The sequence below is a fragment of the Frigoribacterium sp. Leaf44 genome (assembly GCF_001421865.1).
In the GTDB taxonomy this organism is placed as follows: Bacteria; Actinomycetota; Actinomycetes; order Actinomycetales; family Microbacteriaceae; genus Frigoribacterium.
On record NZ_LMLG01000001.1, the window covers coordinates 326,650 to 441,992 of the forward strand.

The following is a 115,343-nucleotide window of genomic DNA, read 5'->3' on the forward strand; positions in this document are numbered from 1 at the left end:
CCTCCGCCGTCCAGTAGCCGCCCGCCGCCCCCCCGCACGCCCCCCGCCCGCCCGCCCCCCTCTGCCCGTGTGCAAATCGCGACAGTTGCGGGTCGACACGCCGGCAGGTCGTCGTCCGGCGTGGTGCGAGGCCGAGACATGTCGGGTTTGGCTCGGCGCGCCGAGTAGGTGAGGTCGGGTTTGGCCCGCCCCGGTGGGCGGGCGGGGTCGGGTTCGGATTGACTCGGTGCGGGCGGGGTCGAGTTTGGCCTGCCTCGGTGAGGGGGCGGGGTGGGGCTCGGCCCGCACGGAGCGTGGCGCCGCAGCTGCGCCCGTCGCGTCGACGACGGGGGACGCGCCGACGGCCGAGACGAGAGAGGTCGACCGGGCTAACGCCCCAGGGTCATTCGGACGGCCTGGCGAACCGAAGGCCAATCGAACAGCACCTGCGGGTACGTGACCTCGAGGACGACGAAGCCGAGGCCGGTGATGTGGACGATCCGTTCACGGTCCCGGTTGTAGTGAGCAGGGGAGGAATGGTGTTCTTTGCTCACGCATTCGAGCACGAACCAACCGTCGATCAACAGATCGACGCGGGTGTGATCGTCGACCCACACCTGAGGCTCGGCATGGATGCCGTCACGAGCGAGAAGGAGGCGCGCCATGGACTCGGTCCCGGACTCGGCCCTGGGGTCGATCATGGTCACGAGGCCTTGAGCCGAGCGTCGCGTCGCCACGAGGCGTGAGACCTCGTCGAGGTCGGGTCGCTGCATCGGGGCCAGCCGGAGCGCGGAGTCGACCATGGCTGCCGCGTGCTCAGCTGGTTCGTGGAGCAGGACCTGGGCCGCTGCCCTGCTCGGGGATGCCAGGAGCCGTTCCGTCCGGCGATCGAACCGGGACAGGTCGCGGAGGACGAGCACGTCGTCGCGGTCACGATCGAGTCGCGAGCCGGCATCGTCCGGGTCCCTGAGGTCGCGGGCGTTGTGGTCGACGGAAACGACCAGTCGTGGTCCAGGGGGGACCCATGCGCCTCGGTGCGTGAGCGACGAGGCTCCCGCCAACGCGCCTCCTACCCGTGCAGCCCGGATGACGTCGACGGGTAGGTCGACGAGCCCGTACAGCCCGTGCCGGATGCGAAGGATCTCGCCGGCGCGCCAGGAGGACTCCACCTGGCGTCGGGTCAGTCCGGTCGCGAGCAGCTCCCGCCGATGGGCCAGGGAGCCCAGGCGCCGTACGGTGGCCGCGACGAGGGGAGTCATGTGAGCAGCTTCGTCGTGACGGCAGAGCCGGAATGCTGCGCGACGGTCGATGTGGAGGACGAGAACGTCGAGACCGCTGTGGGGGAGACGAAAAGGTGTCTGCGCCCTGGCTGGGGGTGCGGGCCGAACCCGACCTCCCGAGCCGCTCACGGGGTGCCGAACCCGACCACCCGGCTCCGGAATGGCCTGTCGCACCACCGAACAGCGGCGGGTCGGCGGCTCGTGTCGCGATTTGCACACCGGGGTGGGGCGGCGGGGTGGGGCGCTGCGGGGCAGTGGTCGTGAGGGGGCTCGGGAGGCTGTATATTTGTCTGGCGCCTCCGGTCGGTGATCACACGGGCTGGGCGTGCATGGCAAGTTACCCAAGCGGCCAAAGGGATCTGACTGTAAATCAGCCGGCGTAGCCTTCGGGGGTTCGAATCCCTCACTTGCCACGGTTGCCCCTCAAGAACGGACTCGCTCGTCGAGTCCGTTCTTGCGTTTCCGGGCGCTTCACCCCCAGGAGGACCCGTGCCCGTCACCCCGACCCCCGCCGAGTTGCTCGAGATCGCCGTCGTCGTCGCGCGTGAGGCCGCCGCGCTGGCGGCCCGTCGCCGATCCGAGGGGGTCGAGGTCGCCGAGACCAAGAGCAGTGCCGTCGACGTCGTGACGCACACCGACCGAGAGGTCGAGACGTACGTCCGGGGTCGTCTGGCCGAGTTGCGTCCCGGCGACGGTTTCTTCGGCGAAGAAGGCGAACCCGACGACTCGACCACGGGTCTCACCTGGGTCGTCGACCCCATCGACGGCACCGTCAACTTCCTCTACGGCATCCCGCAGTGGGCCGTCAGCATCGCCGTCGTCGAGGGCGGTCCCGATCCGCTCGCCTGGCGCGCCCTCGCGGCGGTCGTCGCCAACCCGACGTCGGGCGAGACCTTCACGGCGTCGGCCGGCGGCGGTGCGTGGCTGGACGGGCGTCGTCTCGGGGTCGCCGCGCCGGCTTCCCTCGAACAGGCCCTGCTGGCGACCGGGTTCTCCTACGACGCCGCTCGCCGTGTCGAACACGCGGAGGCGCTGGTCCGGGTGGTCGGACGCGTCCGCGACCTGAGGCGCCTGGGGGCTGCCTCGCTCGACCTCTGCGCCGTCGCGGCGGGACGGGTGGACGCCTACGTCGAGCGAGGACTCAAGCCTTGGGACCACGCGGCGGGTGCGCTCGTGGCCGTCGAGGCAGGCGCCGTCGTCCGAGGTGAGGTCGGTGAGGCACCCAGCGAATCGCTGACCTTCGTCGCGGCTCCCAGCATCGCCCACGACCTCGCGACCCTCGTCGTCGAGGCCGGCATCTGACGGGGACGACCCCGTCCCGTCACCGACGTGTCGAATTGTCATTCCGAGTGTCAACTCGACATGTCGGCGTCGACACCCGAACGCGGGTAGCCATTCGTTCATCGACCGGCTACCCTGGTGAGGTCGTTACTGATCCGTGATCACAGCGTGACGCACATCTCGACGGCCTCTCACGGGCCCGGGTCGAGACTGCGCCGCGATCGCCAGTGACGGCCGTGAAGACGACGGTGCACCCACCGTCCGATCCCGATCACCCCGAGGACCCATCACACGTGACGAAGTACCAGCAGATCGCCGAGCCCGACGGCGACGGAACCCCGTCGCTTCGCGCCACCGACGACCTCACGGGCACCGGTTCGCCGAGCGTCGCTCAGACCGTCCCCGTCGTGGCCGACGCCCCCGTCCACCTCACCCGTCGTGAAGCCCGCGAGGCCGAGCGTCGCGCCGCCCAGGTCTCCGCGACGACGGTCCCGGCAGTGGCGACGGCTCCCGCCGTGCCGACTCCTCCGGTCGGCGTGGTCGATCCCGCGCTCGCTACCGAGGCCCCGACGCCGACGTCCCCGACCGCCCCCACTGCGGCCACCGAGTCCGTCTCGCCTCGACGGGCCGCGCGGCTCGCCGCCGAGTCCGGCACCCGTCCCGCCGCAGCCGGACGCACCAAGGCGGCCCGCGCACAGCGTCCTGCGGCTCGACGCGAGGCGCCGGTCCGCGCACCCCGCACCGCCGGGGCGACGTTCCGTCGCAACACCAAGCGGGTCACCGTCGTCGGAGCGATGCTCTTCGCCGGGTCGATGCTCGTCGCCACCTCGGTTCCCGCCAACGCGTTCTTCGTCGACACCCCCACGCAGACGGCTGCCAAGAAGGCCGCCGACTCGCAGAGCTACACGGCGGCGGCACCCTCGGCGGACGGCGCGGCCGGCGTCTCGCGCGACGGCTACTCGGTCACCGAGATGAAGGCCGTCTCCGAGTACGCCTCGACGAGTGCCAGCACGTTCTCCAACGACGTCGACGGCACGGTGCAGTGGCCGTTCCAGACGGGCGTGCCGATCAGCAGCGGCTTCGGCGCCCGCCAGGTCGCCAACTGCGGCTTCTGCTCGACGTTCCACCAGGGTCTCGACTTCGTCCCCGGAGCCGGTTCGCCGATCCAGTCGATCGCCGACGGCGTCGTCAGCAAGGTCGACGGTCCCTCCGGTGCCCTGGGCAACAACGTCTGGATCGACCACGTCGTCAACGGCCAGAAGGTCACCAGCGTCTACGCGCACATGCAGACCGGTTCGGTCGAGGTCCGCGAGGGCGAGACCGTCACCGTCGGCACCATCATCGGCAAGGTCGGCAGCACGGGCAACAGCACCGGGGCCCACCTTCACTTCGAGATCGTGATCGGCGGCGTGCCCGTCGACCCGTATCCCTGGCTCCAGGCCAACACGAACTGAGCCACGGGCCTCCGCGACCGCGGTGCGCACGAGAAGAGCCCCACCTGATGCCAGGTGGGGCTCTTCCGCTGTCGCGTGCCTACGACGTGGTCGCGAGCCACACCGTCGCGTTGGGCGGCAGGGCCGGCCCCTCGACGACCATGGTGGCCAGCAGCACCTCGGCCACCGGCAACTCGACGGGGACGTCGCCCATGTTGGTCACGACGGTGACGCCCTGGCTGCGGAACGCGACCACGTCGGGTCCGAAGCCGTCGAGCCAGGTCAGCGTGCCCGCACCGAGCTCGTGGTCGGCCCGGAGGCGCAGTGCCCGCGTGTAGAGCTCGAGCGTCGACCCGGCGACGCCCCGCTGCTCGTCGCGGGCGTAGGTCGACCAGTCGGCGGGCTGGGGCAACCAGGAGGCGCCGGTCGCGTTGAACCCGAAGGCCGGCTCGGTCGCGGACCAGGGCAGCGGCACGCGGCAGCCGTCCCGGCCGTAGCGTTCCCCCTCGGTGCGGAACCACGTGGGGTCCTGCCGGGATTCGTCGGGCAGGTCGATCGCCTCGGGCAGGCCGAGCTCTTCGCCCTGATAGACGTAGGCGCTGCCGGGGAGGGCCAGCATGAGCGCCGACGCGGCTCGGGCCCTGGCCAGTCCGAGCTCGGGGACGGGAAGCCCCTCGCTCCTCGGGCCGATGCCGTATCCCTGGGGGTTCTCGGCCGTGAGGGCGAGTCGGCTGGCGTGCCGGACGACGTCGTGGTTGCTCAGCACCCAGGTGCTCGGGGCCCCGACGCTCGAGAAGGTCTGGATCGACGCGTCGACGACCTGACGGACGGCCGGGGCTGACCACCCGGTCTCGAGGTAGGCGAAGTTGAACGCCTGGTGCATCTCGTCGGGGCGTACCCAGTCGGCCAGTCGCGAGAGCGGTTCGACCCAGGCCTCGGCGACGAGCACCCGGTCACCCGGGTACTCGGCGAGGACGCTGTGCCACTCGCGGTAGATCTCGTGGACGCCCTCCTGGCCCCAGTAGGGCGGGGGAGCGGACTCGCCCTGGCCGCCGCCCATGCTGCCGGACTCGGCGGGGGGCGTGTAGTCGGGCAGGCCCTCGGCCTTGACCATGCCGTGTGCGACGTCGACCCGGAACCCGTCGACTCCGCGGTCGAGCCAGAAGCGCAGCACGTCGACGAACTCGTCGCGCACGCGGCGGTTCGTCCAGTCGAGGTCGGGTTGCGACGAGTCGAACAGGTGGAGGTACCACTGGCCCGGTCGGCCGTCTGCCTCGGTCACGCGGGACCATGCCGGGCCGCCGAAGACCGACTGCCAGTTGTTCGGCGGCAGGTCGCCGTCGGGGCCGCGGCCGTCACGGAACAGGTAGCGACCGCGAGCGGCCGAACCGGCTGGCGAGGCGAGGGCCTCGCGGAACCACGCGTGGTCGCTCGAGGTGTGGTTCGGCACGACGTCGACGATGACCCGCAGGCCCAGCTCGGTGGCCCGGGCGCGGAGGGCGTCGAAGTCGTCCAAGGTGCCGAACAGCGGGTCGACGTCGCGGTAGTCGGCCACGTCGTAGCCCGCGTCGCGCTGGGGCGAGGTGTAGAAGGGCGACAGCCAGACGGCGTCGACGCCGAGCTCGCCGAGGGCGTCGAGGCGCGACGTGATGCCGGGGAGGTCGCCGACGCCGTCGCCGTCGCCGTCGGCGAACGACCTCGGGTAGACCTGGTAGATGACGGCGGTGCGCCACCATTCGTGGCCCTGGTCGTCGGTCGTCGCGGTGCCCTCGAGGGGGGAGGTCGGGGTCAGCGTGTCGGTCTCGGCCGGATCTCGTGTGGACATGCGGCCACGATACGGCAGGCCTCGGACGCGGCATCGGCTACGGTCGTCGTCAGAACACCCCGGAGGGGGACCTCCGGGACGAACACCCGCGACACGATTGGCACGATCCTGAACCCTGCGACCGATCTCGTCACGGCCGACCTGCCCGCCGGCACCCGGCCGTTCCCGCTCGCGCTCGGAACCAACGTCTTCGGCTGGACGGTCGGCGCCCCCACCGCCCTCGAGGTGCTCGACCTCTTCGCCGACGACGGCGGCCGCGTCGTCGACACGGCCGACGTCTACTCGGCGTGGTTGCCGGGAAACTCCGGAGGCGAGTCCGAGGCGATCATCGGTCGTTGGCTCGCCCGGCCGGGCAACCGCGACCGGGTCGTGCTGAGCACCAAGTGCGGGCAGCACCCCGACGCCCCCGGCCTGTCGCGCGCCAGCATCCGCACGGCGGTCGAGGCGTCGCTGCGCCGCCTGCGCACCGACCACGTCGACTTCTACTTCACGCACTTCGACGACGACGAGACGCCGCTGGACGAGACCGTGGGTGCGCTGAGCGAGCTCGTCGACGAAGGCAAGATCCTCTGCGCCGGGGCGTCCAACTACACCGGCGCGCGCCTCCGTCAGGCCCTCGCGATCGCCGATCGCGACGGGCTGCACCCGTTCCGGTTGGTCCAGGTCGCGTACAACCTGGTGCGTCGCGGGGAGTACGAGAGCGACGTCGCGGCGATCGTCGACCACTACGACCTCGCCGTGCTGCCGCATTCGTCGCTGGCCAGCGGGTTCCTGACGGGCAAGTACCGTCACGAGGCCGGTCGCGGGGACTCTCCCCGGGGCGGCCGCGCCCTCAGCTACGTCACGCCGCAGAACCAGGGCACCCTCGAGGTCGTCGTCGAGATCGCCGAGCGGCTCGACGTCGAACCGGGTGCCGTCGCCGTGGCCTGGCTGGCCTCACGCGACAACGTCATCGGCGCACTCGGCAGCGCCCGCACCCCTCGGCAGCTCGAGGGCCTGCTCGACGCCGCCCGGGTCGAGCTGACCGAGGGTGATCTGGCGTCACTCGAGGCCGTCTCGCGTCCGTTCGCCTGATCTCCGAGGTCGACGTCCGGCACCGTCCCCCTCGTCCGCGGTGACGGGGCCCAGGGCGATGATCGCGCCCGTGCTCGGGTCCCAGCGTCGCAGCTGCGACAGCACGACCGGCCGGGTCGACGGGATGTCGGCGTCGGCGAGGGCGTCGACTGCCCGGGCCACCTGGTCGGGAGTCAGGCGCGACGCGAGCGTGACGTGGGGCGTCCATCGACCGGGGACGGTGTGCGGGACGTCCCCCGCGCCTCCCAGGCTCTCGTGCACCCGGGCGTGGAGATCCAGCAGCTCGCCGGTCACGGCCACCGGCCGCACCAGCACGAGCCCGCGCGGAGGCGCGCCGAAGAGCAGCAGCCCGCCGAGTTCGGCCGGCAGCGGCAGCGCCGCCGACAGGGGCAGGAGGCGCGCGTCGGCTGCCGGGTCGAGGCCGGGTCGTGCCACCAGCGTGACGTGCGGCGCGTTCGACGTCCCGGCGTGGTCGCCCTGCGACGGAAGCCCCGCCGCGGACAACACGCGCCATTCGCCACGGACGGCCTCGTCGGAGGTCGGGTCGAGCAGGAGTTCGAGGCTGTGCACCCGTCGATCCTGCCCCGGACGCGCCTCGTGGGGCCGGGTCGGCACGTGGCGTCAGCACCCCGTTCGCTCTGCTACCCTTGTCTGGTGCCAATCGGCAGCGGCCCCGGTCGCTTGCCTGGTGGTCACGCCCCGATAGCTCAGTGGTAGAGCACTTCCATGGTAAGGAAGGGGTCGTCAGTTCAATCCTGACTCGGGGCTCTGGCTGTCTCGGTCCCGTCCCGGTGTGATGCCGGCAGGGCCCGCAGCTTGCGGCGGGGTAGCTCAGTTGGTTAGAGCACACGGCTCATAATCGTGGTGTCGCGGGTTCAAGTCCCGCCCTCGCTACCGCAGGCCCGGATCTCTCACGAGTTCGGGCCTTCGTCGTCCGTACCCTCCGTGGTCGTCCGCCGATCGTCCTCGTCCATCGCGACGCGACCGGTGCGCTGCGCCCAGGTGCCGGGCCTACGATGAGGCATGGCCGTGAGCATCCGCAGCATCGGCACCGCGGTGCCCCCGACCATCATCCGACAAGACGACGTGCGCGAGATCTTCGCGACCCAGCCCGGCCTCGGCCGTCTCGGGCAGCGCATCGTCGGGGCCGCGTTCGGCGCCTCGGCCATCGAGACCCGGCACACCGTCGTCGACGAGCTCGACCGGCGACCGCGCGAGGGCGAGCCGACGTTCTACGACGCCGCGTCGAACGAGATCCTCCGACCCGGCACGGGCGCGCGCAACCAGGTGTACGTGGACCGGTCGCCCGAGCTCTTCCTCGACGCCGCTCGTGCCGCCCTCGCGGGGGCACCGGACCTGGGCCCCGACGACGTCACCCACGTGATCAGCGTGTCGTGCACCGGCTTCTTCGCCCCCGGGCCCGACTACCTGCTCGTGCGCGGCCTCGGACTGTCGCCGTCGACCCGTCGCCACCACCTGGGCTTCATGGGCTGCTACGGCGCCTTCCCGGCCCTCGCCGCGGCACGGGACTTCTGCCTCGCCGACCCGGAGGCGGTCGTGCTCGTCGTCTGCGCCGAGCTCTGCACGCTGCACCTGCGCAGTTCTGACGACCCCGACTCGATCGTGGCCTCGTCCGTGTTCGCCGACGGCGCGGCTGCCGCGGTGGTGACCGCGCGCCCGGCGCCGTCGGGTTCCGTCGTGCTCGACCTCGACGTGCTCGAGACCGTGCTCACCCCGGTCGGCGAGACCGACATGGCGTGGACCATCGGCGACCTGGGCTTCGACATGGTGCTCAGCAGCTACGTGCCGCAGATCATCGAGCTGCACATCGACTCGGCCCTGGCACCGCTCTTCGAGGCCGGCGGCGTCGGCGTCGGCGACGTCGACCTCTGGGCCGTCCACCCGGGCGGGCGCAGCATCCTCGACCGTGTGCAACAGCAGCTCGGGCTCACCGACGCCCACCTGGCGCCCTCACGCGACGTCCTGCGCGACTACGGCAACATGTCGAGCGCGACCGTCCTGTTCATTCTCGCCGAGCTCCTGGGCGGGCCCGCTGCCCCGTCGCAGCGCGTGGGCGCCATGGCGTTCGGCCCCGGGCTGACCGTCGAGACCGCGCTGATGACACGACGCGCGGTCTCGTGAGCGCGATCCGCACCTCCTCGGCTGCGTCGATCGCGGTGCGGACGCCTTGGTGGCCCGACCTGTCGCGACGCGGGGTCGACCTCGTCGAGCTGATGGACGACCCGGGATGCGACCTCGGGCTGCTCAACGCCACCTACCGAGCGTTCCCCGTCGTCAACGGTCTCGTCGCGGGATGGCGTCGGGTGTACCTCCGCCGCCTGCGCCCCGTGTTGTCCGCCGAGAAGGTGACGCGTCTGCTCGACCTCGGGTCCGGCGGTGGTGACCTGGCCCGAGCCCTCTCCGACTGGTCCCGCCGGGACGGCCTCGCGCTCGAGGTCGTGGCCGTCGACCCCGACGACCGGGCCCACGCCTTCGCGGTGTCGCGCCCCGTCCCGCCCGGTGTCGAGTTCCGGCGGGCGTCGAGCACCGAGCTCGTCGCGGCGGGTGAGACCTTCGACGTGGTCGTGTCGAACCACGTCCTGCACCACCTCGACGACGAGGCCCGGGCGGCCGTGCTCGACGACAGTTCCCGCCTGGCCACGCGTCTCGTGCTGCACGCCGACATCGAGCGGGCCCGCGGGGCGTACCTCGCCTACCGGGCCGCGACCTGGCCGTGGCGGACCCGGTCGTTCGTCCACGTCGACGGGCTCCTGTCGATCCGCCGGAGCTTCACCGCCGACGAGCTGATCGACGTGGCTCCCCGGGGGTGGCGCGTCGTCCGGCAGTGGCCCTTCCGTCTGTTGCTCGTCCGCGAGATCGGCACCGACGCCCCCGGAGGTGCCGGCCGTGCGGACGCATGACGTCCTGATCGTCGGTGGCGGACCCGTCGGGGTGATGCTCGCCGTCGCGCTGGCCGATCGCGGCCTCGACGCCGTCGTCTGGGAGGCGCGGGTCGACGACCCGGAGCACTCTCGCGCCCTCGGCGTGCACCCGCCCTCGATCGACCTGTTCGACCGGCTCGGCCTCGCGGACGACCTGCTCGCCGACGCCGTCCGCATCCGGCGGGGGATCGCCCGGAGCGGGACCCGGACGATGGGCGTCGTGCCGTTCGACCGGGCGTCGTCCCGGTGGCCGTTCGTCGCCGCCGTGCCACAGGACCGCACCGAGTCCGTGTTGCGGACGGGGCTCGCCAGGCGGCGGGAGGACGCCCTGCGCAGGGGTGTGCGGTTCGTCGGACTCGAGCAACGCGACGAGGACGTGGTCGTCCAGGGGGTCGGCGACGAGGGCCCGGTGGTCGTCGCCGCCCGGTTCGTCGTCGGGGCGGACGGCACGCGCAGCGCCGTCCGTGCCGCCCTGGGCGTCGACACCAGGGCCCGAGACCTGCCCGACCGCTACGTGATGGGTGATTTCGCCGACACGACCGGCCACGGCTCCGACGCGGTGATCCACCTGGAGCGCACCGGAGTGGTCGAGTCGTTCCCGTTGCCCCTGGGGCGGCGACGGTTCGTGGTGCACGCCGGGTCGGAGCGCAGGCCGACCGCCCCGGTGACCGCGGACGTCGTCGCGCGGCTGGTGTCGGATCGCACCGGATCGCCCGTCGACGCGACGACCTCGACCATGACGAGCGCGTTCGGCGTCCGGCGACGGCTGGCCACCCGGACGGTCGTCGGCCGGGTCGTGCTGATCGGCGACGCCGCCCACGAGATCAGCCCCATCGGCGGCCAGGGCATGAACCTCGGCTGGCTCGACGGGCACGCGCTCGAGACGGAGATCGCCGTGGCGGTCAAGCGGAGGGGTGGCCGGGTGCTCGACCCGACGACGTTCGCCCGCTTCGAGGCAGGCCGCGCCCGCGCCGCCGTCCGGGCCGCCCGACAGGCCGAGTGGAACACCGCCCTCGGTCGGCCCGTCGGTGGGGGCACGGCTCGAGCCCGCGACCTGGCGCTCAGGGCCGTGCTGCGGGCTCCGAGTCGGCACGTCCTCGCGTCGGTCTACGCGATGCGCTGGGCCTGAACCGTCCGACCCGGCCGTCTCGACCCGACCGGACCCGCCCCGACCCGACCCGACCCGACGCCACCCGGCCCGGCCCGGCCCGGCCCGCCGCGACGCGGGGGCCTCAGGCGACGATCGTGCCGCCGCTGAGGGCGAGCTGCACCACGAGCAGCACGGCTGCGACCATGATCAGCCGGAAGAGGGTCCGGTCGACGCGTCCCGCAAGGACGAGGCGCACGCCGACGGCGGCGATGCCAAGGGTCGCGACGGTGCCGACGACCGCGGCCGCGAGGCCCGGCGTCGACGAACCCTCGCCCAGCTGGCCCGAGAGCAGCAGGACGGCCGCGACGGCCAGAGCCGCGAACGCGGTGATTCCCGACACCGTGCGTCCGAGGCGGTGCGGCAGCCCCACGATGCCGGTGCGCGCGTCGTCGTCGAGGTCGGGCAGCACGTTGGTGAAGTGGATGGCCACGCCGAACACGGCCCCGACCGCCAGGGCCCAGGCGGCGGGCGGCGCGGGCGGGGCCGCGGCGAGGGTCGCGACGGCCGGCAGCAGGCCGAAGCTGACGACGAACGGCACCACCGAGATCGGCGTGCGTTTGAGCCCGAGGTCGTACGCCCACCCCGAGGCGACGAGCACGAGGTGCGCCGTGCCGGCGGCCGGCCCCAACGCGTACGACGGCACGAGCATCAGGACTCCGCAGACCACCGCGGCGGTGCGGACGGCCGACACGCTCACGCGGCCCTGGGCGACCGGCTTGTCGGTGCGCCCCACGGCGCGGTCGCGTCCGGCGTCGAGCCAGTCGTTGGCGAAGCCGATCGAGGCCTGTCCGAGCAGCACCGCGAGGGCGAGCACCACGAGCCGACCGAGGGGCAGCCCCGAGGAGGCGCCGAGCACGACTGCGAGGAGGGTCACCACGACCGTCGGTCCCGGGTGCGTGGACCCCAGCAGGGCGACGGTCCTCGTGGCCGGTCCCTCGCGGCGTCCGGAGCCGGCGAGGGGGACCGTGGGCTCGGGGGAGGTCATCCGCTCACCCTAGACGGGCGGGGGCCGTCGGCCCCGGCCGCGGCCCCGGCCGCGGCCCCGGCCCCGGCCGCGGTCGGCCACGGGCGGAAGGGCCGGGAACGTGAAGAGGTGCACCCGAGTCGGGGGAGGACTCGGATGCACCTCGTCGCACCCTCGGCGCTCGAGGTGCAGGTGGATCAGTACCGGCACGCGCCGAAAGAGGGTGCCCACGTCGAGTTACCATCCCAGACGTGACTGGAGTGTACGACCGCGCCGGGTGGATCGGAAGGGGCCCGGAGCCGTCTTTCGCGGATCGGCTCGGGCCCCGTCGGGTCGTGGGGCGTCAGGCCCCCCGGCCGGTCTTCTGCTGGAGGCGGTCGATGTGCTCGCTGGCCTCGGCCTTGGTCATGTCGGCGGGCAACTCTTCACCGGCCTCGCGGGCGAGGGTGTCGAGGTAGCTCTTCTGCGGGCCCGTGATGGGCTCGTCGCCGGTGACCCAGTCGTCGGGGTCCTTGGAGGCCGTGCTGCCGGCGTCGGGGCGGGCGCCGCCGAGGGTCTCGCCGTGTGCGGGGCTCGAGTTCTCTTCGCGGGCCGTGGCGGCCTGGTCGGTCTGCTCGGTGCTCGTCGTGTCGGTGGTCGTCGTCTCGTCGGACTCGGCCGCTGCCGGGTCGACGGGGGTGATGTCGGGGTCGATGTTCGCGTCGCTCATGACGTGACCGTACGCCGTGCCCCCGACACCGGGCCGGGCGTCGTACCCCGCTGGTTAGACTCGACGGCGTGTCCGTGAACCCTGATCTGCAAGGGCGGGTCTTCCCGCCGGCCCCGCCCTACCTCGTGGGCCGCGAAAAGGTGCGCGAGTTCGCCCGCGCCACCGGCTCGACGAGCCCCCTGTCGCTCGACGTCGAGGCGGCCCGCGCGGCCGGCCACGGCGACCTCGTCGCCCCGCCGACCTTCGCCGTCGTCGTGCAAGAGGCCACCCTCGCCCAGTTGCTCGCCGAACCCGACGCGGGCATCGACTTCTCCCGCGTCGTCCACGGCGAGCAGCGCTTCTCGCTCTCCCGTCCGATCGTCGCGGGTGACGAGCTCACGGCGACCCTGACCGTCACGAGCGTCAAGACGCTGGGCGGCAACGCGATGGTCACCGCGTCCTCCGACATGCGCGACGTCGAGGGGCGACACGTGGTCACCGCGGTGTCGACGCTCGTCGTCCGCGCCGACGACGAGGCAGCCGCATGAGCGCCCTCGAGGTCGGCCGGGTCGTGGCCGAGAAGACCTACCCGCTGACGCGCGACTCGCTGGTGCGGTACGCCGGGGCGTCGGGCGACTTCAACCCGATCCACTACCGCGACGACGTGGCGGCCGAGGTCGGTCTGCCCGGCGTCCTGGCCCACGGCATGCTCACGATGGGCACCGCCGTCCAGCCGGTCGTCGAATGGCTCGAGGGCGCGGGCGACGACGCCGGCGTGCTCGGCTGGGTCTCCGACTACCAGGTGCGCTTCACGCGTCCCGTCGTGGTCGACCCGACCGCCGGGGCCGAGATCGTCGTCGTCGCGAAGGTGGGCAAGCTCGACGACGAGGCCGGCACGGCGCGCATCGACCTGACCGTCTCCTCCGGCGGCCAGACGGTGCTGGGCAAGGCCCAGGTCGTGGTGACGCTGGCGTGACGACCTTCGCCGAGCTCACGACGATGCAGGTGGGCGGCGAGCCCGCCCGCCTGGTCGAGGCGACGACGACCGACGAACTGCTGGCGGCCGTCCGCGAGGCGTCGCTCGGCGACGACCCCTGGTTCGTCCTGGGCGGCGGCTCGAACACGGTCGCCTCCGACGAGCCGTTCGACGGCACGGTCGTCCGCGTGGCCACGCGCGGCGTCGAGAGCGTCGACTCCGACGACGACCGCGTCCACCTGCGCGTCGCCGCCGGCGAGCCCTGGGACGACCTCGTCGCGTACACGGTCGAGCAGGGCTGGTCGGGGCTCGAGGCGCTGAGCGGCATCCCCGGCTCGACGGGCGCCTCGCCGATCCAGAACATCGGTGCCTACGGTCAAGAGGTCGCCTCGACGCTGGTCGCCGTCGACTTCCTCGACGACGACTCCGGCGAGTTCGTCCGCATCCCCGCGGCCAATCTCGACCTCGGCTATCGCACGAGCGTCTTCAAACAGGGTCGCCGGGGCGTCGTCACAGCGGTCGAGTTCGCCCTGACGGACCACGGAGGCGCGAGCGAGCAGGTGGCGTACCCGCAGCTCGCGAAGGCCCTCGACGTCGAACTCGGGGCCCGGGTCTCGGTGGCCGACGTGCGGTCGAGCGTGCTGGCCCTGCGGGCCGCCAAGGGCATGGTGCTCGACCCCGACGACCGTGACACCGCGTCCAGCGGCTCGTTCTTCACGAACCCGATCGTGTCGCGGGCCGATGCGTCGACCCTGCCCGCCGACGCACCGCGGTGGCCGACCGGCCCCGAACCCGAGCGTCGGGTCGTGCCGCTCGGCGAGGAGCCGGCCGCGCCCGCACCCCGGGCGCCCGCCGAGGTCAAGCTCAGCGCGGCCTGGCTGATCGAGCACGCCGGCATCGCCAAGGGCTTCCGACTGCCCGGCTCCCGAGCCGCCGTCTCGTCCAAGCACACCCTGGCCCTGACCAACCGTGGTGGCGCCACGGGCGACGAGGTCGCCGAGCTCGCCCGCTACGTGCAGCAGCGCGTGCAGTCCGAGTTCGGCGTGCTGCTGCACCCCGAGCCCGTCCTCCTCGGCCTCTCGCTCTAGCCGCGCCGTCGCGGCACGTCAGCCGCGTGGCAGGTGGCCGAGCTCGAGGGCCAGCGTGACGGCGCGCGTCCGGTCGTTGACGCCGAGCTTCTCGAACACGTGCAGCAGGTGCGTCTTGACCGTCGCCTCGCCGACGAAGAGTCGACGTCCGATCTCGCGGTTCGAGCACCCCTCGGCGACGAGGGCGAGCACCTCGGTCTCGCGGGGGCTCAGCGGGCTCACGCGCGGAGCGGGCTCTCCGCCGGTGCGCGCGCGGCCGACGAGTCGGGCGGCCATCGCGGGGGCGAGGGCCACCTGTCCCGCGGCCACGGCCCGGAGACCCGCCAACAGCTCGTCCTCGGGTGAGGCCTTGAGCAGGTAGCCGCTCGCCCCCACCTCGATCGCCCGCAGGATGCTGTCGTCGGACTCGTAGGTGGTGAGCACGACGACGCGGGTCGACGGGCGTCGCGCCAGGACGGCCTCGGTCGCCTCGACCCCGTCGAGTCCCGGCATGCGGAGGTCCATCACGATCAGGTCGGGCTCGAGCGACTCGGCCAGGGCGACGGCCTCGTGGCCGTCGCTCGCCTGTCCGACCACGACGAAGTCGTCCGTCGTCGCGAGGAGCGCGGCGATGCCCTGCCGCACGATCGGGTGGTCGTCGGCCACGAGGGTGCGGTGGACGGGCGACCCCGCCGGCGAGGTCCTGGCGAGCTCCGGCGTCGCGTCGTCGTGCGCGTGCCCGTCGGTCACGAGGCCGTCACCGCCGCGCGGGGCACCTGCGCGGTGACGATCGTGCCGTCGCCACCGGACGAGACGTCGAGCCGACCGCCCGAGAGGTGGAGCCGCTCGCGGAGACCGTCGAGGCCGAACCCGGTCGAGGCGACCGCCGTGTCGAACCCGGTGCCGTCGTCGGCCACGACCAGCACGGCCGTCCCGTCCGTGGCCGTGAGCGTGACCCGAGCGGCCGTCGAGGCACTGTGCTTGCGGACGTTGGCCAGCGCCTCCTGGGTGCACCGCACCAGCACGACCTGCAGGTCGCGGGGCAGCTCGACCTCGGCGGCGTCGACCGTCACGTCGATGCCGCTCTCGCGCTCGAAGCGCTGGCCGAGGCGGCGCAGGGCCGCCGCGACGTCGGTGCCGGCCGGGCCGGCGGACGCGGTCGCCGCGACGAGGGTGCGGGCCTCCGTGAGGGCCTCGCGGGCGGCGGTCTCGATCACGTCGAGCCGTTCGCGGGTCGTCACCAGGTCGCCCGCCGCGAGGGCGCCCCGTGTCTGTTGGGCGAGCATGACGACCCCGGTCAGGCTCTGGGCGATCGTGTCGTGGATCTCGCGGGCGAGCCGTTCGCGTTCGGCGCTCGTGCCGGCGTCGCGGTGGCGGGCGGCGAGTTCGGCCTGGGCCTCGCGCAGCTCGTCGAGCAGGCGGCCGCGTTCGGCCCCGACACGGGCGATCGTGGTGATCCAGAGCCCGAGCGCGATGCTGAACACGAGCGAGAGGCCCTCGCTGGTGGCGGCCGTCGCGAGGGACTCGGCCGACCACCCCAGGCTGACGACGAACCCGACCGAGATGGCGACGCACAGGCAGACGTTGGCGACGATCGCGGACCGGGTGCCGGGCAGCAGCGTCCAGATCAGCGGCATGAGGAAGGCCTGGACGACCGCGAGCTCGGGGGTGGCGGCGACGGCGAGGCCACCCACGGCCACGACGGCGGCGACCGCGGCGACGGTCGGGAGCGACAGGAGGTCGTCGTCGCGACGGACCGCGGGTCGGGCCAGGGCGAACCAGACGAGCGTCAGCAGGCCGACGGCGACGAAGGAGGCCGTCACCCGTCCGCTCGACGAGGTCGTGGCGAGCACGACCATCACGATCACGGTGACCGCGAGGCCGGCGTCCCACCAGCGCATCGAGATCGCGGTGCCCGACCGGGCGGATGCCCCGGTCTCGGCCCGCTCGCCGGTGTCGTCCATGTCGCTCACGCTAGCGGCTGGCCGCGCTCGTCGGGACCGACTCCGGTCGGCGGGGATCGGTGCCGGTCCCCGGGTCACGTGTCCTTCCTGATCCACCGGAAGGTCAGCAGTGAGGCGACGGCACCGGCGACGAGCCAGACCGCCAGCCAGAGGGCGACACCGGGCAGGTCCCACGAGCCGCCGGCCTCGCCGGCCGAGAACGTGTCGGGCAGGAACACGCTGCGCATTCCCTGGGCCAACCACTTCAACGGGAAGACCGAGGCCACCGACTGCAGCCAGTCGGGCAGCTGGGTGAACGGCAGGTAGACGCCCGAGATGAACTGCAGCACCAGCGTGATCGGGACGATCACGGCCGTGGCGCTCTTGCCGCTGCGGGGCACTCGGGAGAGGGCGATGCCGACCAGTGCCGAGGTCGCGATGCCGAGCAGGTAGACCCAGGCGAGCGTCAGCCACGACCCGGCCTCGGTCGGCAGCGGCACGCCGAACACCACGCGCGCGACCAGCACGAGCAGCGCCACCTGCAGCAGGCTCGTGACGAGCACCTGGCCGAACTTGCCCACGAAGTACGACCCGACCGGCAGGGGAGTCCCCGAGAGTCGTTTCAGGGTGCCGTCGCCGCGCTCGAGGGCGATGTCCACGGCGAGGTTCTGCACGCCCGACAGCAGGATGCCGGCCGCGATCATGCCCGGCAGATAGAACGCGGCGGCCCCCACCTCGGAGCCGTCCGGCCGGGTGCCGAACGAACCCGACGCGCTGAACGCCGTCGAGAAGATCGCGAGCATCACCACCGGGAACAGGAACGTGAAGAAGACGGTGTCGCCGGCCCGGAAGTACCCCCGGACCTCGTACCGGGTGCGGCTCAGGCCGAGCGCGAGGGTCCTCACGAGATCACCTCGGACGAGGAGGCGCAGTGCCCGTTCCCGGCGACCGTCGCGTCCGGGGTCCCGTCCGCTGCCCGCTCGGCGGTCGCGACCAGTCCCAGGTACACGTCCTCCAACGACGGCCGGATCACCTCGAGCGAGCGGGGTTCACCTCCGCGGGCGTGCAGGTCGGCGACCAGGGCGCCCGGTTCGGTGGTGCGGACGTCGTGCCGTCCGTGTTCGTCGAGCCAGGTGACGTGAGGCGTGCGCGCCTCCTCGTCCCCGAGCTCGTCGGGTCGCCCCTGGGCGACGAGCCGGCCCTGGGCGATCACCGCGACGCGGTCGCTCAACTGAGCGGCCTCGTCGAGGTAGTGCGTGGTGAGGACGATGCTCGTGCCGTCGTCCGACAGCGACCGGATCAGCTGCCAGAACTGTCGCCGGGCCTCGGGGTCGAAACCCGTCGTCGGCTCGTCGAGGAAGAGCAGTTCGGGACCACCCACGACGCCCAGCGCCACGTCGACGCGGCGCCGCTGCCCGCCGGACAACGACCGGATGCGGGCGCCCGCCTTCGCCTCGAGGCCGACCGCCGCGATGACCTCGTCGACGTCGCGCGGGTTCGGGTAGAAGCCGGCGAAGTGGGCGATCTGCTCGCGCACCGTGGCCGTCCCCTGCTCGCCGGACGTCTGCAGCACGATGCCGAGGCGTGCCTTCCAGTCGAGACCGCCGTGTCGCGGGTCGGCGCCCAGCACCGACACCTCGCCGCCGGACCGGTCGCGGTAGCCCTCGAGGATCTCGATGGTGGTCGACTTGCCGGCACCGTTGGGGCCGAGCAGGCCGAGGGTCTCGCCCGCGGCGACCTCGAACGAGATGCCGTGCAGTGCCGTGGCGGTGCCGTAGGTCTTGGTGAGGTCGTGCACGCGCACGACGGGTTCGGGGGTCATGTGACCAGCGTGCGCCGTGGCGACGCCGGGCACCAGGCCCGACCGGTCGAGGCCGGGTCCACCGATCGGTGGACCCGGCCTCGGGGTGGCGCGGGTGGGGTCAGGCGAACAGGCGCTGCAGGCGACGGACGCCCTCGAGCAGTTCGTCGTCGCCGAGCGCGTACGACAGGCGGAGGTAGCCGCTGGGGCCGAAGGCCTCGCCGGGCACGGTGGCGACGTCGGCCTGTTCGAGGATGAGGTCGGCCAGCTCGAGCGACGTCGTGGGCGTCACCCCGCCCCACTCGCGACCGAGCAGGCCCTGCACGTCGGGGTAGACGTAGAAGGCGCCCTCGGGAGTCGGGGTGACGACGCCGTCGATCCGGTTGAGCTCGCGCACGATCGTGCCGCGACGGGCGTCGAAGGAGACGCGCATGGCCTCGACCTCGTCCTGGGAACCGGTGAGCGCCGCCAGGGCCGCGCGCTGCGACACGTTCGAGACGTTCGAGGTGAGGTGTGACTGGAGGTTCGCGGCCCCCTTGATCACGTCGGTGGGGCCGATCATCCAGCCGACGCGCCACCCGGTCATGGCGTAGGTCTTGGCGACGCCGTTGACGAGGATCGCCTGGTCGGCCAGTTCGGGCACGGCCTCGGTGATCGAGGTGGCCGTCACGCCGTCGTAGGTGAGGTTCTGGTAGATCTCGTCGGTGATCACCCAGACGCCGGCCTCGAGGGCCCATCGACCGATCGCCTCGACCTCGTCGCGCGAGTAGACCGCACCGGTCGGGTTCGACGGCGAGCAGAACAGCAACACCTTGGTGCGCTCGGTGCGGGCTGCCTCGAGTTGGTCGACCGTGACCTTGTAGCCCTGGTCGGCACCGGCGAAGACCTCGACGGTCACGCCGCCGGCCAGCGCGATGGCCTCGGGGTAGGTCGTCCAGTAGGGCGCGGGCAGGAGGGCCTCGTCGCCGTCGTCGAGCAGCGCCTGGAAAGCCTGGTAGACGGCCTGTTTGCCACCGTTCGTGACGATCACCTGCGAGGTCGACACCGTCGTGCCGCTGTCGCGCCGGGTCTTCTCGACGATCGCCTCGCGCAGTTCGAGCAGGCCGGCCGCCGCCGAGTAGCGGTGGTTGCGCGGGTCGCGGGCGGCGACGACGGCCGCCTCGACGATGTGGTCGGGCGTCGGGAAGTTGGGCTCGCCCGGGCCGTAGCTGATGATCGGTCGGCCCTGGGCCAGCAGGGACTTGGCCTTCGCGTCGACGGCCAACGTGGCCGATTCGGCGATCGACGAGATACGGGACGAGAGACGGCGCACGGTCGGGGTCACGCGGGCCAGCCTAGCGGGGTGCCATCGGGCCGGACAGGGCCGTCCGGACCGGGGCTCGGGGTGCGGTTCGGCCCGGCTTTGCACGCGCCCCCCGCTTCGCCTACACTTGACGAGGCGATCGAATGCGCCAAGCTTCAGCGCGCCTCTGCAGTCCGGTTCACCAACAGCCGGCTACGAGAGGCAGGGCCTCCGGGTCCGGCCGAGAGGTCATCTGAACGGCGTCGATCCCATAGGGCGGTGGCTCAATTGGTAGAGCAGCGGTCTCCAAAACCGCAGGTTGCAGGTTCGAGTCCTGTCCGCCCTGCAGCCCGGCTGTGTTCTTCATGACACGGTGATCACACACAGATACGGACACAGGCCCTCGGGCCGAGCTCGGAAGGTCGGAACAGTGGCGAGAAAAGACGTTGACGTCCCCAGTGAAGACGTCGTCGAGAAGGCGAAGAGCGACGGTGCGACGCGCCGCAGCCCCTTCGCCCGCATCGCGTTGTTCATCCGCCAGGTGATCGCCGAGCTCAAGAAGGTCGTCACCCCGACCCGCAAAGAGCTGCTCAGCTACACCGGCGTCGTGCTGGTCTTCGTGGTCATCATGATGGCCCTGGTGTCCCTGCTCGACCTGGTGTTCGGCACCGGCGTCGGCTACGTCTTCGGCAACGGCCCCACCGGCAGCTGACACGCCACCCTCCGGCCGACTCCCCGAGCACCACGTGAGCGGGTCCCGTGCCCTCGAGCACGTGCACCCGACAACCCCGATCGAAAGAAGAACCCTTGCCTGACAACGAGCGCGACGACATCGACCTCGCCACCGCTGCCGAGCAGTCCTCCGAGGTCGAAGAGGCCCAAGAGGGCGGCACCCTGGCCGCCGACGAGGACGCCGTCGAGCCCGCCGAGTCCGAGGCCCTCTCGGTCGTCGACGAGGGCGACGCCGGTTCGACCGACACGAGCGACCTCGACGGACTCCTCGACACGCTGGCCGAGGCGCGCGACCCCGAGGCCGACGCCGTCGTCGACGACGCCCTCGACATCGATGACGCCTTCGAGGCCGAGGCCGCCGTCGAGGCGACCGACGACGAGGCCGACTCCGAGGCCGAGCAGGCCGCCGACGAGGGTGACGCCCCCGCGGCGAACGCCGTCATCGCCGAGGCCGAGCAGTCCGTCCAGGACGCCGACGCCGAGATCGCGCACGACGACGTCGACGTCGACGTGTCCGCCACCGAGGTCGAGGACGACGAGCCCGCCGAGGTCGACCCCTACGAGGCCTTCCGCTACGAGCTGCGTGGCAAGCCCGGCAAGTGGTACGTCATCCACTCGTACGCCGGCTTCGAGCGTCGCGTGAAGCAGAACATCGAGAACCGCATGGTCTCGATGACCATGGAGGACTACATCTACCAGGTAGAGGTCCCGATGGAAGACGTGGTCGAGATCAAGAACGGCCAGCGCAAGCTCGTCACCCGCGTCCGCATCCCCGGCTACGTGCTCGTGCGTCTCGACCTCAACGAGGACAGCTGGTCCGTCGTCCGGCACACCCCCGGCGTCACCGGATTCGTGGGCAACGCCCACAACCCGACGCCGCTGCGTTTCGAAGAGGCCTTCAACATGCTGAAGAGCCTCGTCCAGGTCGACACGACCCCGGCCCCCGCCAAGGGCGGCGTCAAGGGCGGCAAGCAGGCCCAGCGGGTCATCCCCGCCGAGGTCGACTTCGAGATCGGCGAGACGATCACGATCAAAGAGGGGTCCTTCGCCGGACTTCCCGGTACGATCAACGAGATCAAGCCCGAGAGCGGCAAGCTCACCGTGCTGGTCTCGCTGTTCGAGCGCGAGACGCCGGTCGAGCTCAGCTTCGACCAGGTCACGAAGCTCTGACGGGCACACACCCCCCAAGTTTTCAGATCACCGGAGTCCGCGCCGCGGGCCACCGGGAGAGCAGGTCGCGACCGCGATCTGCTCGAACCCCACAAGAAGGAAAAGAACAATGGCACCGAAAAAGAAGGTCACGGGTCTGATCAAGCTTCAGATCAACGCCGGCGCCGCGAACCCCGCCCCGCCCATCGGCCCGGCCCTGGGTCAGCACGGCGTGAACATCATGGAGTTCTGCAAGGCGTACAACGCGGCGACCGAGTCGCAGCGCGGCAACGTCGTCCCCGTCGAGATCACGGTCTACGAAGACCGCTCGTTCACGTTCATCCTGAAGACCCCGCCCGCCGCCGAGCTCATCAAGAAGGCTGCCGGCGTCGCCAAGGGTTCGGGTACCCCGCACACCACCAAGGTCGGCAAGCTGACCATGGACCAGGTGCGCGAGATCGCGACGACCAAGCAGGCCGACCTCAACGCCAACGACATCGACGCCGCGGCGAAGATCATCGCCGGCACCGCCCGTTCCATGGGCATCACGGTCGACGCCTAAGCAGCACCCCTTCGTGCAGGCGACCCGCCTGCACGACCCTGACATCAGTGGGAGAGCCGGCCAGGCTCGCAACCACGTCCCCAGTACGAAGAGGTCCAACATGGCTCAGAAGTCCAAGGCGTACCGCGCCGCTGCCGAGAAGATCGAGGCAGGCAAGTTCTACAGCACCAGCGAGGCCGTCGCCGTCGCTCGTGAGACCGGTTCGAAGAAGTTCGACTCGACCGTCGAGGTCGCGTTGAAGCTCGGCGTCGACCCCCGCAAGGCCGACCAGATGGTGCGCGGCACCGTCATCCTGCCGCACGGCACGGGCAAGACCGCCCGCGTCATCGTCTTCGCGACGGGTGCGGCCGCCGAGGCCGCCATCGCGGCAGGCGCCGACGAGGTCGGTGGCGACGAGCTCATCGAGAAGGTCGCCGGCGGCTACACGTCGTTCGACTCGGCCGTCTCGACCCCCGAGCTCATGGGCAAGGTCGGTCGTCTCGGCAAGGTGCTCGGCCCCCGTGGCCTCATGCCCAACCCGAAGACCGGCACCGTGACCCCCAACGTCGCGCAGGCCGTCAACGACATCAAGGGCGGAAAGATCGAGTTCCGTGTCGACAAGCACAGCAACGTGCACTTCGTCATCGGCAAGGCCGGCTTCTCGGAAGAGCAGCTGAACACCAACCTCGACGCCGCCCTCGAAGAGGTCGTCCGTCTGAAGCCGTCCTCGTCCAAGGGCCGCTACATCACCAAGGGCACGCTGTCGACGACCTTCGGTCCCGGCATCCCCCTCGACATCAACGTCTTCTAGGTCCACCCGACCTCGAAGACCTCGCGTCGCCCGAAGGCCGTCCCACTCTCGAGTGGGGCGGCCTTCGTCGTCGTCATCCGGCCGGTGGTCGGGTGAGGAGGCGCGGGTGGGGCACCATGGGCAGATGACCGTCACCGTGCGCCCCGCCCTCCCGACCGACGCCGCCCTGCTCGCCGAGGTCGCCGCGGTGACCTTCCCGCTCGCCTGCCCGCCCGGGTCGGACCTCGCCGACATCGCCCGGGTCGTCACCACGGTTCTGTCGGAGGAGGCCTTCACGAGGTACCTCGCCGACGACACCCGCATCGTCCTGTTGGCCGTGGACCCCACGGCCCAGGGCGCCCTCGGCTACAGCATGATGGTCGCGGGCGATCCGGACGACCCCGACGTCGCGGCGACCGTCTCGTCCCGCCCGACCGTCGAGCTGAGCAAGTTCTACGTCATGCCGCAGGGTCACGGCACGGGGGCGGCCTCGACCCTGATGGCGGCGACCCTCGAGGCAGCCCGCGCGACCGGCGCCTCCTCGGTGTGGCTCGGCGTCAACCAGCAGAACGAGCGCGCGCTGCGCTTCTACGCCAAGCACGGACTCGTGCGGGTCGGGACGAAGACCTTCGCCCTCGGCGACGACCTGCAGCAGGACTTCGTCCTCGAGCGTCGGATCTAGGCCCGTCCACGCCGGGCCTCGGCGTCCCCTCCAGGAGCCGGGTCAGGCGGCCTCGGTGTCGTCGGCGACACGCAGCACGAGCTTGCCGCGGGTGTGCGAGCGTTCGAGGCGTGTGTGGGCGTCACGGGCGTCGAACAGGTCGTAGACCTCGTCGACGTAGACCCGCACGTCACCCGAGTCGAGCAGTCGTGAGATGACCGCCAGTGTGGCTCCGTCGGGGGAGACGGCGAACCCGGTCGACCGGATGCCGGCCTGGGCGGCCTTCTCGACGAAGGCGGGGCCCGAGGAGAGCGGCGCGTGGACGGCGAGTCCTCCGGGGCGGAGCAGTCTCAGCGATCGATCGGCCTCGACGTCGTCGTCGACCAGGTTGATCACGACGTCGACCTGGCGGACGCTGCGGTCGACGTCGGCCGCGCCGTAGTCGACGACCTCGGCGGCGCCGAGCTCGCGCAGCCAGGCCGAGTTGCCCTGCGAGCCGGTCGCGACGACGTGCGCGCCGAAGTACGAGGCGAACTGCACGGCGAAGTGCCCCACCCCACCCGCCCCGGCGTTGATCAGGAGGCGCTGGCCCTCGTGGGCCTTGGCCACGTCCACGACCATCCCCCAGGCCGTGAGCGCCGCGAGCGGCACGGCGGCGGCCTCGAGGTGTGACAGGGTCGCGGGCTTCCGGGACACCGACAGCGAGGGGACGCTGATGTACTCGGCGTAGCTGCCACCGGAGCGCGGGCACGGGGCCATGCCGTAGACGGCGTCACCCGGACTCAGGGGATGGGCCGCGTACGGCGTCTCGACGACGACGCCGCTGAAGTCGTGGCCCAGCACGGCCGGGAACGCCGGGATGGCGTCGCTGTCGCCGCGACCGGCCCGGGTCTCCAGGTCGAAGCGGTTGACGCCGGCGGCGACGACGCGCACGAGCACCTCGGCGTTGACCCGTCGCGGGTAGGGCACGTCGGCGGCGACGAGCTGCTCGGGCCCGCCCGTCCGCTCGATCACCATCGCCCGCATCGTCGTCTGCGTCGTCGTCTCCATCGGCGGCCCCTGTCGGCTCGTGTGCGCCGTGGCTCCGGCGCGGTGGTCACGTCAGTCAACGGGACGGATGAGTCACCCGTGTTTCGCGGGTGTCACCGAGAGGGAAACGATGATGGGTACGGTGTGGGCATGAGAGCATCGGTCGCCGTCCTGCGCGTCGCGGCCGCGGTCGCGGTCCTCGTCGCCGTCGTGGCCCAGTGGGAGAACAGCCTGCGCGACCCGGGGTACCGCATCGTCGACTTCTTCGGGTACTTCACGATCCAGAGCAACCTGATCGTGCTGTTCGCCCTGCTGGTCGGCGCGTTCACGGTCCTGCGTCGCGCGACGCCGCCCCGATGGACGGTCGCGCTGCGGGCCGGCGCCACGACCTACATCGCGCTGACCGGGCTGGTCTTCAACCTGCTGCTCGCCGGGTTGCCCTCGGACGACCCCTACACGGTGGGGTGGGCGAGCGACGTCTTCCACCGGGTGATCCCGCTCTACGTGGTGCTCGACTGGCTCGTCTTCGCGGACCGTGGCCGTCAGCCCTGGCGGCGGGTGTGGCAGTTCCTGGCCTTCCCGCTCGTCTGGGTGGTCGTCGTGCTGGCCCGTGGTGCCGACTTCGTGCCGTACCCGTTCCTCGACGTGGCGACGCTCGGCGGGGGTGTCGTGGCCCTCTGGTGCGTGGGCATCGCCGTCTCGGTCACGGCGATCGGAGCGCTCGTCGTGACGGCGTCACGGCTGCGCCTGCTCGACCCGGATCGGCCCGTGCCTCAGCGCAGCGGGTCGTAGGGCGGCGGTTCGTAGGCCTCATAGGCCTCGTAGGCATCAGGTGGCGGTGCCGAGGCCCTGCCACCCGGGGCGAAGGGGTCGACCGGCGCCTGCCGCGCGAGGGTGTCGAGCACCTGGTCGGCCAGGGCCACGAGCCGGTGGATCTCGTCCTCGTCGCGCTCGACCCAGCGGCACTGCGGGTCGCCGTGCACGGGAACGAAGTCGGTGTGCTGCTCCCACACCACGAGGGTGCGCTGGGCACCCAGCACGTACTGCTGCCACGCGACCTGACGCAGGTACGAGCGGGGGATCGACGACCACGCTTTCTTCGTCGTCTTGATCTCGCAGAGCTCGACGGTCCCGTCGGTGCGGACGGTCACGCCGTCGGGAGTGGCCAGGTGGCGGCGCTGACCGGCGGCGTGGAAGAGCTTCTGGCTGGACTCGATGCCGTGCCGCTGCAGCACCCACCGGGCGATCTCGGGCTCCCGCGCCCGCCCGTGGTCGGTGTAGGCGTTGCCGCCGAAGCCGTTGCCGTAGAGCTTGTCGAGCACGACGGCCTGCACGGCTCGCGGGCTCGAGAGCCGGGCGACGTCGGTGGCCGTGATGCCCTGGCTGCGGGCGCGGAGCCACGCGATGCGGTCCGACGAGTCGGCCAGCACGCGCGTCAGGTGCGCAGGAGGCGCGGCGGGGGTCGCCGGCTCGTCGTCGTCCCACAGGGCGAGCATGGGTTGGACGACGGTCATGGTGACCATTGTCCCTCGCGACGGGCGTGGGGACGACACCCGCGCCTCCTCGTGTCGCGGACCAGGAGGCGCGCGCCGCGTGCGGGAGGTCAGACGGCGGCGGCGAGTTCGTCGATGGCGGCGGGGGAGAGGGCGTGGTGGATGGCGAGCATGCTCGCCCCCATGAGCCCCGCCCGGTCGCCCGCCCGGGACGGCACGATGCTCAGGTGCTCGGTCGCGAGCGGCATCGAGCGCTGGTAGACGACCTCGCGCACGCCCGCCAGCAGGTGCTCGCCGGCCTGCGCCATCGAGCCGCCGATCGCGATGACCGAGGGGTTGATCATGTTGACGCAGGCGGTCAGCACCTCGCCGAGGTCGCGACCCGCCTGCCGCACGGCCTGCACCGCGTCGACGTTGCCGGCCCGGACGAGTTCGACGACCTGTCGGCCCCCCTCGCAGTCGTGGCCGAGGGCTCGCAGCGAGCGGGCGAGGGCCGGGCCCGAGGCGACGGCCTCGAGACAGCCGACGTTGCCGCAGTGGCAGACGACGCCCGCCCCCCGCGGGATCTGCACGTGGCCGATGTCGCCCGCGATGCCCTGGGCGCCGCGCTGCAGGCGACCACCGGAGATGATGCCCGAGCCGATGCCGGTGGCGACCTTGACGAACAGGAAGTGGTCGGTGCCCGGCCACGCGTGGCTGCGCTCGCCGAGGGCCATGATGTTGACGTCGTTGTCGACGAGGACGGGCACGTCGAGGTGGCGTCTGACCCACCCCGGCACGTCGAAGCCGTCCCAACCGGGCATGATCGGCGGGTTGACCGGTCGTCCCGTGCTGAACTGCACGGGGCCGGGCAGGCCGATGCCCACGCCGATCAGGTCGTCGCGGGTGCGACCGAGCCGGTCGAGGAGGGCATCGGCCCCGGTGACCATGCCGCCGAGGGTCGTCTCGGGCCCGTCGGCGATGTCGATCAGGCGACGGTCGCTGGTCAGTTCGACGCCCATCAGGTCGGTCAGGGCGAGGTTGACGTGGCCCGCTCCGAAGTCGGCGGCCAGGACGACGCGGGCCGAGGGGACGAGGGCCACGCGCGAGGGCGGGCGGCCGCCGGTCGAGACGGCGTCGGCGTAGGGGCCGACGAGACCGAGCTCGGCGAGGACGTCGAGTCGCAGACCGATGGTCGACCGGGCGAGGCCGGTCATCGCCGCGAGTTCGGCCCGGGTGCGCGGTGCGCCGTCGCGGAGCAGCTGGAAGATCTCGCTGGCTCCCGTGCTGCCGAGGGCGGACGACCGCGTCGTGTCGGACATGGCAGCAGTAAACCACAGGCCTCGACGACGGCCGAGAGAACCTCGCCGAAAAAACGTCGACTTTTGCTTGCGGGTCGACAGAAGCGGTCCTATGGTGAGTCTCGGTCGACGCCGACCGCCACTCTTCCGGGGGTGACCGGTCTACGGCTCGACCGCTGAGAGTCCCCGACGGTGCCCGTCGCCGTCGCACATCCACTCGGAAGAGGAGACACCCCTGGTGACCACCGCAAGCCCGATCTCGGTCCAGCTCTACACGGTCAGAGACGCCATCGCCGCCGACCTGCCCGGCACCCTGAAGCGCATCGCCGACCTCGGCTACACCCAGGTCGAGCCCTACGCGTTCGTCGACCGCGTCGACGAGTACGCCGAGGCCCTCCCGGCCGCCGGGCTCACCGCGCCCAGCGCCCACGTCGGCCTGATCGGCAAGGACCTCGAGCCCATCTTCGCCGCCGCCACCCGTCTCGGGGTCGGCACGATCATCGACCCGCACATCGACGAGACCCGCTGGGTCACCCGCGAGGACGTCGAGGCGATCGCGAAGGAGCTCGGCGAGATCGCCGACGCGGCCGCGGCCCACGACCTCACCATCGGCTACCACAACCACGCCTTCGAGCTGGAGAACCTGATCGACGGCACCCCCGCCCTCGAGGTGTTCGCCGCGGCCCTGCCCGCGAACGTCGTGCTCGAGATCGACACCTACTGGGTCGAGGTCGGCGGCGTCGACGCCGCCGAGCTGCTCGCCCGCCTGGGTGACAAGGTCCGGTTCCTCCACGTGAAGGACGGTCCGAAGAACAAGAACGACGTCGAGCAGGTCGCCGTCGGTCGCGGCTCCATGCCCGTCCGCGACATCCTGCAGGCGGCCCGCCAGGCCACGCCCGTCGTCGAGCTCGACGACCACGCCGGTGACGTGTTCACCGCCCTCGCCGACAGCCTCGAGTTCCTGCAGGGGGTCCGCGCATGAGCGACGTGACCACCGCCTCGCGCCCCGCCGTCGCCTCCGACGGCAAGACCGGCCCGGTCGGCGTCGGGGTCATCGGCGCCGGCGTGATCAGCGACCAGTACCTCGGCAACCTCACGCAGTTCCCCGACCTGAAGGTCCTCTTCGTCGCCGACATCGACCAGGACCGCGCCGCGGCCCAGGCCGAGAAGTGGGGCGTCCCCGCCAGCGGCACGGTCGACGAGCTGCTCGCCCTCGACGACGTCGAGATCGTCGTGAACCTGACGATCCCGGCGGCCCACGTGGACGTGGCCCTGCAGGCCGTCGCCGCCGGCAAGCACGTCTGGGGCGAGAAGCCCTACGCGCTCGACCGCGAGAGCGGCGCCCGGCTGCTCGCAGCCGCCAAGGAGGCCGGCGTCCGCGTGGCCGTCGCCCCCGACACGTTCCTCGGCGCCGGTCTGCAGACCGGCCTCCGGGTCGTGAAGCGCGGTGACATCGGCACGCCCCTGACCGGTCTCGCGCTGTTCCAGGTCCCCGGGCCCGAGTCGTGGCACCCGAGCCCCGAGTTCCTCTTCGCCTACGGTGCCGGTCCGATGTTCGACGTCGGCCCGTACTACCTGACCACGCTCGTGCAGGTGTTCGGACCCGTGGCGAAGGTCACGGCCACGGCGTCGAAGGCGCGCGACAGCCGCGTCATCGGCTCGGGGCCCAAGGCCGGCACGGTCTTCCCCGTCGAGGTGCCCACGCACGTCAGCGCCCTGCTGCAGTTCGAGAGCGGTGCCAGCGCGCAGGCCGTCTTCAGCTTCGACTCGAAGCTGGCGCGTGCCGGCTTCGTCGAGATCGCCGGCACCGAGGGCACGGCCGTGTTCCCCGACCCGAACGAGTTCGAGGGCGACACGACCGTCCACACCGGCACCGACGAGCCGGCGGTCGTCGCGGCCACGGGCTCGACGTTCACCCGCGGCACCGGCGTCGCCGAACTCGCCCAGGCGATCCGCGAGGGACGCCGTGAGCGCGTGCCCGGCGAGCTCGCCTTCCACGTCCTCGACGTCATGGTCTCGCTCGCCGAGTCCGCCGAACGCGACGAGAGCGTCCGCGTCGACTCGACCCTCGAGCCGACGCCCGAGCTGCCCGAGAACTGGGACCCCTCCGTCCCGACCCTGGGCTGACCCGGTGCGGTGCCGGCGCCTCCTCGACGCCGGCACCGCGCCTCCTGACCCGTCCACCCCCGAGCGCACCATCCGCACCACCGGAGTCACCACAGCACCACGAACCCCCTGCACCACCCCTTCCCTCACTCGATGAAGAGAAATCTCGAAGAAGAGACACCAGGAGAAGTCATGCAAACGAAGTTCCGTTGGCTCGCCGCACTCGCGGTCGGAGCCCTCTCGGTCGGATCGATGACCGCCTGCAGCGCCTCGGGCGGCAGCGGCGACTCCGACACGATCACGTACTGGGCCAGCAACCAGGCTCCGACGGTCGAGAAGGATGCCGAGATCCTGCAAGAGAGCATCGACCGCTACACGGAGGAGACCGGCGTCAAGGTCGACCTCGAGGTCATCCCGTGGTCCGACCTCTACAACCGCATCCTCACCGCCGTCTCGAGCGGTGAGGGCCCCGACGTCCTCAACATCGGCAACACCTGGGCGGTGTCGCTGCAGTCCAGCGGCGCGTTCGTGCCGTGGGAGGGCGACGCCCTCGAGGCGATCGGCGGCAAGGACCGCTTCGTCCAGTCGAGCTTCGCGACCGGCGGTGCCGAGGGTCAGGCCCCGACGTCCGTGCCGATCTACGGCCTGTCGTACTCGCTGTACTACAACACCGCCATGTTCGAGGCCGCCGGCATCACCACGCCGCCCGCCACCTGGGACGAGTTCGTCGAGGACGCCAAGAAGCTGACGGTCGACACCGACGGCGACGGCACGATCGACCAGTGGGGCGTCACCATGGCCGGGTCGAGCATCTCGAACAACGCCCACCAGGCGTTCGTCCGGGGACTGCAGAACGGCGGCTCGCTCTACGACGACGAGGGCAACCCCGACTTCGGCAACGACGGCGTCGTCACCGGCGTCAAGCAGTGGGTCGACCTGATGGCCGTCGACAAGGTGGTCTCGCCCTCGGACGCCGAGAGCGTGAACGGTTCGGACATGGCCGCGACCTTCGCCGACGGTGGAGCCGCGATGTTCTTCGACCAGGCCCCGGACGCCAACCTCGCCGCACGGGACTTCACCGGGTACGCGGTGGCACCGGTGCCCATGGAGTCGGCCGACGCCACCGGACTGTTGGGCACCCAGAGCCACGTCGCCGGGATCAACGTCAGCGTGTTCGAGAACTCGGACAACAAGGAGGCGGCGATCGACTTCGTCAAGCACCTCACGAGTGACGACGAGCAGGTGTACCTGAACAAGTCGTTCAGCTCGCTGCCCGTCGTGACCGGTGCCTACGACGACCCGGCGTTCCAGTCCGACACGATCAAGCTGAAGCAGGAGATCCTCGAGGACCACGCCCAGCCCATGCCCCTCTACCCCTCCGAGGGACAGATGGAGACCTTGGTCGGCACCGCGATCAAGAACCTCCTCGCCACCGCAGCCCAGGGCGGTTCCGTCAGCGAGTCCGACGTCAAGTCGGCCCTCGAGGACGCGAACAGCCAGATGAGCTCGGGTCAGTAGCCCGTCCCACCGCCCGTGACGGGGGCGGCCGGTCCGATCGACCGACCGCCCCCGCCGCCCAGGCCCCGAGAGGACCCTCATGACCGTCAACGTCCTGCCCCCCGCCACCGCCGAGAAGGACCTCCCGCCCGATCCGCACCAGCAGGCGCCGCTCGAGCCCGCCAAGCGCAAGAAGCACCGCTCGCCGCTCGCCTACTTCCTGGTGGCGCCGGCCGCCCTGGCCGAGCTGCTCGTCCACATCGTCCCGATGGTGCTCGGCATCTGGATTGCGTTCATCACGCTCAACCAGCTCAGCATCGCGAACTGGGTCAACGCGCCCTTCGTCGGTCTGCAGAACTTCGTCACCGCCCTCGACCCGTCCTCGCCCATCGCCGGGCAGCTCTACGGAGCCCTGGGCCGCACGCTGATGTTCACCGTCATCGTGGTGGCCATCGCCTGGAGCATGGGCATGCTGGGTGCCGTGCTGCTGACCAGCTCGTTCAAGGGCCGCGGCATCCTGCGCACGCTCTTCCTCGTGCCCTACGCCCTGCCGTCGTACGTCGGCACCATCGCCTGGGCCTTCATGTTCAACCAGCGCGACGGGGCCATCAACCGCTTCCTGGTGGACGACCTGGGCATCCTGCAGGACCGTCCGTTCTGGCTGCTCGGCGGCAACTCGTTCTGGGCGATCGTCATCGTGACGGCCTGGCAGTTCTGGCCGTTCGCCTTCCTGATGCTGCTCGCCGCACTGCAGAACATCCCGGGGGACGTCTACGAGGCCGCGAGCCTCGACGGCGCGAGCCTCTGGAAGCAGTTCACGTTGATCACCCTGCCCATGGTCAAGCCGGCCAACGCCGTGCTGCTGCTGATCATGAGCCTGTGGATCTTCAACCAGTTCAACGTGCCCTACGTGCTCTTCGGCCCGGCGTCGCCCGAGCAGGCGACGCTCATCTCGCCGTTGATCTACCAGCAGTCGTTCAACAACTGGAACTTCGGCCTCGGCGGTGCCATGAGCGTGATGCTCCTGGTCGTGCTGCTGATCGCGTCCGCGTTCTACATCCGCATGGTTCTGCCGAAGGGACAACACGATGATTGAGACCCGTGGGTTCAAGGTCTTCCGCTTCTTCGGGCTGGCCTTCCTGTCGCTCGTGGTGGTGGTGCCGCTCTACGTGGTGCTGACCACCTCGATCAAGCCGCTCGCCGACGTGCAGGGCCTGTTCACCTGGATCCCCAGCCGGGTGACCCTCGAGCCGTACGTGCAGATCTGGCAGACGGTGCCGTTGGCGTCGTACTTCAAGAACAGCCTGATCGTCACGATCTCGGCGACGGTGCTCTCGGTGGCCATGGCCGTGCTCGCGGCGTACTCGCTGGCCCGCCTGCGGTTCAAGGGGCAGCGCAGCTTCAGCCTGGTCGTGCTGTCGACGCAGATGTTCCCGGGCATCCTGTTCCTGCTGCCGCTGTTCCTGATCTTCGTGCAGATCCAGCGCACGGTCGGCGTGCAGCTGACCGGCAGCTACCTCGGCCTGATCATCACGTACATGACCTTCTCGCTGCCGTTCTCGATCTGGATGCTGACGGGGTACTTCGCCTCGATCCCGAAAGAGCTCGAGGAGGCGTCGATGATCGACGGCACGGGTCGCCTCGGCGCCCTGTTCCGCGTCATCATCCCGGTGGCCAAACCGGGCATCATCGCCGTCGCGGTCTACGCCTTCATCACGGCCTGGGGCGAGGTGCTCTTCGCCTCGGTGCTCACGAGCAAGGACACGCGCACGCTCTCGATCGGCCTCCGTGCCTACGCCTCGCAGCAGGACGTCTACTGGAACCAGCTCATGGCCGCCTCGGTCGTCGTCTCGCTGCCCGTGCTCATAGGCTTCATGCTCGTGCAGAAACACTTGATCACCGGTCTGTCGTCGGGGGCCGTGAAGTGACCGACCCGGCCGTGGCCACGGCGGTGGGGCCGGTGGGCGTCACCGCCGGCCCGGCCGGGCGGGCCGAGCCGAGCCGAGGAGGCGCGGTGCCGGTCGAACCGCTCCGCGTCGGCATCGTGGGCGGCGGCTTCATGGCCCGCGTGCACGCCGGAGCCGCGCGGTCCGCCGGCGCCCGAGTGGTCGCCCTGGCCTCGTCGAGCCCCGCCAGCGCGGCCCGGGCCGCGGCGTCGCTCGGCGTCGACACGGCGCACGAGAGCGTCGACGACCTCGTGACCGACCCGGACGTGGACGTCGTGCACGTCTGCTCGCCCAACGCCACGCACGCACCGGTCGCTCTGGCGGCGCTCGCCGCCGGCAAGCACGTCGTCTGCGAGAAGCCGCTCGCGACCTCGGGCGCCGAGGCCGAGGCCCTGGTCGAGGCCGCCCGGGCCGGGCGGCTCGTCGGCGCCGTGCCCTTCGTCTACCGCTACCACCCGATGGTTCGCGAGGCCCGGGCCCGGGTCACCGCGGGCGAGGTCGGCCGCGTGCTGAGCGTCCGGGGGTCGTACCTGCAGGACTGGTTGCTCGACAGCGACGACGTCGACTGGCGGGTCGACTCGGCGGCCGGCGGCCCCTCGAGGGCCTTCGCCGACATCGGCAGCCACCTGGTCGACCTGCTCGAGTTCGTCCTGGGCGACCGGTTGGCGCGGTTGACCTCGACGACCAACACGGCCCACGCCCACCGTGGCGGCTCGTCGGTCGACACCGAGGACGAGGCGGCCGTCGTGTTCGAGACGACCCGGGGGGCGATCGGCACCCTCTTCGTCTCGCAGGTCGCGCCGGGTCGCAAGAACCGCCTCCTGCTCGATCTGTCGGGCACCGCCGAGAGCCTCGAGTTCTCGCAGGAGGAACCCGAGACGCTGTGGGTCGGCCGCCGGTCGGGCACGCAGCTCGTGGCGCGGGACGCCGCCGTGCTCACGCCCGACGCCGCCCGCCTGTCGACCGTCCCCGCCGGGCACCCGATGGGCTACGTCGACGCGTTCGCCGGGTTCGTGCGCGACGCCCACGACGCCGTCCGAGGCGGAACCCCCGAGGGGCTGCCCACCTTCGTCGACGGCCTGCGCGCCGTGCGGGTGACCGAGGCGGTCCTCGCCTCCGCCGCGTCGCGCCGCTGGGTCGACGTGCCCTGATCCGTCGTCCGTCCGCACCGTTCCGTCCCACCGTCCCGTCGTCCGTCCGCAGCCCCGTCGCACCCGAGAAGGAACCCATGGCCGAGAGCTCCCGCCCCGTCACCCTGTTCACCGGTCAGTGGGCCGACCTGCCCTTCGAGGAGGTCGCGGCGCTCGCGGCCGGCTGGGGTTACGACGGTCTCGAGATCGCGGCGTCGGGCGACCACCTCGACCTCGAGCGGGCCGACCAGGACGACGCGTACCTGCGGTCGCGGCTCGACGTGCTCGAGCGGCACGGGCTGGGGGTCTGGGCCATCTCGAACCACCTGACCGGCCAGGCGGTCTGCGACGACCCGATCGACTTCCGGCACCAGGCGATCGTCCGGCCGTCCACCTGGGGCGACGGCGACCCCGAGGGCGTCCGTCAGCGTGCGGCCGAGGACATGAAACGCGCGGCACGGGTGGCCCGCAAGATGGGCGTCGACACCGTGGTCGGCTTCACCGGCTCCAAGATCTGGCCGTACGTCGCGATGTTCCCGCCGGTTCCCGCCGCCGTGATCGACGCCGGCTACCAGGACTTCGCCGACCGCTGGAACCCCATCCTCGACGTGTTCGACGCCGAGGGAGTCCGGTTCGCCCACGAGGTGCACCCGAGCGAGATCGCCTACGACCACTGGACGAGCGTCCGGGCGCTCGAGGCCATCGAGCACCGTTCGGCCTTCGGGTTCAACTGGGACCCCTCGCACATGCTCTGGCAGGGGGTCGACACGGTGTCGTTCATCACCGACTTCGCCGACCGGATTTTCCACGTCGACTGCAAGGACACCCGCATCAAGCCCCCCACGGGGCGGTCGGGCGTGCTCGGCTCGCACCTGCCCTGGGGCGACCCCCGCCGCGGCTGGGACTTCGTCTCGACCGGCCACGGCGACATGGACTGGGAGGACGCCTTCCGCGCCCTCGACGCCATCGGCTACGACGGCCCGATCTCGATCGAGTGGGAGGACGCCGGCATGGACCGGCTGCACGGCGCCCCCGAGGCGTTGACCTACATCCGATCGCTCCTCTGGAAGCGGCCGAGCGCCTCCTTCGACGCCGCCTTCTCGAACCAGTGACGGCAGACTGATCCCGTGCCCAGAACCCTGCTGCCCGGCCAACGGAGCCGCCTGCTCGTCGTCGACCCCGCGACCGGCGACGTCGAGGTCGTCCTCGAGAGCACCCGCGTGCTCGTCGAGGCCCCGAACTGGAGCCCCGACGGTCGCTGGCTCGTCGTCAACGGCGACGGCCTGCTCTGGCGGGTGCCCGCCGACGCCCGTGGGGTCGACGAGACGGCGCTCGAGCCGGTGCCGATGGGGGACGTGCCCGAGATCAACAACGACCACGTGATCGTGCCCGACCAGGGGGCCGTGATCGTGAGCGCCCGCGACGGCCACCTGTACGAGGTGCCGTGGGACGGGGTCACCCCGGGGGGCACCGCCCGCCGCGTGACGCGTGACCATCCCGCGGGGCGCAACCACAAGAACTACCTGCACGGCGTCTCGCCCGACGGCGCGACGCTCAGCGTCATCGTCGGCGCCTTGCCGGCCCCGGTCGACGACCCGGACGACGAGGAGGCGCGGGCCGGCTGGCGCACGGACGTCGCCCTGGTCTCGCTCGCCGACGGCGCGACCACGCCGGTGACCGACGACGAGCACCCCGACGACGGGGCCGAGTTCTCGCCGGACGGCGCCTGGCTGTGGGCGAACTCGGAACGCGCCTCCGCGGGGGTCGCCGGCCACGCGCAGCTGTTCCGGAGCAGCCTCGACGGCGCGGACGTCGTGCAGGTGACCGACGACGAGCGGGTGAACTGGTTCCCGCACGTCTCGCCCGACGCCTCGACGCTGCTCTGGGTGTCGTTCGAGCCCGGCACCCTCGGCCACCCCGAGAACCGCGACGTGGTGCTGCGCACCCTGCCCCTCGGTCCCGACGGCCTGCCCGTGCCGGGCCGGACGCCGAACGACGTGCTCGCCCTCTTCGGCGGGCAGGGCACCGTCAACGTGCCCTGCTGGGCCCCCGACTCGACCCGCTTCGCCTGCGCCGACTACCCGCTGGCCTGAGGCCTGCCCTCGGCCTGGCCGTCCCGAACCGATGGACTCGCTGTGGGCCACCTGTGGACGATGCGCAGCCTGCTCATCGATGGATCACAGTCGGTTCATAGGAACCGCTCGATACTTGGAGAGGTGACCACAACGACCCCCGCCACCGCCTCGGCCCCCCGCCTCACCCGCGCCGACGGAACGCCCCTCCGAGTCCTCGTCGTCGACGACGAGAACAGTCTCACCGACCTGCTCTCGATGGCCCTCCGCTACGAGGGGTGGGACGTCAAGGCGGCCTCCGACGGTCAGGCGGCCCTCGCCACGGCGCGCGAGTTCAAGCCCGACGCGATCGTGCTCGACTGGATGCTGCCCGACATCGACGGCATCCAGGTGCTGGGGCGACTGCGGTCGAGCGGTGACGACACCCCGATCCTGTTCCTCACCGCGAAGGACAGCGTCGAGGACCGCGTGTCGGGTCTCACCGCCGGGGGCGACGACTACGTCACCAAGCCGTTCTCCCTCGAAGAGGTCGTCGCCCGCCTGCGTGGCCTGATCCGCCGGTCGGCCTCGGCCATCAGCGAGGCGGGTGACTCGCGCATCGTCGTGGGCGACCTCGTGCTCGACGAGGAGAGCTACGAGGTGACGCGGGCCGGCCGCGAGATCGAGCTGACCGCGACCGAGTTCGAACTGCTGCGCTTCCTGATGCGCAACCCGCGCCGCGTGCTGAGCAAGGCGCAGATCCTCGACCGGGTCTGGAGCTACGACTTCGGCGGCAAGTCCAGCGTCGTCGAGATCTACATCTCGTACCTGCGCAAGAAGATCGACGTCGGCGAAGAGCCGATGATCCACACCGTGCGTGGCGTGGGTTACGTGATCAAGCCCACCTCGTGAGCGATGCCCTCCCCGCCCGGGTGGGCTCGCGCCTCCGCCGTGTCGTGGGCCGGGCGCCCGGCCTCGCGGGGCCGCTCACGCTGCGCAACCGCCTGATCCTCAGCATCGTCGCACTCGTGGTGCTGCTGACCATCGTGATCGGCTCGGTCAGCGTGTTCGTGCTGCAGGCGTCGCTGATGCGTCAGCTCGACGACGAACTCGACGGGGCGACCGGTCGCTCGGTGCCCATGGTGAACGCCCAGGGCTCGACGAGCCGGCCGTACCTGACGCCCGACGGCGACGACCTCTCGGGGCCGCGGCAGTCGCCCGGCACCTTCACGGCCGTCGTCGTGAACGGGTCGGTCGTGGCGGCGTACCGGGTCGAGCAGTCGGGTCAGGTCGTCCGGCCGCGCCTGACCGACGACCTGACCTCGGTCGTGACGACGGTCGCCGGCTCGACGACACCCGAGACCGTCTCGCTCGGGGCGGCACTGGGCTCGTACCGGGTGGAGTCCCTCGCGGTCGGCTACCAGACGACGACCACGTCGGGCTCGGTCGCCACGACGCCGGCCTACCTCGTCGTGGGTCTGCCGACGAGCAGCGTCGACCGCACCATCACGGTCATGGTGATCACCATCCTCGCCGTGACCCTCATCGGCCTCGCGATCGCCATCGCCGTGGCCTACGGCGTGGTGCGCAGCGCCCTGCGACCGCTCGAGCGCATGTCCGACACGGCGCTGCGGGTCGCCGAGCTGCCGCTGGACCGCGGCGAGGTGGCGCTGGCCGAACGCGTCGACGAGGCCGACGCCGACACCCGCACCGAGGTCGGCCGCGTCGGCGCCTCGCTGAACCGCATGCTGGGCCACGTGGCGGGGGCCCTCGAGGCCCGTCAGCAGAGCGAGAACAAGGTGCGGCAGTTCGTCGCCGACGCCTCGCACGAGCTGCGGACCCCGCTCGCGTCGGTCCGCGGCTACGCCGAGCTGACCCGCCGCATGAACACCGGACTGCCCGACGACGTGGTGTACGCCATGGGCCGCATCGAGTCGGAGTCGTTGCGCATGACCTCGCTCGTCGAGGACCTCCTGCTGCTCGCCCGCCTCGACGAGGGTCGCGACCTCGTCACGGGCGACGTCGACCTGACCAGGGTCGTGCTCGACACGGTCAACGACGCCTACGTGGCCGGACCCACGCACGACGTCGACGTGTACGTGCCCGACGAGTCGGTGACCGTGTCGGGCGACGCCATGCGCCTGCACCAGATCGTCGCGAACCTGTTGACCAACGTGCGCACCCACACGCCCGACGGCACGCACGTGCACGTCTCGCTGACGGTCGACGAGGCGTCCGGTCAGGCGGTCGTCTCGGTCGCCGACGACGGACCGGGCATCGACCCGGCCGTGCTGCCGGTGCTGTTCGAACGGTTCGCGCGGGCCGACAGCTCGCGGTCGCGGAAGGCCGGCTCGACGGGCCTCGGCCTCGCGATCGTCCAGGCCGTCGTGCACTCCCACGGGGGGACCGTCGACGTCGCCAGTTCGGACGACGGGGCGACCTTCACCGTCCGCCTGCCGCTCGCGACGTCCGTCGTCGCCCCCGAGCGGGACGCCGAGGAGGCGCGACTTGCGTGAGCGCGCCTCCTGCGTCTATCCTTGGCGAAGCCCAAGACCGCCGGTTGTAGTCGTCTGCTCGCAGACGGGTGCCGAAGGTTCTCGAGAGAGAGCGACCAGCGCAGGTGTGTGAAGTCGTTCCTCTTCTCGAAGAGATCCAGCTCCGTGCGCTTGCGCCGGAGCTTTTTTCATTGGTGCGGCACCGGTCTCGGTGCGGCCGAGTCGAGCGCCCGGGGGCTGCCGGCACACCCACGTTTTAGGAGAGCCATGGCGAACAAGGAAGCATCGGTCGCCGAGCTCACGGACAACTTCCGTGACTCGACCGCCGTCCTGCTCACCGAGTACCGCGGTCTCACTGTTGCCGAGCTGAAAGAGCTCCGCAAGTCCATCAGTGCAGACGCGACGTACGCCGTGGTGAAGAACACGCTCAGCAAGATCGCGGCCAACAACGCCGGAATCAGCTCGTTCGACGACGAACTCGTCGGACCGTCTGCGATCGCCTTCGTGCACGGTGACCCTGTCGCCGTCGCCAAGAGCCTGCGTGACTTCGCCAAGGCACACCCCGCTCTGATCGTGAAGAACGGTTACTTCGACGGTAACCCGCTCACGGCAGACGAGGTCAAGCAGCTCGCCGATCTCGAGTCCCGAGAGGTGCTGCTGGGCAAACTGGCCGGCGCCTTCAAGGCTTCGCTGTTCGGTGCTGCCTACCTGTTCCAGGCACCGCTGTCCCAGGCCGTTCGCACGGTCGAGGCGCTGCGTGCCAAGCAGGAAGCCGACAGCTAAAAAGCTGTCGTACCAACCCACACTTTAGAAAACCCATAAGGAGAACACCATGGCGAAGCTCACGCAGGACGAACTGATCGAGGCCTTCAAGGAGCTCACGCTCATCGAGCTCAGCGACTTCGTGAAGAAGTTCGAAGAGGTCTTCGAGGTCACCGCTGCTGCCCCCGTGGCCGCTGCCGGTGCCGCCGGCCCCGCCGCCGCCGCTGAAGAGGTCGAAGAGCAGACCGCCTTCGACGTCGTGCTCGAGGCTGCCGGCGACAAGAAGATCCAGGTCATCAAAGAGGTCCGCGCTCTCACGAGCCTCGGTCTCGGCGAGGCCAAGGCCGTCGTCGACGGTGCCCCCAGCACCGTCCTCGAGGGCGCCTCGAAGGAAGCCGCCGACAAGGCCAAGGCTCAGCTCGAGGCCGCCGGCGCGACGATCACCCTCAAGTAGTCGGCGGGCCCCCGCGGCCCTCTGCGCTTGAGCGGCACGTCTGCTCAGCACCACACGGAAGGCGCCACCCCTCGGGGTGGCGCCTTTCGTCGTCGCCGGTGGTGCGCGCCGACCACACGGAGGGTCGGGTCAGGAGGCGCGGGCCAGGACCGAGTGTCGCCGACCGTACCCGAGGTACACCGCGGTGCCCACGGCCATCCAGACGGCGAAGGCCGCCCAGGTGACCCAGCCGAGCGTCACCATCAGCAGCACGCAGAAGGCGCAGCCGAGGATCGGGGTCACCGGGTACAGCGGCACCTTGTAGGTCCGGTCGAGTTCGGGCCGGTTGCGGCGAAGCCAGATGACCGACACGTTGACCAGGGCGAAGGCGAAGAGCGTGCCGATGCTCGTCGCGTCGGCGAGGGCGCCCAGGGGGATCACCGCGGCGGCGACGGCCACCGCTCCGCCGACGATCAGGGTGCCGGCGACGGGGGTCTGCGTCCGCGCCGAGACACGACCGAGGACGCGGGGGACGAGCCCGTCGCGGGCCATCGAGACGAAGATGCGCGTCTGACCGTAGAGCACCGTCAGCACGACGCTCGCGATCGCCGCCACGGCGGTGACGGCGAAGAGGAAGGCGACCCACGGCTGGCCCGTGATGTCGGCGACGATGGTGACGAGGGTCGCCTCGCCGTCGGTGAAGGTCGTCCAGGGACGCGCGCCGATCGCGGCGACGGCCACGAGGATGTACAGCACCGTGATGATCAGGATCGAGGCGATGATGGCGCGCGGCAGGTCTCGCTTCGCGTCGCGGGCCTCCTCGCCCGCCGTGGACGCCGCGTCGAAGCCGATGTACGAGAAGAACAGCCGGGAGGCGGCGGCCGAGACGCCGGCCGCGCCCATCGGTGCCAACGGCTCGAAGTTGCCGGCGCTGAAGGCCGTGAAGGCGACGGCGACGAAGAACACGAGGAGCGCCACCTTGACGACGACGAGCAGCGTGTTGACCCAGGCGCTCTCGCGGGCGCCCGGCACCAGCACGAGGGTGGCGAGCAGGACGAGCACCGCCGCGGGCAGGTTCAGCACGCCACCGGCCCCCGGGGGCTCGGCGATCGCGGCCGGCAGGGCGAGCCCGAACACGTCGAGGGCCTCGTTGACGTACTGGCCCGCGCCGACGGCGACGGCCGCGACCGAGACGGCGTACTCGAGGACGAGACACCAGCCGCAGACCCAGGCGATGCCCTCGCCGAGCGTCGCGTACGCGTACGAGTAGCTCGAGCCCGACACGGGCACGCTGCCCGCCATCTCGGCGTAGGACAGGGCCGACAGCAGGGCCGCGACGCCCGCGAGGACGAACGAGATCCAGACCGCGGGACCGGCCAGCGGGACGGCCGTGCCGAGCACGACCAGGATGCCCGTGCCGAGGGTCGCACCGATGCTGATCGCCGTGAGGTGCCAGACGCCCAGGGTGCGGCGCAGGCGGGGTCCGCCGTCGGCGGTGGCCTCGCTCTCGGCGACGTACGCCTCGAGGGGTTTGCGCGCCCTCAGCTGGGCGACGAGGGAGGGGCGGGACGTGACGCGGGACTCGTGGGGCACCGCGAGAGGCTACCGTACGGCGGGCGCCGTGCCTCCTCGGGGCGCGGAGCCTCCTCGGGACGCCGTGCCTCCCGGGGACTACTCGTCGAGGTCGAGGCCGAGCTGCTTGACACGGGTCATCGCCTCGCGCCGGGACGAGGCCTGGAGCTTGCGGTAGATGCTGCGGACGTGGCTCTTCACCGTGTTCACCGAGATGAACAGCTGGCTGCCGATCTGGCCCAGGGTCTGGCCGGTGGCCAGGTGCCGGACGATGACGAGCTCACGGTCGCTCAGTGGCTCGGCGAGCTGCGGCACGACGTCCGCCGAGGTGCCCCGCAGGCGGTCCAGCACCCCGACGATGGTGGGCGGCTGACGGCGCCCGACCGCGCGCTGCACGAGGTGCTCGAGGACGTCCTCGGGCAGCGTGGCGAAGAGCCAGATCGACCCGTTGTGGCCGGCGCTCAACAGGGCCCGGTCGAAAGCGATGTCGCTGTGCGGGCCGTCGCCGAGCGCGAGGTGTGCAGCGGCCTGGATCGCGTGCACCTGGCCCATCGTGCGCTCGCTGTGCAGGTCCCCGATGGCGAGGCACTGCTCGAGCGCCTCGAGGGCGTCCTCGGGCTCGCCGGCGGCGAGGTGCACGAGGGCGAGCACGCGAGCGGGACAGCGGATGTGGTGGTGCGACGAGGTCACCGACGAGGCCAGACGACGGGCCTCGTGGGGCTGGCCGAGCAGGCGCATGGTCTCGGCCCGCATCACGGTCGCCGACTCGGTCAGGGCGCTGTGCCCGGTGAAGCCGTCGATGGTGCGGGCGATCCTGGCCAGCAGGTCGAGCACCTCGATGTGGCGGCTCTCGGCCAGCAGCACGTGCGCCTCGGCGAACAGGCCGAGTGCCTCCCAGTCGCTGCCGCGCGACGCCTGGCGGACGTCGGCGAGCAGGCCCTCGTGGCCCCCGACGGCCTCACCGCGTTCGAGGGCGAGGTGGACGCGCGTGATCTGGGTCAGTGCGCCGAACGAGCTGCCCAACAGGTCGGTGCCGTCGGCGAGCTCGCGGGCGAGGTCGACGTGGCGGTCGGCGAGGTCGAAGTCGCCGATCAACATCGCGACGAAGGCGAGGGCCGAGAGGCACTCCACGCGCTCGGCGGTGCTGAGGTGGTCCTCGCCGAGACCGTTCGCGAGGCTCAGGGCGAAGCGGGCCTGGTCGATCTCGCCGTAGTGCAGGCGGATGAGGCCGAGCTGCAGTGAGAAGGAGGCGCTGAGCGAGATGCGCACGCTGATCGACTCGGCCAGGTCGTTCTCGATGAGGGTGCGGGCGACCTCGAGGTGCTCGTGGGCCACCACGAAGTTGCCGAGGGTACGCAGGGACGCACCGAGGTGGACGTGGTAGCCCGCCCGGATGTCGAGCGGCAGGTCGGGGTCGGCGTCGAGCGCCTTGGCCACGCCGCGGAACCAGGGCAGGGCGGCACTGCGCGAGCGGGAGCCGACCGAGCGGTGGCTCGCGGCCAGGGCGAGCAGGATGCGGGGTCGTCCCCGCCATTCCTCCTCGGGCGTCGAGCGGATGGCCTCGCGCAGACGCGCTCCCTGCAGGGGGGCGATCTGGGTCCAGCCCTGTTCGATGGCATCGAGAGCAGCCCGGTGGTCGGCGGGCTGCAGTTCGGCACTCGGTGGTTCGACGGCCGTGGGGTTCGACGTGTTCACGATGGTCCTAGCTCCGCCGCTTCGGGAGGCTCGCCCGTCGGGTAGGGGGAGCGCGGCTGCCGGAGCCTGGTCAGGTGCACCGACACCGCCATACTAAACTGAGTGTTCATTCCGTCGTATGGTCTGTCGGGCATTGCGCCCACAACTGGGGGACGAACGGTCGTTCTACGGCGTGTCGCGGCGTGTCTCGACGGTCCCGTGGCGATTTCTTGCGGGCGTCGCCTCGCACCCCGGACCCCGCACCCCGGCGGCGGGCCACCCGTGACGGTGGTCAGGCCTACGCTGACCGGATGAGCTCGATGCACGCCCCTGCAGGCGGTCCCCGTGGCGGGGGCCGTCCGGGTGGTTCCGGTCGGGTGTCGAGCGGCGACGCCGACGCCCAGCGTGCGGCGAACGCCACGGCGCCGCGCATCCCCGACCTGCTCGGTCGCATCCGGGGTCTGTTCGTCCCGCACAAGCGGGCACTCGTCGTCACCGTGGTGCTGGTCCTGATCGGCGCCGCGGTCAGCGTGGCTCCGCCGTTGCTCACCAAGCAGGCGTTCGACCGGGGGCTGTTCCCGCCGGGCGGCCCCGACGTGCCCGTGCTGCTCGAGCTGGTGGGCGCCATGGTGGGTCTCTGGGTGCTGTCGGCCGGCATCGGCGTCTGGCAGACCTACCTGACGGCCACGGTCGGCAACAAGGTCATGGGGGCGTTGCGCATCCGCCTCTTCGGGCACCTGCAGCGCATGGAGCTCGCGTTCTTCACCCGCACCAAGACCGGCGTCATCCAGTCCCGGTTGCAGAACGACGTCGGTGGCGTCGCGAACGTGCTCAGCAACACCATCTCGAGCGTCCTCGGCAACACGGTCACGGTCATCGCGGCCTTCGTGTCCATGCTCGTCCTCAGCTGGCAGATGACCGTCGTCACGGTGATCCTGCTGCCGCTGCTCGTGGTGGCCCAGCGCCGGGTGGGGCAGGTGCGTGCCCGCATCGCCACCAAGACGCAGGAGTCCCTCAGCGACATGACCGCCATCACGCAAGAGGCGTTGAGCGTCAGCGGCATCCTGCTCGCCAAGAGCTTCAACCAGCAGCACTCCGAGGTCGAGCGCTACGCCGCCGAGAACCGCACCCAGATCGGGCTGCAGGTGCGTCAGCAGATGAGCGGGCAATGGTTCTTCGCCGTCGTCCAGATCTTCCTCTCGGTCATCCCCGCCCTCATCTACCTGGTCGCGGCCTGGTTGATCCTCCGGGACGTGCCGGTGACCGCGGGCACGATCGTGGCCTTCACCACGGTGCAGGCCCGGTTGACCTTCCCGCTCATGGGCTTGCTGCGGGTGGCCCTCGACCTGCAGACCTCCGGGGCGCTCTTCGCTCGCATCTTCGAGTACCTCGACCTCCACCCGGCCATCACGAACGACCCGTCGGCCGAGGCCGTCGACGAGGCGCAGCTCGGTCGGGTCGAGTTCGACGACGTCTCGTTCTCGTATCCCGACGCCGAGCCCGGGCAGAAGACCCTCGACGGCGTCTCGTTCGACATCGCCCCCGGGCAGTTCGCCGCGTTCGTCGGCCCGAGCGGTGCCGGCAAGACGACCGTGTCGTACCTGATCCCGCGGTTCTACGAGGCGTCCGGCGGTGCGGTCCGCTTCGCGGGCACCGACGTCCGGCGGCTCGACCAAGAATCGCTGGTCGGCAACATCGGCATCGTCAGCCAAGAGACCTACCTGTTCCACGCCAGCATCGGCGACAACCTCCGCTACGCCCGACCCGACGCGACCGACGAGCAACTGGTCGACGCGGCCCGGCAGGCCAACATCCACGAGACCATCGCGTCGTTCCCCGACGGCTACGACACGATCGTCGGCGAGCGGGGCTATCGCCTCTCGGGTGGCGAGAAACAACGCATCGCCATCGCCCGCGTCCTGCTCAAAGACCCGGCGGTGATGGTCCTCGACGAGGCGACGAGCGCCCTCGACACGGTGTCCGAGCGCGTGGTCCAAGAGGCTCTCGACACCGCGACCCGCGGTCGGACGACGATCGCGATCGCGCACCGCCTCTCGACGGTCCGCGACGCCGACGTCGTCTTCGTGGTCGTGGCCGGCCACGTCGTCGAGCGCGGCACGCACGACGAGCTGCTCGCGCTGGGCGGGGTCTACGCCGAGCTCTACGGGCAGCAGGTCTCGGCGTAGGCCGTAGCGGGCCGGGCGTCCCTCAGCTGCGCTCGGCGAGCATCGCCTGCATGGCGTCGATCTCGCTCTGCTGCGTCTGCACCATGCCCGAGGCGAAGGCGCGCACCTGCGTCACCTCGCTGCGTGCCAGGATCGCGTCGGCCATCTCGATGCCGCCCTCGTGGTGGGCGATCATCAGCGTCAGGAAGAGCCGCTCGGCCTCGACGCCGCGGGCGGAGTCGAGGGCTGCGAGCTGCTCGTCGGTGGCCAGCCCGGGCATGCGGCCGCCGGGTTCGTGGGTGGCGACGGGCGTGGCCGAGCCGCTCGCGCCTCCGTCGCCGGTCATGTGGTGGCTGCCGTAGTCGCCGTCGAGCGTCGGGCGGGTCATCCAGGTCATGGTCGGCTCGGACGGTGCCTGCGGCACGCGCCACAGCTCGAGCCAGGCGTACATCTGGCCGGCCTGCTGCGACTGCGTGAGGGCCATGTCGTAGGCCATCGAGCGCACCTCGGGGTCGTCGGTCCGATCGCGGACCATCATCGCCATCTGCACGGCCTGCTCGTGGTGCACCTGCATGTCCCGCGAGAACCCTGCCTCGACGCTGTTCGTCCCGGGCGTGACCGGGTTCGGCGAGCTGAGCCGGCCGAGTGCGATGCCGACCAGCAGCACGATCGCCACGGTCAGGACCCCCGCGATCACCAGCCGCAGCCGACGACCCGAGGAGGCGCGGTGCGGCCCTGCCCCGTCGGTCACGTCGGCGTCGTCACGCCCCGCTGCGGTCACGCGATCTTGCCGGTGCCGTCCACGCCGCCGGTGCAGGGCGCACCGGGCTCGGGGGCGTTCGTGGACTTCCAGTACTTGGTGACGAAGTCCGACACGGTGGCCTCGTCGTCCGTGACGTTCGCGAAGGGCAGCTGCGCGCCCCAGGCCGAGACGTACATGGGGGAGTCGAGACCCTCGTAGGGCGAGACGACCGCGTAGGTGTCGGGGGCGAAGTCGCGCAGCGCCTCGATCTCGCTCTCGCTGACCTGCTCGGGGTCGTAGGTGAACCAGACGGCGCCGTGCTCGAGGTCGTGGACGGCGTTCTCGTTCGGCACGGGCTCGGTGTAGACACCGCAGTTCAGCCAGATCTGGTTGTGGTCGCCGCCCGCGGGAGGGGTCATCGCGTAGTCGACGCTGCCGCCGACGTGGTTGGCGGTGAGGTCGGAGTAGGTCTTCACGCCGTCGATCTCGATGGCCTGAGGGTCTTGCCGCGGCTGGCCGCTCGTCACGACGAAGGTGACGACCAGCGCGATCGCCGCCGCGCCCGCGACCGAGGCGGTGACGATGCCGATGGTGCGGTTGCGCTTCGCCCGGGCCTGCTGCCGTTTGAGCTCGGCGACCTTCTCCTGACGTCGGGCGTCGCGCTGCTGCTTGACGGTGGGCTTGTCGTCGGCCACGTGGGGAGTCCTGTCGTCCGGGGGATCGATCGCGGGGATCGGTCGAGATCGGGGATGCGTCACCAGTTGTCTCACGGATTACTGGGAGGTCCGTAATATCCTGCACGATCTGCACGCGGGATGGCTCGTCCCGCCCCGTAACACACCAGGGCGCGTCGTTAGACTCGGCCGACGGCGTCGTCACCCGACACCGCCCCTCCCGTCACCCGATCCGCGCCCCACGAGGCCGCGCAGAAACCGGAGCACCCGTGAAGTACGCCGAGACCGTCCTCGACCTGATCGGTGACACGCCGCTCGTCAAGCTGAACAAGGTGACCGAGGGCATCACGGCGACGGTGCTCGTCAAGGTCGAGTACGTCAACCCGGGCGGCTCGTCGAAGGACCGCATCGCGACGCGCATCATCGACGCGGCCGAACGCGAGGGCCTCCTGAAGCCCGGCGGCACGATCGTCGAGCCGACCAGCGGCAACACCGGCGTGGGCCTGGCCCTCGTCGCGCAGCAGCGCGGGTACCGCTGCGTCTTCGTCCTGCCCGACAAGGTCGGCGAGGACAAGCGCAACGTGCTCAAGGCCTACGGCGCCGAGATCGTCGTCACGCCGACCGCCGTCGAGCCGACCAGCCCCGAGTCGTACTACAGCGTCTCCGACCGCCTGGCGCGTGAGATCCCCGGCGCCTTCAAGCCGAACCAGTACGCCAACCCCAACGGCCCGCTCAGCCATTACGAGACGACGGGCCCCGAGATCTGGCGCGACACCGACGGTCGCATCACGCACTTCGTCGCGGGCGTCGGCACCGGCGGCACGATCAGCGGAACGGGCCGCTACCTCAAAGAGGTCTCCGGAGGCGCGGTGCAGGTCGTCGGCGCCGATCCCGAGGGCAGCGTCTACAGCGGCGGCACCGGTCGCCCCTATCTGCTCGAGGGCGTCGGCGAGGACTTCTGGCCGGCCGCCTACGACCCCTCGGTCGTCGACCGCATCATCGCCGCGGACGACGCCCGCTCGTTCGAGCTGACCCGACGCCTCGCCCGCGAAGAGGGCCTGCTGGTCGGCGGTTCGTCCGGGCTCGCCGTCGCCGCCGCCCTCGACGTGGCCCGCGAGCTCGGGCCGGACGACGTCGTGGTCGCCCTGCTGCCCGACAGTGGGCGCGGCTACCTCGGCAAGATCTTTAACGACGCGTGGATGCGCTCGTACGGCTTCGGCGTCAGCCACGACGAGCGGTCGGTCCGCGACCTGATCGCGTCGAAGACGGGCCAGCTGCCCGACCTCGTCCACGCCCACCCGTCCGACACCGTCCACGACGTGATCGGCATCATGAAGACCTACGGCGTCTCGCAGATGCCGGTGCTCTCGGCCGAGCCCCCGGTCGTGATCGGCGAGGTCGTCGGCGCCATCGAAGAGAAGGCGCTGCTCGAGGCGATCTTCCGCGGCGGCGCGACCATGGGCGACGCCGTCTCGGCGTACCTCGGCGACCCGCTGCCGTTGATCGGCGTGAACGAGCCCGTCTCGGCGGCCCGGTCCGCGCTCGAGTCGGTCGACGCCCTGCTCGTCACCGACGACGGCCGCCCGGTCGGCGTCGTCACCCGCCAGGACGTCCTCTCCTTCCTCTCCTCCTGAGCGGCCGGATCGGCACCGTGATCCGGTGACCCGACCCGAGCCTCCTCGTCCCCCTCCGTCTGCGCACCACCCGTCCCCCTCGAAAGGACACCCCATGACCCACGGTTTCTCGACCCGGGCGATCCACGCCGGCCAGGAGTTCGACCCCACCACCGGTGCCGTCGTCCCCCCGATCTACCAGTCGTCCACCTTCGTGCAGGACGGCATCGGCGGGTTCCGCGGCGGCTACGAGTACGCCCGGTCGGCGAACCCGACGCGCGACTCGCTGCAGACCCTGCTCGCCGACCTCGAGGGCGGCGCCGCGGCGTTCAGCTTCGCGTCGGGGCTGTCGGCCGAGGACGCGCTGCTGCGCTCGGTCCTGGCGCCCGGCACGCGCATCGTCATGGGCAACGACGTCTACGGCGGCACGCACCGCCTCGTCAACCGGGTCTGGGTGCCCTGGGGAGTCACGCTCGACACGGTCGAGATGAGCGACCTCGACGCCGTGCGCGCCGCCGTCCAGGCCGCCCCGACGGCCGTCCTCTGGGTCGAGACGCCCAGCAACCCGCTGATGAAGATCAGCGACATCGCGGCGCTCGCCGAGATCGGTCACGCGGCCGGAGCCGTCGTCGTCGTCGACAACACCTTCGCGTCGCCGTACCTGCAGCAGCCCCTGGCGCTCGGGGCCGACGCGGTCGTGCACTCGACGACGAAGTACATCGGCGGCCACTCGGACGTCGTCGGCGGGGCCGTGGTCGTGCGCGACGACGAGCTCGCCGCGAAGGTCGGTTTCATCCAGTTCGGCGTCGGAGCCGTGTCGGCGCCGATGGAGGCCTGGCTGACGGTGCGCGGCATCAAGACGCTCGGCGTGCGCGTCGACCGCCACTCGTCGAACGCTCTGGCGATCGCCCACGCACTCGAGGACCACCCGGCCGTCGAGCGCGTCTACTACCCGGGGCTCGAGTCGCACCCGGGGCACGAGCTCGCCGCCCGGCAGATGCGGGCGTTCGGCGGCATGCTCTCGGTGCAGTTGACCGCGGGTGCCGCGGCGGCCCGGCGGTTCGCCGAGTCGACCGAGCTGTTCCAGCTGGCCGAGTCGCTCGGCGGCGTCGAGTCGCTGATCGGCTACCCGAGCGAGATGACCCACGCCTCGGTGCGCGGCACCGAGCTCGAGGTGCCCGACTCGATCGTGCGGCTGTCGGTCGGCATCGAGGACGTCGACGACCTGCTCGGCGACGTCACGCAGGCGCTCTCGCGCCTCGACGCCTAGGCGTCTCGCGACACGACCCGAGGAGGCGCGGTGCGGGGGAGTCCTGCACCGCGCCTCCTCGGGTCGTCGCGTCCCGTCCCTCGCCGTCGCGTCGTGTCGGCGGCTCGGCCTAGGCTCGTCGCATGTCCGACGCCGCCGTGAGCACCCGCCCCGAGGGCGTGCTCAGCGGTCGGTACCGGCTCGCCACGCTGGGCATGTGCGCGTTGATCGGCATCGCGGCCTTCGAGTCGCTCGCGGTCACGACGATCATGCCGATCATCAGCCGCGAGCTCGACGGCGAGGCGCTCTACTCGCTCAGCTTCGCCGCGCCCCTCGCCTCGGGCCTGGTCGGCATGGTGGTGGCGGGCAACTGGGCCGACCGCAGCGGGCCCCGCGTCGTCGTCATCGCGTCGATGCTGCTGTTCGCCGTCGGGCTGCTCGTCGTCGGCACCGCGCCCGACATGGTCGTGCTGCTGCTCGGCCGCCTGGTCCAGGGCGTCGGCTCGGGCGCGGTCATCGTCGGGCTCTACGTCATGGTCGCCCGGCTCTACCCGCCGGGTCTGCACCCCTCGATCTTCGCGGGCTTCGCCGCGGCCTGGGTCGTGCCGGGGCTGGTCGGGCCGCTCGTCGCCGGCGTCGTGGCCGAGACGGTGGGCTGGCACTGGGTCTTCCTCGGGGCGCTCGGCCTCGCCGTGCCGGCGTTCTTCGCCGTCCTGCCGAGCCTGCGTCGCGTCCCTCCGCCCGTGGTGGCCGAGGGCGGGCAGCGCGTCCCGTGGAGCATCGGCCGCATCCTCTGGTCGATCGGCGCGGCCCTCGGCGTGCTGGCCCTGAACCTCGTGTCCGAGTTCCCGACCTGGCTCACCGTCGTCGTCATCGTCCTGGCGGTCGTCGTGCTCGCCGTGGCCCTGAGGCCCCTGCTGCCGCCCGGCACGTTGCGCGCGACCCCGGGGCTGCCCACCCTGGTGCTGCTGCGCGGCCTGGTCGGGGCGGCGTTCCTCGGCAGCGAGGTGTACATCCCGTACATGCTCTCGGCCGGATACGACTTCAGCGCCTCGGCCTCGGGGGTCACCCTGACCCTCGGGGCGCTCGGCTGGGCGTTCGCCAGCTGGGTGCAGGGGCGGCTCGGCGACCGGGTGGCCCAGCGCGACGGCATCCGCATCGGCATCGTCCTGGTGCTGATCGGCGTCGTCGTCGCGGCGCTGACCCCCTTGTTCCACCTGCCACCGGCCTTCCTCATCGCGACCTGGGCCGTCGCCGGGTTCGGCATGGGGTTCATGTACCCGCGCTTCTCGGTGCTCGTCCTCGCCCTCTCGACCGAGTCCGCGCGCGGGTTCAACAGCTCGGCGCTGACCATCGCCGACTCCACCGGCTCGGCCGTCGCGCTGGCCCTGACCGGGGCCGCCTTCGGGCTGCTCGGCGGGGCGTCCAGCCCGATCGCCTTCGTCGCCTGCTTCGCGGTCGGCACGGGCGTGGCGGTGCTGGCGCTCGCCCTCAGCGGCCGGGCGGTGCCCCGCGGTCGGTGACCGCGCCTCCTCCGGCCGACGGCGCCGGCGCTCGACCGACGAGTGGAGGCCATGACGCGGTGATGACCCCCGGACGGGTCATGGGTGGCCTCCGGGGAATGCATAATGGTCTCCGGACGACGATGTGTACGGTCACATCATCCGGTCACAGAGCGACGGAGCGACGGTGAAGCCTGACATCGACAAGGTGCGTGCTCCCAACATCCGCGACGTGGCCGCCCTCGCGGGGGTCTCGTACCAGACCGTCTCGCGCGTGCTCAACGACAGCCCCAGCATCCGGCCGAGCACCCGGCAGAAGGTGCTCGACGTCATCGACGAGATCGGCTACCGCCCGAACCAGGCGGCGCGGGCCCTGGTCACCAGCCGGTCGAAGGCGATCGGCGTGCTCACCCTGCAGAACGTCCACTTCGGGCCGCAGACGATCGTCAACGCCATCGAGGTCGCGGCCCGCACCGCCGGCTACCGGCTGAGCATCGCGAGCACGACCACGGTGTCGGACGACGTCCGGGCGAGTCTGCAGCTGCTGACCAACCAGGCGGTCGAGGCGATCATCGTCATCGCTCCGCAACGCAAGTTCTTCGACGTGATCGACGAGCTCGACCTCGACGTGCCCATCGTCGCGCTCGACTCGACGCAGCGGGCGCGGGCGCACAGCCTCTCGGTCGACCAGTTCGAAGGGGCGCGCCTCGCCACCCGGCACCTGATCGACCTCGGCCATCGGCACATCGTGCACGTCGCCGGCCCTCAGGACTGGATCGAGGCCGACGAGCGGATGCAGGGCTTCCTCTTCGAGATGGGCGAGGCCGAGTTGTCGATCGAGCCGCCCATCCTCGGCGACCTGACCGCCGACTTCGGCTACACGGCCGGGCAAGAGCTGCTGCGTCGCCGCGACTTCACCGCCGTCTTCTCGGCCAACGACCTGATGGCCGTGGGCTTGTTGCACGCCTTCCGCGAGGCCGACGTCGACGTGCCCCGCGAGGTCAGCGTCGTCGGTTTCGACGACTCGCCGACCGCGCCGCACCTGTGGCCGCCGCTCACGACCGTGCGTCAGGACTTCGCCCTGATCGGCCGGCGCGCCGTCGAACTCGTCGTGGCCGAGCTCGAGGGCGGCACGGTCGTCGACCGCACGTTGATCCCTCCGGAACTGGTGGTGCGCGGCTCGACCTCGCGCCCCTGGTTCCTCTGACCGGCCCGGCGCCACACGGCGGGACGAGCCCTCAGGAGGCGCGGCGCGCGTCGGTCGGCCTGCGTTCCATAACGGATCGGCATCGGCATTTGACAGCATCCCCTCTCGGGATTAGCTTTGCTCCAGTCGCAGTGTGAACGGTCACATTCGGCGGGTCCGGCCCCTACGCCAGCCTCGACGAACGGCCCGGCACGGCGGCGACGAATCACAGGATGCCCGTCGGTGCACATCACCGGCGGACGACGACGAGGTCGAAGGTCGAGGACGACGTGCCCAGTGCCGTGACGCAGAGCGAGCAGCTCGCGAGCAGCCACATCCCCGGGGGTGCCCCGCATGGGCGTTGATTCTCCCGTCATCCTCGAGATGCGCTCCATCACGAAGGAGTTCCCGGGCGTCAAGGCGCTCGACGACGTGTCGATGCAGGTCCGCGCCGGTGAGGTGCACGCGATCTGCGGCGAGAACGGCGCCGGCAAGTCGACGCTCATGAAGGTCCTCTCGGGCGTCTACCCGTTCGGCACCTACACGGGCGACATCGTCTACCAGGGGGCCGAGATGCGCTTCCGCGACATCCGCTCGAGCGAGTCGCAGGGCATCGTGATCATCCACCAAGAGCTGGCGCTGATCCCCGAGCTCTCCATCACCGAGAACATCTTCCTCGGCAACGAGCCGACCCGCTTCGGGGCCATCGACTGGCGCGCGGCCAAGACGAAGGCGATCGACCTGCTCGCCCGCGTGGGCCTCAAGGACGACCCCGACACCGCCATCAAGAACCTCGGCGTGGGCAAGCAGCAGCTCGTCGAGATCGCCAAGGCGCTCAACAAGAACGTCAAGCTGCTGATCCTCGACGAGCCGACCGCCGCCCTGAACGAGGCCGACTCGCAGCACCTGCTCGACCTGATCCGGGGCCTCAAGGGTCGCGGCATCTCGTCGATCATGATCAGCCACAAGCTCAACGAGATCGAGGCCATCGCCGACTCCATCACGATCATCCGTGACGGCAAGACCATCGAGACGCTCGACGTGAAAGAAGACGGCGTCAACGAGGACCGCATCATCCGCGGCATGGTCGGCCGCAACCTGGCCAGCCGGTTCCCCGACCGCACGCCGAAGATCGGCGAGGTCTTCTTCGAGGTCAAGGACTGGTGGGTGCGCCACCCGCAGACCGCCGAACGCTTCGTCTGCAAGGGCTCGTCCATCACCGTCCGCAAGGGCGAGATCGTCGGCCTGGCCGGCCTCATGGGCGCCGGTCGCACCGAGCTCGCGATGAGCATCTTCGGTCGCTCGTACGGTCAGTTCGTCTCGGGCGAGATCGTCAAGGACGGCGAGAAGATCGAGATCAAGAACGTCTCGGACGCGATCGACAACGGCCTGGCCTACGTCTCCGAAGACCGGAAGGTGCTGGGGCTCAACCTGCTCGACGACATCAAGCGCTCGACGGTCGCCGCCAAGCTCACCAAGATCTCGAAGGCCTCCGTGGTCAACACCTACGAAGAGCACTCGATCGCCGAGGACTACCGCAAGAGCCTGCGCGTCAAGACCCCCACGGTCGACGAGGGGGTCGCCAAGCTGTCCGGCGGCAACCAGCAGAAGGTCGTCCTGGCGAAGTGGATGTTCACCGACCCCGACCTGCTCATCCTCGACGAGCCCACGCGAGGCATCGACGTGGGCGCCAAGTTCGAGATCTACAACATCATCAACCAGCTCGCGGCCCAGGGCAAAGGCGTGATCGTCATCTCGTCCGAACTGCCCGAGCTGCTGGGGCTCTCCGATCGCATCTACACGATCTTCGAGGGTTCCGTCACGAACGAGATCGAGGCCTCCGAGGCCGACGCCGAGACGCTCATGCGAACCATGACCTCGAAGAAGAAGGAGCACGCCGCATGAGTGGCATCAAAGACCTGAAGAAGGTGTTCGGCGGCAACACGTCGAACGCGCGCCAGTTCGGCATGATCGCGACGCTCGTCGTGGCCATCCTGATCTTCCAGGTGCTGACCGACGGGCTCACCCTGCAGCCCACGAACCTCATCGCCCTGGTCAGCCAGTACTCGTACATCCTGATCCTCGCCATCGGCATGGTGATGGTCATCGTGGCCGGTCACATCGACCTCTCGGTCGGTTCGGTCGCCGCCTTCAGCGGCATCGTCGTCGCCAAGGCGATGGACAGCTGGGGTCTTCCGTGGGGTGCCGCGATCCTGCTCGGCCTCGTGGTCGGCGTGGTCATCGGTGCCTGGCAGGGCTTCTGGGTCGCCTACGTCGGCGTCCCCGCCTTCATCGTGACGCTGGCCGGCATGCTGCTCTTCCGCGGTGCCAACCAGTTCGTCGGCAACGCCGACACCATCCCGGTCCCCGAGGGCTTCACGGTCATCGGCGCGGGTTACCTCCCCGAGTTCGGTCCGAACACCGGCTACAACAACGCGACCCTGCTGCTCGGCCTCGTCATCATCGTCGCCGTGGTCTACAACGAGTTCCGTCTGCGTCGCATCCAGCAGAAGATGGGCTCCGAGCGGGCTCCCCTCTGGGTCAGCGCCGTCAAGCTGGTCGTGCTGGTCGCGATCATCGCCTACGCCGCGACGCTGTTCGCCGGCGGCCGCGTCGGGACGTCGTTCCCGATCTCGGGCATCATCCTCGGCGTGCTCGTCCTGGTCTACGGCTTCGTCACGCAGAACACGATCTTCGGTCGGCACATCTACGCGGTGGGTGGCAACTCTCACGCCGCCGAGCTCTCGGGCGTCAAGGCGAAGCGCATCAACTTCTTCGTCATGATGAACATGTCCGTGCTCGCCGCTCTGGCCGGCATGATCTACGTCGCCCGTGCCGGTGCCTCCGGCCCGCAGGACGGCCTCAACTGGGAGCTCGACGCCATCGCCTCGGTCTTCATCGGTGGCGCCGCCGTCGCCGGCGGCATCGGCACGGTGACCGGCTCGATCGTCGGTGGTTTCGTCATCGCCGTGCTGAACAACGGCCTGCAGCTCATGGGCGTCGGCTCCGACAAGGTGCAGATGATCAAGGGCCTCGTGCTCCTGATCGCGGTCGCGGTCGACGTCTACAACAAGAGCCAGGGTCGTCCTTCCATCACCGGGTTCCTCACCCGGGGCCTGCGTCGCGACAAGAACGGCATCGCGGCCTCCGACCTGCCGCCGGGCGCCCAGAACGGCGTCGGACGCGACGCCGAGACGACCGAGCCCGCCCTCACCCCGAACGGCGACATCTCGGACGTGCAGCGCCCCAAGGCCACCACGCCCAACTAGACCCACCACCCGCGCGCCCGTCCATCGACGGCCGGGCGCGCCTCCACCGGGAGTCCGCACCGCGGGCGACCACACGGCACCACCCTCACAACGAGAAAGTAGACACAGCATGCGCAAACTCGCGCTGACGACCTTCGCGGTCGCCGCAGCAACGACGCTGATCCTGAGCGGCTGCTCGAACTCGGCCCGCACCGACGCGGGTTCGGGCGACGCGGCCTCGGGCTTCGAGTCCGGCTCGACCATCGGCGTGGCCCTGCCCGCCAAGACGAGCGAGAACTGGGTCCTCGCCGGTGACCTGTTCACCAAGGACCTCACCGACGCCGGCTTCAAGCCCGACGTGCAGTACGCGGCCGCCAGCGGCACCGTCGCGAACCAGCAGGACGAGATCCAGTCCATGGTCACCAAGGGCGCCAAGGTCATCATCATCGGTGCCGCCGACGGTGGCCAGCTCGGCACCCAGGTCAAGGCCGCCCACGACGCCGGCGCCGTGGTCATCGCCTACGACCGCCTGATCCTCAACACCGAGGACGTCGACTACTACGTCGCGTACGACAACTTCAAGGTCGGCGAGCTCCAGGGCCAGGCCCTGCTCGACGGCATGGCCGCGAAGAAGGCCGACGGCCCCTACAACGTCGAGCTGTTCTCCGGCTCGTCGGACGACGCCAACTCGAAGGTCTTCTTCGACGGCGCGATGAGCGTCCTGCAGCCGAAGATCGACGACGGCACCCTCGTCGTCGCCTCGGGCCAGACCGACATCAAGCAGACGGCGACCGACGGCTGGAAGCCCGAGAACGCTCAGCGTCGCATGGACTCGCTGCTCACCAGCACCTACGGTGACAAGGAGCTCGACGGCGTCCTGAGCCCGAACGACACCCTGGCCCGCGCCATCATCACCTCGGTGAAGCAGGCCGGCAAGGACATCCCGACCGTCACCGGTCAGGACTCCGAGGTCGAGTCGGTCAAGTCGATCATGGCCGGCGAGCAGTACTCGACCATCAACAAGGACACCCGCAACCTCGTGAAGCAGGCCGTCGCGATGGTCAGCTCGCTCAGCAAGGGCGACAAGGCCGAGACGAACGACGACAAGTCGTACGACAACGGCAGCAAGGTCGTCCCGGCCTACCTGCTGCCCCCGCAGATCGTGACCAAGGACAACGCCGCCGAGGCGTACGCCAACGACACGACGCTCGAGCCGCTCACCAAGTAGCACTCCCGCTGCCCCCGGGCAGCACCGGCACCGGCCGGGCACCCCGCACGGGGTGTCCGGCCGTCGTCGTCGGTGGGCGGTATCGTGCGTCCGTGGACACCGACCGACGAGCGCAGGAGGCGCGGGCCGCGTCGACCACGCCGGTCACGGTCGAGCTGCTGCTCGCGTCGCCCCGGTCCCGCTACGTCGGCCGCCCCGCCGACGGCCCGGCCCCGGCACCGACCACGGGGCGCGAGTCGCACGACGCCGTCACCGTGCGGGCCCACCTCGGCATCGTGGGCGACCGCTACTTCAACGCTCCGGCGCACCGCGGCGCCTCGGTCACCCTCTTCGCGGCTGAGCAGCTGGAGCACGTCGCCCGTGAGCTCGGCCTGCCCCCGGGGGCCCGGCTCGACGCCGCCCTGGCGCGGCGCAACGTGGTCGTGAGGGGTGTCGACGTCGATGCCCTCGTGGGGTACGAGTTCGACCTCGACACGGGCGACGGCCCGGTGTCGTTCCGCGCGACACGGGCGGCGAACCCGTGCGCGTGGATGGACGTGGTCTTCGGTGCAGGGGCGTTCCGCGCCCTGCGAGGACGCGGGGGAGTCCGCTGCGAACCGCTCACCGACGGGGTGCTGCGCGTGGGGCCGGGACTGCTGCGCGCCTTCTAGGCGGTCGGGCGTCCCGCCGACCCGTCGGAACGGGGAGCGCTCCGGGTCAACCCCACCAGGTGGGCAGCATGAGGTTCATGGTGTCGAGCAGGGCGCGTCGGCTCGTCCGCTTGCCGCCGAGCCAGGCCTCGACGGCGCCCACGAGCCCGTGTGCCAGGTGGCCGGCGGCGATGTGCACCGCGAGCCCCTCGGGGAGGCTGCCGGCGGGCAGTCCGGCGAGGTGCTGAACGCTCGACTCCTCGAAGTGGCGGGCCAGCGCCTGGTGGATCGAGGCGTCGAGCGGGTCGGGCAGGGCGAGACGGTAGATCTCGCGGTACCGCACGACGTGGTCGACGACCTTCTCCATCGCGCGCCGCGTCGCGTCGGGGCCGTCGGCCCGGCCGTCGAGCCGCAGCACGTGGTCCTCGTCACGGATCGCGTCGAGTTCGGGGGTGAGCACCGCGGTGAGCAGGCTGCCGGGCGAGGTCGCGTGGCTGTAGAACGTGGCGCGGTTGATCCCCGCGGCCCGGGTGACGTCGGCGACCGAGATGCTCGACACGGGCCGGGTCGAGGCGAGCTCGACGACGGCGGCGTGCAGTGCCTTCGTGGTCTGGACTATGCGCGCGTCGACCATGGACGTTCCTCCTCGGGGACCCGGACGGGACGATCGCGTCCGAGGCCAGGTCGAGCCTAGACCGGGCCGACGCGCCGACACGGCACGGCGCGAGCCGCCGAGGCGGAAGGGCTGTCGCGGGGGTCCACGGCAGGGTTAGGCTGAGAACCGACGGGTGTCGTGCAGCGACGCCGTTCCCCTCCCTTCCACCCCCTCCGATCCCGTGGTGGTCGCGCGCTATGGCTCGGTCGCATCGATTCGAGCCGCGAGCCGGCCCGGTCGTCCTGGCCGCGCCTCCTCGCGTGCCCCGACCCGTGACCGCCCCGTGCCCCTCCTCCGTGACCGCCCCTCCGCGACCCCCCAGACAGGACCTGCCTCTTGACCACCGTCGTCCACCCGGGTGACTCCCTGACCCGCCGCCAGCGGCTCGTCTACGTCGTCGTGCTCGGCGCCCTCACCGCGCTCGGGCCGTTCACGATCGACCTCTACCTGCCGGCGTTCCCCGAACTCAGCCGGGACTTCTCCGTCGACAGCGGCGTCATCCAGCTGACGCTGACGGCGACGACGATCGGCTTCGGGGTGGGGCAGCTGCTGGTCGGGCCGTGGAGCGACAAGGTCGGCCGTCGCACGCCGCTGATCGTCGCGACCGCCGTGCACATCCTCGCCAGCATCGGCGCCGCCAGCGCGCCGACCATCGAGCTGCTCGCCGTCTTCCGGGTGCTGCAGGGCATGGGTGCCGCCGCCGGGGGCGTCGTCGCCATGGCGACGGTGCGCGACCTGTTCGGTGGGCTGCCGCTCGTGCGCATGCTGTCGCGTCTCGCTCTGGTGAACGGGCTCGCCCCCATCGTCGCGCCCGTCATCGGCTCGCAGCTGCTGGCCTTCACCAGCTGGCGCGGCATCTTCGTGTTCCTCGTGGCCTACGGCGCGTTCGTGATCATCGCCGCGATCTTCCTGATCGTCGAGACCCTGCCGCCCGCGCGGCGGCACGAGGCCGGGCACACGACCCTCGGACAGCGCTACAAGGTGCTCTTCAGCGACCGGATCTTCGTCGGCGTCGCCCTGATCGGGGCGATGGTCTTCTCGGGCCTGTTCTCGTACCTCTCGGCCTCGTCGTTCCTCTTCCAAGAGGTGTACGGCCTGAACGCCCAGCAGTACGGCTACCTGTTCGCGATCAACTCGCTCGGGATCGTCGCCGGCGTCCAGATCAGCTCGCGGCTGGCCCGGCGGGTCGGGCCGCAGTGGATCCTCGCCTGCTCGACGGTCGTCCTGTTGCTCGCCGCCGCGTCGATCGTCGTGCTCGACTCGCTCGGGGCCGGGCTCGTGGGCATCCTCGTGCCGCTGTGGTTCTTCATCGCGGCCTGCGGCTTCTCGTTCCCGCAGGTCCAGGTGCTCGGGCTCGCCAACCACGGCAAGGAGGCAGGGACGGCGGCGTCGTTGCTCGGTGCGCTGAACTTCGGGCTGGCGGGACTCATCTCGCCGGTGGTCGGGTTCCTCGGCATCGGGTCCGCCGTGCCGATGGGCAGCGTCATGGTCGCCACCTCGTGCGTGGCCATCGCGAGCCTGTGGCTGCTGGTGCGCCCGCGGACGGTGCCGGCGCTGGGTCGCTGACCCGCGCCTCCCGGTCGTCCGTCTACGACCGTCGTGCGTCGACGACCGGTGCCTCCCGGTCACCGACCCGCGCCTCCCGGTACCGTCTGGGGATGCGCACCGACCCGCTCGCCCCGAAGCCCGCCTCGCCGTCCGAAGAGCGGGTGGCCCGGCGTGTGCAGCGCCGCTGGTGGGTGTTCAGCGCGCTCGGCGCCATCGGCGTCGTGCTGCTGCTCGGCGTCGTGATCACGGCCCGGTCGGGGGTGATCGGCGTCGACGAGCGGTTCATGGGCGAACTGGTCGAGCACCGCAGCCCGTTCTGGGACGTGCCCTCGTTGATCTTCAACTCGATCGGTGCCGGGGTGGTCGGCGTCTTCGTCGTCCCGCTGGGCGTCGCCGCGGTGTTCCTGCTGCGCCGTCGCCCGTGGGCCGCGCTCTACTGGATCGCCGCCTGCGCGGTCAGTGCCGGGGTCGTCCAGGTCGTCAAGCACACGTTCGGCCGTGCCCGCCCCGAGGACATCCTCGTGGTGAGCGACTACGGCTCGTTCCCCTCGGGGCACACGTCCAACGCCGCGACGCTGGCCGTCGTGCTGGGGGTGATCCTGCGACGCGTCTGGGTGTGGGTCGCCGGTGTGGTCTACACGGTGCTGATGCTGCTCAGCCGCACGTACCTCGGCGCGCACTGGCTGACCGACACGATCGGCGGGCTGCTGATCGGCGCCGGGGTCGCGGTGGTGCTCTGGGCCCCGGTCGCGCATCGCTTGCTCGACGAGCAGGAGCGCGTGCGCGGTCGCGGCTGGATCTGGCAGGGTCGTCCGGCCTGACGGTGTCGCTCGCCCGGTCGGTCCCGCTCGCGCCGTCGATCCCGGTCGAGTCCGTGCGAGGCGGGCGTTCGGCGTCGCCCGGTGTCGCCGAACTCGCCCGGACCGCAGCGCGCAGGGTGCCTAGGCTGGCCGCATGACGGACGCGCTCGAGCAGGCCAGGGCGGAGGCCGCCGCAGCGGTCGCCGCCGCCGAGAAGGCGAAGCAGGACGCGGAGGCGGCACTCGCGCGGGCAGAGCAGCTCGCCGCCGAGGCGGACGTCGCCGACGCCGCGGCCGACGCCGGGCTCACCGAACCCGAGCCGGTCGCGGGCGCCCCGGTCGAGGGCCTCCCCACCCCGCTCGGCGGGCCGCTCGACGAGGCGGCGGTCGACGTGATCCGCGCGGGCTACGGCTTCGACGGTCCCGCCCTCGAGCTCGGCGCCCTCGTGAACGGCGAGGCGCGGGTGGACGTGCCTGTGCGCATCCCGCTCGCGATGCTGAACCGGCACGGCCTCGTGGCCGGGGCGACCGGCACGGGCAAGACCAAGACCCTTCAGGTGCTCGCCGAGCAGCTCTCGGCGGCCGGGGTGCCGGTGTTCGCGGCCGACGTCAAGGGCGACCTCTCGGGCATCGCGACGCCGGGCGAGGCGAACGAGAAGCTGCTGGCCCGCACGCGGGGCATCGGCCAGGACTGGTCGCCGCAGGCCGCACCGACCGAGTACTTCGCCCTGGGCGGCAAGGGCACCGGCGTGCCGGTCCGCGCCACGGTGAGCGGTTTCGGGTCGCTGCTGCTCAGCAAGGTGCTCGGCCTGAACGACACACAGGAGAGCAGCCTCGGCCTGGTGTTCCACTACGCCGAGCAGGCCGGGCTGCCGCTGCTCGACCTCTCCGACCTGCGGGCCGTGCTGACCTGGTTGACCAGCGACGAGGGCAAGGGTGAACTCGAGGGACTCGGCGGGTTGAGCAAGCAGACCGTCGGGGTCATCCTGCGCGAGCTGATCACCTTCGCCGACCGCGGGGCCGACGCGTTCTTCGGCGAGCCCGAGATCGACACGGCCGAGTTCCTCCGCACGGCCGAGGACGGTCGGGGCGTCGTGAGCCTCCTCGAGGTGCCCGGGGTGCACGACCAGCCCGCCCTGTTCTCGACGTTCCTGATGTGGCTGCTCGCCGACCTTTACAACGACCTGCCCGAGGTGGGCGACCTCGACAGACCGAAGCTCGTCTTCTTCTTCGACGAGGCCCATCTGCTGTTCGCCGACGCCTCGAAGGAGTTCCTGGCGCAGATCACGCAGACCGTCCGGCTCATCCGGTCCAAGGGCGTGGGCATCGTCTTCGTCACCCAGACCCCCAAGGACGTCCCGGGCGAGGTGCTCGCCCAGCTCGGCTCGCGCGTCCAGCACCAGCTCCGCGCCTTCACGCCCGACGACGCGAAGGCGCTGCGGGCGACGGTGTCGACGTACCCGACGAGCGACTACGACCTCGCCGCGGTGCTCACCGGCCTCGCCACCGGGGAGGCGGTGGTGACGGTCATGAACGAGAAGGGGGCTCCCAGCCCGGTCGCGTGGACGCGCCTCCGCGCCCCGCGCGGCTCGATGGCGCCGACGCCCGCCGACGTCATGACGGCCGCCGTCGCCGCGTCACCGCTCACCGCCGCCTACGGGGCGTCGATCGACCGTGACTCGGCCCGCGAGATGCTGGCCCGCAAGCTCGAGGCCGCCGCGCTCGACGAGCGGGAGCGAACCGACGCCGCGGCGCGGCAGGCCACGATCGACGCCCAGCTGAAGGAGGCCGCGGCCCGCGAGAGGGCGGATGCGAAGGCCGTCACCGCCGCCGAACGCGAGCGGAAGGCCGCGCAGGCCGAGTACGAACGTCAGCAGAAGGAGTTCGAGCGGGCCGAGCGGGCGGCCGCGAAGGCCCGTGCCGGGCGGGGGGCGACGACCCGCGCCTCCTCGGGGTCCCGCTCGTCGCGGGCCGGGTCGACCGGGGGGTTGCTCGGCGAGGTCCTCGGGTCGAGCGCCGGCAAGGCGGTCGTGCGCGAGGTCGTGAAGGGCATCTTCGGCACGCTGCGCCGGCGCTGAATCACGAGCCGGTCGGGCCCGCGTCCGGTGGACGAGGTCAGGCGCCGCTGCCGAACACCCGGAAGAGCACCACGAGGGTGCCGGTGCCCAGGGTGAAGAGGATGCCCGCGATCGTGGCGCCGATCCACGGGCGGCTCTCGTACCAGTACGGGCTGTCCGGGTAGGCCGCGAAGAACTCGCGCCGGGTCAGCGGGCGGGGCAGGACGGTCGTGGGGATGCCGAGCGCGTCGACGACGGCGTCCACGGACGTCTCGGACCAGTAGGTGCCTCGCATGCGGAACAGGCGGCGACCCTCGTCGTCGAGGGCGAGCAACTGCGTGGAGGTCTCGGTCGAGTGGTCGCGGTAGGTGCGGACGAGCACGAGCGAGTCGATCTCGTCGCGGCGCAGTCGCACGAAGCCGGGCAGCCAGCCCCGCTTGACGAACTCGGTGCGGGTGACCGCCGCGTACGACAGGCGGTAGCGCCAGTACATGAGCAGTCCCATGACCACGACGCCGCAGGTGACGGCCAGCACGCCGCACTGGTGGCCGGTCGGCAGGGTCAGCCACAGCACCGCGATCAGCACGGGAGACAGGCTGAAGACGCCGGTGAGCGTGGCGCCCCGGGCGAGTTCGCGCCGTGGTCGCACCGTCACGGTGCCCCGCTCGGTCGGCATCGCCGCGTCGGTCGTGTTCATGTCGTCCCCCTGGGGTCGGCGTGACCCCGAGTCCCCCGACCCGAGGCTGCTGCTGTCGGGGCAGCGCCGTGACCTCAGCGTAGACGATGCGTTCGCACAGATACCGGACCGGTCCACCCCAGTGCGGGGAGCCCGCGATCGGGTGGGTCGAGCGAGTGTCAGCTCTCGGCGCGGTCCCGGAGGCGCTCGATCTCGCGGCGATCGCGCTTGGTCGGACGGCCGGCGCCGCGATCGCGGACCGGCACGGCAGCGACCTCTTCGCGCGGCGGTGGCGGGGGGGTGAGGTCGGTCAGCGCCTCGGCCGCGGCCGGTGCGCCGACGCGCTTCACGAGGCAGGTCTTGACGACGACGATGCGCTCGAAGCCCGCGATGCGTGCCCGGACCTCGTCACCGGGACGGACGGCCTGGGCGGCCTTCACACGCTCGCCGTTGACCCGTACGTGACCGGCGCGGCAGGCGGCGTTGGCGGCCGAGCGGGTCTTGAAGAGCCGGACGGCCCAGAGCCAGGCGTCGACGCGAGCGGACGTGAGGGGCGGCATGCGTCGATGCTACGGGTGGCCGCCGACGTCGACGACCGTGGGGGCCGGGCTCAGAGGTCGTCGGCGGCGACGCGCACCGGGGTGCCGCCGGTCACGCGCACGAGCTCGTCGAAGGTGGTGGCGAAGACCGTGTCGGCGGTGCCGGCGCTCGCCCAGAGCACGTCGTGGGCCCGCAGTGCGGTGTCGACGAGTGTCCGCACCGGGCTGGGATGGCCCACCGGGGCGACGCCGCCGATCACCTGGCCGGTCGCGCGCTTCACCTGGTCGGCGTTGGCCCGCATGATCGGACCGTGGCCGAGGGTCGACGCCACCAGGTCGGTGTCGACGCGGTGGGCCCCGCTCGTGAGGACGAGCAGGGCCTCGTCGCCCGTGCGGAACACCAGGCTGCTGGCGATGGCGCCGACGTCGCAGCCGAGGGCGGCGGCGGCCTGGGCGGCGGTGTGGGTGGACTCGTCGAATTCGCGGACCTCGCCCTCGGCGCCGGCGGCGCGCAGGGCGGCGACGACGGCGCGGGCGCGCGGCGGCAGGGCTGCGGCGTCGAGGTGCTCCGAGGAGGGGCGGTGCGCGTCGTTCATGCCCCGACGGTAGCCATGAGGGAGCCTCAAGGTCAGCAGCGACACGAGGACGTCCACCGGGCCCCGCGGAGTCCGGTACGCTGGTCTCGGTCGTGCGCCGGTTCGCCGTGTGCCCGCCCTGGAGGATTCGCCTAGTGGCCTATGGCGCACGCTTGGAAAGCGTGTTGGGTGCAAGCCCTCAGGGGTTCGAATCCCCTATCCTCCGCATCGAGATGGCTCTTCCCTTCGGGAGGGGCCATTTCTCGTTCCGTGTTCGGCTCCCGAGCCCGTCGCGGAGGTGGTGCTGCCCGGGCTCGGTGGGGTCTCGATCTGCCGCCGTCTGATAAGACAAGGAGAGATGCCACACGACGACCTGCCCCCTTCCCGTCCTTCCGCCGCTGCTCCCGGACTGTTCGCCGAGGACACTTCCTTGGAGTCCACCCGTCTCGGGGAGATCCTCCGCAAGGAGACAGTGGGGGGGATCGTCCTCGTCATCGCGGCGGTCGTCGCCGTCGTGTGGGCGAACTCACCGGCGTCGGGAGCGTACTTCGCCATCCGTGACTTCGAGTTCGGCCCGGAGGCCCTCGGGTTGCACCTGAGCGTGGGGGAGTGGGCCGCCGACGGGCTGCTGGCGATCTTCTTCTTCCTCGTCGGCCTGGAGCTCAAGCGCGAATTCGTCGCGGGAGAGCTGCGGAAGATCAGCAAAGCGATCGTGCCGGTGGCCGCCGCGTTCGGGGGAGTCCTCGTTCCTGCCCTGATCTTCACCGCCATCAACCTCGGTGACCCGGAGGCGGTGCGCGGGTGGGCGATCCCCACCGCGACCGACATCGCCTTCGCCGTCGCGGTCCTCGCCATCGTCGGCTCGAGACTCCCTGCTGCGCTGCGGATCTTCCTCCTCACCCTCGCGGTCGTGGACGACCTGATCGCCATCGGCATCATCGCGTTCGTCTACACCAGTGCCATCGAGGTGCTCCCCTTGGCCCTGGCGATCGTGCCGCTCGGGGCGTACGTGTTCCTGACGCAGCGGTTCCGGCGGTTCTTCGGCCTGCACCCGGCTGCGAACTGGTTCATCCTGCTGCCGGTCGCCGTCCTGGTGTGGGGACTCATCCACGCGTCGGGCGTCCACGCTACCGTCGCAGGGGTCCTCCTCGGCTTCGCCGTCCCCGTCATCCGCAGCCAGGCCAGTGGCGGGCCGGGCACCGGCCCCGGGCTCTCCGAGGTCTTCGAGCACCGCTTCCGGCCCATCTCCACCGGTTTCGCCGTCCCCGTGTTCGCGTTCTTCTCCGCCGGCGTCGCCTTCGGTGGCCTCGACGGCCTGAGGACGGCGCTCTCCAGTCCCGTCACGATCGGCATCATCGCCGCCCTCGTCCTCGGGAAACCCGTCGGCATCCTCGCGACGACCTGGATCACGACCAGGATCACCCGGGCAGAACTCGACCGGAGCATCAAATGGGTGGACCTCACCGGCGTCGCCCTCCTCGGGGGCATCGGCTTCACCGTGTCCCTGCTCGTCGCCGAACTGAGCTACGGGCTCGGCAGCGCTCACGACGACGACGCCAAGGTCGCCATCCTCGTGGCGTCGGTGCTCGCCGCCGCCCTCGCGACGGCCGTCCTGCGACCCCGCAACCGGCACTATCGTCACCAGGATCGGTGACCCGGACGACGTCGTGATTGGGACGGCGGGCCCCTCGACCCGCACCATGGAGGCATGGCCACGACAACTCCGCCCCCTTCCGGGCCCCCCGCCGACCATCCCGCTTCCCCGACGGAGACCGTCTCGACCACCCCTCAACTGCGCCGCTGGGTCTTCTGGCCAGCCGCCGCCGTCGTCCTCGGCTTCGTCGCCTACACGCTGATCGCGCCCGCCTCGGCCGAGGCGCTGTTCCTCGGCCTGCAGAGCGGCATCGTCCGCAACTTCAGCTGGTACTACGTCCTGATCGCCGCCTTCTTCGTCGGCTTCAGCCTGTTCCTCGGGTTCAGCAGGTTCGGTGGCATCAAGCTGGGCAAGGACAAGGACGAGCCCGAGTTCTCGACCGGCTCGTGGTTCGCGCTCCTCTTCGCCGCGGGCATGGGCATCGGCCTCGTCTTCTACGGCGTCTCCGAGCCCCTCAGCCACTTCGCCTCGCCACGACCGGGCGTCACCGGCACCGAGGACCAGCTCGCGCAGCAGGCCCTGACCCAGACCTTCCTCCACTGGGGGCTGCACGCCTGGGCCATCTACGTCGTCCTCGGACTCGCCCTCGCCTACGCGATCCACCGGAGGGGTCGTCCCGTCTCCATCCGCTGGGCCCTCGAGCCCCTCCTCGGCAACCGCGTCCGCGGGGGCTGGGGCAACCTGATCGACGTCATCGCCCTCGTCGGCACGCTCTTCGGCGTCGCGACCTCGCTCGGCCTCGGCGTCATCCAGATCGGCGCCGGCCTCGAGGCGGCGGGCATCGCCGACAGCAGCATCGTGAGCCAGCTCGCGATCATCGCCGTCATCACGGCGGTCACCATCGTGTCGCTCGTCACCGGTGTGACCAAGGGCATGAAGATCCTCTCGAACTTCAACCTCATCCTCGCGGCCGCCCTGCTGCTGTTCATCCTGATCGTCGGACCCACGCAGTTCCTGCTGCGCGACTTCGTGCAGTCGATCGGCGCGTACCTGCAGAACGTCGTCGGGCTGTCCTTCAACGTGACCGCCCAGCAGGGTGCCGCGGGCGAGGAGTGGCAGGGCGCCTGGACCACGTTCTACTGGGGGTGGTGGATGTCGTGGGCGCCCTTCGTCGGCGTCTTCATCGCCCGCATCTCGAAGGGCCGCACGGTCCGCCAGTTCGTTTTCGGCGTGCTGCTCGTCCCGACCGCCCTCACCTTCCTGTGGTTCGCCGTGCTGGGTGGTGCGGCCATCCACCAGCAGACCGACGGCTCGGGTGGCCTCGTCGGAGCCGACGGCTCGGTCGACGTCGAGGGGTCGCTCTTCGCCCTGCTCGGCGGCCTGCCCGCCGGGACCGTCCTGACCTTCGGCGCGATCCTGCTCATCGGCGTGTTCTTCGTCACCTCGTCCGACTCCGGATCGCTCGTCATGGCGATGATCGCGTCGGGCGGCGACATCGAGCCGAAGAACTGGCTCCGGGTGTTCTTCGCCCTGGTGGCCGCCCTGCTCGCCGTCGCGCTCCTCCTGACCGGCGGTCTGGACGCCCTGAAGACCGCGGCGATCACGACGGCGCTGCCGTTCAGCATCGTCCTGCTGTTGACCTGTTGGTCGACGATCATCGCCTTCACCCGCGAACGTCGTGCGTACGACAAGGCCGAGCGCGACGTCCTCCTGGAGCACGTCGGCGCGTACTACGGGCTCGAGGTCGACGCCCCGACCCAGGCCGGTGGCACACGACTCGCCCGCCCGTGGGAGGCGGTCAGACGCCGGGTCCGGGGTGGCCGTGACGCCTCCCCGGCGAGCCGGGCGACGTCCGCCTCGGCCGTCGTCGCCGAGCCTCCGCTCCAGGTCGACGTCGTGTCGCCCGACCCGGCCGTCGACGGTCGACTCGACGCGACCGGTGACACCGGACAGGACGATTCGGACGGACGCTGAGCCCACCGCTCCACCCACGACGGGCGTCGTCTCCTCGGAGGCGGCGCCCGTCGTCGTCCCGCCGCCTCGTCGTCCCGGCGCGTCCGGTCAGGCGAGGCGGCGGGTCATGTACCGGAGGTCGAGCCACTCGCCGAACTTCGTGCCGACCTCGCGCAGCACGCCGGCGTCCTCGAAGCCGAGCGACGCGTGCAACCGTACCGACGCCTCGTTGCCCGCCTCGATCAACGCCACCATGACGTGCAGGTCGTCCCGCGTCGCGCGCTCGACCAGCTCGGTCATCAGGGCTCGTCCGAGGCCCCTGCCCTGCTGCCCGGGTCGGACGTAGACCGAGTTCTCGCAGGTGTGCCGGTAGCCGTCCTTCGCGTGGAACGGCCCGTAGCTGCCGTAGCCGAGCACCTCGTCGCCGTCCACCGCGACGATCGCGCTGCGCCGCGCCTCCTGGTGGCCGGTGAGCCACTCGCGTCGGCCCTCGAGGGTCGGCGTGACGTCGGTCCAGATGGCCTTGGAGTGCGCGACGGCGTCGGCGTGGATCTCGAGGACGCCGGGCAGGTCGGCTTCGGTCGCGGTGCGGATCTGCATGCCGACGAGCCTAGGAGACGTCTCGTGGCCTCCGCCAGCACGCTTCCCCGGCGGCTCGAAGGCTGCCGCCCGTAGGCTGGCGGGCGTGTCGACACGCATCTACATCACCTCTGCCGAAGGCCACACGGGCAAGTCCACGATCGCGCTGGGCGTGCTCGACACGCTCAGTCACGAGGTGGGCCGCGTGGGGGTGTTCCGACCCGTTGCCCGCTCGACCGACGAGCGCGACTACGTGCTCGAGCTGCTGCTGTCGCACGACAGCGTCGACCTGGCCTACGACGAGTGCGTCGGCGTCAGCTACGACGCGGTGCACGCCGACCCCGACGCCGCCCTCGCCACGATCGTCAGCCGCTTCGCCGCCGTCGAGCGCCAGTGCGACGCGGTCGTCGTGATCGGCTCCGACTACACCGACGTCGGCAGCCCCACCGAGCTCTCGTACAACGCCCGCATCGCGGCCAACCTCGGCGCGCCCGTGCTGCTCGTGCTCGGCGGCCGCAGCGCCGACGGGCAGACGCGGCGCTCGGGCGCCGACATGCGCCAGGTCGCCGAACTGACCACCGCCGAGCTGCGTTCCGAGCACGCGAGCCTCCTGGCCGTCGTCGCCAACCGGGTCGACCCCGACCACCTCGACGAGGTCGTCGACGGCATCGGCCACGCCCTCGAGGCGTCACCCACCGGCCGCGTCCCCATCTGGACGTTGCCCGAGGACCGGGTGCTCGTCGCCCCGACGATGCGCGCCGTGCTGCAGGCCACCGGCGCGACCCTGTTGAGCGGCGACGACGCCCTGCTCGACCGCGAGGCGCTCGGGGTCGTCGTGGCCGCCATGTCGATGGAGAACGTGCTGCCGCGCCTCACCGAGGGTGCCGTCGTCGTCGTGCCGGGCGACCGCTCGGACGTGCTCGTCGCCACCGTGCTCGCGCACGCCTCCGAGACCTTCCCCTCGCTCGCGGGCATCGTGCTCAACGGCGGGTTCGCCCTGGCCCCGCAGGTCGAGCGCCTGCTCGAGGGGCTCGACAGCCCCCTGCCGATCGCCACCACGAGCACCGGCACCTACGACACCGCCCTCGCCATCACCCAGACGCGGGGCCGACTCGCCGCGGACTCGCCCCGCAAGTACGACCTCGCGCTCGCTCTCTTCGAGACGCACGTCGACGGAGCCGAACTGCTGCGCCTGCTGCAGGTCAGCCCGTCCGGCGTGGTCACCCCACTCATGTTCGAGTACCAGCTGCTCGAGCGGGCACGAGGGGCGCAGAAGCACATCGTCATGCCCGAAGGCGACGACGACCGGGTGCTCCGAGCCGCCTCGACGTTGCTCCAGCGCGGCGTCGCCGCGATCACGCTGCTCGGCGACGAGACGGCCATCCGCGCCCGAGGGGCCGAACTCGGTCTCGACCTCGCCGCCGCCCGTGTGCTCGACCCGTTCGACCCCAGCCTGCAGGTGCTCTTCGCGACCGAGTACGCCAAGCTGCGGGCGCACAAGGGCATCGCGGTCTCGCAGGCGATGGACACGGTCACCGACGTCTCGTACTTCGGCACCATGATGGTCAAGCTCGGTCTCGCCGACGGCATGGTGTCGGGCGCCAAGCACACCACGGCGCACACCATCCGGCCGGCGTTCGAGGTGATCAAGACGCTGCCCGACGTCGGCGTCGTGTCGAGCGTGTTCCTCATGGCGCTCGCCGACCGGGTGCTCGTCTACGGCGACTGCGCCGTCATCCCCGACCCGACGGCCGAGCAACTCGCCGACATCGCCATCTCGTCGGCGCAGACCGCGCAGCAGTTCGGCATCGAGCCGCGCGTCGCGATGCTGAGCTACAGCACGGGCGACAGTGGCTCCGGTGCGGACGTCGAGAAGGTCCGCGCCGCCACGGCCCTCGTGCGCGAACGCCGACCCGACCTGCTCGTCGAGGGACCGATCCAGTACGACGCCGCGGCCGACCCGACCGTGGCCGCCGCCAAGATGCCCGAGTCCGAGGTCGCCGGTCGGGCGACGGTGTTCATCTTCCCCGACCTCAACACGGGCAACAACACCTACAAGGCCGTGCAGCGCAGTGCGGGCGCCGTCGCGATCGGCCCGATCCTGCAGGGCCTCCGCAAGCCGATCAACGACCTGTCGCGGGGGGCGCTCGTGGGCGACATCGTCAACACCGTCGCCATCACCGCCATCCAGGCCGGCACGCAGGCCGCCGCAGCCGAGGCCACCAGCACCAGTACCGCAACCAGCACCCAAGGAGCCTCCTCGTGAGCACCGTCCTCGTCGTCAACTCCGGCTCGTCGTCGTTCAAGTACCAGCTGATCGAGCTCGAGGGGGAGCGCACGCTCGCCAGCGGCCTCGTCGAGCGCATCGGCGAGGCGGTCGGGTCGACCCGCCACCGCAACGAGGTCACCGGCGACGAGACCCGCAACGACACCCAGCCGATCGCCGACCACGCCGCCGGCTTCGCCGCGATGCTGACCGCCTTCGACGCGCACGGTCCGTCGTTCGCCGAGTACCCGCCCGTCGCGGTCGGCCACCGCGTCGTCCACGGCGGTGAAGAGTTCGACCGCGCCACGGTCGTCACGACCGACGTCGAGAAGGCGATCGAGCGTCTGTCGGCCCTCGCCCCGCTGCACAACCCGGCCAATCTGCAGGGCATCCGCGCGGCGAAGGAGGCCTTCCCGGACGTGCCCCACGTCGCGGTCTTCGACACGGCGTTCCACCAGACGCTCGCCCCCGCGGCCTACACGTACGCGATCGACGCCGAGCTGGCGAAGCAGCACCACGTCCGCCGCTTCGGGTTCCACGGCACGTCGCACAAGTACGTCAGCGAGAAGACCGCCGAGTTCCTCGGTCGCCCCCTCGCCGAGCTGAAGACCATCGTGCTGCACCTCGGCAACGGTGCCTCGGCCGCCGCGATCGACGGCGGTCGGTCGATCGACACGAGCATGGGCATGACGCCCCTCGAGGGGCTCGTCATGGGCACGCGCTCGGGCGACATCGACCCCGCCGCCGTCTTCCACCTGCACCGCGAGGCCGGTCTCGACTTCGCCGAGCTCGAGACGCTGCTCAACAAGGGGAGCGGGCTGCTCGGCCTGACCGGCAGCGGCGACATGCGCGACGTGCAAGACAGCGCGTCCCGCGGCGACGCCGTGTCCGAGGCGGCGCTCGCCGTCTACCGGCACCGCCTGCGGCACTACATCGGTGCCTACGTCGCGCAGCTCGGTGGCCTCGACGCCGTGGTCTTCACGGCGGGAGTGGGCGAGAACAACGCCCTGCTGCGTCGGCGCACGTTGATGGGCCTCGAGTTCTTCGGCATCCACGTCGACGACGACCGCAACGAGCTCGCCTCCCGTGACGCACGCTACATCTCGCCCGAGGGGTCGAAGGTCTCGGTCCTCGTCGTCCCGACGAACGAAGAGCTCGAGATCGCCCGTCAGGCCGCAGCCGTCAGCTGAGACGTCGGGCCGGGTGGACGACCCGGCCGCCCCGACGACACGAGAGAGCCCCGGTGCGCAGGTCGCGCCTCCGGGGCTCTCGTGTCTCGGTCGACGGCCTCCGGGCCGTCGGACGACGACCAGGAGGCGCGGGTCAGTACTTGATGGTCGCCAGCGCGTCCGAGACGGTGACGTCGCCCGAGACGGCCTCGAACTGCGTCTTGACGGCGGTGCCCTCGATCAGCGCCGTGGCGATGATCTCGGCCACGTCGGCGCGGGGGATGCTGCCGCGCTCGACGGTCGTGCCGACTGTGACCTGGCCGGTGCCGGCGTCGTCGGTCAGGCCACCGGGACGGACGATCGTCCAGTCCAGGCCCTCACGACGGCGGAGGTCGGCGTCGGCCTCGCTCTTCGCACGCATGTACACCTGGTACACGTCGTCGTCGTTCGCGGCGGGGAGCTCGGCGCGGGCCGGGTCGAAGTCGTCCGTGCCGATGGCCGAGACCATCACGTAGCGCGTGACGCCCGCCTTTTCGGCGGCGTCGGCCAGCAGGACGGCCCCGTCGCGGTCGATGGTCAGCTTGCGCTCGGCGCCGCTGCCGCCGCCACCACCCGCGGCGAAGACGACGGCGTCGGCTCCGTCGAGGTGGCCGGCGAGCGTGTCGACGTCGGTGTTCTCGAGGTCGAGGACGAGGGCACGGGCCCCCGCGGTCTCGAGGTCTGCGGTGTGGTCGGGGTTGCGGACGATGCCGACGGGGTCGTGCCCGGCGTCGGCGAGTCGGCGTTCGAGGAGCTGGGCGATCTTGCCGTGTCCTCCGGCGATGACGATTCTCATGCCCCCAGGCAACACCCCGGGTCGCGGCGACCACTCAGTTGCCGCTAAACTCGTCGAGGCTCCTCACGTGGCGTCATCCAGGCCAACTCCCCCAGGGCAGAAATGCAGCAAGGGTAACCGGGCTCTGGCGGGTGCGTGAGGGGTCATCTTCTTTTAACGCGCCGCCGCCCCTGCGGCGCTTCGGCGCGGCGTCGTGCGTGGTGCGTGGGGTGTGGCCGCTCGCGTTCTGTGGGGGGGTGCGCCGCCGCCCCTGCGGCGCTTCGGCGCGGCGTCGTGCGTGGTGCGTGGGGTGTGGCCGCGTGCGTTCCGTGGGTGGCGCGACGCCGCCCCTCTCCTCCTCGTCGCCGTGGCCCCCCTTCGTGGGGGTGCGCGATCCGGGTGCTCTCCGTCTATGCTCGGCACCACGACGAGACCGAACCAGCTCGTCGGGAGCGACCAACCACCGCTCCGGCCGCACCCCTCACCACGGTGCGACCATGCGCGACGGCGCCGTCGCACCCGCACCACACGATCAGGATCAGGACCGATGAGCCCCTCACCACGGCACGTCAGCAGCACCCGCACCAGGCGAACGAGCCCGCGCACCGCGCGGTAGTCCCGTTCGCCTCGTCGTCGTCCCCGGGCGGCGGCACCGCGGCTCACAACAGAACAGCAGCACCTCCTGCCTCACCAGCGGGAGTTCTTCGGATCAGGCGGCGGGCTCGTCCCGTCAGGAAGAGGCACACCCATGCGAAGCCAGGCGATCGAGCGTCCTCGGCGCTCCCACGCGTCCCGCGCATTGAAGGCGACGGCCGCGGCCGTCGTCGCGGCGGTGGTCGGGGCGCTCGTCGTCGTCGTCCCCGCCCAGGCGGCCACGACCGACCGCAGCGAGGCCGAGGCCTCGATGGTCGGCGGCTCGGGCATCGTCTCGCTCGACCAGGTCGCCGCCCTCGGCGGGGCCTACTCGGCCTTCGGCACGACGCAGAACCCGCCGACGTCCCGCAACCCCCTGAACCTCACCGCGGTGAACGCCCTCTCGGTCGGTCTCGGCAACGGCTTCCGCCTGCTGGGCGCGAACGGTCTGCTGCAGCTCGGCGTCGACGGCCAGTACGCGAGCGCCACCGCGACGGGTGCCACCGCCTCGGCCGGCCTGATCGGTGCCGACGGGTCGATCGCCGCAGGCAGTGGCACCCCCGGTGCCGGTGCGACGCTGAACCTGCAGCCCCTGCTGGCGTCGGTGCCCGCCACGAACGGCGTCCTCTCCGACGTCCGCCTGGGCCTCGGCTCCCTCTCGTCCCAGATCAGCCAGCAGCGTGGAGCCACGGCAGGGACGCCGACGACGGCGTACCAGGTCGCCGGCGCGCGCTACACGATGACGAGCCCGGCCGTCCAGGGCGTGACCACGTCGCTCCGCGGCACGGTGACCGGGCTCGGATCGACGGTCAACGCGGTGGCCGGCAGCGGTGCCGTGACCGGGCTCGCCACCTCGATCACCGCACCGCTCACCACGGCCGTGAACGGACTGCCCCTCGGGGGAGCGGTGACCCTCGGTCAGCCGGTCGTCGGGGTGACGGCGACCGTCGACCTCGACTCGACGATCTCGACCGAACTCGCGAGGCCCCTGACCTCGGGCCCGGTGACCATCACTCCGAGCACGGGGCAGGTGATCATCGACTTCGGCGCCCTCAACGGCCTGCCCGCGAACAGCGACCTCCTCAGTCCCGCGACGATCACCGCCATCACCAACGGCGTCACCGACATCCTGCAGAACCAGCTGCCGACGAACCTGGTCGCTGCGGCGAACGCCGCCGTCCGGGCCACCGCCGCGACCGTCGACCTCCGTGTCGGTCTGCGCATCGACCTCGGTCTCGCGACGGTGAACGAGACGCTCACGACCCGCACCGTGACGACGATCGGGCAGCTGCTCGACGGCACCACCCCGGCGACCGCCACGACCGTCACCGGGTCGGGTCTCGTCGGTGCGCTCGGCGCCACCGTCCTCCGCAACGCGCTCCTCCCCGTCGTCGGCACCCTGCTCGGCTCCGTGGGCGGCCTCTACTCACCGCTCGTGGACGGCACGGCGCTCGCCGCGACGACGACCACCCTGCGCACCACGACCGCCGCCGTCGTCACGACCCTCGCTCCGCTGACCACCCTGCTTAACCAGCTCGTCCGCGTCACGATCAACGCCCAGGACGGCGTCGGCTTCCGTGACGGCCGGGGCACCGACGCGGGCTCGAGCTCCGTCCACGCGGTCAGCCTCTCGGTCCTGCCGCTCGTGAACGCGTCCCGGGTCGACCTCGCCACCTCCACCGTCCGGGCCGCGGCCCTCACCCCCCTGAGCATCGCCACGCCCACCGCCGGCCAGGTGTTCGTCGTGCCGAACGCTCCCGGAGCCACCCGCAGCGTCGTGCTGACCGGTGCCGGCGAGCCCGGTGCCACCGTCAGCGTCGACCTCGGTGCCGGTCTCACGGGCACCGGCACGGTGGCCGCGGACGGCAACTGGAGCGTGACCATCGCGTCCGTGCCCGCGGGGGCCTACAGCGCCTCCGTGACCCAGGCCCTCGGCACCGCGACCACCGGTCCGGTCACGCGCGACTTCACCGTCGTCGCCCAGCAGCCGCTCGTCGTCACCGCGCCCACCGCCGGACGCGTCTTCACCGTCCTCGACGCCGACTCCACGACCCCCGTGATCGTCTCGGGCACCGCCACCCCCACGGCCACCGTCGCCGTCGACCTGGGCGGCGGCCGCACCGCCACCGCGCTCGTCGCCGCGGACGGCACCTGGACGACGACCGTCGCGGGCGTGCCCGTCGGGGGCTACACCGCGTCCGTGACGCAGGCCCTCGGTGGCGACGTCTCCGCCGCCGTGACGCGCGCCTTCAGCGTCGTCGCCGGTGCGGGGCTCACGATCACGAGCCCGACCTCCGGCACGCAGTACCGGCTGCCCGGCGCCGACTCGACCCGTGACGTCACCGTCTCGGGCACCGGTCAGGCCGATGCCCCCGTCGCCGTCTCGCTCGGCGGCGGCCGCGACCTCACCGCGACGGTCGCCGCCAACGGCACCTGGTCGGTGACCTTCCCGGCCCTGCCGGTCGCCGCCTACACGGCCACCGCGACGCAGACGGTGGGAGGCGCGGTGTCCGCCCCGCAGACCACCGACTTCACCCTCGTGGCCGCGACCGGCGTGACGATCTCCACGCCTGCGCCCGGTGCGACCCTCACGGTCGCCGACGCCACCTCGACCACCCCGGTCACGGTGACGGGAGCCGCCGAGCCGAACGCCCCCGTCCGGGTCGACCTGGGCGACGGCTACGTGGCCACGACGACGGCCGACGGCACGGGCGCCTGGTCGGCGACCGTCTCGTCCGTGCCCGTCGGGCCCCGGACGATCAGCGTCACGCAGACGGTCGCCGGCGTCGTCTCGGTGCCGGTCACGCAGCCGCTGACGGTCGCCGCCGGCGCGCCGCTCGACATCCTCGCCCCGGCCGAGGGCACCACGGTGCGCGTGGCCGACAGCGCCTCCTCGACCACCCTGACCGTCTCGGGCACCGCCCAGGCCGGCGCCGACGTCCGCGTCGACCTCGGTGACGGCCTGACCGGCCGGGTCACGGCGGACGCCACGACCGGCGCCTGGTCGGTGGACGTCGCCGGCGTGCCCGTCGGTCAGCGCACGATCTCGGCGACGCAGACCGTCGGCGGCACCGTGTCGCCGGCGCAGACGCGCGTCGTGACGATCGTCGCCGGGACCCCCGTCGCCATCTCGACGCCGGCCCCCGGGGCAACGATCCCGATCGTCGGCGGCACCACGGCCGACGTGTCCGTCACCGGCACCGCCGACCCGGGGGCGACCGTCACGGTCGGCCTCGGCGCCGGCTTCGAGGTGCCGGCCACGGTCGACCCCGCCACGGGCGCCTGGACCGCGGTCATCCCCGACGTCCCCGCCGGTGTCCGCACGCTCGGTGCGACGCAGACCCTGGGCGGAACCACCTCCGCACCGGTGACCCAGCAGCTGACGATCGCGCAGGGAACGCCCCTGGCCGTCACGGCACCGCTCGACGGCGCCGAGTACTTCGTCCCGGGACCGCAGGACACGACGCCCGTCGTCGTCTCGGGCACGGGCCAGGTCGGGGCGACCGTCGCGGTCGACCTCGGCGACGGGCTCGTCGGCCAGGTGATCGTCCCGGCCTCGGGCCAGTGGTCCGTCACCGTCGCCGGCGTCCCGGTCGGTCCGCACACGGTCTCGGTGACCCAGAGCGTCAACGGCTCCACCTCGGACGCTGTCACGCGGGACATCCGGGTCAGCGTCGGCGGTGACGTCGTCATCACGGCGCCCGTCCTCGGGGCCCAGCTGGTCGTCGCCGACGACCGAGGGACCGCCGCCGTGACCGTCTCGGGCACCGGCGTGACCGGTCTGCCCGTCGTCGTGACGGTCGACGGCGTCGACCAGGATCCGGCCGTGCCCGTGGTCCCCGACGCGCAGGGAGTCTGGTCGCTCGAGCTCACCGGGGTCGCCATCGGCGACCACGTCGTGGGCGCGAGCCAGCAACAGGGCCCGGACCTCCTCGAGGCCGAGCCGACGGACTTCTCGGTGGTCTCGGCCGAGGCCGACCTCACCATCACCGCACCCGGTGACGGCGACGTCATCACGGTCGCCGGCACCGGCAGCACCACCGCCGTCGTCGTGACCGGCACGGCCTACCCGGAGGCGTCGGTCGAGGTGACCCTGGCCGGTGTCGTCACCCCGACGACCGCCGGGCCCGACGGGCTCTGGACCGTCACGGTCCCGGGTGTCCCCGTCGGCGACCAGGTCGCCTCCGTGACCCAGACGGTCGGCGGCACGACGACCACCGAGCCCGTGACCCAGGCCTTCGAGGTCGCAGCCGGGGCGGACGTGGCCATCACGACCCCCGCCGCCGACGTCCGCTACGTCGTCGCCTCGCCCGCGGCCACGCAGGACGTCCCGGTCGCCGGGACCGCCCAGCCGGGCGCTCGGATCACCGTGACCCTCGACGGCGTCGAGGTCGGCAGCACCCTCGCCGACCCCACGACGGGCGCCTGGGCGGTCACCCTCGTCGGCGTCGGCGTCGGCGAGCGCGTCCTCGGGGCCTCGCAGGCCGTTCGCGACACCGTCCAGCAGGCCGGCACGCGCGTCGTGACGATCGACCCGGCGGCCCCGCTCACCATCGTGGCCCCGGCCGACGGCGTCCCGATCGTCCTCGCCGACCCCGCCTCGACCACGACCCTCGTGGTGTCGGGCCAGGCCGAGCCGGGCGCGGTCGTCCGCGTCGACCTCGGCGACGGCCTCACCGACACGGTCACGGCCGGCACCACGACCGGCGCCTGGTCGATCTCGTTCGACGACGTCCCCGTCGGCACGCGGACGATCGTCGCGACCCAGACGGTCGGCACCTCGGTCTCGGTCCCCGAGACGCGGGTGGTGCAGATCCTCGCCGGTGCCCCCCTCGTCGTCGTCGCTCCCGCCGACGGTTCCGTCGTCGACGTGGCCGGGCCGGACGTCGTCTCGACGGTGACGGTCTCGGGCACCGCGGCCGCGGGCGCCACCGTCGACGTGGTCCTGGACCCCGCGACCGGTGCCGACCTCGTCGCGACCGTCGCGGCGGACCCCACCACGGGCGCCTGGTCGGTCGACGTGGCCGGCGTGCCCGTCGGTACGGTCGACCTGTCGGCGACGCAGAGCATCGGCGGGACCACCTCGCCGGCGCAGGAGAGCTCGTTCGAGGTCCGCGCGGCCACCCCGGTCGTCATCATCGACCCGGACGACTCCGTCTTCACCGTGCTCGACCCGGCCGGCACCATCGACGTCCCCGTCTCGGGTACGGCGTCACCGGGTGCCGAGGTCTCCGTCCGGCTGAACGGGGGAGCGGCCGTCACCACGACCGCCGACCCCGCCTCGGGTGACTGGTCCGTCGTCCTCGCCGACCTGCCCGTCGCCACCTACCAGGTGACGGCGTCGCAGGCCGTGGCCGGCACGACCTCCACCCCGGTCCTGGCGGCCTTCGAGATCGTGGTCGGCGACGAGCTGACCGTGTCGCAGCCCACGCCCGGTGCCGTCGTGACGGTCGCCGACGCGACCGCCTCGACCGCCGTCACGGTCAGCGGCACGGCCGAGCCGGGGGCGACCGTCCGCGTCGACCTCGGCGACGACCTCGTGGCCTCGACGATCGCCGACCCGACCACCGGCGCCTGGAGCGTCGTGGTGGCAGGCGTCACGGTCGGAGAGCGCACGCTCACCGCCACCCAGGCGCTCGGCACCTCGGTGTCGGCCGCCGTCACCCAGCCCCTCTCGGTGGTCCCCGCCGCCGCGGTCGTCATCGAGGCCCCCGCCGTCGGGACCGTCGTGGCGGTGGCCACGCCGGACGCGACGACCGACCTGGTCGTGTCGGGCACGGCCGAGCCGGGCGCCTCGATCGACGTCGACCTCGGCGACGGCCTGACCGCCACCGCCCCGGCCGACGGCACGACCGGCGCGTGGAGCGTCACCGTGCCGGGAGTCCCGGTCGGTGACCGCACCATCGCGGTCACCCAGACCGTCGACGGCTCGACCTCGACCCCGGTCACGCGGGACGTGTCGATCGTCGTGGCCCCCGCCGCGCCCGTGATCGTCACGCCCACCCCGGGTGCGACGGTCTCCCTGCTCGACCCGGCCGGCACCACGTCGGTCGTCGTCTCGGGCACCGGTGAGGCCGGCGCCACCATCGCCGTCTCGCTCGGCACGGGCCTCACGGCCGGCGCCACCGTCGGGCCCGAGGGCGACTGGCAGACGACCGTCGACGGAGTCCCCGTCGGCGACCACACCCTGACCGCCACGCAGACGATCCGGGGCGCGACCTCGGCCGCGGCGTCGCAACCGTTCACGGTCGCGGCGGCGGCGGGTCTCGTCGTCGACCGGCCCACCGACGGCACGACGGTCGTCGTGCTCGCCGCGGGCGACACCGCCCCGGTGGTCGCGTCCGGCACGGCCCAGCCCGGAGCGACCGTCACGGTCGACCTCGGTGACGGCCTGGTCGGGACGGTCGTGGCCGACCCGACCACCGGCGCCTGGAGCGTCACGGTCGACGGCGTGCCGGTCGGCGACCGCACCGCCTCGGTCACCCAGACCGTCGACGGCGCCGTGTCGACCCCGATCACGCGGGACGTGTCGGTCGTCGTGGCCGCTCCGGTGACGATCACCTCGCCGCCCGCCGGGTCGTCGATCGTCGTGGAGGACGCCGACGACACCACGGACGTCACGGTCTCCGGCACGGGTCAGCCCGGCGCGACGGTCGTGGTGGCGGTGGGCGACGACCTCTCCGAGACGACCACGGTGACCCCCGAGGGCACGTGGACCGTCACGGTGGGCGACGTTCCCGTCGGCTCGTACCCGGTCGTCGTCACGCAGACGGTCCCGGCCGGTTCGACGACTCCCGCCACCCAGCAGCTCGACGTCGTGGTCGGCACGCCGGTCACGATCACCGAGCCGGCCCCGGGTGCCACCGTCGTCGTCCTCGACGGCCAGACCACGCCGGTCACCGTGTCGGGCACCGCCCAGCCCGGCGCGACCGTCACGGTCTCGCTCGGTGACGACCTGACCCGGGCCGTCCCGGCCGACCCGACGACGGGGGCGTGGACCGCGACCTTCGACGCCGTGCCGGTGGGCGCCGGACCGATCTCGGTGGTGCAGCAGTACGGCACCGTCACGACGGTCCCCGTGACCCAGCCGTTCGCGGTCGTCGCGGCAGACCCGATCGAGATCACCGACCCGGCGACGGGCACGCGCCTCCTCGTGCTGTCCGTCGACTCGACGGTGGACCTGCCGGTGACCGGTTCGGCTCAGGTCGGCGCGACCGTCGCGGTGACGCTCGACGACGGCACGGCCGTCACGGTCGACGTCGACGACGACGGCACCTGGACGACCACCTTCACGGGGGTCGGCGTGGGCGAGCACGTGGTGTCCGCGACGCAGACGGTCGCCGGGTCCGAGTCGGCTCCGGTGACGACCACGGTCGTCGTCGAGGCCGCCGCCACGCTGACCGTCACGGCTCCGACCGACGGGCAGCAGTACCAGGCGGGCGACTCCGGCACCGCGCCGGTCGTCGTCCGCGGCCAGGGACAGCCGGGCGCGCCCGTCGCCGTCACGGTCGACGGGGGAGACCCCGTCACCACGACGGTCGACGACGCGGGCTCGTGGCAGGTCCCGGTCGTGCTCGCCACGGGGACGCACACCGTCTCGGTCGTGCAGACCGTCGGCGACGCGACCAGCGTCCCCGTCGAGGTGCAGGTCGTGATCGTGCCCGCCCCGGCCGACCCCGCCGTCGCCCCGACCATCACCTCGCCCGCCGACGGGCAGCTCGTGACGGACGCCGACGGCGACGGCTTCGTCGACCTGCCGGTCACCGGCACGGGCGAGCCCGGAGCCACCGTCACGGTCTCCGTCGGCGGCACCACGCAGACGGCGACCGTCACCGACGGGGGCACCTGGTCGGTGACCCTGCCGGCGGTCCCGGTCGGCACGCGGACCGTGGTCGTCGAGCAGACGGTCTCGGACGTGGTCACCGGCAGTGCTTCGGTGGACGTCGTCCTCGCCCCCGCCGCGGAGGTCGCCCCGCTCGTGGTGACCTCGCCCGAGCAGGGGTCGATCCTGCCCTCGGGCACGGAGGGCACGGCCGACGTCCTGGTCGGCGGCTCGGCCCAGCCGAACGCCTCCGTGGCCGTGAGCCTGGACGGCGGCCTGCCCGTCACGGTCGACGTGGACGCCGACGGCGCCTGGTCGACCACGCTGGTGGGCGTCGAGCCGGGGCAGCACGCCCTGTCGGTGACCCAGACCGTGGGAGGCGCGGTGTCGGCACCCGAGACCGTCGTGTTCACGGTCACCGCGGCCGCGAACACCGACGCCGTCGTCATCACCTCGCCCGCTCCGGACGCGTTGATCGCCGACGCCGACGACGACGGCGTCGAGGACGTCACGGTGACGGGCACCGGCACACCCGGTGCGCTCGTCACGGTCGACCTCGGACAGGGGACGACGCAGATCACGGTCGTCGCCGACGACGGCACCTGGACGGTGACGTTCGTGGGCGTCCCGGTCGCGGCCTACGTGCTCACCGCCACGCAGACCGCGGACGCGGGCACGACGACGGCCACCCAGGACCTCGTCATCGCCGCCATCGATCCGATCGTGATCACGAGTCCGCTGCCGGGCTCGGTGTTCCCGGCCGGTCAGGGCGGCACGACGACCGTCACGACCACGGGTACCGCCGAACCCGGCGCGACCGTCACGGTCCGGCTCGACGCGGGTGACGCCGCCGTCGGACCCGTCACCCGGGTCGCCGCGGATCGCGTCCTGGTCGTCACGGCGGACGCGGCGGGTGCCTGGACGGTCGTCTGGGAGGACGTGGCCGTCGGGCCGCACGTGGTCGACGCGACGCAGACCGTGGCGGGAGCCACCTCGGCCCCGGTCACGACCGGCTTCACGGTGACGGCCGCCGCCAGCACACCGGGCACGCCGGGCACGCCGGGTACGCCCGGTACGCCGGGCACGCCCGGGACCCCGGGCTTCCCGGGTCTGCCCGGTGCGGGTGGCGGCTCCGGCGACGGAACCGGCGGGGTCGCGACCGCGGGCGTCACGGGACTCGCGTACACGGGTTCCGACGTCCTCGGAGGGTTCTCCCTCGGGGCCTTCGCCCTCCTGCTCGGGCTGGCGCTGGTGCGTCTGCGTCGCCGGGGGAGGAACGTGGCGGAGTAGCCGGAACGGGCGCGTCACACCGGAGGGTCCGTCGTCTCGACGGGCCCTCCGGTGCGTCCGGCGGGCACCGCACCGGACCGGGCGGAGCAGGGCCCGCGCCGTCGACCGTTGTCGGTCGCCCCGACTACTCTTGCTCTGTGGTCACCGCCCTGTATCGCCGTTACCGGCCAGAGAACTTCGCCGAGCTCATCGGGCAGACGCAGGTGACCGATCCGCTCCGCACGGCGCTGCGCACCAACCGCGTCAACCACGCCTACCTGTTCAGCGGCCCCCGCGGCTGCGGCAAGACGACGTCGGCCCGCATCCTGGCTCGCTGCCTGAACTGCGCCCAGGGCCCGACCGACACCCCGTGCGGCGTCTGCGCGTCGTGCGTCGAGCTCTCCCGCGACGGCGGCGGCTCGCTCGACGTCATCGAGATCGACGCGGCCAGCCACAACGGCGTCGACGACGCCCGCGACATCCGTGACCGGGCCGTGTTCGCCCCGGCCCGCGACCGGTTCAAGATCTTCATCCTCGACGAGGCCCACATGGTCACCCCGCAGGGCTTCAACGCCCTGCTGAAGGTCGTCGAAGAGCCGCCCGAGCACGTCAAGTTCATCTTCGCGACCACCGAGCCCGACAAGGTGATCGGCACGATCCGGTCGCGCACGCACCACTACCCGTTCCGCCTCGTGCCCCCGGCCCAGATGCTCGAGTACGTCCACGAGCTCTGCGAGAGCGAGTCGGTCGAGGCCGCCCCCGGCGTGCTCCCGCTCGTGGTCCGTGCCGGCGGCGGGTCCGTGCGCGACACCCTCTCCCTCCTCGACCAGTTGATGGCCGGCAGCGAGAACGGGGCGATCGAGTACGAGCGCGCCGTCGCCCTGCTCGGGTACACCCACGCCTCGCTGCTGGACGACGTCGTCGAGGCGCTCGGCGCCCGCGACGGCGCCGCGGCCTTCGCGGCCGTCGACCGGGTCGTCCAGACCGGTCAAGACCCCCGGCGGTTCGTCGAAGACCTGCTCGAGCGCCTGCGCGACCTCATCGTCGTCGGCGCGACCGTCGAGGGCGCGTCGGCCGTGCTGCGGGGCGTCACCGCCGACGAGCTCGACCGTCTCGTGCACCAGTCGCACGCCTTCGGTGCCGCCGAGCTCTCCCGCTCGGCGGACGTCGTGAACCGCGCCCTCACCGACATGACCGGGGCGACGTCGCCGCGGCTCCACCTCGAACTGATGATCGCGCGCGTCCTCGTCCCCGAGAGCGACCAGACGGGTCGGGGTGCCCTCGCCCGGGTCGAGCGTCTCGAACGACGCGTCGGCGTCGAGGGCCCCGGCTCCGCCTCGTCGGTGGCGCCCGGCCCGTCGACCGAGGCCCGACCGGCCGAGGTCCGGCCCGCGTCGGGCCGACCGACGTCCTCCGTCGCGTCGTCGGCTCCGGTCTCGGCGGCTCCTGCCGCGACGTCTCCTTCCGCGGCACCGGTCGAGGCCACTCCGTCGACCGAGGCCGCGGGCGGTCCGTCGGCCGTCGAGAGCGCGACCGCGTCCTGGGCGACGGCCGCCCCGTCGGCCCCGGTCGCGCCCGTCGGCTCCGCCGCTCCGGCGACGAACGAACCCGCGCCTCCGTCCGCGCCGCACTCGGCCGCCTGGGCACAGACCCCCGACACCGGCCAGGGCGCCGGGTCGGGCGCGGCTCCCGTCACGCTCCAGCAGATGCGCGACAGCTGGCCCGAGATCGTCGAGGTCGTCCAGAAGGCGCGGCGCACGGCCTGGATGGTCGTCGTCACGGCCACCGTCGTCGACTTCGCGGACGACGTGCTGACGCTCGCCTTCCCCAGCGCCAACGACGTCGAGAGCTTCAAGCGTCCCCAGGGGGCGGCCGAGGGCGTCAGCGAGTACCTGCGACGGGCGATCGTCGACGTGCTCGGCGTCAAGGTCAAGTACATCGCCCGGGTCGAGGGCGACGGGCCCGCGGGTCCCACCCCCACCGGTGCGCCGCCGGTCGACGCGTCCGTCCCGCCCGCGACGTCGAGCCCGCAACGAGACACCGGCCGGTCGGCCGCACCGGTGACCGACGCCGGGCGGCAGGCTTCCGCTCCGTCATCCCAGGGGTCGACACCGGCCGACTCGGGCCGCACGACGGCCGCCACAGAACCGGCAGCGCGCCAGGACTCCGCAGCGAAGGCCGCGAGTCCTTCCCGGACCCCGGCGGCGGCCACGAAGCCGACGTCCGCCGAACGGGCCACGGCCCCGGCGTCGACCGAGCGACCCGGTTCCCCGGCGCCCGTCACCGGGTGGGACGTCGCCACCATCCCGCAGACCCCGCCCCCCGAGCCCGACGAGCCCGAGCACATCACCGAAGAGCCACCCGGGGGCGTCCCGACGGTCGACGCCGCGCCCCCGCCGCCCGAGGTCGACGCGGCCGCGGCAGGCCGTTCCGGCGCGGGTGCGTCGCCTCGGGCAGCCACGACCTCGACTGCGGCGTCGGCGGCTCCGGCTCCGGATCTCTCCACGGGTGCCGGCCCGTCGGTGGCCGAGCGTCGCGCCGCCACCGGCGACCCTCGTCGAGGCATCCCTACCGGGTCGCGCTACGGCGAGGCCGTCGTGCGCGAGATCCTCGGGGCCCAGTTCATCGAAGAAGAGACGATCGCCCCCCGGGTCGCGCCTCAGAGAAGCGAGTAGCGCGTGTACGAAGGCATCGTCCAAGAGCTCATCGACGAGTTCGGTCGCCTCCCCGGCATCGGGCCCAAGTCGGCGCAACGCATCGCGTTCCACATCGTGCAGAACGAGTCGTTCGACACGTCACGCCTCGCCGAGCTGCTCGTCGACGTCAAGACCAAGGTGCGTTTCTGCGAGATCTGCGGCAACGTCAGCGAACAAGAGACCTGCAACATCTGCCGTGACCCGCGTCGCTCGCCGGCCACGATCTGCGTCGTCGAAGAGGCCAAGGACGTCCAGGCCATCGAGCGCACGCGCGAGTTCCGCGGCCTCTACCACGTGCTCGGTGGGGCGATCAGCCCCATCGACGGCATCGGTCCCGACGATCTGCGCATCCGCCAGCTGGTGCAGCGTCTCGCCGACGACACCGTCCAAGAGGTCATCATTGCCACCGATCCCAACCTCGAGGGCGAGGCGACCGCGACGTACCTCTCCCGGATGCTCGCGCCCTTCGGCCTCCGGGTGACGCGGCTGGCCTCGGGCTTGCCCGTGGGCGGCGACCTCGAGTACGCCGACGAGGTCACGCTCGGCCGCGCCTTCGAGGGCCGCCGGCTCGTCTCCGAGTGACGACCCGCGCCTCCTGAGGCCGTGCGGCGGGCGCCTGCCCGTCAGAGGCGGGCGCGCCGTGCCCGGACGACGCAGTACGCGCCGTAGGCCATGAGCCCCAGGGCGACGGCCGTCAGCACCACCACTCCGAAGGGCAGGGCCGCCAGGGCCCTCAGGGCGCCGTCGAGCCCCGTGGCCTCGCTCGGGTCCGAGGTGATCGCCGCGACCGCGAACAGCACGCCGACGACGGCCAACGCGATCCCCTTGGCCACGTAACCCGTGACGCCCAGGGCGACCGTGCCACGTCCCGCCGCACCCCCCGGCAGCGTGAGGTCCTCGCGGAACTTCTGCTTCACGCCCTTCACGACGAAGTAGGCCCCGATCGCCACGATGGCGAGCGCGACGACGACGAGCAGCACGACGCCCCCAGGAGCGGAGAGCAGCCGGGCGCTGAGCGTCTGGGTCTGTCCGGAGCTGTCCGACGACGAGCCCCGGGCGAAGGTGAAGGCCGTGAACCCGACGGCGAGGTAGGCGACGCCCTTGCCGCCCTCCTTCGCGCGCTCGGCCCAGGCGTCCTCGTCGGTCCCCCGGACGAGAGCGGCTTCGAGCACCTGGAACAGGCCGAGGCCCCAGAGCCCCACGACGATCAGCCAGAGGAGGAAGACCCCGCCCGGACGGGACGCGAACTGCCCGAGGGCACCGCCCTGGTCGGCCTCGCCGCCACCGCCGAACGCGACGCCGAGGGCGATCACGCCGATCACGACGTGGAGCAGGCCGTTCATGGCGAAACCGACGCGGGCGGCGGTCGTGAGGGCGCGGCTGTCCTGGAGGCGGCTGGCGGCGCCGCGGGCCTGGTCGGTGGTGTCGGGCATCGGTCCACCGTAGGGGAGAGGCGTCGACGCCGCCCTCCGTGCTCCGATGCGCGACCCCTCGGGGCCGTCCGCGGGACACCGAGCCGTGTGCGTCACACGCCCTCGACACCGAATAGAATCGCCGGACGCAGGCGTGAGCCGTCCTCCGGCGCGCCCAGTCCCCTTCTCAGGAGTCACCGTGAGCTTGATCGTGCAGAAATTCGGCGGGTCGTCCGTCGCCGATGCCGAGAGCATCAAGCGCGTCGCCAAGCGCATCGTCGAGACGCGCAAGGCCGGCAACGACGTCGTCGTGGCCGTCAGCGCGATGGGCGACACCACCGACGAGCTGCTCGACCTGGCCAACGAGGTCAGTCCGCTCCCCGGCGGCCGCGAGCTCGACATGCTGCTCACCGCGGGCGAGCGCATCAGCATGGCCCTGCTCGCCATGGCGATCCGCAGCCTGGGCGTCGAGGCCCGCTCGTACACCGGCAGCCAGGCCGGCATGATCACCGACGCCCAGCACGGCAAGGCCCGCATCGTCGACGTGACACCCGGCCGGGTGCGCGACGCCCTCGACGCCGGGTACGTGGCCATCGTCGCCGGCTTCCAGGGGTTCAACCGATCCACGGGTGACATCACGACCCTCGGTCGAGGTGGCTCCGACACGACCGCCGTCGCCCTCGCGGCGGCGCTCGACGCCGACGTGTGCGAGATCTACACCGACGTCGACGGCGTCTTCACGGCCGACCCGCGCGTCGTGCCCAAGGCCCGAAAGCTCGACCGCGTCACGAGCGAAGAGATGCTCGAGCTCGCCGCCGCCGGGTCGAAGGTGCTCTACATCCGTGCCGTCGAGTACGCCCGGCGTCACGGGGTCACCCTGCACGTCCGCTCGTCGTTCAACAACAACGAGGGCACGCTCGTCGTCAACCCGAAAGAGGGAGAGAACGTGGAAGAACCCATCATCAGCGGGGTCGCGGGCGACCTCAGCGAGGGCAAGATCACCGTCGTCGGCGTCCCCGACGTGCCGGGCAAGGCCGCCCAGATCTTCCGCACGGTCGCCAAGACCGGCGCCAACATCGACATGATCGTGCAGAACGTGTCGGCGGCGTCGACCAGCCGCACCGACATCTCGTTCACCCTGCCGAAGTCCGAGGGCGCCGTCGTGCTCCAGGCCCTCGAGTCGGACCGCTCCGAGATCGGCTTCGAGTCGCTGCAGTACGACGACCAGATCGGCAAGCTCGCGCTCGTCGGTGCGGGCATGCGCACCAACGCCGGCGTCTCGGCGCGACTGTTCACGGCCCTCTTCGAGGCCGGCATCAACATCGAGATGATCTCGACCAGCGAGATCCGCATCTCGGTGGTCACCCGGGCCGACACCCTGAACGACGCACTCCGCGTCGTCCACACGGCCTTCGGTCTCGACGCCGAGGTCGACGCGGTCGTCCACGGCGGCACCGGCCGCTGACGCGACCCGGTCCTCGACCAGGAGGCGCGCGCGGCTCTCGCACCGCGCCTCCCGACCCTGCTCCCGCCGTTCCGCGGCCTGCACCACCGAACCCGGCACCACCGAACCCTGCACCACCGAACCCCCAGGAGGCACCCATGGCCGAAGGACTGCGCGTCGGCGTGATCGGCGCGACCGGACAGGTCGGCAAGGTCATGCGCACGCTGCTCGACGAGCGCGACTTCCCGGTCGCCGAGATCCGCTTCTTCGCCACCGCCCGATCGGCGGGCACGACCCTGCCCTTCCGCGGGGTCGAGATCGTCGTCGAGGACATCGAGACGGCCGATCCCGCCGGTCTCGACATCGCCCTCTTCTCGGCCGGCGCCACGGGTTCGCGGGCCCATGCCCCGCGGTTCGCCGCGGCCGGTGCGCTCGTCATCGACAACTCGAGCGCTTGGCGCATGGACCCCGAGGTGCCCTTGGTGGTCAGCGAGGTGAACCCCCACGCCCTGCGCGAGGCGGTGAAGGGCATCGTCGCCAACCCCAACTGCACGACCATGGCGGCCATGCCCGTGCTGAAGGTGCTCGACACCGAGGCCACCCTGCAGCGTCTGATCGTCAGCACCTACCAGGCCGTGTCGGGCAGCGGCCTCGCCGGCGCCGACGAGCTGCTGCAGCAGACCCGCGCCGCGATCGAGGGCGACACCATCGGCCTCGTGCACGACGGACGCGCGGTCGACCTGCCCGAACCGGTGAAGTACGTCCGTCCCATCGCCTTCGACGTCATCCCGCTCGCGGGCAGCATCGTCGACGACGGCATGAACGAGACCGACGAAGAGAAGAAACTGCGCAACGAGAGCCGCAAGATCCTCGAGCGCCCCGACCTGCTGGTCAGCGGCACGTGCGTCCGCGTGCCGGTCTTCACGGGGCACTCGCTCTCGATCAACGCCGAGTTCGCCTCGGACATCACGGTGGAGCGCGCCGAAGAACTGCTGCGCGACGCCCCCGGGGTGGTCCTCACCGACGTCCCGACCCCGCTCGAGGCGGCGGGAGCCGACCCGAGCTTCGTCGGCCGCATCCGTCACGACGAGGGCGTCCCCGGCCACCGTGGGCTCGCGCTCTTCATCAGCAACGACAACCTCCGCAAGGGCGCGGCGCTGAACGCCGTGCAGATCGCCGAGCTCGTCGCCGCCGAGCGCGCCGTCGCCTGATCCCTCGGTGCCGGCCACCTGAGGCCGGTGACGCGACGCACCCCGGTCTCTCGGCATCGAGACACCGGGGTGTCGCCGTCCGGTGGTCACCCGGGGTCGCCGAGGGGGCGGGCCTAGACTGACCTCGTGACCGATGCGAAGAAGCCCGTCGACGTAGCCCTCATCGGGGCAGGCATCATGAGTGCCACCCTCGGTGCCATGATCAAGCAGCTCGAGCCGAGCTGGACGATCCAGATCTACGAGGCGCTGGGCGACGTCGCCCTCGAGTCGAGCAACCCCTGGAACAACGCGGGCACGGGTCACTCCGCCCTCTGCGAGCTCAACTACACGCCCGAACGGTCCGACGGCACGATCGACACCTCGAGCGCCGTCAAGGTCAACGAGCAGTTCCAGGTCTCGCGACAGTTCTGGTCGTTCCTCGTGGCCGAGGGGGCCCTGCCCCAGCCCGACGCCTTCATCAACTCGACCCCGCACATGAGCTTCGTCTGGGGTGAGAAGAACGTGGAGTACCTGCGCAAGCGACACGAGGCACTGCGTGAGCACCCGCTGTTCCAGGGGCTCGAGTTCAGCACCGACTCGTCCGTCATCCGGTCGTGGGCACCGGTCCTCATCCCGGGTCGGGCGAAGGGGCAGCCGATCGCGGCGACGCGCATCGCCGCCGGAACGGACGTCGACTTCGGGTCGCTCACGCGCCTCCTCCTCACGTACCTGCAGGGCGAGGGTGCCCTGCTCGAGGTCGACCACCGCGTCACGAACCTCACGAAGCTCGCCGACGGCACGTGGCGGGTGGCCCTCCGCAAGCAGGTCGGTGGCACGCCGACGACCGTCGACGCACGCTTCGTGTTCGTCGGCGCCGGCGGCGGCGCACTGCACCTGCTGCAGAAGTCGGGCATCGACGAGATCAAGGGCTTCGGCGGGTTCCCGGTCAGTGGTGAGTTCCTCCGCTGCGACGATCCTGCGATCGTCGGCAAGCACCAGGCCAAGGTCTACGGCAAGGCCGCCGTCGGCTCGCCCCCGATGTCGGTCCCGCACCTCGACACCCGCGTCGTCGACGGGCAGGCCAGCCTGATGTTCGGGCCCTATGCCGGCTTCAGCCCGAAGTTCCTCAAGCACGGTTCGATGTTCGACCTGTTCGCCTCGATCCGTGCCCACAACCTGTACCCGATGATCCGCGCCGGGCTCGCCAACCTCTCGCTGGTCAAGTACCTCGTGGGGCAGCTCGCGGCGAGCAAGCAGACCAAGTTCGAGGCGCTCCGCGAGTTCATGCCCGACGCCGATCCGAAGGACTGGTACCGCATCACCGCCGGCCAGCGGGTGCAGGTCATCAAGAAGGACCGCAAGAAGGGCGGGGTGCTGCAGTTCGGCACCGAGGTGATCACGGCGGCCGACGGCACCATCGCGGGTCTGCTCGGCGCGTCCCCGGGGGCGTCCACGGCCGTGCCGATCATGCTCAGCGTGCTCGAGCGGTGCTTCCCCGACCGCATCGCGGCATGGAAGCCGCGACTGAACGCGATGATCCCGACCTACGGCGACGACCTCTCGTCCGACGAGCGGCGGGCCGCGTCGACCATCGGGGCGACCGCCGAGGCGCTGCACATCCACGCCTAGGCCCGGTGCCGGTCCGCGCGACCCCGCACGGAGCGCGCCGGGTTGACCCTGATTCGAACATGTGTTCGAATGGGGGGCATGCGATGGTCCGAGCAAGCGGTCGACACCGAGAACGCCTCGGCGCTGCCCGGTCTGGCGCGACTGAACAACCTGATCACCTCCGTCACGACGCCCGAGTTCGCGGGGGTCACGTTCCACGAGGTGGTCGCCAAGAGTGCTCTCAACCGCGTCCCGGGTGGCGACTCGACTCTGCCATTCGGGTGGACGATCAATCCCTACCGCGGCTGCAGCCACGCCTGCGTGTACTGCTTCGCCCGCCCCACCCACGAGTACCTCGACCTCGACGGCGGCGACGACTTCGACCGCCAGATCGTCGTCAAGGTGAACGTCGCCGAGGTGCTCGCCCGCGAACTCCACCGTCCGACGTGGCAGCACCACCCGGTCGCTCTCGGCACCAACACCGACCCCTATCAGCGTGCCGAGGGTCGGTACCGGCTCATGCCCGGCATCATCGCCGCCCTCGCCGACTCGGGCACCCCCTTCAGCATCTTGACGAAGGGCACGTTGTTGCGGCGCGACCTGCCCCTGCTCGCCGAGGCGGCACAGCACGTGCCCGTCGACCTGGCCATGTCGATCGCCGTCTACGACGACGACCTGCAGCAGTCGGTCGAGCCGGGCACGCCGACGACTGCGGCCCGCCTGGCCACCGTCTCGGCGGCCCGCGAGCTGGGGTTGTCCTGCTCGGTCTTCATGATGCCCGTGCTGCCGTACCTCACCGACGGGCTCGATCACCTGCACGCAGCGCTCGCGGCCGTCCGCGACTCGGGTGCCTCGAGCGTCATGTACAGCGCCTTGCACCTCAAGCCCGGGGTCAAGGAATGGTGGTTCGCCTGGCTCGAACGTGAGCACCCCGAGCTCGTGGTCAAATACCGCGCGCTCTACGCCCAGGGCACCTACGCACCGACGGGCTACCGCTCGTGGCTGGCCGCACGTCTGCGGCCCCTGTTGCGCGAGTACGGCCTCGAGAAGGGCCAGGCCGACCCGTCCACGGGGTCGATGCGCTCCGCGGCGCTCGACGACAGCGCGCGCTCCCTGCGACTCATGGGGCTGAACGGTACCGGCACGGCAGCCACCGGCGCCCTTCCTGGCACCCCCGATCTGACGGTCGGTACCGGTGGCTCCTCCGTTCCCCGGGCACTCATCGCCCACGAACTGCCCGGTGGGGCACGGTCGCAGCCTCGACTGTTCTGAGCCTGCGAGAGTTCAGGGCCGCCGGGCCGTCGGGCCGTCGGGCCGTCGGGCCGTCGGGCCCTCGGGTCGGCGGGCCACGGGGCCCATGGTGTCGCCCCCTCGCCGAGGGGAACGGGGCACAAAACGAAGCATCGGCCCGCCCTTAATCGTCGATGGCCCCACATGTCGGGGTACAGCCCGGGTCCGCCTTCTGCCATGATCTCTCCTGACCCGAACGAGCCGAGGAGGCCGCATGCTGCTCGGCCTCCCCGCCCACCTCGCTCCCGCGGCCGTCGGCGACTCCGTGTCGAGGGCGTGTCACGCCATCGCGGCCACGGTCCTCGCGGCGGCGGCGGCCCTGTTGCTCGCGAAACAGGCCGCCACGCCCGATCTGCTCCTCTGGCCGGCCCTGGTCTCGCTCGTGCCCCTGGTCGTCCTTCTCGTCGTGGTCGAGCGCTCGCGTTCGACGACGGCCCATCTCGCCTACCTGATCGTCGGGACCGCAGCCCTGTACTGGTACGCCGTCACCCTCTTCTCGCAGGTGGCGGCCGTGCAGGCCTCGGACGCCTTCTCGCTCTCGTTGCCCAAGATCGCCCTCGTCATGGTCGGCAGCACCGCCGTCGGCCCTCGTCGAGGTCTCCTCTGGTCGGCCGCGGGTTACGCGGCGGGCGAGCTCGCCACGCAGCTGGCGACGTGGCACACGGGCGCCTCCCTCCGGCTCGACGTCACCGCGCTGCTAGCGTTCGTCCTCGTGGCCGTGGTGACGGGCCATGCCGAGGTGTCGCGGGGACGTGCCCGCGAGGCCCAGCCCCGGCTGCACCGAGCGGCGCTCGAGCAGCAGGTCCAGGGCATCCGCGTCGACATCGAGCAGCAGGCGGCCGCCCTGGTCCACGACACGATCCTCGGGCACCTCGCCGCCCTGGCGACCACCCGTCCCGGAGCCCTGCCGCCCGAGACCGCCCGGTCGATCGCGGCCGACCTCGAGGTGCTCGTGGGGCGGGACTGGCTCTCGCCGGGCTCCGTGCCGCCCGAGGTCGCCGTGAGGGCCGCGGACGCCTGGGAGCGCAGCCGACTGCACGCGGCCGTCGAGCAGTCGCGGTCGGGCGGTCTCGAGGTCGCCGTGACGGGTGACGTCTCGGCGGTCGGTCGCCTCGATCCGGTCACCGGGGACGCCCTTGGTCTGGCCGTCGCGCAGTGCCTCGTCAACGTGGGTCGCCACAGCGGAGCCGACCGGGCCGAGCTCGTCGTGTTCGGCGACGGCACCGACCTGACCGTGATGGTGATCGACGACGGCGTCGGCTTCGACCCGGCTGCGGTGGCCCCCGACCGTCTCGGCCTGACGGCGTCCGTCGAGGCGCGTCTCGCACGCGTCGACGGTCACGTGCAGATCTGGTCGTCCCCCGGCAGCGGCACGTCGATCGTCCTGCGGGTCCCGTTCGCCGTCACGGCGCCGGTCGTCGTCGCCGACGACGGGGTGCCCGCATGACCCTCGCCGCCCCTCCTCGTCCCGGCGGCCGGGCCTCCGGTCGGTCTCCTCAACAGGTCGACCCCCTCGGCGCCCTGGCGGCCCGACCGGTCACCCTCGGGGCGGCCCTCGCCGCATGGCTCGTCGCCGTCGTCGAGACGCTCCTGCGGGCCTCCGACGTGTCCTCACCCTGGGCCGCGGCGGGCGCGCTCGTCGCCGTCGCCGCGGGGGGCGTCGTGCTCGTCGTGTCGGCCGCGCCCCTCCGGGCGCCGTTCGGTTCCGCGGCGCTCTGGGGCGTCGCGGGGGCGTGTGCGGCGGCGGGAGTCCTGTCCGCCCTGGCCACCGCCGGCAGCAACCCCTTCGTGAGGGACGACTGGGCGGGGATCGCCTCGGGGGTCCTCCTGCTCGGAGTCGCCCCGTACCGCTCGGCGCGAGAGATCCTCGCCGCCGGAGGTGCCGTGGCCGTGGTCCTCGCCGTCGTGGTCCTGGTCGAGGCCCCGGGTTTCGTCACGCCCGTGCCCACCGCGTCGTACGTCGTGGTCGCCCTCACGCCGTTGCTCGCCCTGACGGTCGCCGCGGCGACCTTCTCGAACGTCTTCGTCGCGCACGTCGAGGGGTGGGTGTCCCGAGCCACGGGATTCCGCAGAGCCAGCACCGACGACCTGAGGGTGACCCTCGCCCGGTCGGTCCAGCAGGACCGCGTCACCGTGCTCAACCGCGAGGTCGTGCCGTTCTTCGCGCGCCTCGTCGCCTCCGGTCGGATCGGCGAGGAGGACGCCGACGAGGCACGGCGCGTCGCCGACTCGTTGCGCGCCTCCTTGGTGGCCGACGCCGACGCGACGTGGCTGGCCCGGCGTCTCGCCGCGCCCGGCCGCCGGGTGCCGACCCAGGTCGTCGACCCCGATCGACTCGCCGACCGCCTGGGCCCGGAGCACCGCACAGCGCTCTGGGCGCTCTTCGCGGCGGTGGACGACGTCGAGGTCGTCGAGGCTCGCTCGCTCCGGGTCGTGCTCGAGGCCGAGGAGGCGCGGGTCGACATCGCGATCGACCTCGCGTTCGGGTCGTCGGCCGCCGCCGCGCGACGGTCGCTCGCCCCCTGTCTGACCGTGCTCCGCCTCGTCTCGGGCGACCTGCGGGTCGACCGGGCACCCTCGCATCTGACACTAAGGTTTTCTTATGACCAGCACTGAGTCGAGCGGTCGCTCGTCCCAACGTCCGGGCTTCGGGAGGCCCGTCGCAGCACCCTCGTGGGCCACCGTCGGCCCGGGGTCCGACGCACCGCCCGCCCGTCGCGTCCGGCTCGCCATCCTCGACGACCACGAGGTGCTGCTCGACAGCCTGAGCAGCTGGATCAACGTGAACGCCTACGACTTCGACCTCGTCCTCACGGCGCACACCTGGCTGCAGCTGGTGCACAGCGACAACTTCCCGACCGACCTCGTCTTCCTCGACTTCCAGTTGAAAGAGCCCGTCTCGATCGAGGCCCGGGTCCGTACCTGCCGGGCTGCCGGGGCCAAGGTCGTCGTCCTGTCGAGCCTCGACACCCGCGAGTCGCGCGAACGTGCCCTCGAGGCGGGGGCGTCGGCCTTCCTGTCGAAGACCCTGCCGATGCGCGAGGTGATGGACGCCGCCCGCCAGGTCATGGGGGTCGCCCGTGACAACTCGCCTCAGCGCGACTGGCGTCCGCTCCCGGCCGGTGCCGCGAACCAGACCAGGCCCAAGCTCAGCGCCGGCGAGGCCGAGGCGTTCCGGTTGTACGTCTCGGGTTTCAGCACCAACGAGGTCGCTGCTCAGATGAACGTCCAGTACGAGACGGCGAAGACGTTCCTCCGTCGGGTGCGCGAGAAGTACGCCAAGGCCAACCGACCGGCCAGCAAGAAGTCCGAGCTCATCCGTCGGGCGGCCGAAGACGGTTACCTCCAGTAGTGGCCAAGCTCTACTTCCGCTACGGCGCGATGAACAGCGGCAAGAGCACGGCTCTGCTGCAGGCCGCCTACAACTACGAAGAACGCGGTCAGCGTGTGCTGCTGGCCAAACCGGGTGTCGACACCAAGGGCGACGACGCCATCGTCTCGCGGTTGGGAGTCACCCGGGCCGCGGACGTCACCTTCGCCCCCGACGACGAGGTGCGGCAGGTCTTCCTGGCCCGACGTGACGCCGTCCGTGACGAGACGGGCTCGAGTCTCGCCTGCCTGCTGGTCGACGAGGCGCAGTTCCTGGCCCCGCACCAGATCGACGACCTCCTGCGCATCGCGATCCTCGACGACGTCCCGGTGCTGGCCTACGGCATCCGGACGGACTTCCGCACGGTGGCCTTCCCCGGCAGCCGCCGGCTGCTCGAGGTGGCGCACTCGCTCGAAGAGCTCAAGACGATCTGCCGCTGCGGTCGCAAGGCGGTCTTCACGGCGCGTACGGTCGGCGACCGGTTCGTGTTCGACGGCGACCAGGTCGCGATCGACGGCCAGCAGGTGACGTACGAGTCGCTCTGCGGTGCGTGCTACCTCGCCGAGTCCGGCGGCCGCCTCGCCTGACCCCGGATGTCCCCGAAGGGGGAACCATCTGCTGTGTCGCCCGAAGGGCGAACCAACAAGCACAGAAAATCAAATGGCTCCACCCAAGGGTGGAGCCATTTGCCGTATCGCCCGAAGGGCGAACCGATGAACACAAAGAAATTGGCTCCACCCAAAGGTGGAGCCAATTTCTTGTCGGGGTAGCGGGATTCGAACCCACGACCTCCTCGTCCCGAACGAGGCGCGCTACCAAGCTGCGCCACACCCCGATGTCTTCGCGTTCTCACGTGAAGCAACCTGACAAGAATAGCCCATGTTCGGGCCTGCTCGTGTCACTCGGGTGGAGCTCAGGCCGTGAGGGTCACGATCACGGCTTCGGGCCGGCACGAGAACCGGACGGGGGCGTAGATCGAGGTGCCCAGGCCGGCCGAGATCTCGAGGTGTGCGGTCTTGCGGGCATGGCTCCAGGTCGTCAGTCCGCTGACCTTGCTGCGAGGCAGGTCGCAGTTGGTGACGAGCGCCCCGTAGCCGGGCACCTGCACCTGTCCACCGTGCGTGTGACCGCCGAAGATGACGTCCGCACCGTTGTTGACGAACGAGTTGAGCACGCGCTGGTAAGGAGCGTGGGTGACGCCGATGCTGATGGGGTCGGGCCCGCCGCGATCGTCCTGCCAACCGACGTTCTCGCGGAGGTCGTCGAGGGCGCCGGGGATGCGGTCCAGACGGTCCCACCCGCGGTGTGCGTCGTTGACACCGAACAGTTCGAGTCGCGAGCCCCGCAGCTCGAGCGCTCGTGCCCTGTTGTTCAGGTCGAGCCAGCCGAGTTGGTCGGTGAAGAACGACTGCATGCGGTCGATGTCGAGGTCGACCGGCGCGCGGTGGGCCTTGCTCGGCCCGCCGAAGTAGGCCAGGGGGTTCTTGGGGGAGGGGCCGTAGTAGTCGTTGGAGCCGTTCACGAAGACCCCGGGGACTCCGCGGAAGGGTTCGAGCGCGTATTCGAGAGCGGTGTGGGCGTCCTCGTGACCGATGTTGTCGCCGGTGTTGACGATGAGATCGGGCTCGAGCACGGCGAGACCCCGGACCCATTCTTGCTTCTCGGACTGCCAGGGGGCGAGGTGCAGGTCGGACAGGTGCAGGATCGTGAGCGTCCGCGAGCCGGGCTCGAGGACGGGCAACACCTCGTGCCGCACCGTGAACCGGCTGCGCTCGACGAAGACGCCCCATGCCAGTGCTCCGAGGCCGACGGCCGCGCCCGCTGCTGCGGTCACGGCCGTCGTCTGGAGGGCGCTCGGCCCACCGGTGGTTCGTGGGCTCACGCGCAGTTGCCCGGGTCGTTGCCGTCCTTGTCGCCGTAGACCGTCAGCCCGATGGCCGAGTCCTTGGCGACGGACGTGTTGGCAGCGGGATTCGTGGACGCGACCTGGCAGGCGTTCTTCCCGTCTCCGGGGGTGAATCCCGCGATCGACACCTTGGACGTGTCGAAGCCGGCCCCACCGATCGACTTGACGGCGTCGCCCACCTTCTGCCGCGTCACGTCGGGGACAGCGGCGGCACCGCTGCCGTCACTCGTGAAGACCTTGACGGTCGTGCCCTTCGACACGACGGTGCCGACGGCGGGGTCCGAACCGATGACCTGACCGGCAGGCAGAGCCGACGGCTGGGTGCCGCCGTCCTCGTACGCCAGGGACACGCCTCTCAGCAGCGCCTGGGCCGCCGACGGGGTCGTGCCGGCCATGTCGGGGACGGCCACGCCCGAGCCGCGGAGGACGGCTCCCGAGGCGTCCCCGAAGGCGGTCCCCGGGTACACCGTGTTGTTCACGGTCTGAACGGCCTTGAAGTACTGCGGTCGGGCGTTCGCGTAGCTGCCGAAGCGGCTCTGGTTCGGTGACGTCACCGTGCGGAGGCTCTTCTTGCCACCGTCGGCGTTGCCCTGCCAGACCACCGTGGCGAGCTTCGTCGTGGCGCCGGCGATCCAGATCTGGTCCTTGGCGTCGGTGGTTCCGGTCTTGCCGATCTCGGGGTACCCGTCGGCGGGCAGACCGCCGACGGCGGTACCGTTCCGCCACAGTCCCTGCATGGCGACGGCAGCGGCCGCGGCGACCTGGGGGTCGACCGCCTGGTTGCAGGACTGGGGCTGACCACCGAGGTCGGCTCCGTTGGCGTCCTTGATGTTGTCGACGATGATCGGCGCGCAGTAGGTGCCGCCCGAGGCGATGCCGGCATAGGCCGCAGCCATCGTCAGGGGCGCGATCTCGTCGGCCGAGCCGAGGATGGCGGACGCGTAGTCGTGCAGCGGAGCACCGTCGGCGCGGTGCACGCCGAGCTTCTTCGCCACGCCCTGGATGTCGGCGATGTCGAGCTTCTCCGCCATGGCGGCGTAAGCCGTGTTCATCGACTTCGCGGTGGCGTCGGCGACGCTCATCTGGCCGGGCTGTTCGCCCGCGTCGTTCTTCGGCGAGTACTTGTTGCCACGGCTGCCATTGATCGTCATGTTGAACGTCCGGGGCTTGGCGTTCACCGACTCGTAGATTCCGTGGCCCTGTTCGATCCAGTCGATCAGCGTGAACGGCTTGTAGGTCGATCCGGGCTGGAATCCGCCCGATCCGCCGTAGTCGTAGTCCGTGCTGTAGTTGACCGAGGTCAGCGTCGGGTCAGGACTCACGACCTCGGAGAAGGCCGTGTTCTGCGCCATCACGATGACGCGGCCCGTCCCGGCCTCGACGGAGTCCACGACGCTGCCGAGCTTCAGGCGGCTCTCGGACGCCGGAGCGAACTTGTCGATCTGTGCCTTGGCGTTCTCGGTCAGGTCGAGGTTCAGGGTCGTGTAGACGCTGTACCCGCCGGTGTTCCAGTTGGCCTGGCGTTCCTCGGGCGTAGAGCCGAGGACGGCCAGGTCCTTGATGCTCTTCTTCACGTAGTCGCAGAAGTACGCCGCCGAGGCGACGGTCACGGCGCCGCAGCCCTGGGTGGGCGCCGTCAACACGACGTAGCTCTCGACCGGGGTGGCGAGGGAGGCATCGGCCGTCGCCTGGTCGATGTCCTTCTCGGCCAGCATCGACTTGATGATGACGTCGCGCCGGGCCTTGTTGGCCGGGTACTTCTCGGGCGTCGACATGTTGCGCGAGTCCGGGTACTGGACGATCGCGATGAGGCTCGCGGCCTCGGGGACGGTCAGGTCGGCGGCGCTCTTGTTGTAGTAGTGCTGTGCGGCGGCCTGCACGCCGTAGGTCTGGTCGCCGAAGTAGGCGATGTTGAGGTAGGCCAGCAGGATGTCGTCCTTGCTGTACTTCTTCTCGAGCCCGATCGCGAACTTCATCTCTTCGAGCTTGCGGTCGAGGGTCGTCGTGGTCGCCTCCTTGTAGGCGGCGTCACGCTCGTCCGCGGTCGGCAGCTGCTGCGACTGCGCGATGCGGATGTTGCGGACGAGCTGCATCGTCAGGGTCGAACCACCACCGCTCGCGCCGAGCTCGCCGGCCCCGGCCGAGCCGACTGCCGCGCGCACGAGGGAGGTCACGTCGACCCCGCCGTGCTCGTAGAAGCGCCGGTCCTCACCGGCGACGACGGCGGTCTTCAGGTTCTCGCTGACCTGGTCCCACTTGAGTTCGACGCGGTTCTCGCTGTAGAGGGTCGCGAAGGGCACCTGCTGCCCGCCCTGGCTCGCGTACAGCGTGTTGCGCTGCTGCAGCTTGCCGATCTCGATGTAATCGGGGATCGACTCGAAGACGCCGATCGAACTCGAGGCCGTCATGCCGGCGACCGCGATGGCCGGCGTCACGCCGATGGTCACCAGGAGGCCGGCCAGGACGCTGAAGCCGACGAATCCGAAGAGTGCCCCGATGGCGGACGTGGGCTTCGATTTTGGGGCAGACATAGGATCAGAGTAAGCGACATCGCTGATTTTCAAGCTGAACGGAAGCCGAAATGGTCCTTTGGGAGTACACGACGACGCCCCTGCTGGTGCACAACAGCACGGCGATCCTCAACAACTGGGGCTCCGACGGATGGGAACTCGTCCAGGTGACCCAGGGGCCCGAGGGTGGTCCCGTCGCGTGGCTCAAGCGCCCTCGGCAGGACGCCTGATGACGACGGTCGACGAGCGCCTGGCCGAGCTCGGTCTCGTCCTCCCTCCCGTCGCGGCACCCGCGGGCTCGTACGTCCCGGCCCTCCGCACGGGGTCGCTCGTCTACACCGCGGGTCAACTGCCGTTCGTCGACGGGCGGCTGCCGACCACGGGCAAGGTGGGTGAGGGTCACGGGCTGGTCGAGCCCGCCGACGCGCAGGCGATGGCCGCGACCTGCGTGCTGAACGCCCTCGCCGCTGCGGCGACGGTGCTCGATTCGCTCGACGACGTCGTCCGCGTCGTCAAGCTGACCGGTTTCGTCGCCTCCGATCCCGACTTCTCCGGCCAGCCCGGGGTGATCAACGGCGCGTCCGACCTCCTCGGGCAGATCTTCGGCGAGGCCGGGCGTCACGCCCGAAGTGCCGTGGGGGTCGCGGTGTTGCCGCTCGACTCGCCCGTCGAGGTCGAGCTCGTCCTCGAGGTCCGCTGACGCGCCTCCTCGTCCGGTCACGACGACGGCCCCTCCTCTCGACGAGGAGGGGCCGTCGTCGTGCCGGGGTCAGCGCATCTCGGCGGTGATCACCGACATGACCGACGTGTCCGCCAGCGTGGTCGTGTCGCCGACCTCGCGGCCCTCCGCCACGTCCCTCAGCAGGCGGCGCATGATCTTGCCCGAGCGCGTCTTCGGCAGCTCGTCGACGAGCACGACGGTGCGCGGACGCGCGATCGCGCCGATCTGGTGGGCGACGTGCGCACGCAACGCGGCCACCGCCTCCTCGGGTGTCTGCGTGGTCTTCGCCTTGTTCCTCAGGATGACGAACGCCACCACCGCCTGACCGGTGGTCTCGTCGGCCGCACCGACGACCGCGGACTCGGCGACGATCGGATGCGACACCAGGGCCGACTCGATCTCGGCGGTCGACAGGCGGTGACCCGAGACGTTCATCACGTCGTCGACGCGGCCCAGCAGCCAGATGTCGCCGTCCTCGTCGCGGCGGGCGCCGTCTCCGGCGAAGTAGCGGTCGCCGAACCGGCTCCAGTACGTCTCGACGTAGCGGTCGTGATCGCCCCAGATGCCTCGCAGCATCGACGGCCAGGGCTCGGAGACGACCAACAGGCCGCTCTTGCCGTTCGCCACCGGAGTGCCGTGGTCGTCCACCACGTCCACCGAGATGCCCGGCAGGGGGGTCTGGGCCGACCCGGGTTTGGTGGTCGTGACGCCCGGCAGCGGCGAGATCATCTGCGCGCCCGTCTCGGTCTGCCACCACGTGTCGACGATGGGCGTGCGGCCGGCGCCGATCACCTCGCGGAACCACAGCCAGGCCTCCGGGTTGATCGGCTCGCCCACCGACCCGAGGAGGCGCAACGACGTCAGGTCGCGGGCCCCCGGGATCTCCCTGCCGGACTTCATGAAGCCCCGGATGGCCGTGGGCGCGGTGTAGAAGATCGTCACGCCGTACTTCTCGACGAGGTCCCACCAGCGGCCCGGCGCAGGGAAGTCGGGGGTGCCCTCGTAGAGCACCTGCGTCGCGCCGTTGGCCAGCGGGCCGTAGACGACGTAGCTGTGCCCGGTGATCCACCCGACGTCCGCCGTGCACCAGTAGACGTCGGTCTCGGGGTGCAGGTCGAAGACGACGGAGTGGCTGTAGGCGACCTGGGTGAGGTAGCCGCCCGAGGTGTGCAGGATGCCCTTGGGCTTCCCGGTCGTGCCGCTCGTGTAGAGGATGAAGAGCGGGTGCTCGGCCTCGAAGGGTTCGGCGACGTGCTCGTCGGCAACGGTCTCGATCGCGTCGTGCCACCAGACGTCGCGGCCGTCGGTCCACTCGACGTCGTTGCCGCCCCGCCGGACGACGAGGACGTGCTCGACCGTGGAGTCGCCGTCCACCGCCAGGGCCTCGTCGACGGCGGCCTTGAGGGGGGAGACCGCCCCCTTGCGCCAGCCGCCGTCCGCCGTGACGACCAGGCGGGCTCCGGCGTCGTCGATGCGCGCCCGCAGGCTCTCGGCGCTGAAGCCGCCGAAGACGACGGAGTGGACGGCTCCGATCCGGGCCACGGCCAGCATGGTGACCACGGCCTCGGGGATCTGCGGCAGGTAGACGACGACGCGGTCCCCGGCCCGCACGCCGAGCGACAGCAGCAGGTTCGCCGCGCGCTTGACCTCGTGGGTCAGTTCGGCGTAGGTCAGCGAGCGGGCGTCGCCGGGCTCGCCCTCCCAGTGCAGCGCGACGCGATCACCGTGTCCGGCCTCGACATGCCGGTCCAGGCAGTTGTAGGCGACGTTGAGCGTGCCGTCGGCGAACCATCGGGCGAAGGGCGCGTCCGACCAGTCGAGCGTCTCGGTCGGGACCCGGGACCAGGTGAGCCGTTCGCGGGCCTGGTCGCCCCAGAAGGCGAGGCGGTCGGCAGCGGCTCGTCCGGCGAGGTCGGAGCCGGCGACGGCCGTCCGGACGAAGTCGGCGGGCGGGGCGAAGGTGCGTCCTTCGGTGGGCTGGTCGTCGGTGCCGTCGAGCATCGGAAGTCCTCTCGCGTCGTTGCGTGAACCGCGGCACGGAGCCGCGCCGACGACCTTACTCCGCAGGCGACGCCGGGCAGGGGTGGACGACACGCCTGGCAGGAGCGCACGGCGTGGTGTTCCCGGAGCGTTCTGGGGTACAGTGAGCGAGTCGGATTCAATTCCGACGTGCGTCGCGCTGATTCCCCCCAATCGCCCGACGCACGTGGCGGCACCGGTTCCCCCCAACCGGTGCCGCCCCTCTCTTTTAACCCGGTGCTCGCCCGGGTGGTCGGTCGGCTCGTCCCCAACGGCGGCGACGGACGATTCGTCCCCACGCTGCTCCACCGATCTGTCTGTTCCGGTCGGGCCCTCCCTACGGTCGGGACCATGTCCTACGCGCCTCCGGTCGGCACCGCCCGTCACCCCTCCCTCACCCTCGATCACCCCCCTTCTCGCTTCGCCCTGCCTCCTGCGGCGGCGCTCGGTACCATCCGGGGTACAGAAGCCCGTTTCGGGGTACAGGCACGGCTCAGCCGACACGAGCGTTCCGCGTTCGGCCCCCTGGGACGCCTCCTCGACGATCCGGCCGTCACCGACGTGTTCGTGACCGGCGGAGTGGGCGTCTGGGTCGATCGGGGTGACGGGGCCGAGCCCGAGACGAGCCTCCATCTCTCGGAGGCCTCGGCGCGGCAGGTGGCCGTGCGACTGGTCGCGCTCGGGGGACGACAGGTTGGAGAAACCCCGTGGGCCGTACCGTCGTCAATCCTGCGAGTCCATGTGGCTTCCGCTACTGGCCGTGGTTCTTCTTGGTTAATGGCTCGAATGCAAGTGCTTGGGTTCGACTAGGTTGCAGATTAAAGTGTGATTGACCTTGGGGGATGACTTGGAAGAAATCAATAAGGACCGACTTGAAGCCTTTGGGTCCGCAACGCTGGAGGCTGTCGTGTCCGCAATTCCTATCATTGGCGGGCCCCTGTCTGTATACACAAACAGGGCGCTTGGCTCGGCCTTCGAGAGGCGACAAACCAAGATCGTTGGCGAGCTACGAGACGATCTCACGCGCCTCGAAAAATCTGCGCTTGTTAGGTTCGATGCCGCATTGGCTGAATCTGACTGCTTCCAGGCCGCTGTGACGCGGACCTTTCGTCAACTGCTTGAGAGCGATTCAGACGCAAAGCGAAAACTGCTTCGCAACGCCCTACTGAATCGGATATTAGATTTTCCCGACGCCAATAGATATGAGCGCGCCCTTGAGGCATGCGAAGCAGACGACATTCGTGTCCTGGCAGCTGCGGACGAGATCACGGACGTCGGTGACCATGTGCAAGCAAGGGTGACTCTCATGAACCATCTGGAGAAACATTTCCAAGACCGTAACGAACCAGTTCCCACCGGGATGTACGATCGCACCCGCATCCTGGTTGGACTAGGGCTCATTGATGAGAGTCAGAAGTCAGAACTGAAGGAAAGACAGGCTGGTCACCCCTGGGCTAACCAACGGGAACCAGAAAACTTCGTGTCTAATCGAAGGTTGCAGTCCGTGTCGTCTCTTGGCCGGGGCTTTCTGGACTTTATCCGCGATCCGCTTGAGTCCTCTTCTGCGGATACTAAGTGAGCCTAAGTTAGGCGGCTCCGCGGTCCTGCGAGCGATTTCGGGTACTAAGCGGAGCTGTATCGTGACGCTCAATCGCGTGATGCTCAGTTCGCGAGCATGGTCACAGGGGAACTGGTGCCCAACAAACTGAACGTCGGAACTCGTCGTGCTGGCAATCTTGTTGACTTTGACCCGGACATACCTGGAGTCAGCATCAATTTGGAGCGCTCCGAGCGGGGCATCAGTCTGGAAATCTCGTGGTCGGCCATCGCCAGTCCATATGCGTCTTGGTTCTTGCACGAGGAGATCTAGACGGGCCTCACCGAAAGCGCGACGTCCCGAAGGTCCTGTCTTTCAGACTCCCGCGGGTCACTCCTTCTCGTTGACTGCTGGCCTCTGGGCTCCCATACAAACTTGGTTACGGGAACCGGCCGTGTCTGGGCCAAATGCGCCGTGATGGGCGTCTCGGATGAGATCGACTTCCGTCTCGTGAACGGACTCCGTACTCAAATTTCAGGCCTGCATGCATGGCTCGGGGTCTGCAGTGTTTCCGATGGACACACGGCCCCATGGATAAGAAACATCAATCCAAAGTTCTGGGGCAGAATGAGCTCATGCTCGAGTTCTTACAAGTACCGAACTGCCCAGCCTGTCTCCACCCGATGACCATGTCTGAGGGTGGCGCGGATTGCTCATGGGTTTGCTTCAGAGAAGACCCACAAAAAATAGCTCCACAGCTCTCGGCTCTTAGAGGTTCTTCTTGAGGGCTTTGGAGACCCAGGGCGCACCCTTCACGTTTTGTAATTTATCGAAGTCTTCTGTTTCTCCCGTGAGTATGACGTGAACGCCTACCTCTCTTAGAAGTGTCAACAGTGCCTGGCATTCCAGGTGGGCATTCCCTTGAAATGCATCCATACCTTGGCTCTTCGCCAACGCCCAAGAAGCCTTGACGCTTTCTTCTGAGGCATTGCTAGCCATTGCGGCTCTCGTATAGAGATCGCCCATGTCGATCGTCCACTGGGCTCGGCTTTCACGGCCTGACGCCCCTGATTTGCTCGCCGCTCGGGCCGGAGAGATCGACGTCGCGGTTCTGCCTGCGCAGCGCGGCGAGTTGTTGGGGCGCGAGAGCGCCATTGCATCCCTACTCGCCTCGGGCAAGTTGAGCCCTCAATCTGCCGAGGAGGCGCTAGACGCCGTGGCCTCAGACCTGCAAGTCCTCAATGATCGGATCGCCCTAGCCGTGAGACAGGGCCCGCTGGCGGACCTTGTGAGCGCCGGAGACGTGCGTGCTTGGTGGGAGGGCACCACTCTCGCCCGACGGCGGGCTGTGATCGACGCGCTAATGACAGTTGAGATCTGACCGGTCGGCTCTGGGCTTCGCGTGACGACGCTAGAGGCCGTGGCCGACCGTAGGCGTCAGCTGGCAGATGTGGTTGATGCTCGCCCTTGAACGGATCGACCATGGCCCCCACTCCTCACACGCGTCGACTCCAGACAACCCATGCGCCAGGATTGCCGCTCCCTGTCGGCTCCGGCTACGAAAGAACTTGGAAGATCAATTCTGCGTGGATTCGCTTTACCCCATTCGCAGAGCCGGCCGAACCGGCCGACCCTTACAGATCAAGCGTCGTACGGGTTCGCCAATCAGTGATGAATCTGCTCGCGAGCGCTCTAGAAGATGCTCTGCCCTGGCCTTCTTCGCGGAACATGTCCACGATAGATTTATGGAAAATACGTTGCCAAGCCGACTCGAAGCCCGTTGACGGCAGTTCCACAAGAATTCGAGGCTGCCTACCGGTGCTCATGAAAGTCGAACCGACATCGCCTTCGAGCAAGTACATGCTTCTCGCCCGAAGTATGTTGTCGATTGCACCGGCGAACTTGGGGAGCTGAAACTCGATCAAAAACTCCGTAGCGACCGGGCGCTCGAACTTGAGTTGAAGGCGCACTACGTCCCACTTTCCCAGCGAGGTGGCCCATTGCGATTTGCAGTCACCGGCGAATGTGTGTTCGTGTGCACGGATCAGTTCTGTGATCTCAGGGTGATTCGTAGCATCAACCATGATTACAGGAATCAGCCTTCCACCAGCCGTGTCAAAACTGGCAATGGCTGCGGAACTGGTGGCCGGTACGACCCGATCTCGTGGGAAACGCTGCACTTTCATGATGCAGGCGTCCTGGCATAAATTATCTCGACGGGAATCTCACTTTTGTTTTCAAAAGTATCAATGAAGATAGCCACGAAGTCTCGCGGCTTCCGCCCCTCGAGGAGTCCGGCCGCAGCGAAGAACCTCACGTCGCCTTCGAGACTCGTCCCCGCAGCGATGGTCGCGGGGAGGCTGAGCGCACCTTCAGCATCGAGGCTAGGGACACGCAGCGAGACGAGTGTGGCGTCAACCATGTATCGGATTTCCAACTCACCGGACGTGATCGCGTTACTAGCTTCCGTTGGGTTCTTTGCTCTGATGCGGAAGGTGTATTCGGTGCCGAGGTCCGTGGTGATTGACGAGCTCTCCAGGTAAGCGATCACGACTTTGGGCTGACGACGCGCCTCCTGTCGCCTCGTCGCGTTAAGGGAGCGAATCGCCGTGATAAGACCGCCAAGGGCAATTGCTGAAGTGACCAAGGACCAGCCAAGCGCGACAACGCTGACCTTGAGGGAGGGCTCGGCCCCGAAAAACCAGTCGACCGGATTGAACCCAGGATTCATGTGCATCACTCCTTGATTCAATAAGCGACAGCAGCGTTGTCGTACGCGAACCTGGCATCCGACTCGGACAGAGCCTTCGAGCGCACCTCCGCGAGCTTGAAGTCGAGCACGCGGAGCTCGCCATCGATCCGCGAGATCGACTCGATTCTGTGGAACCGATCTCCGTAGACTTCGGCGAACCTCGCCATACCGTGCAGCTTCCAAACCGCGTCAGGCAGCCATGAGCCGTGCGGGTCGACGATGCTCGCGCGCACGCCGGAATCGGTGTTGACGAAGAACAGAAAGTCCGGTCGCAGAGTACGCCATTCACCGTGCCGGTCTTGGTAGGCGATGCTCATTGAGTCGCGACCACCCGTCGGATTCCGATACCAGGCGAGCACGTCTCCATGCCCGATCTCTGTGTCGATGACCTCGACTTCGTCCGGATTGAGCTTGCCGACGGGGAACATGCCCTCTTCATCCGCTAGCAAATGCAGCGGCCGACGCTCGAGCAATTGCTCTGACTCGCCGGCAGCACGCTTCGTCTCTTCCTGGCGGTTCTTCGGCAGAGCCATCGACATGAGCTGAGGGTCGGTGCTCATGGCCGTTATCTCGGCGTAGAGGCTCTGCCTGGACTCGGACAGCGATTTGATAGCGACACGGTACTGGTTCAGCCAGTCTGCTGCGATCGCGTCGGCCTCGGCGTCCAGCGCGGGGCGCGTCTGCGGCAGCATCGCGAGAGCGGCGACCTTGACGTGAGCGTCGCGCAAGGCGTCCTCGTCATCGGCGTCGCTGGTCAAGAGGTCGATGTAGGTCCGAGCGACGTCGGGCGTGATTGTCCGCGCACCGCTTCGGTAGGAGTCCTGAATAGCTCTATCGTCCGCGACCTCGGTGAATACGCCGTCCGCGCGGGTCCCGTACCTCGCCGAACTGTGAAGCGTCGTGCCCGCGACAGTCAGGACGTCCTCCATGGCCTTGACCATGTCCTTCGAGTACTGAGCTGCCACGCCATTCAACACGCCGTGAAGGCGTTCGTGAGCGAGCTTGCCTGCGTTAGCGAGGAGCTTGTCAGCAGCCAGCGCGTGCGCCAGCGAAGTGACTCTCTTGATGGGGTTGGCATGCTTACGAGGCAGTGTCTCCGCAGGTAGCGTACTGAAGACAGTCCAGACCTCGTCCGGCACGACGGCATTTGGCGTCATCAGCTTCGGGTCGATGAGCACGCGCTGGCCGGTGTCCCCGCCGCCCGTCAGGTCGTTACCCATGATCTTCTCGATCACGAGGCTGGCAGTGGCCTTATTGAACTTTGGCAAAATGCACTCGACGCTATTCAGCAGGTCGTCACCCTCGATGCGCCGAGCGAGCGGAGTGCGGATCATCCGGCCGAGGAGCTGCGCGATGTGCGTCTCATCCTTTGCGGGGCGGAACGAGACCATCACCTCGGCGCGCGGGCAGTCCCAGCCCGTGCTAATGGCATCCTTGGCGAGCAGCACCCGGACATAGGTAGCGTCCTGCACGCGCTCCGGCGAGATGTACGGCACGCTGTGGGCACCGAATGACTGTGGAGAGTGATCTCCAAATACGTGCGCCACTGCGTCGGATTCAAGCTCGGGCCACTCGTCGCGGATCACGTCGATGGCGGAGGCGACCTCGTCGGGGGCGGGCTTGTTCGGCACCTGAAGCACCATCAGCGGCTTGATCGCCTCGTCGCCCTGTTCAGCGGCGTAGGCAGCCCACGCTACGGACAAGGCCTTGACCTTACGGACGCCTCGCCGCAGCAGGACCGTGTTAAAGTCCCCCGTCTCAGCTGGGAAATCGAGGACAATGTCGTCCTTGAGAAGGCCCGATTCCTGGATGCGTACAGGGTCGACCTGGACGGTCCCCAAATGCACGCGGTTCGACTGGACCTCGGCAGCAGCCATTGCTTCCTCGAAGCGAGTTACTGTGGCCGAAACGCCCCACACAATCGGTACCGGTGGCACACCGCCGTGGCCGTTAATGAGCCGCTTCACGATGGTTGGCGTCTCGACCGGACGCTTGCCCATGCCCTTATGTGCCTCGTCTAGGACCATGTACAGCGTGAGCCCCTGGTCCTCAATCGTATTCCGCAGGGTGTCCCAGAAAGTAAACGGCAGCGAGTCGGGGTGCGATGACATGCCATCGAGGGTGTTCGAGTTGTCGTGGCCGCGCACAAGAAGGCTGTTCTTTGAAAGTTTCGACGTGTTGAGAAAGTAAACGTGCCCGGCTAGCAGCTTCGGGTACCGGAACGGGTGCTCGACCGTCACGAGACGGTTTCGGAGCCGGTCTGAGGCCTGCTCCAACCGATGTCGCGTCTGCTGGTTAAGTGATGGATCGTCACTGAACCAAAGCACCACGCGCCTGGGTCTGGCTCCACGCTGTAGTCATCGTTGCCCCAGAACAACGCCTCGATCACCGCTGCCGCCATGACAGTTTTCCCCGCGCCCATGGTGGCGGTCAGAGCAACTGACGAGACGCGTTTGCTGGCGCTGCGGTAGAAGTCTCTTGCGGCCGAGAGCTCGCGAAGCGTATCGCCGACGGCATCGCCCTGGTAATCCTTCAGTGTGTAGCGCATCAGAGGTCACCCATGTTTTCGCAGTTCCGCAGATAGTCCTCGTATAGACGGACTGTTTCGAGCCCGCGGAGCTCATCCGCGACTTGCTGGTACCGGCCTTCATCATCGGTGACGATGAAAGCGATACGGAGATCCTTCGCGCCCCTGAGAGCCCTCGCGAACTCAGCAGCTTGATCTAGGTCCCTGAGGACGCCATACGTTTCAGCGACCGCCCATCCTCCCGAGAGGCTGTCGATGCGCGCACCTTGCGCACCAGCTCGCAACCAAAGCATCGGAGCGATCGCAGCGAATGCTCTGTCGTTGGAAACCATCCAGGGGGACTCATACGTGAGAGTGAAGAATGCAGCGTTCTCCTCGAACCCGTCGGACATGGGGAACTCGTCGACAAACTTGTAGTCGCCCTTGATAGGTGCATCAAGAGTCGTATTGCCACTTATTGCGGCAGTGATGCGCGGTTTCGTAATGAACTCGCAGATGCCGAGACGTTCCCATTCGGGGTCGCCAGGACGCAATTGACTCAATCGGAGTGATGATTGCTCACCCGCCGAAACCTCATTGTTGGTCACTGAGATGCACTGACGGCGGCCCCCGTCCTGCCTATTCAGACGCATTACTGCATGGGCCGTTGTGCCGGACCCTGCAAAGAAGTCGAGAACGACTGCTTCAGGTTTCGCGTCTACGAAGAAGCGCAACGCGTCCTCGACTGCGTAAAGCGATTTTGGGAACGGAAACTTGCGATCAGGCATCATCGCGCTGAGCAGATTGGACCCATTTCGCGAAGAGTCATGCGCGGGAATTCTCCATGCGGAGCTAGGAACGATGGAGCGGAACTCAGTGCTAGATATGATCGACCCGTCGGGGCGGCGGCCTGAGATCTCATAGGTGCCGTCAAGTACCTTCTTTTGCTCTCCCGACTTGAGATACGACAAGGACATTCCTCGGTCTGAGAAGCGGCCTAGACGGACGTAACCGTCAGAATATGCACTCAGCAATTTGTCTTGGGAGATCTGCCAATTTCCCTCGGTTCCGTCTCGCCGCATAGGCCAGATGGCCCTCGACCCGTCTGGTGGCTGCACGTCTCCGCGATCGACGCTCAGTTGCGGCGATTCCCCAGCGCCTATCAGTCGCAGCCCGTCTTCGGATACGAAGATTGGGTAGAAAAGATTGGGGCGATCAACCCGTCGAGCATTCGTTCCTGTTCGGATCAACATCGACCAGAGCATTCGTGTCGTTCTCGTATCGCCGGGATTCAAGCGCCATTCGTCGCCAAGAGGCAATGCGGAGACGCGCGAGCCGCCAAACTGGACAAAGAACAGGTACTCATCCGTCCGGGAGAAGCTGCCGGGGCGCGTAACGCCCGCGGGGTTGATTACAGCGGAGATCATGGTGATTCGAGCCTCAGGAAACGTCTGCTCCAGGAGCAGACCAAGTCGCAAGTACTCCTTCTCGTCGATCGTGACGATCAGAACCGAGTCGTCCGGCTTCAGTAGTTGTTTCGCGATCCTAAGTCGGCGCTCCATGAACGCCAGCCACTTCGAGTGACGGTAGAGGTCGTCGCCCTCGACGTAGTCGTTGTTGTACTTCCAGTCTCGGGATCCTGTGTTGTAAGGCGGGTCGATATAGATTGCGTCCACAGCGTGTTCATGAGTGAAGGTGAGCTGTTCCAAGACATGGAAGTTTTCCCCGTTGATAACGGTGTGAAACGGCTTGTCCGCGCCCCGCTCGACGCTGCCGTCCGGGCGCAGACCTGGGTAGATCCGGTCGCGGAACTCAGCGACGAGCACGAGGTCGTCGACCGGGACAGTGGCCGTCTCCGGTTCGGCGGCGTCGAGGAGGGAAATCACCGCGACGTCCGCGGTGACGGACTCGACCTTCCACAACCGCTGGTCACCACGCGTGGTCGAGCGTCGGGGAGGAAGTCTGCGGACCTTGCTTGTCTTGCGAATCGCGTGGCCCGGCAACTCAACAGCCTCGGGCGCGTGACGCTCAAAGTTCAGCCCGAAGGGAAGGCGCTTCTGGAGCGGCTTGAGCTCTTCTTCGAGATCGGCACCGAGCTGCGGGTCTAGCTGCTTTGCAGCACGCAGAAGGTCTGTAAGCCGCGACATCGCATCCCCCTATTTTCATTAGGCCAGAGCCCACCTCTCCACACAACAGCGGGGCGCGAGCTCTGCCGAAATCCTACCGAGCGAGAGTTCGGCGCGCCAAAGGCGCTTGGCTGGGGGCTGCACTGTCCGCTCGGCTCGCCGCAGGATGAGCTCTGTGGATGCCGTTGCTTGGGCGCGTGCCATCGACGACGTGCCTGAGCGCCAGCACCAGACGCTTTGCGCTTGAATCGAGCCCGGGGACGTCGCTGCTCAGGGCGACGGCTAAGCGCCGAGCATCGCGGACTTCACCGGGGCTACCAAGGCGAGTGGGCCGTGTTCCGCGACTACGCCTTGAATCTCACGGAAGACGCGGGCCTCCTAATCGAGGTCCCCCCGAAAAAAGTCGGACCATTTGGTTCGGTTCGAGGGGTTGATCTGCGCGAGCCGCGGGGGCTGCCTATTTCCCTTTAGGCGCGCCCGCCTGAATGGACAGGTTGCGCGCGCGTTTCACGGCGACGCCGGAACAGATTCGGCGGCTTCAAGGCGTGTCAAGCACGCGCGTAGGCTTACAGCATGATCGACGGCGGGGACGACGCACCAGACCTGAATTTCGAGCAAATGCCTCTCTTTAGCGCCTTCATAACTGACGCGAATGGGAGGCGCTTGGCAACAGCGTTCATGCTGCGAGTGCGAGTGGGTGAACGCCCTTGGAGCGACTACTACTCCCACCTTTACCTCGTGACGGCGCTGCATGCCATTTATGACAAAGGGAATGGGCTGTATCGGACGGGGCTGTTTGTAGAGTTTCCGTGGATGGAGGAGCAAGGCCTGAGCAGGCAATCTCTGGACCCCTTGAAGTGGTCCTTTTTGCGTCCCGGGGATCTGCCTAAAGGTGAATCTGGTCTTGATCTCGCGATTGCGTCATTTACGGGTTCAGGGTTCACTGGGCTTCAATTCGGGCGATCGGCGCGCGCGGTCGACGAGAACAATTGTGCGTTTGGACTAGATCGACGCTTACTCGGCGCCGAAACTGTCGCCGTTGGGTTGCTGACACAGCATCCCGGTGGCCCTGGCCATATCGAGCCCCTCCTTCGGTTTGGGCGCGTAGCAGCCGTCCCCCAGGCTCCAGTGTTGACCGCATTCGGGTTGACGCATGTACTGCTTGTGGAGTCTTCGGCCGATGCCGGCATGAGCGGTGCCCCTGTATTCGTCAATCGTCACGGCGAATGGATGCTCTTGGGCATTCATGTCGGTCACTTCACTTCCGCGCAGGTCGCTTCTGGAGAGCCAGGTCGGGTTCGCTTCGAGACTCATTCGTCAATCGGCATCGTGATCCCTGGTGAGCGTCTAATCGACGACCTCGCGCACGTTGATTCGCTAGCCTCCGTACGCAGTGACGTTGATGCGGAGATCGAGAAGTTCCCATGGAGGTTCGTTGACCGACGCCACAGGGAGTTGCGGGGGGTTGTGTTCAGTGAGCGTTACTTCAACGACATGTCGGACTATGAGGAGTCATCAGGCTCTGTCTGGGACTACCTTTGCTACTCGCCCGATGGCTTCGACGACCTATTCACCACAGGGAGCGAATCTCTCGAATGGACGACCGAGACTGCACGACCGCTTGCAGAGGCGGGTCAGACTGCTGCCGAGCTAGAAAAAGTTTTGGGCCCGATCGCCTGGGATCAGAAGCAAGCGCGGTTGTGGCGCGGCCTCGTGAACTCTCTTGGGGGCGGGCAGGTCGACCTTTTCCTCGACGAACAGGGTCGCGTCCAGGTGTTCCGCTTGTGCCCTCGTTGCACTCAGCTCGACGATCTAGTCCTGGATGGCTTGCGGGTGAGATTTCCTGGACTCAATATCGTTGACCTCCAGTCCGGTGACAGCGTTTAGTATCTCTAATATAGGAGGACGTCCCGGCTAAGTATGCTTTAGGGCGACCACACCGGCGGCCGTTGGCTTCGCTGGCCTGCGCGTAGCGTTTGAAAGATCGGACAAGATGCGGGGCATGCTTTCCGACCTGGCCCGATCAGCCCAGAGCGTCGGATGATCGCTGTCGTGACGACAAGGGTCTGTGGGCGTCTCGTCCTTCTGACCCGTCCGGTCCGTCTCGTCCGTCGACTTAACGGCCAGAGGGGAAGCGCAACGGTCGAGTTTGCGACGAACGTGTCCGCCGTGGTCCTGGTCCTGGTCCCCACGCTCGTCATTGCGAACTTTGGCGTCACCTCGCAGTCGGTCCCCCTCGCGGTCGCCGTGGCCGTGGTGGCACGGCAGACCGCCCGGGGCGATCGCGGCTCGGTCGGGGCGACCCTGGCGCGGCTCGCGCCGGGCGCCGCGATGTCCGAGTCCGTCGGCGCCGACCTCGTCTGCGTCGACCTCCGCCGGGAGGTGCGGGTCGGCCCTTCGGCGAGGTCACATTGACCTCCCGCAGCTGCGCGCCGACGGCCGGGCGATGACCGTCCGCCACGTCCTGGCGAGCGACCGCGGCAGCTCGAGCGTCCTGTCGGCCGCCGGCCTCGTGACGATCACGGTCCTCGCCGTCGCGCTCGTCGGATCGCACTCGGCCCTCGCCGTCCGGTCACGCACGGCCGGGGCAGCCGACGCCTCTGCGCTCGCCGCGGCCGACGCCCTGTCGGGGCTCGCCACCGGCGCGGTCTGCGACCGGGCCGCCGCGACCGCGAAGGCGAACGACGTCGCGCTCTCGGCCTGCGTCGTCGCGGGCGCGGAGGTCACGGTCGAGGTCTCCACGGCCCTCGGTCCCCTCGTCGTCAGGGCCCGGGCGACGGCCGGTCCACCGCCCGCGACGGCCCCGCCCCGGGGCGGTGGTCCGTGAAGAGAGCCCGAGCGTCGGGTGTGTATGGTGTGGCTGTCGGCTGCACGGCTCCCGACGTTCCTCGGGGTCGGTGGGAGCGATCGAGCACCCCGTCCTCGCCCTGCAGCCCCTCGCCCGGTCCGTCGGACCGGGTCGCCGCACCACCACCCAAGGAGTCCCGTGCCAGGCACGAAGAAACTGGTCATCGTCGAGTCGCCCGCCAAGGCCAAGACGATCGGGCAGTACCTCGGCGACGGATACGAGGTGCTGGCCTCCGTCGGCCACATCCGCGACCTCGTCGAGCCCAAGAACCTCCCGGCCGAGCTGAAGAAGGGGTCGATGGGCAAGTTCTCCGTCGACGTCGAGAACGGATTCGAGCCCTACTACGTCGTCTCGGACGCCAAGAAGAAGACGGTCTCCGACCTCAAGCGCGCCCTGAAGAACGCCGACGAGCTCTACCTCGCGACAGACGAGGACCGCGAGGGCGAGGCCATCGCGTGGCACCTCCTGCAAGAGCTCAAACCCAAGGTGCCGGTCAAGCGCATGGTGTTCCACGAGATCACCAAGGACGCCATCCAGAAGGCGCAAGAGAACACGCGTGACCTCGACACCGCCCTCGTCGACGCGCAAGAGACCCGCCGCATCCTCGACCGCCTCTACGGCTACGAGGTCTCGCCCGTGCTGTGGCGCAAGGTCGGACCGGGGCTGTCCGCCGGGCGCGTCCAGTCGGCCGCGACGCGTCTCGTCGTGGACCGCGAACGCGAACGCCTCGCGTTCGTCTCCGCGTCCTACTGGGACCTCACCGCGACCTTCGAGCCCGTCGCGGCCGAGGGCGAGGCGAGGGTCGCCTTCGGGTCGCGCCTCGTCCGCGTCAACGGGGGACGAGTCGCCGCCGGTCGCGACTTCGACGACCGGGGTCGACTGAAGGGCGAGGCCGTCGCGCTCGACGAGGCGGCGTCGCGGGCACTCGCCGAGGCGTTGAGCTCGTCCGACGTCGAGATCGTCGTCGGGTCGGTCGACTCGAAGCCCTACACCCGTCGTCCGGCTGCCCCCTTCACGACGTCGACCCTCCAACAAGAGGCGGCGCGCAAGCTGCGGTTCTCCGCGCGGCAGACCATGAGCGTCGCGCAGTCGCTCTACGAGAACGGCCACATCACCTACATGCGCACCGACTCGCCGGCGCTGTCCCAGCAGGCGATCGGTGCGGCACGCAGCCAGGCGGCCAAGCTCTACGGGTCCG

General features: G+C 70.4%; 95 protein-coding genes, 6 tRNA genes, 1 other RNA gene and 2 pseudogenes (2 of these 104 only partly in view). 70 read left to right on the forward strand and 34 right to left on the reverse strand.

Translation table 11 applies throughout. The features are described from left to right. Positions 1–17, forward strand: partial view of a cardiolipin synthase gene (gene cls / locus ASE87_RS01595; protein ID WP_056225429.1) — the end only. It extends 1,450 nt beyond the left edge of the window; only the last 17 of its 1,467 coding nucleotides appear in the window; its start codon lies off the left edge, out of view; it ends in the stop codon at positions 15–17. 351 nt (positions 18–368) lie between these two features. Here the strand turns inward: cls and ASE87_RS15985 are convergent, their stop codons facing one another. Further along, positions 369–686, reverse strand: a complete 318-nt coding sequence (locus tag ASE87_RS15985; protein WP_157489629.1) for an endonuclease domain-containing protein — start codon at positions 684–686, stop codon at positions 369–371. Positions 687–1,590: 904 nt separating this feature from the next. On the opposite strand from ASE87_RS15985, the gene ASE87_RS01605 reads away from it, so the two are divergent. The 3 genes from ASE87_RS01605 (at position 1,591) to ASE87_RS01615 (ending at position 3,994) form a co-directional block, all read left to right on the forward strand. Beyond that, positions 1,591–1,672, forward strand: a tRNA-Tyr gene (locus ASE87_RS01605). A gap of 76 nt (positions 1,673–1,748) precedes the next feature. Next, positions 1,749–2,561: an inositol monophosphatase family protein gene (locus ASE87_RS01610; RefSeq protein WP_056225435.1), complete on the forward strand. Its 813-nt coding sequence runs from the start codon at positions 1,749–1,751 to the stop codon at positions 2,559–2,561. Positions 2,562–2,833: 272 nt separating this feature from the next. Further along, positions 2,834–3,994: a M23 family metallopeptidase gene (locus ASE87_RS01615; RefSeq protein WP_157489630.1), complete on the forward strand. Its 1,161-nt coding sequence runs from the start codon at positions 2,834–2,836 to the stop codon at positions 3,992–3,994. Positions 3,995–4,073: 79 nt separating this feature from the next. Here ASE87_RS01615 and ASE87_RS01620 read toward each other — a convergent pair whose 3' ends face one another. After that, complete coding sequence (locus ASE87_RS01620; protein ID WP_082452231.1) at positions 4,074–5,798, reverse strand: glycoside hydrolase family 13 protein; 1,725 nt, start codon at positions 5,796–5,798, stop codon at positions 4,074–4,076. 225 nt (positions 5,799–6,023) lie between these two features. On the opposite strand from ASE87_RS01620, the gene ASE87_RS01625 reads away from it, so the two are divergent. Further along, on the forward strand, positions 6,024–6,872 hold the full coding sequence (locus ASE87_RS01625) for an aldo/keto reductase (RefSeq protein WP_231567021.1): 849 nt from the start codon (positions 6,024–6,026) through the stop codon (positions 6,870–6,872). On the opposite strand, the gene ASE87_RS01630 is transcribed toward ASE87_RS01625, so the two are convergent. Then, the gene (locus ASE87_RS01630; protein WP_056225441.1) at positions 6,840–7,442 is read right to left on the reverse strand and encodes a 2'-5' RNA ligase family protein; all 603 of its coding nucleotides are present in this window, start codon (positions 7,440–7,442) and stop codon (positions 6,840–6,842) included. The genes ASE87_RS01625 and ASE87_RS01630 overlap by 33 nt on opposite strands. Before the next feature lie 126 nt (positions 7,443–7,568). Between ASE87_RS01630 and ASE87_RS01635 the strand changes: the two genes are divergently transcribed. From ASE87_RS01635 to ASE87_RS01655, 5 genes are all read left to right on the forward strand, one after another. After that, positions 7,569–7,640 (forward strand) — tRNA-Thr (locus ASE87_RS01635). A gap of 52 nt (positions 7,641–7,692) precedes the next feature. Next, positions 7,693–7,766 (forward strand) — tRNA-Met (locus ASE87_RS01640). Positions 7,767–7,895: 129 nt separating this feature from the next. Beyond that, positions 7,896–9,014, forward strand: a complete 1,119-nt coding sequence (locus ASE87_RS01645; protein WP_056225444.1) for a type III polyketide synthase — start codon at positions 7,896–7,898, stop codon at positions 9,012–9,014. Further along, positions 9,011–9,793: a class I SAM-dependent methyltransferase gene (locus ASE87_RS01650; protein WP_235472162.1), complete on the forward strand. Its 783-nt coding sequence runs from the start codon at positions 9,011–9,013 to the stop codon at positions 9,791–9,793. The genes ASE87_RS01645 and ASE87_RS01650 overlap by 4 nt, the downstream gene beginning before the upstream one ends. Continuing rightward, the gene (locus ASE87_RS01655) at positions 9,780–10,943 is read left to right on the forward strand and encodes an NAD(P)/FAD-dependent oxidoreductase (RefSeq protein ID WP_157489631.1); all 1,164 of its coding nucleotides are present in this window, start codon (positions 9,780–9,782) and stop codon (positions 10,941–10,943) included. The genes ASE87_RS01650 and ASE87_RS01655 overlap by 14 nt, the downstream gene beginning before the upstream one ends. A 103-nt stretch (positions 10,944–11,046) precedes the next feature. On the opposite strand, the gene ASE87_RS01660 is transcribed toward ASE87_RS01655, so the two are convergent. Both ASE87_RS01660 and ASE87_RS16560 read right to left on the reverse strand, forming a co-directional pair. Continuing rightward, entirely contained in the window at positions 11,047–11,949 is a 903-nt protein-coding gene (locus tag ASE87_RS01660; RefSeq protein WP_082452233.1) for a UbiA family prenyltransferase, read from the reverse strand. 322 nt (positions 11,950–12,271) lie between these two features. Further along, positions 12,272–12,487 (reverse strand): annotated as a pseudogene (locus tag ASE87_RS16560) (DUF3072 domain-containing protein); the annotation flags it as partial. Between the two features lie 218 nt (positions 12,488–12,705). Here ASE87_RS16560 and ASE87_RS01670 point away from each other — a divergent pair. Genes ASE87_RS01670 through ASE87_RS01680 form a run of 3 tightly spaced genes read left to right on the forward strand, consistent with a single transcriptional unit; the run spans position 12,706 to position 14,680 of the window. After that, entirely contained in the window at positions 12,706–13,164 is a 459-nt protein-coding gene (locus ASE87_RS01670) for a MaoC family dehydratase N-terminal domain-containing protein (RefSeq protein ID WP_043592955.1), read from the forward strand. Next, a complete protein-coding gene (locus tag ASE87_RS01675; RefSeq protein ID WP_043592953.1) occupies positions 13,161–13,592 on the forward strand; it encodes a MaoC/PaaZ C-terminal domain-containing protein in 432 nt (143 codons plus the stop codon). The genes ASE87_RS01670 and ASE87_RS01675 overlap by 4 nt, the downstream gene beginning before the upstream one ends. After that, positions 13,589–14,680 carry a UDP-N-acetylmuramate dehydrogenase gene (locus tag ASE87_RS01680; RefSeq protein WP_255350898.1) on the forward strand — a complete coding sequence of 364 codons (1,092 nt, stop codon included), beginning with the start codon at positions 13,589–13,591 and terminating at the stop codon, positions 14,678–14,680. The genes ASE87_RS01675 and ASE87_RS01680 overlap by 4 nt, the downstream gene beginning before the upstream one ends. Positions 14,681–14,698: 18 nt before the next feature. Here the strand turns inward: ASE87_RS01680 and ASE87_RS01685 are convergent, their stop codons facing one another. From ASE87_RS01685 to ASE87_RS01705, 5 genes are all read right to left on the reverse strand, one after another. Then, positions 14,699–15,325, reverse strand: coding sequence for a response regulator transcription factor (locus tag ASE87_RS01685; RefSeq protein ID WP_056226754.1), 627 nt, complete (start codon positions 15,323–15,325; stop codon positions 14,699–14,701). An 80-nt stretch (positions 15,326–15,405) separates the two neighbouring features. After that, on the reverse strand, positions 15,406–16,623 hold the full coding sequence (locus tag ASE87_RS01690) for a sensor histidine kinase (protein WP_056225447.1): 1,218 nt from the start codon (positions 16,621–16,623) through the stop codon (positions 15,406–15,408). A 74-nt stretch (positions 16,624–16,697) separates the two neighbouring features. Next, positions 16,698–17,507, reverse strand: a complete 810-nt coding sequence (locus ASE87_RS01695) for an ABC transporter permease (protein WP_157489632.1) — start codon at positions 17,505–17,507, stop codon at positions 16,698–16,700. Continuing rightward, positions 17,504–18,424 carry an ABC transporter ATP-binding protein gene (locus ASE87_RS01700; protein ID WP_056226756.1) on the reverse strand — a complete coding sequence of 307 codons (921 nt, stop codon included), beginning with the start codon at positions 18,422–18,424 and terminating at the stop codon, positions 17,504–17,506. Before ASE87_RS01700 ends, ASE87_RS01695 begins: the two co-directional genes overlap by 4 nt. Before the next feature lie 100 nt (positions 18,425–18,524). Then, complete coding sequence (locus tag ASE87_RS01705; protein ID WP_056225453.1) at positions 18,525–19,727, reverse strand: pyridoxal phosphate-dependent aminotransferase; 1,203 nt, start codon at positions 19,725–19,727, stop codon at positions 18,525–18,527. A gap of 231 nt (positions 19,728–19,958) precedes the next feature. Between ASE87_RS01705 and ASE87_RS01710 the strand changes: the two genes are divergently transcribed. The 6 genes from ASE87_RS01710 to ASE87_RS01735 all read left to right on the forward strand — a co-directional run bounded on the left by ASE87_RS01710 (position 19,959) and on the right by ASE87_RS01735 (position 23,579). Further along, positions 19,959–20,031, forward strand: a tRNA-Trp gene (locus ASE87_RS01710). Between the two features lie 84 nt (positions 20,032–20,115). Next, entirely contained in the window at positions 20,116–20,397 is a 282-nt protein-coding gene (gene secE / locus ASE87_RS01715; protein WP_043592949.1) for a preprotein translocase subunit SecE, read from the forward strand. A 95-nt stretch (positions 20,398–20,492) separates the two neighbouring features. Next, entirely contained in the window at positions 20,493–21,587 is a 1,095-nt protein-coding gene (gene nusG / locus ASE87_RS01720) for a transcription termination/antitermination protein NusG (protein ID WP_043592947.1), read from the forward strand. A 109-nt stretch (positions 21,588–21,696) separates the two neighbouring features. Beyond that, positions 21,697–22,128, forward strand: a complete 432-nt coding sequence (gene rplK / locus ASE87_RS01725; RefSeq protein ID WP_043592945.1) for a 50S ribosomal protein L11 — start codon at positions 21,697–21,699, stop codon at positions 22,126–22,128. A gap of 100 nt (positions 22,129–22,228) precedes the next feature. Then, on the forward strand, positions 22,229–22,918 hold the full coding sequence (gene rplA, locus ASE87_RS01730) for a 50S ribosomal protein L1 (RefSeq protein WP_043592944.1): 690 nt from the start codon (positions 22,229–22,231) through the stop codon (positions 22,916–22,918). Positions 22,919–23,042: 124 nt separating this feature from the next. Continuing rightward, positions 23,043–23,579, forward strand: a complete 537-nt coding sequence (locus tag ASE87_RS01735; RefSeq protein ID WP_056225456.1) for a GNAT family N-acetyltransferase — start codon at positions 23,043–23,045, stop codon at positions 23,577–23,579. A 42-nt stretch (positions 23,580–23,621) separates the two neighbouring features. On the opposite strand, the gene ASE87_RS01740 is transcribed toward ASE87_RS01735, so the two are convergent. After that, a complete protein-coding gene (locus ASE87_RS01740; RefSeq protein ID WP_056225460.1) occupies positions 23,622–24,608 on the reverse strand; it encodes an NADP-dependent oxidoreductase in 987 nt (328 codons plus the stop codon). A gap of 129 nt (positions 24,609–24,737) precedes the next feature. Between ASE87_RS01740 and ASE87_RS01745 the strand changes: the two genes are divergently transcribed. Beyond that, a complete protein-coding gene (locus tag ASE87_RS01745) occupies positions 24,738–25,379 on the forward strand; it encodes a Pr6Pr family membrane protein (RefSeq protein ID WP_157489633.1) in 642 nt (213 codons plus the stop codon). Here ASE87_RS01745 and ASE87_RS01750 read toward each other — a convergent pair. Both ASE87_RS01750 and ASE87_RS01755 read right to left on the reverse strand, forming a co-directional pair. Beyond that, entirely contained in the window at positions 25,361–26,101 is a 741-nt protein-coding gene (locus tag ASE87_RS01750; protein ID WP_369813985.1) for a YqaJ viral recombinase family protein, read from the reverse strand. The genes ASE87_RS01745 and ASE87_RS01750 overlap by 19 nt on opposite strands. Positions 26,102–26,190: 89 nt before the next feature. Then, entirely contained in the window at positions 26,191–27,381 is a 1,191-nt protein-coding gene (locus tag ASE87_RS01755) for an ROK family transcriptional regulator (protein ID WP_043592938.1), read from the reverse strand. 217 nt (positions 27,382–27,598) lie between these two features. Between ASE87_RS01755 and ASE87_RS01760 the strand changes: the two genes are divergently transcribed. The 12 genes from ASE87_RS01760 (at position 27,599) to rplL (ending at position 39,801) form a co-directional block, all read left to right on the forward strand. Next, complete coding sequence (locus ASE87_RS01760; RefSeq protein WP_156155436.1) at positions 27,599–28,342, forward strand: sugar phosphate isomerase/epimerase; 744 nt, start codon at positions 27,599–27,601, stop codon at positions 28,340–28,342. Then, positions 28,339–29,487, forward strand: coding sequence for a Gfo/Idh/MocA family protein (locus ASE87_RS01765; RefSeq protein WP_043592936.1), 1,149 nt, complete (start codon positions 28,339–28,341; stop codon positions 29,485–29,487). Before ASE87_RS01760 ends, ASE87_RS01765 begins: the two co-directional genes overlap by 4 nt. Before the next feature lie 171 nt (positions 29,488–29,658). Then, positions 29,659–30,984, forward strand: coding sequence for a sugar ABC transporter substrate-binding protein (locus tag ASE87_RS01770; RefSeq protein WP_043592934.1), 1,326 nt, complete (start codon positions 29,659–29,661; stop codon positions 30,982–30,984). Between the two features lie 79 nt (positions 30,985–31,063). Then, complete coding sequence (locus ASE87_RS01775; RefSeq protein WP_082452235.1) at positions 31,064–32,059, forward strand: carbohydrate ABC transporter permease; 996 nt, start codon at positions 31,064–31,066, stop codon at positions 32,057–32,059. Beyond that, on the forward strand, positions 32,052–32,891 hold the full coding sequence (locus ASE87_RS01780) for a carbohydrate ABC transporter permease (protein ID WP_043592933.1): 840 nt from the start codon (positions 32,052–32,054) through the stop codon (positions 32,889–32,891). Before ASE87_RS01775 ends, ASE87_RS01780 begins: the two co-directional genes overlap by 8 nt. Further along, positions 32,888–34,060 (forward strand): Gfo/Idh/MocA family protein, encoded by a 1,173-nt coding sequence (locus ASE87_RS01785; RefSeq protein WP_369813986.1) that lies wholly within the window; start codon positions 32,888–32,890, stop codon positions 34,058–34,060. Before ASE87_RS01780 ends, ASE87_RS01785 begins: the two co-directional genes overlap by 4 nt. A gap of 77 nt (positions 34,061–34,137) precedes the next feature. Further along, entirely contained in the window at positions 34,138–35,151 is a 1,014-nt protein-coding gene (locus ASE87_RS01790; protein WP_056225468.1) for a sugar phosphate isomerase/epimerase, read from the forward strand. Positions 35,152–35,166: 15 nt separating this feature from the next. After that, positions 35,167–36,132, forward strand: a complete 966-nt coding sequence (locus ASE87_RS01795; RefSeq protein WP_043592929.1) for a PD40 domain-containing protein — start codon at positions 35,167–35,169, stop codon at positions 36,130–36,132. A gap of 111 nt (positions 36,133–36,243) precedes the next feature. Next, a complete protein-coding gene (locus ASE87_RS01800; RefSeq protein ID WP_056046521.1) occupies positions 36,244–37,002 on the forward strand; it encodes a response regulator transcription factor in 759 nt (252 codons plus the stop codon). Next, positions 36,999–38,606: a HAMP domain-containing sensor histidine kinase gene (locus ASE87_RS01805; protein WP_082452236.1), complete on the forward strand. Its 1,608-nt coding sequence runs from the start codon at positions 36,999–37,001 to the stop codon at positions 38,604–38,606. The genes ASE87_RS01800 and ASE87_RS01805 overlap by 4 nt, the downstream gene beginning before the upstream one ends. Positions 38,607–38,852: 246 nt before the next feature. Further along, positions 38,853–39,368 (forward strand): 50S ribosomal protein L10, encoded by a 516-nt coding sequence (rplJ, locus tag ASE87_RS01810; RefSeq protein ID WP_043592926.1) that lies wholly within the window; start codon positions 38,853–38,855, stop codon positions 39,366–39,368. A 49-nt stretch (positions 39,369–39,417) separates the two neighbouring features. Then, on the forward strand, positions 39,418–39,801 hold the full coding sequence (gene rplL / locus ASE87_RS01815; RefSeq protein ID WP_043592924.1) for a 50S ribosomal protein L7/L12: 384 nt from the start codon (positions 39,418–39,420) through the stop codon (positions 39,799–39,801). A gap of 129 nt (positions 39,802–39,930) precedes the next feature. Here rplL and ASE87_RS01820 read toward each other — a convergent pair whose 3' ends face one another. Further along, on the reverse strand, positions 39,931–41,373 hold the full coding sequence (locus ASE87_RS01820; RefSeq protein WP_043592922.1) for an APC family permease: 1,443 nt from the start codon (positions 41,371–41,373) through the stop codon (positions 39,931–39,933). 78 nt (positions 41,374–41,451) lie between these two features. Further along, positions 41,452–43,047, reverse strand: coding sequence for a LuxR C-terminal-related transcriptional regulator (locus ASE87_RS01825; protein ID WP_056225471.1), 1,596 nt, complete (start codon positions 43,045–43,047; stop codon positions 41,452–41,454). A gap of 290 nt (positions 43,048–43,337) precedes the next feature. Here ASE87_RS01825 and ASE87_RS01830 point away from each other — a divergent pair, with 290 nt between their 5' ends. Then, positions 43,338–45,212 (forward strand): ABC transporter ATP-binding protein, encoded by a 1,875-nt coding sequence (locus tag ASE87_RS01830; RefSeq protein ID WP_056225475.1) that lies wholly within the window; start codon positions 43,338–43,340, stop codon positions 45,210–45,212. Positions 45,213–45,234: 22 nt separating this feature from the next. Here ASE87_RS01830 and ASE87_RS01835 read toward each other — a convergent pair whose 3' ends face one another. Together ASE87_RS01835 and ASE87_RS01840 are read right to left on the reverse strand one after the other, a co-directional pair. After that, positions 45,235–45,942 (reverse strand): DUF305 domain-containing protein, encoded by a 708-nt coding sequence (locus tag ASE87_RS01835; RefSeq protein ID WP_157489634.1) that lies wholly within the window; start codon positions 45,940–45,942, stop codon positions 45,235–45,237. Between the two features lie 26 nt (positions 45,943–45,968). Beyond that, complete coding sequence (locus ASE87_RS01840; protein ID WP_052505067.1) at positions 45,969–46,628, reverse strand: DUF3105 domain-containing protein; 660 nt, start codon at positions 46,626–46,628, stop codon at positions 45,969–45,971. Positions 46,629–46,876: 248 nt separating this feature from the next. Between ASE87_RS01840 and ASE87_RS01845 the strand changes: the two genes are divergently transcribed. The 8 genes from ASE87_RS01845 to ASE87_RS01880 all read left to right on the forward strand — a co-directional run bounded on the left by ASE87_RS01845 (position 46,877) and on the right by ASE87_RS01880 (position 57,283). Next, positions 46,877–48,241, forward strand: a complete 1,365-nt coding sequence (locus tag ASE87_RS01845) for a cystathionine beta-synthase (protein WP_043592916.1) — start codon at positions 46,877–46,879, stop codon at positions 48,239–48,241. 94 nt (positions 48,242–48,335) lie between these two features. Continuing rightward, on the forward strand, positions 48,336–49,490 hold the full coding sequence (locus ASE87_RS01850; protein WP_056225480.1) for a cystathionine gamma-synthase: 1,155 nt from the start codon (positions 48,336–48,338) through the stop codon (positions 49,488–49,490). Between the two features lie 122 nt (positions 49,491–49,612). Next, the gene (locus ASE87_RS01855; RefSeq protein ID WP_056225483.1) at positions 49,613–50,992 is read left to right on the forward strand and encodes an MFS transporter; all 1,380 of its coding nucleotides are present in this window, start codon (positions 49,613–49,615) and stop codon (positions 50,990–50,992) included. A gap of 166 nt (positions 50,993–51,158) precedes the next feature. After that, positions 51,159–52,178 carry a LacI family DNA-binding transcriptional regulator gene (locus ASE87_RS01860; RefSeq protein WP_233568360.1) on the forward strand — a complete coding sequence of 340 codons (1,020 nt, stop codon included), beginning with the start codon at positions 51,159–51,161 and terminating at the stop codon, positions 52,176–52,178. Positions 52,179–52,511: 333 nt separating this feature from the next. Next, positions 52,512–54,062, forward strand: a complete 1,551-nt coding sequence (gene mmsA / locus ASE87_RS01865; RefSeq protein WP_056225486.1) for a multiple monosaccharide ABC transporter ATP-binding protein — start codon at positions 52,512–52,514, stop codon at positions 54,060–54,062. Further along, positions 54,059–55,426, forward strand: a complete 1,368-nt coding sequence (gene mmsB / locus ASE87_RS01870; protein WP_043592911.1) for a multiple monosaccharide ABC transporter permease — start codon at positions 54,059–54,061, stop codon at positions 55,424–55,426. The genes mmsA and mmsB overlap by 4 nt, the downstream gene beginning before the upstream one ends. A 109-nt stretch (positions 55,427–55,535) precedes the next feature. Continuing rightward, positions 55,536–56,633, forward strand: a complete 1,098-nt coding sequence (locus ASE87_RS01875; RefSeq protein WP_043592909.1) for a sugar-binding protein — start codon at positions 55,536–55,538, stop codon at positions 56,631–56,633. A gap of 92 nt (positions 56,634–56,725) precedes the next feature. Next, positions 56,726–57,283 (forward strand): MOSC domain-containing protein, encoded by a 558-nt coding sequence (locus ASE87_RS01880; RefSeq protein ID WP_056225491.1) that lies wholly within the window; start codon positions 56,726–56,728, stop codon positions 57,281–57,283. A 46-nt stretch (positions 57,284–57,329) separates the two neighbouring features. Here the strand turns inward: ASE87_RS01880 and ASE87_RS01885 are convergent, their stop codons facing one another. Continuing rightward, positions 57,330–57,896, reverse strand: coding sequence for a TetR/AcrR family transcriptional regulator (locus tag ASE87_RS01885; protein WP_056225494.1), 567 nt, complete (start codon positions 57,894–57,896; stop codon positions 57,330–57,332). A gap of 357 nt (positions 57,897–58,253) precedes the next feature. Between ASE87_RS01885 and ASE87_RS01890 the strand changes: the two genes are divergently transcribed. The 3 genes from ASE87_RS01890 to ASE87_RS01900 all read left to right on the forward strand — a co-directional run bounded on the left by ASE87_RS01890 (position 58,254) and on the right by ASE87_RS01900 (position 62,342). Continuing rightward, a complete protein-coding gene (locus ASE87_RS01890) occupies positions 58,254–59,483 on the forward strand; it encodes a multidrug effflux MFS transporter (RefSeq protein WP_043592904.1) in 1,230 nt (409 codons plus the stop codon). A gap of 92 nt (positions 59,484–59,575) precedes the next feature. Next, on the forward strand, positions 59,576–60,286 hold the full coding sequence (locus ASE87_RS01895; RefSeq protein WP_082452351.1) for a phosphatase PAP2 family protein: 711 nt from the start codon (positions 59,576–59,578) through the stop codon (positions 60,284–60,286). 133 nt (positions 60,287–60,419) lie between these two features. Continuing rightward, positions 60,420–62,342: a helicase HerA-like domain-containing protein gene (locus tag ASE87_RS01900; protein WP_056225497.1), complete on the forward strand. Its 1,923-nt coding sequence runs from the start codon at positions 60,420–60,422 to the stop codon at positions 62,340–62,342. A 37-nt stretch (positions 62,343–62,379) separates the two neighbouring features. Here the strand turns inward: ASE87_RS01900 and ASE87_RS01905 are convergent, their stop codons facing one another. The 3 genes from ASE87_RS01905 to ASE87_RS01915 form a co-directional block, all read right to left on the reverse strand. Further along, positions 62,380–63,018, reverse strand: a complete 639-nt coding sequence (locus tag ASE87_RS01905) for a hypothetical protein (RefSeq protein ID WP_056225499.1) — start codon at positions 63,016–63,018, stop codon at positions 62,380–62,382. 158 nt (positions 63,019–63,176) lie between these two features. Beyond that, positions 63,177–63,557, reverse strand: a complete 381-nt coding sequence (locus ASE87_RS01910; protein ID WP_056225504.1) for an RNA-binding S4 domain-containing protein — start codon at positions 63,555–63,557, stop codon at positions 63,177–63,179. Between the two features lie 50 nt (positions 63,558–63,607). Continuing rightward, on the reverse strand, positions 63,608–64,132 hold the full coding sequence (locus ASE87_RS01915; protein WP_056226768.1) for a YbaK/EbsC family protein: 525 nt from the start codon (positions 64,130–64,132) through the stop codon (positions 63,608–63,610). 120 nt (positions 64,133–64,252) lie between these two features. Between ASE87_RS01915 and ASE87_RS01920 the strand changes: the two genes are divergently transcribed. From ASE87_RS01920 to ASE87_RS01930, 3 genes are all read left to right on the forward strand, one after another. After that, a tRNA-Ser gene (locus tag ASE87_RS01920) sits at positions 64,253–64,337 on the forward strand. Positions 64,338–64,469: 132 nt separating this feature from the next. Further along, positions 64,470–65,765, forward strand: coding sequence for a Na+/H+ antiporter NhaA (gene nhaA, locus ASE87_RS01925; RefSeq protein ID WP_056225506.1), 1,296 nt, complete (start codon positions 64,470–64,472; stop codon positions 65,763–65,765). Between the two features lie 54 nt (positions 65,766–65,819). After that, a complete protein-coding gene (locus tag ASE87_RS01930; protein WP_082452237.1) occupies positions 65,820–67,679 on the forward strand; it encodes a BCCT family transporter in 1,860 nt (619 codons plus the stop codon). An 87-nt stretch (positions 67,680–67,766) separates the two neighbouring features. Here the strand turns inward: ASE87_RS01930 and ASE87_RS01935 are convergent, their stop codons facing one another. Next, positions 67,767–68,258 (reverse strand): GNAT family N-acetyltransferase, encoded by a 492-nt coding sequence (locus ASE87_RS01935; RefSeq protein WP_056225509.1) that lies wholly within the window; start codon positions 68,256–68,258, stop codon positions 67,767–67,769. An 85-nt stretch (positions 68,259–68,343) separates the two neighbouring features. Between ASE87_RS01935 and pta the strand changes: the two genes are divergently transcribed. After that, a complete protein-coding gene (pta, locus tag ASE87_RS01940) occupies positions 68,344–70,503 on the forward strand; it encodes a phosphate acetyltransferase (protein WP_056225512.1) in 2,160 nt (719 codons plus the stop codon). Continuing rightward, positions 70,500–71,693, forward strand: coding sequence for an acetate/propionate family kinase (locus tag ASE87_RS01945; protein WP_056225514.1), 1,194 nt, complete (start codon positions 70,500–70,502; stop codon positions 71,691–71,693). The genes pta and ASE87_RS01945 overlap by 4 nt, the downstream gene beginning before the upstream one ends. A 133-nt stretch (positions 71,694–71,826) precedes the next feature. Here the strand turns inward: ASE87_RS01945 and ASE87_RS01950 are convergent, their stop codons facing one another. Beyond that, a complete protein-coding gene (locus ASE87_RS01950) occupies positions 71,827–72,507 on the reverse strand; it encodes an SDR family oxidoreductase (RefSeq protein WP_056225516.1) in 681 nt (226 codons plus the stop codon). A gap of 54 nt (positions 72,508–72,561) precedes the next feature. Here ASE87_RS01950 and ffs point away from each other — a divergent pair. The 4 genes from ffs (at position 72,562) to recR (ending at position 85,488) form a co-directional block, all read left to right on the forward strand. Further along, an RNA gene (ffs, locus tag ASE87_RS15680) (signal recognition particle sRNA small type) lies at positions 72,562–72,658 on the forward strand. A 576-nt stretch (positions 72,659–73,234) separates the two neighbouring features. Next, positions 73,235–82,231 (forward strand): hypothetical protein, encoded by an 8,997-nt coding sequence (locus ASE87_RS01955; protein ID WP_157489635.1) that lies wholly within the window; start codon positions 73,235–73,237, stop codon positions 82,229–82,231. A gap of 137 nt (positions 82,232–82,368) precedes the next feature. Further along, positions 82,369–84,885 carry a DNA polymerase III subunit gamma and tau gene (locus ASE87_RS01960; protein ID WP_056225521.1) on the forward strand — a complete coding sequence of 839 codons (2,517 nt, stop codon included), beginning with the start codon at positions 82,369–82,371 and terminating at the stop codon, positions 84,883–84,885. Positions 84,886–84,888: 3 nt separating this feature from the next. Then, positions 84,889–85,488, forward strand: coding sequence for a recombination mediator RecR (recR, locus tag ASE87_RS01965; RefSeq protein ID WP_043595550.1), 600 nt, complete (start codon positions 84,889–84,891; stop codon positions 85,486–85,488). A 41-nt stretch (positions 85,489–85,529) separates the two neighbouring features. Here recR and ASE87_RS01970 read toward each other — a convergent pair whose 3' ends face one another. Continuing rightward, positions 85,530–86,339: a DUF1206 domain-containing protein gene (locus ASE87_RS01970; protein WP_056225524.1), complete on the reverse strand. Its 810-nt coding sequence runs from the start codon at positions 86,337–86,339 to the stop codon at positions 85,530–85,532. Between the two features lie 178 nt (positions 86,340–86,517). Between ASE87_RS01970 and ASE87_RS01975 the strand changes: the two genes are divergently transcribed. The 8 genes from ASE87_RS01975 to ASE87_RS02010 all read left to right on the forward strand — a co-directional run bounded on the left by ASE87_RS01975 (position 86,518) and on the right by ASE87_RS02010 (position 95,807). Further along, complete coding sequence (locus ASE87_RS01975) at positions 86,518–87,783, forward strand: aspartate kinase (RefSeq protein WP_056225527.1); 1,266 nt, start codon at positions 86,518–86,520, stop codon at positions 87,781–87,783. A gap of 137 nt (positions 87,784–87,920) precedes the next feature. Beyond that, the gene (locus ASE87_RS01980) at positions 87,921–88,973 is read left to right on the forward strand and encodes an aspartate-semialdehyde dehydrogenase (protein WP_056225530.1); all 1,053 of its coding nucleotides are present in this window, start codon (positions 87,921–87,923) and stop codon (positions 88,971–88,973) included. Between the two features lie 126 nt (positions 88,974–89,099). Further along, a complete protein-coding gene (locus ASE87_RS01985; RefSeq protein WP_082452238.1) occupies positions 89,100–90,581 on the forward strand; it encodes a malate:quinone oxidoreductase in 1,482 nt (493 codons plus the stop codon). Between the two features lie 78 nt (positions 90,582–90,659). Beyond that, positions 90,660–91,832 (forward strand): Rv2578c family radical SAM protein, encoded by a 1,173-nt coding sequence (locus ASE87_RS01990; RefSeq protein WP_082059931.1) that lies wholly within the window; start codon positions 90,660–90,662, stop codon positions 91,830–91,832. A gap of 232 nt (positions 91,833–92,064) precedes the next feature. Next, on the forward strand, positions 92,065–93,297 hold the full coding sequence (locus tag ASE87_RS01995; RefSeq protein ID WP_043594785.1) for a sensor histidine kinase: 1,233 nt from the start codon (positions 92,065–92,067) through the stop codon (positions 93,295–93,297). Further along, positions 93,294–94,466, forward strand: a complete 1,173-nt coding sequence (locus ASE87_RS02000; RefSeq protein WP_056225533.1) for a hypothetical protein — start codon at positions 93,294–93,296, stop codon at positions 94,464–94,466. The genes ASE87_RS01995 and ASE87_RS02000 overlap by 4 nt, the downstream gene beginning before the upstream one ends. Continuing rightward, positions 94,453–95,202, forward strand: coding sequence for a response regulator (locus ASE87_RS02005; protein WP_082059932.1), 750 nt, complete (start codon positions 94,453–94,455; stop codon positions 95,200–95,202). The genes ASE87_RS02000 and ASE87_RS02005 overlap by 14 nt, the downstream gene beginning before the upstream one ends. After that, positions 95,202–95,807: a thymidine kinase gene (locus ASE87_RS02010; RefSeq protein WP_043594787.1), complete on the forward strand. Its 606-nt coding sequence runs from the start codon at positions 95,202–95,204 to the stop codon at positions 95,805–95,807. The genes ASE87_RS02005 and ASE87_RS02010 overlap by 1 nt, the downstream gene beginning before the upstream one ends. Positions 95,808–95,981: 174 nt before the next feature. Here ASE87_RS02010 and ASE87_RS02015 read toward each other — a convergent pair. The 3 genes from ASE87_RS02015 to ASE87_RS02025 all read right to left on the reverse strand — a co-directional run bounded on the left by ASE87_RS02015 (position 95,982) and on the right by ASE87_RS02025 (position 99,657). Continuing rightward, positions 95,982–96,055, reverse strand: a tRNA-Pro gene (locus ASE87_RS02015). A gap of 78 nt (positions 96,056–96,133) precedes the next feature. Continuing rightward, positions 96,134–97,054: a metallophosphoesterase gene (locus ASE87_RS02020; RefSeq protein WP_157489636.1), complete on the reverse strand. Its 921-nt coding sequence runs from the start codon at positions 97,052–97,054 to the stop codon at positions 96,134–96,136. A gap of 44 nt (positions 97,055–97,098) precedes the next feature. Then, positions 97,099–99,657 (reverse strand): transglycosylase domain-containing protein, encoded by a 2,559-nt coding sequence (locus ASE87_RS02025; RefSeq protein WP_056225538.1) that lies wholly within the window; start codon positions 99,655–99,657, stop codon positions 97,099–97,101. A gap of 50 nt (positions 99,658–99,707) precedes the next feature. On the opposite strand from ASE87_RS02025, the gene ASE87_RS16440 reads away from it, so the two are divergent. Next, a complete protein-coding gene (locus ASE87_RS16440; protein ID WP_167599048.1) occupies positions 99,708–99,866 on the forward strand; it encodes a hypothetical protein in 159 nt (52 codons plus the stop codon). Beyond that, positions 99,866–100,336 carry a RidA family protein gene (locus ASE87_RS02030; RefSeq protein WP_043594789.1) on the forward strand — a complete coding sequence of 157 codons (471 nt, stop codon included), beginning with the start codon at positions 99,866–99,868 and terminating at the stop codon, positions 100,334–100,336. The genes ASE87_RS16440 and ASE87_RS02030 overlap by 1 nt, the downstream gene beginning before the upstream one ends. A 69-nt stretch (positions 100,337–100,405) precedes the next feature. On the opposite strand, the gene acs is transcribed toward ASE87_RS02030, so the two are convergent. Beyond that, positions 100,406–102,358 (reverse strand): acetate--CoA ligase, encoded by a 1,953-nt coding sequence (acs, locus tag ASE87_RS02035; RefSeq protein ID WP_056225541.1) that lies wholly within the window; start codon positions 102,356–102,358, stop codon positions 100,406–100,408. A gap of 865 nt (positions 102,359–103,223) precedes the next feature. Between acs and ASE87_RS15990 the strand changes: the two genes are divergently transcribed. Together ASE87_RS15990 and ASE87_RS16885 are read left to right on the forward strand one after the other, a co-directional pair. Continuing rightward, positions 103,224–103,955, forward strand: a complete 732-nt coding sequence (locus tag ASE87_RS15990) for a hypothetical protein (protein WP_157489637.1) — start codon at positions 103,224–103,226, stop codon at positions 103,953–103,955. Positions 103,956–104,300: 345 nt separating this feature from the next. After that, positions 104,301–104,600: pseudogene (locus tag ASE87_RS16885) on the forward strand (hypothetical protein); the annotation flags it as partial. Positions 104,601–104,681: 81 nt separating this feature from the next. On the opposite strand, the gene ASE87_RS15995 reads toward ASE87_RS16885, so the two are convergent. After that, positions 104,682–104,939, reverse strand: a complete 258-nt coding sequence (locus ASE87_RS15995; RefSeq protein WP_157489638.1) for a hypothetical protein — start codon at positions 104,937–104,939, stop codon at positions 104,682–104,684. On the opposite strand from ASE87_RS15995, the gene ASE87_RS02040 reads away from it, so the two are divergent. Further along, the gene (locus ASE87_RS02040) at positions 104,938–105,294 is read left to right on the forward strand and encodes a hypothetical protein (protein WP_157489639.1); all 357 of its coding nucleotides are present in this window, start codon (positions 104,938–104,940) and stop codon (positions 105,292–105,294) included. The genes ASE87_RS15995 and ASE87_RS02040 overlap by 2 nt on opposite strands. A 253-nt stretch (positions 105,295–105,547) precedes the next feature. Here the strand turns inward: ASE87_RS02040 and ASE87_RS16000 are convergent, their stop codons facing one another. From ASE87_RS16000 to ASE87_RS02055, 5 genes are read right to left on the reverse strand one after another with little or no spacing between them, the layout of a single operon-like run. Next, complete coding sequence (locus ASE87_RS16000) at positions 105,548–106,099, reverse strand: hypothetical protein (protein ID WP_157489640.1); 552 nt, start codon at positions 106,097–106,099, stop codon at positions 105,548–105,550. Beyond that, entirely contained in the window at positions 106,096–106,644 is a 549-nt protein-coding gene (locus ASE87_RS02045; protein WP_157489641.1) for a hypothetical protein, read from the reverse strand. The genes ASE87_RS16000 and ASE87_RS02045 overlap by 4 nt, the downstream gene beginning before the upstream one ends. A 17-nt stretch (positions 106,645–106,661) precedes the next feature. Next, positions 106,662–108,905 (reverse strand): type III restriction endonuclease subunit R, encoded by a 2,244-nt coding sequence (locus ASE87_RS02050; RefSeq protein WP_235472163.1) that lies wholly within the window; start codon positions 108,903–108,905, stop codon positions 106,662–106,664. After that, entirely contained in the window at positions 108,902–109,213 is a 312-nt protein-coding gene (locus ASE87_RS16565) for a hypothetical protein (protein WP_235472164.1), read from the reverse strand. Before ASE87_RS16565 ends, ASE87_RS02050 begins: the two co-directional genes overlap by 4 nt. Further along, positions 109,213–111,318, reverse strand: coding sequence for a site-specific DNA-methyltransferase (locus tag ASE87_RS02055; RefSeq protein WP_056225549.1), 2,106 nt, complete (start codon positions 111,316–111,318; stop codon positions 109,213–109,215). The genes ASE87_RS16565 and ASE87_RS02055 overlap by 1 nt, the downstream gene beginning before the upstream one ends. 552 nt (positions 111,319–111,870) lie before the next feature. On the opposite strand from ASE87_RS02055, the gene ASE87_RS16005 reads away from it, so the two are divergent. The 4 genes from ASE87_RS16005 to topA form a co-directional block, all read left to right on the forward strand. After that, positions 111,871–113,184: a hypothetical protein gene (locus tag ASE87_RS16005; RefSeq protein ID WP_157489642.1), complete on the forward strand. Its 1,314-nt coding sequence runs from the start codon at positions 111,871–111,873 to the stop codon at positions 113,182–113,184. Between the two features lie 282 nt (positions 113,185–113,466). After that, positions 113,467–113,712 (forward strand): hypothetical protein, encoded by a 246-nt coding sequence (locus tag ASE87_RS02070; RefSeq protein ID WP_157489643.1) that lies wholly within the window; start codon positions 113,467–113,469, stop codon positions 113,710–113,712. A gap of 31 nt (positions 113,713–113,743) precedes the next feature. Then, positions 113,744–114,124 carry an Rv3654c family TadE-like protein gene (locus ASE87_RS02075; protein ID WP_056225561.1) on the forward strand — a complete coding sequence of 127 codons (381 nt, stop codon included), beginning with the start codon at positions 113,744–113,746 and terminating at the stop codon, positions 114,122–114,124. A gap of 159 nt (positions 114,125–114,283) precedes the next feature. Beyond that, positions 114,284–115,343: the start of a type I DNA topoisomerase gene (topA, locus tag ASE87_RS02080; protein WP_056225563.1), read on the forward strand. 1,892 nt of this gene lie beyond the right edge of the window; the window shows 1,060 of its 2,952 coding nt (coding positions 1–1,060); the start codon lies at positions 114,284–114,286; the stop codon falls past the right edge of the window.

Excerpts from the sequence above, each read along its gene's own strand:
- ASE87_RS01620 (WP_082452231.1), bottom strand. The coding sequence starts at position 5,798 with ATGTCCACACGAGATCCGGCCGAGACCGACACGCTGACCCCGACCTCC.
- ASE87_RS01645 (WP_056225444.1), top strand. The coding sequence starts at position 7,896 with ATGGCCGTGAGCATCCGCAGCATCGGCACCGCGGTGCCCCCGACCATC.
- ASE87_RS01660 (WP_082452233.1), bottom strand. The coding sequence starts at position 11,949 with ATGACCTCCCCCGAGCCCACGGTCCCCCTCGCCGGCTCCGGACGCCGC.
- ASE87_RS01675 (WP_043592953.1), top strand. The coding sequence starts at position 13,161 with ATGAGCGCCCTCGAGGTCGGCCGGGTCGTGGCCGAGAAGACCTACCCG.
- ASE87_RS01690 (WP_056225447.1), bottom strand. The coding sequence starts at position 16,623 with ATGGACGACACCGGCGAGCGGGCCGAGACCGGGGCATCCGCCCGGTCG.
- ASE87_RS01700 (WP_056226756.1), bottom strand. The coding sequence starts at position 18,424 with ATGACCCCCGAACCCGTCGTGCGCGTGCACGACCTCACCAAGACCTAC.
- rplK (WP_043592945.1), top strand. The coding sequence starts at position 21,697 with ATGGCACCGAAAAAGAAGGTCACGGGTCTGATCAAGCTTCAGATCAAC.
- rplA (WP_043592944.1), top strand. The coding sequence starts at position 22,229 with ATGGCTCAGAAGTCCAAGGCGTACCGCGCCGCTGCCGAGAAGATCGAG.
- ASE87_RS01735 (WP_056225456.1), top strand. The coding sequence starts at position 23,043 with ATGACCGTCACCGTGCGCCCCGCCCTCCCGACCGACGCCGCCCTGCTC.
- ASE87_RS01740 (WP_056225460.1), bottom strand. The coding sequence starts at position 24,608 with ATGGAGACGACGACGCAGACGACGATGCGGGCGATGGTGATCGAGCGG.
- ASE87_RS01745 (WP_157489633.1), top strand. The coding sequence starts at position 24,738 with ATGAGAGCATCGGTCGCCGTCCTGCGCGTCGCGGCCGCGGTCGCGGTC.
- ASE87_RS01750 (WP_369813985.1), bottom strand. The coding sequence starts at position 26,101 with ATGACCGTCGTCCAACCCATGCTCGCCCTGTGGGACGACGACGAGCCG.
- ASE87_RS01755 (WP_043592938.1), bottom strand. The coding sequence starts at position 27,381 with ATGTCCGACACGACGCGGTCGTCCGCCCTCGGCAGCACGGGAGCCAGC.
- ASE87_RS01765 (WP_043592936.1), top strand. The coding sequence starts at position 28,339 with ATGAGCGACGTGACCACCGCCTCGCGCCCCGCCGTCGCCTCCGACGGC.
- ASE87_RS01770 (WP_043592934.1), top strand. The coding sequence starts at position 29,659 with ATGCAAACGAAGTTCCGTTGGCTCGCCGCACTCGCGGTCGGAGCCCTC.
- ASE87_RS01775 (WP_082452235.1), top strand. The coding sequence starts at position 31,064 with ATGACCGTCAACGTCCTGCCCCCCGCCACCGCCGAGAAGGACCTCCCG.
- ASE87_RS01780 (WP_043592933.1), top strand. The coding sequence starts at position 32,052 with ATGATTGAGACCCGTGGGTTCAAGGTCTTCCGCTTCTTCGGGCTGGCC.
- ASE87_RS01790 (WP_056225468.1), top strand. The coding sequence starts at position 34,138 with ATGGCCGAGAGCTCCCGCCCCGTCACCCTGTTCACCGGTCAGTGGGCC.
- rplJ (WP_043592926.1), top strand. The coding sequence starts at position 38,853 with ATGGCGAACAAGGAAGCATCGGTCGCCGAGCTCACGGACAACTTCCGT.
- rplL (WP_043592924.1), top strand. The coding sequence starts at position 39,418 with ATGGCGAAGCTCACGCAGGACGAACTGATCGAGGCCTTCAAGGAGCTC.
- ASE87_RS01830 (WP_056225475.1), top strand. The coding sequence starts at position 43,338 with ATGAGCTCGATGCACGCCCCTGCAGGCGGTCCCCGTGGCGGGGGCCGT.
- ASE87_RS01850 (WP_056225480.1), top strand. The coding sequence starts at position 48,336 with ATGACCCACGGTTTCTCGACCCGGGCGATCCACGCCGGCCAGGAGTTC.
- ASE87_RS01855 (WP_056225483.1), top strand. The coding sequence starts at position 49,613 with ATGTCCGACGCCGCCGTGAGCACCCGCCCCGAGGGCGTGCTCAGCGGT.
- mmsA (WP_056225486.1), top strand. The coding sequence starts at position 52,512 with ATGGGCGTTGATTCTCCCGTCATCCTCGAGATGCGCTCCATCACGAAG.
- mmsB (WP_043592911.1), top strand. The coding sequence starts at position 54,059 with ATGAGTGGCATCAAAGACCTGAAGAAGGTGTTCGGCGGCAACACGTCG.
- ASE87_RS01875 (WP_043592909.1), top strand. The coding sequence starts at position 55,536 with ATGCGCAAACTCGCGCTGACGACCTTCGCGGTCGCCGCAGCAACGACG.
- ASE87_RS01885 (WP_056225494.1), bottom strand. The coding sequence starts at position 57,896 with ATGGTCGACGCGCGCATAGTCCAGACCACGAAGGCACTGCACGCCGCC.
- ASE87_RS01895 (WP_082452351.1), top strand. The coding sequence starts at position 59,576 with ATGCGCACCGACCCGCTCGCCCCGAAGCCCGCCTCGCCGTCCGAAGAG.
- ASE87_RS01900 (WP_056225497.1), top strand. The coding sequence starts at position 60,420 with ATGACGGACGCGCTCGAGCAGGCCAGGGCGGAGGCCGCCGCAGCGGTC.
- ASE87_RS01905 (WP_056225499.1), bottom strand. The coding sequence starts at position 63,018 with ATGAACACGACCGACGCGGCGATGCCGACCGAGCGGGGCACCGTGACG.
- ASE87_RS01910 (WP_056225504.1), bottom strand. The coding sequence starts at position 63,557 with ATGCCGCCCCTCACGTCCGCTCGCGTCGACGCCTGGCTCTGGGCCGTC.
- ASE87_RS01915 (WP_056226768.1), bottom strand. The coding sequence starts at position 64,132 with ATGAACGACGCGCACCGCCCCTCCTCGGAGCACCTCGACGCCGCAGCC.
- nhaA (WP_056225506.1), top strand. The coding sequence starts at position 64,470 with ATGCCACACGACGACCTGCCCCCTTCCCGTCCTTCCGCCGCTGCTCCC.
- ASE87_RS01930 (WP_082452237.1), top strand. The coding sequence starts at position 65,820 with ATGGCCACGACAACTCCGCCCCCTTCCGGGCCCCCCGCCGACCATCCC.
- ASE87_RS01935 (WP_056225509.1), bottom strand. The coding sequence starts at position 68,258 with ATGCAGATCCGCACCGCGACCGAAGCCGACCTGCCCGGCGTCCTCGAG.
- ASE87_RS01950 (WP_056225516.1), bottom strand. The coding sequence starts at position 72,507 with ATGAGAATCGTCATCGCCGGAGGACACGGCAAGATCGCCCAGCTCCTC.
- ASE87_RS01955 (WP_157489635.1), top strand. The coding sequence starts at position 73,235 with ATGCGAAGCCAGGCGATCGAGCGTCCTCGGCGCTCCCACGCGTCCCGC.
- ASE87_RS01970 (WP_056225524.1), bottom strand. The coding sequence starts at position 86,339 with ATGCCCGACACCACCGACCAGGCCCGCGGCGCCGCCAGCCGCCTCCAG.
- ASE87_RS01980 (WP_056225530.1), top strand. The coding sequence starts at position 87,921 with ATGGCCGAAGGACTGCGCGTCGGCGTGATCGGCGCGACCGGACAGGTC.
- ASE87_RS01990 (WP_082059931.1), top strand. The coding sequence starts at position 90,660 with ATGCGATGGTCCGAGCAAGCGGTCGACACCGAGAACGCCTCGGCGCTG.
- ASE87_RS01995 (WP_043594785.1), top strand. The coding sequence starts at position 92,065 with ATGCTGCTCGGCCTCCCCGCCCACCTCGCTCCCGCGGCCGTCGGCGAC.
- ASE87_RS02000 (WP_056225533.1), top strand. The coding sequence starts at position 93,294 with ATGACCCTCGCCGCCCCTCCTCGTCCCGGCGGCCGGGCCTCCGGTCGG.
- ASE87_RS02005 (WP_082059932.1), top strand. The coding sequence starts at position 94,453 with ATGACCAGCACTGAGTCGAGCGGTCGCTCGTCCCAACGTCCGGGCTTC.
- ASE87_RS02025 (WP_056225538.1), bottom strand. The coding sequence starts at position 99,657 with ATGTCTGCCCCAAAATCGAAGCCCACGTCCGCCATCGGGGCACTCTTC.
- ASE87_RS16440 (WP_167599048.1), top strand. The coding sequence starts at position 99,708 with ATGGTCCTTTGGGAGTACACGACGACGCCCCTGCTGGTGCACAACAGC.
- ASE87_RS02030 (WP_043594789.1), top strand. The coding sequence starts at position 99,866 with ATGACGACGGTCGACGAGCGCCTGGCCGAGCTCGGTCTCGTCCTCCCT.
- acs (WP_056225541.1), bottom strand. The coding sequence starts at position 102,358 with ATGCTCGACGGCACCGACGACCAGCCCACCGAAGGACGCACCTTCGCC.
- ASE87_RS02040 (WP_157489639.1), top strand. The coding sequence starts at position 104,938 with ATGTCGATCGTCCACTGGGCTCGGCTTTCACGGCCTGACGCCCCTGAT.
- ASE87_RS15995 (WP_157489638.1), bottom strand. The coding sequence starts at position 104,939 with ATGGGCGATCTCTATACGAGAGCCGCAATGGCTAGCAATGCCTCAGAA.
- ASE87_RS16000 (WP_157489640.1), bottom strand. The coding sequence starts at position 106,099 with ATGAAAGTGCAGCGTTTCCCACGAGATCGGGTCGTACCGGCCACCAGT.
- ASE87_RS02045 (WP_157489641.1), bottom strand. The coding sequence starts at position 106,644 with ATGAATCCTGGGTTCAATCCGGTCGACTGGTTTTTCGGGGCCGAGCCC.
- ASE87_RS16565 (WP_235472164.1), bottom strand. The coding sequence starts at position 109,213 with ATGCGCTACACACTGAAGGATTACCAGGGCGATGCCGTCGGCGATACG.
- ASE87_RS02055 (WP_056225549.1), bottom strand. The coding sequence starts at position 111,318 with ATGTCGCGGCTTACAGACCTTCTGCGTGCTGCAAAGCAGCTAGACCCG.
- ASE87_RS16005 (WP_157489642.1), top strand. The coding sequence starts at position 111,871 with ATGATCGACGGCGGGGACGACGCACCAGACCTGAATTTCGAGCAAATG.
- ASE87_RS02075 (WP_056225561.1), top strand. The coding sequence starts at position 113,744 with ATGACCGTCCGCCACGTCCTGGCGAGCGACCGCGGCAGCTCGAGCGTC.